This is a genomic window from Enterocloster bolteae (assembly GCF_002234575.2).
GTDB lineage: Bacteria > Bacillota > Clostridia > Lachnospirales > Lachnospiraceae > Enterocloster > Enterocloster bolteae.
This window is the reverse complement of sequence record NZ_CP022464.2, coordinates 2,883,574-2,998,916: the sequence shown is the minus strand read 5'-3', so window position 1 is coordinate 2,998,916 and position 115,343 is coordinate 2,883,574. Positions and strand designations below refer to the sequence as shown.

The window sequence follows — 115,343 nt, the reverse complement described above, 5'->3', positions numbered from 1 at the left end:
CTGGGACCGGAAAAGAATCCTTACCAGGAAGCAGGGTATCACCGTTTTCAGGAAATCACCCATGAATACAATGAGACCTGCCTTTACTCCCATAACGCGCAGGGCATTGGTGCTTCCCGAATTGCCGCTGCCGTGCTGGCGTATATCAATTCCCTTGGACCTGCCGTAAATGAAACCGGTCTGGAATAAACCAAAGACATATCCCATGGCCAAACATATAATCTGTTCCACTCCTTAATCCCCCTTTCCTTACACCTACTGCTCTTTTCCTTTTCGTTCCCTGACAAGGAATTTTAGGGATGTCCCTTTAAAGCCGAAGGCATTTCTGATCTGGTTCTCCAGATACCTGGTATAAGAAAAATGCATCAGTTCCTTGTCGTTTACAAAGATCACAAAGGTTGGAGGCTTTACCGCCACCTGGGTCATATAGTAAATCTTAAGCCGTTTTCCCTTGTCGGAAGGCGGCTGCTGCATGGCCACTGCCTCTGTCATGATTTCGTTGAGAACGCCGGTGGCCACCCTCAGGTTCTGGTTCTGGCGCACCACGTCAATCATCTCAAAAAGCTTGGTCAGACGCTGTCCTGTTGCCGCGGATATAAAGAGATATTCCGCGTATGGGATGAAGGACAGGACCTCCTTGATTTTTCTGGTATATTCGTATATGGTCTTGTCCGTTTTCTCGATGGCATCCCATTTATTTACGGCTACAATGATTCCCTTGCCTCTCTCATGGGCGATTCCGGCAATCTTGGCATCCTGCTCCGTGACGCCTTCCGTGGCGTCTATGACCACAACCACCACATCGGCCCGTTCCACGGCGGACACGGTACGGATAATGCTGTAGCGCTCCAGTTCTTCCTTTATCTTGCTCTTGCGGCGCAGGCCGGCCGTATCTATGAATACATAAGGGGTTCCTTCATGGATAACCTCCGTATCCACCGCATCCCTGGTAGTGCCTGCTATATCCGACACAATGACGCGGTTCTCGCCCACAAGCTTATTAATAATGGAAGACTTTCCCACATTCGGCTTGCCTACCACAGCGATTCTCGGACGCTCGTCCTCTTCTTCCTCCATCTGCTCCGAGTCAAAGTGCTTCACCACTTCGTCCAGCAGATCACCAATTCCCAGCCGCGAAGCAGCCGATACAGCGACAGGCTCTCCGATTCCCAGATTGTAAAACTCGTAGACGTCATTGCCGTACTTGGCAACGCTGTCCACCTTGTTCACAGCCAGCACCACCGGCTTGTGGGATTTGCGCAGCAAATCAGCCACCTTTGAATCCGAATCCACCAGTCCCTGACGCACATCCACGATAAAAATAATCACATCCGCAGTAGAAATGGCAATCTCCGCCTGCTCCCGCATCTGGGAAAGGATGATATCCTTGGAATCCGGCTCGATACCTCCGGTGTCAATCAGCGTGAAATTCATATTCAGCCAGTCGCAGTCCGCGTAAATCCGGTCCCTGGTCACGCCCGGCGTGTCCTTTACAATGGAAATGGTATCTCCTGCTATGACATTAAACAACGTAGACTTTCCCACATTGGGCCTGCCTACGATTGCAACTATTGGTTTACTCATGTTTTTATAACCTCCTCATTCATGACCTTCCGTCACATCTGCCTGCGCACAATCCGGTATTCATCATCGGACTGGTAATAAGGACATGCGCTAACAGTACCTCTTAAAAAGCGCCCCATCTCATCCTCGTCCAGATTCACTTCACAGATATAGTAATCATTTTCCTCATCATATACGTAATTGCCGCAGCACTCACAGCTGGTCTTTTTGTTCTTTCCAGGTTTCATCTGAATCCATATCCTTTAACACAAATTCTTCGCATCCGCTTGATTTTACTATACCGGACCTGACTTGTAAAGCACTTTCTTATTAACCTCTATCATAGCAATATAACTTATTTTTGTAAATGCAAAGTTAATTTTCTAAAAAATGTTTGTGGAAATGTCTTGTTTTTTTTGACGAAATAGTATCAACCCCTTGACCCGGTCAAAGGGAAATGGTATAAATCATATGTGATATTCCCAAACAAATGATGATTCCAAAGGAGCAAAGCTATCATGGCTAACAATTTTGTATTCAAAGATTCCCTTCCCGTAGCGCCTTTAAAAATCGCTGCACTGGAAAGCTGTAAGGATCTTGCAGCCAAGGTGAACGACCATATTGTACAATTCAGGCGCAATGATATAGAGGAACTGATGCGCCGCAAGGAGGACCTTCACTACCGCGGGTACGACGTGGATTCCTATCTGCTTCACTGCAGCTGTCCCAGATTCGGAACAGGCGAGGGCAAAGCTGTCATCAATGAATCCGTAAGGGGCACAGATGTTTTTGTCATGGTGGATGTGATGAATTACAGCATTCCCTACACGGTAAGCGGTTATACCAACCACATGTCGCCGGACGACCATTTTCAGGATTTGAAGCGGATTATCGGGGCCTGCTCCGCAACCGCCCACAGGGTCAATGTGGTCATGCCCTTCCTATATGAAAGCCGCCAGCACAAGCGCAACAAACGCGAATCTCTGGACTGCGCCATGGCTTTAGAGGAACTGGCAGCCTTAGGCATGGAAAACATCATCACCTTTGACGCCCACGATCCCCGGGTACAAAACGCCATTCCGCTGATTGGCTTTGACAATTTCATGCCCACGTATCAGTTTGTAAAGGCCCTCTTTTCCCATGATTCCAACATCCGCATTGACAAGGAACACTTAATGGTGGTCAGTCCGGACGAGGGAGCCATGAACCGCGCCGTATACCTTGCCAACAACCTGGGTGTGGATATGGGTATGTTCTATAAACGCAGGGATTATTCCCAGGTAATTGGCGGCCGCAATCCAATTGTGGCGCATGAATTCCTGGGCTCTTCCGTAGAAGGCAAAACCGTACTTATTATTGACGACATGATTTCCTCCGGCGAAAGCATGCTGGACACCTGTAAGGAGTTAAAGGAACACAAGGCTGACAAGGTCATCGTCTGCTGCACCTTCGGTCTCTTTACCAACGGCCTTGAGAAATTTGACGAGTACTACCATCAGGGATATCTGGATTATGTCATCACCACCAACCTGAATTACCGTACCCAGGAACTGCTTAACAGGGAATGGTATCTGGAAGCCGACATGAGCAAATACCTGGCCGCTGTCATCAACTCCCTGAACCATGACCGCTCCATCAGCGCTTCCCTCTCTCCCACGGAGAAGATTCAGAAGCTGGTCCAGAAGCATCAGAACGGCGGATACGAGTATTTCCAGAAGCTTGTATAACCCCCTGCCACCATGCAGAAAATTTAACCCGGCAATCAATATTCAAAAATGCACAGTCCACGGCAGCGAAATGCCCGCCGTAAGGGACTGTGCATTTTTTATGTTTCTCTCTATGGTCACACCAGGTTCCAGGCAGCCGGGTCCGCGCCCTTCTTTTCCAAAATAGGATCCGTCCCCTGTTCCTTTACCAGTTCATACTCTTCGCCGGTAAGCAGCATCATCCACAGCAGGTTCACGGGCTCGTCCATGAACATGGGATAGGCAGGGCCTTCCTGTACGCCGCACAGGCCAGGGCTCAGAAGCAGAACACCTTCATAGCCTTCCACTCCGCTGCAGGGAATGGTATGGCCGTGTCCCAGCCAGCCCAGTTCCTTCCATGGCAGGGACGCCTGGGCCGCTGTATAGTTAAGCATGGCCATAATGCCTTCCTGGCTGCATCCCTTGGGAAAAGCCACTCCCAGTTCCATGCGGCGGTATTTCCATGTCTCATCCTGAAAATACTGTTCCACCTTTGGCTGGGCCAGGGCCCCGTTTCCAAGGGTAAACGCATACTGGCTGCCCTTTCGTTCTCCTGTCACCAGAGCCTTTGGCGGAAATCCGCCTCCGTCAATGGCATAATACTTTTTGTGGGGACCAAAAAATGCTTCCATGGCAGCCAGCTGTTCCTGCTGCATGGTCTCAAAATATCCTCCCCTCATAATGTCCCAGTACATCCGGCTGCGCTCCATCCGCTGTTCCAGAACAGGCAGCGCCTCCTGAAGCTCCCAGGCAAAGGGCGCCATACCCTTTGCGTATAGGGAATATCCCGGAAATTCCCGGTCGGCCCAGCCAGGAATAACCGCAATCATCCTGCCGTCCTCATACAGGGCTGCACCGTCTCCCTCTTCAAACCAGACCAGGGACAATTTTTCCCTGTCCAGGCAGATACCCGCAGAATCATGGGTCACGTATGCCCTGGGCATACGCGGGGCCATTCCCATCTTCATGGCCTCATAATCCATATCTTCCATGGCCGGAACCCGGTTGCAGATCCAGCAGTTGCGAATCTCTGCGTTCTCGCTTCCGGGATTCACCCAAAGGTAGAAATAGACCGCCTGTCCGTTGTCCTCCACAACAGCCTGTATGCTGCATACAGGAGACCACTCCTCCAATAATACATCCATATTGCCCCTCTTCCTTTCTCCTTCGCAGACCTCACGCTACTTAAGGCACAGAAACGCTGCCAGGTTTCCCCGCTCCTCCCCCACTTTCCGGTGTGAAAAGAGATAATCGCTGTTGCACATGGTGCAGATGTTAGTGATATGGATATTCTCCCGGCGTATGCCTGCCTCGCGGAAAATGATTTCATTGGCCTTCCACAAATCCAGCTGATACTTTCCGGGCCTTTTTCCTTGGCAATACAGCGCTTCCCGGTGTTCCGGCCCAAAGGCCTCCCTAAATTCCTCCACCACTTCACCGCCCACTTCAAAGCAGTCCCGGCAGATGCTGGGACCCACACAGGCAATCAGATCCTCCGGCTTTGTGCCGAAGGCTTCCTTCATGGCATCCACCGTCACCTGGCCCATGCGCTTAACCGTTCCCCTCCATCCGGAATGGCTGAGCCCAATGGCCCTGTTTACCGGATCCAACAGGTACAGGGGCACACAGTCCGCATAAAAGGTCACCAGGGTAAGCCCCGGCACATCGGTAATCAGACCGTCGATGTCCCTGTAATCCCGTTCCCTTACAACACCCTTTCCCGCATCCTCCAGCGTCACCCGGCGCAGGTTGACCGTATGGGTCTGGTGGGACACCACCATGCGGTCCCGCTCCACTCCCAGGGCGGCTGCCATACGCGTAAAGTTTTCCAGCACATCCTCCGCTGCGTCTCCTCTGCTGTAAGAGAAATTCATGGTGGAAAATTTTCCCCTGCTGGCTCCGCCCATGCGGGTGGAAAAACCATTGACGGCCAGCCCAGTATCATCCAGCGCCTTAAATGAGAGGTAGGGAACGCCTGCACTTTCTTTTGTATCAAATACGCGGGATTTGTTCTTATAGCTCCAGTTTATATCCATAACACCATTGCCTCCTTATACTCAAAATGCATCCTGTATCAGCTCAATGTCACTGCCCAGGATTCCCACCACGTCAAACCGGCAGGGCACGTCCCCGCCCATTCCATGGCTGTACAGATAAAAGGCCGCTGCCCGCCGTATGCGCTCCTGCTTCCTTGCGTCAACAGCCTCCGCCGGGCTTCCCATGGACAGCCCGGAGCGGTATTTTACCTCTGCAAAAACAAGGTACCTGCCATGGCGGCAAATCAAATCAATTTCTCCCTGGCGGCACCGGAAATTCCGCTCCAGCACGCGGTAACCCTTACTTGTTAAAAAGGCAGCCGCTGTTTCCTCATAACGGCTGCCTGTCTGTCTCTTATTCATATGTATCCGCCTGAACAATATTCCTGATAAAGCTTCTCCTGTGAATAGGGCAGGGCCCAAGCTCTCTGATGGCAGCAATGTGGGCCGCCGTGCCGTATCCCTTGTGTTTGGCAAATCCATATCCGGGAAATAATTCCTCGTACTCAGCCATCATATGGTCCCTGGTGACCTTTGCCAGGATGCTGGCTGCCGCTATGGACAGGCTCTTTGCGTCCCCTTTAATAATAGGCACCTGCACCCCCTCCAGCCCGGGAATGGTGACAGCGTCGTTGAGAAGCACTTCCGGCTTCACGGAAAGCCCCTTCACAGCCTCCCTCATGGCCTCATAGGTGGCCTGAAGAATATTGATTTCGTCAATCCGGGCAGGAGATGCCAGGCCCACATTCCATGCTACAGCCTTTTCCTTTATCTCTAAAAACAGTTCCTCACGGCGTTTCTCCGACAGTTTCTTGGAATCATTGAGATACAGGATACGGCATCCCTTGGGAAGCACTACGGCTCCTGCTGCCACCGGTCCCGCCAGGGGTCCCCTGCCCGCTTCATCAATACCGCAGATATAGGTGCAGGCATCATACTCCTTCTCATATTCCGCCATGGCCTCCAGACGGGCCATCTCCTGCTCCAGCTTTTCTCCCTTTAGTACCCTTGCAGCCATTGTCATTCCACCTTGTCCTTTTGATTCTCCGGCTCCTCCAGCGTGATCCGCCCCAACTTGCCTGCCCTGAAATCATCCAGAAGCAGGCCTGCCGCCCTGGACACATCCAGATCCCCGCCTTTTAACAGGCAGGCCCTGACCCTGGCTATTTCCTCCAGGATAACGGCAGCTTCCTTTCCCTCTGTTTCCAGGCCAAACCGTTCTGCCAGCACCTGGGGATAACGCTTTTTCAAAAAGCGTATAAGCTCGCAGGCCAGCTCATCTTTGTTGAGAATCTGGTCATTGATGGAGCCGATGAGAGCCAGCTTCAGGCCCACCTGCTGATCCTCAAACCTGGGCCACAGGATTCCGGGGGTGTCCAGAAGCTCCAGCGTCTTATTCAGGCGTATCCACTGGTTTCCCTTGGTGACGCCGGGCTTGTTGCCGGTCTTGGCGCAGGCCTTTCCTGCAAAGGAATTGATGAAGGTGGACTTGCCCACATTGGGAATCCCCACCACCATGGTACGTATGGGACGGTTCAGAATGCCCCTGCGCCGGTCCCTTTCTATCTTTTCCTTACATGCCTCCTGGATGACGGACTGCACCTGCTTAAGTGTTCCCTTGTTCCTGGCGTCAACCTTCACCACGTGAATGCCCTTGTCCTCAAACCAGGCTGCCCAGCGGGCATTCTGCCGCTCGTCCGCCAGGTCCGATTTGTTGAGAAGCACCATCCTGGCCTTGCCCGCGCCCAGGTCATCTATGTCCGGATTCCGGCTGGAAAGGGGAACCCTGGCGTCTACCAGCTCGATTACCAGGTCAATAAGCTTCATATCTTCCTTCATGGCCCGTTTTGCCTTGGTCATATGACCAGGATACCACTGAATGTTCATATTTGTAAACTCCTGTTCTATCTTGAATGGATGAAGTCCAGTTTCAGAAGGGGAAATATCCTGAACCAGACCTTGCCCTGTATCTGCTCTCTTTTTACATTTCCAATGTTGGGGAACCGGCTGTCCTCACTGCTGTCCCTGTTATCTCCCAGGAGAAAATACTCATTGTCCTCCAGCTTAATGGGAGTGTCCGCCCTTCCTGCCAGGGACACCTGTTCCAGGCCGTCCTCCGCGTTTAAAAGCTCGCCGTCAATGAATATATAGCCGCCCTTAATCTGCACGGTCTCACCAGGCAGACCGATGATCCGCTTCACATTCTTCTTGTGGTCCTCGCGCTCAAATACCACGATGTCAAACCGTTCTGGCTTTCCCACATCATAAATCAGGCGGTTCACCAGGACCACATCGTCCGCATCTAAAACCGGCTGCATGGAACCGCCTGACACAGGCACCTGAGTACAGAAACCGTAGACCAGGAACCAGGCACTGGCCAGGACCAACACCACATTGACCGTCCAGCGGACTGCTTTTCTCAGCCACGCCGTATCCTCATTCACATAAAAATCCATGTACCCACACCTATCTTTTAAGGCATTTCCCGGACTGCTTACGGGTATGCCGCCTGCTTAACAAAATAGAGTTTGCATCTGCAAACTCTATTCTCACTTCCACTACCTGATTATTTAACTAATTCTTTAACCTTGGCAGCCTTACCAACCCTGTCTCTTAAGTAGTTCAGCTTCGCTCTTCTTACTTTACCCTTACGTACAACCTCTACGTTGTCAACGCTTGGGGAATGTAATGGCCAGGTCTTCTCAACGCCGATACCATTGGAGTTCTTCCTTACGGTAAAGGTCTCTCTGGCTCCGCCGTTCTGTCTCTTAATGACAGTTCCCTCGAAAATCTGGATTCTCTCGCGGTTACCCTCTTTAATCTTGTTGTATACCTTAACGGTATCGCCAACGTTAAAGCTGGGTACGCTTTCCTTCAACTGGGCTGCTTCAATGTTCTTAATAATATCGTTCATCGTGTGAACCTCCTTCATCTATTGGATGTTCTTAATACGCCGGCAGTAAATCAGATTCACCACTCACAGTAACAGAGGACCATCTATTTCTTGTCACAACGACTTATTCTAGCATATATTGTCCCAAAATGCAAGCATTTTATGAGCTGTTTCGCCTTGATTTCGCCTTGGTTCTATTCCTCTTCTTTTTCTCCGGGAAGGATGTACAGATGAACCTTGTCAATACGGTTCTTTTCCACCTGTTCCACTACCAGGCGCACATTGCCGCACACCACCTCTTCGCCCTGGGAAGGCAGATGTTCCAGGCGGTCAATCACAAGCCCCCCCACAGAATCATAGTCCTCAGAAGACAGTTCCAAATCCAGGATGTCATTGAGGTCATCCAGCTTCATGGAACCTTCCACCAGATACTGGCCGTCTCCCAGATCCATCAGCTCCTCTTCCTCATCCTCGTCATACTCATCGCGTATATCGCCCACGATTTCTTCCAGGATATCCTCCAGGGTAATCAGACCTGCCGTGGCGCCGTACTCATCCAGAACAATGATGATATTGTTGGGAGACTTCTTAATCTCCATCATCAGCTCGGATAGCTTTTTAGATTCAAAGGTATAAAAAGGCTGGCGCAGGTAATCCGACACGCAGAAGGACGCCTTGTCCTCCACCAGCAGCAGGTCCTTAATATTGATGATGCCCACCACATTGTCCGTTGTTTCCTTATAGACCGGAAGCCTGGTATAATGCTCCTCTCTGAATATCTGAATCAGATCATCATAATCAGCCTCTATGTCAACAAACACCATGTCGATTCTGGGCACCATGACATCCTTTGCCACGGAGTCTCCCAGGTCAAACACATTGTTGATCATCTCACGTTCTTCCGACTCAATAACACCCTTTTCATGGCCCACGTCCACAATGGTCCTGAGCTCGTCCTCCGTAATGTCGTCATTCCTCTTATCAGGGTCCACATGGAGAACCTTGAGGACAATCAGCGACATCCAGTTAATAAGGACAATCAGAGGGGTCAGCACAGTCATCAGAATATGAATCATATGGCCTACCCGCAGGGAATACCGCTCCGCATCCAGGGTTGCCATTGTTTTAGGTGTTATCTCACCAAAAATCAAAATTAAAAGCGTCAGTACGCCGGTCGCGGCTCCAGCGGCTTTATTTCCAAATATTTCCGTCACCAGCACGGTAAGCATGGATGAGGCCGAAAGATTCACCACATTGTTGCCGATTAATATGGCACTGAGCATCTTTCCCTGATTCTCAGACAGCTTCATCACCCACTGCGCAGACTTGCTCCCCCCTTCTGCCAATGTCCTGATACGGATTTTATTGACGGTTGTGAGGGCAGTCTCCGAAGACGAGAAAAAAGCGGAAAGTCCCAGTAAAATGATAATGATAACGACACGTATGGCAATACTGTCACCCGATGGGTCCAAAAAAATCAACTCCTATTATTTCATATTTTACAGTCCCAAAAGCCCGGAACGTATGGGCCGTGGCCTGTAATGTGTGTATTTATGTGGATAGTTTCAGAGAATTGTACAATATTATTGGGGGATTGTCAATATGGAAGGATTCGCGGGGTGGGGGCAGGGGAGAGAAAAAAAGGGGGTATCGAGGAAAAGCAGCGGGAGGGGATTGACATTGTTAGGCTGCCCGTATCTTAAGCCTGCGGCTCTCATCTGCGCGAAGCGGGGAAAATATGCGGCTGGTGGGGAGATACGTTGTGGAGTGAGAGGAACGGGGGCGGAAACACCTCCCCCTCCGCCCATCATCCCCCCGCAAGCATCCCCATCACTTTAAAGTACCCTTGCAGCTCCCCAACCGTACAAGTCTTCTCAGCCAGCAATTTCTTTGCCGCAGCCATTGCCTTTCGTTTGGTGCGGCCGGCAGAGGCCTCATCGTTCAGGGATTTTACATACTGGTCTATAAGCTCCTCCAGGATTTCCAGGTCGCCTTTTTCCCGGCGGAGGGAATCCAGGTATTTTACCTCCTTCATGGTCAGGGCGGCATGTTCCAGCAGGTCCGGGCGGCGCTCCAGAGTGCGTTTTATGGATTGCTGCCTGCGCCACTCCTCAATATTTTTATGGTGGCCGCTTAAAAGCACCTCCGGGACTTCCATCCCGCGGAATACCTCGGGACGGGTGTATTGGGGGTATTCTAACAGGCTGTCATGGAAGGATTCTTCCTCAGCCGAGGCGTCGTTGTTCAGAACCCCGGGCACCAGACGGGAGATACAGTCAATCATAACCATGGCGGGAAGTTCCCCGCCTGTGAGGACATAATCTCCCACGGAAAGATAATCCGTGGCAATCAGCTCCAGGGCACGCTCGTCGATTCCTTCGTAATGCCCGCAGAGAAAGACCAGATCCTCCTCCTTTGCCAGCTCCTCCGCTATGGTTTGGTTAAATACCCTGCCCTGGGGCGTCATATAGATAAGCCTGGGCTTCCTGCCGATGCGCCCGCACAGGGCCTCGTAAGCCTCGCACACAGGCCCCGGCTGCATAACCATGCCTGCGCCGCCGCCGTAAGGGGCGTCGTCCACATGTCTGTGCTTATCCTTTGAATAATCCCTGATGTCAATGGCTTCCACAGATATGGTCTTGCTCTCCATGGCCCGCCCCGTTATGCTGGTTCCCAGTCCTCCCATAACCATGTCGGGGAACAGTGTCAGTATGTGAAAATTCATCCGGTCTCCTTCCAGCGGTTCTTAAGCTTTGTCTGAAGGCGGTACAGGGTGTTCATAGCATCAAGAGGCGTCATGGTGGACAGCTCCAGACTGTCCAGCTCACGTATGATATCGTCATCCTTTACCGTATCAAAGAAGGACAGCTGCTGCAGGTCCACCTCATCCGGCTTCGGCACCGCCTTGTGCTGGGTTATGTTGGAACTGATTTCCGCAATTTCCTTTGCCCTGGCCGTGATGTCCGCATCGCTTAATTCTTCCGCGATTTCTTTTGCCCTGGCTATAACGGAATCCGGCACGCCGGCCAGCTTTGCAACCTGGATGCCGTAGCTCTTATCTGCACCGCCTCGGACAATCTTGCGCAGGAATACGATGTCGTCTCCCTGCTCCTTTACCGCTATACAATAATTTTTCACCCCTGCTATGGTGCCTTCCAGCTCTGTCAGTTCATGGTAATGGGTGGCAAACAGTGTCTTGGCTCCCAATAGCTTGGAATTGCTTATGTGTTCTATTACAGCCCAGGCAATGGACAATCCGTCAAAGGTGCTGGTTCCCCTTCCGATTTCATCCAGTACCAGAAGACTGTTTCTGGTGGCATTGCGCAGGATGTTGGCCACCTCTGTCATTTCCACCATGAAAGTGCTCTGTCCACTGGCCAGATCGTCGGAAGCCCCCACCCTGGTGAAAATACGGTCGCATATGCCGATATCAGCCTCCTGGGCCGGCACAAAACTGCCCAGCTGGGCCATAAGTACAATCAGGGCCACCTGGCGCATGTACGTGGATTTACCCGCCATGTTGGGGCCTGTGATAACGGACAGCCGGTTCTTTCCATTGTCCAGAAAGGTGTCGTTGGCCACAAACATGTCGTCCCGCATCATCTGCTCCACCACGGGATGGCGGCCGTTCTTAATCTGAATCACGCCCTTGTCGTTGATGGAGGGCTTCACATAGTTGCGCCGGGTTGCCACCACGGACAGGGAACAGAATACGTCGATTCCAGCTATGGACTTGGCCGTCTTTTGAATGCGGATGACCTCTGCCCCGATTTTGTCCCTGACCTCGCAGAACAGGTCATACTCCAGGGACACCAGCTTTTCCTCCGCGCCCATGATGATGTCTTCCAGCTGCTTTAATTCATCGGTGGTAAACCGCTCCGCGTTGGTCAGGGTCTGCTTGCGGATATAGTAATCCGGCACCTGGTCCTTGAAGGAGTTGGTCACCTCAAAATAGTAACCGAATACCTTGTTGAATTTCACCTTCAGGGTCTTAATGCCTGTCTTTTCTTTTTCCTTTGCCTCCAGCTCCGCCAGCCAGTTCTTACCCTCTGTCTTGGCATGGCGCAGCTTGTCCGCCTCCTGGTTGTAGCCGTCCTTTATGATGCCGCCTTCCCTGACCGTAATGGGCGGCTCCTCCACAATGGCATCCCCTATAAGCTGGAAGATATCCTGAAGGGGATCCAGCTCCCGGCCCAGCTCTGCCAGAAGTTCGCTGTTAAACTCTCCCAGTATCCGTTTGATATAGGGAAGCATTTCCAGAGAGCTTCTGAAGGCAATCAGGTCCCTTGGATTGGCTGTCTTATAGCTGATTCGCCCTATCAGACGCTCCAGGTCATAGATGGGATTTAAGTACTCGCATATCTCTTCCCGGGAGATATAGTTCATGTTCAGCTCTTCCACCGCGTTCTGGCGCTTGATGATTTCGTCTCTGTGAATCAGCGGCTGTTCGATGCAGGCGCGAAGCAGCCTGGCTCCCATGGCTGTCTTTGTCTTGTCCAGAACCCACAGCAGGGTGCCTCTCTTCTGTTTTTCCCGCATGGTCTCCACCAGCTCCAGGTTCCTTCTGGTGGATGTGTCAATAACCATGTACTGTCCGGTAGAATAGGGGGTGATGGTGGTAATGTGCTCCAGGGTGCTCTTCTGGGTCTCATAGATATACTGCATCACGGCGCCGGCGGCAATGATGCCTGTGGCATAGTCCTCCAGCCCCAGTCCCACCAGGGCTCCCACCTTAAAATGCTCCATCAGGATACGGCGGCAGGATTCCTCACCGAAAAAGCGGCTGTCCAGGGCAGAAATAACCACCTGATAGCGGTTTTTCAGCTCGTCCATATCCACGCCCGACATGTAAAAGGCATTGTTGCAGATAATCTCAGACGGGGAAAATTTGTTGATTTCGTCAAACAGTTCCCGGTCCGAATCCACCTCAGTCACCATGAAATCCCCGGTACTGATATCCGCGGTGGATATTCCGTAGATTCCATCCATATATACAATTCCCATCAGGTAATTGTTCTTTGTCTCATCCAGCACCTGGGAGCTGGTTATGGTTCCCGGAGTCACCACCCGGATTACCTCACGCTTCACCAGGCCCTTGGCCTGCCTGGGATCCTCCATCTGCTCTGCTATAGCGACCTTATATCCCTTCTGGACCAGGCGGTACAGGTAGGAATCCAATGCGTGAAACGGCACCCCGCACATAGGTGCCCGCTCAGAAAGACCGCAGTCCTTTCCTGTAAGGGTTATCTCCAGTTCCTTTGATACTGTCAGGGCATCATCGAAAAACATCTCATAGAAATCTCCCAGACGGTAAAACAGGACACAGTCCGGGTACTCCTTCTTTGTCTCCATATAATGCTGCATCATGGGAGATAATTGTGACAAATCTATCAAAATGCTGACCTCTCTTCTCTAGTATGCTTGTTTATTCTTGTTTTATCTTAATTTGCCGGTTATTGTTTGTCTGGTTCTATTCATTTTCCTTATCAGCTATATGTCCCATATAATAAAAGCCCTTGCTCTCCTGCAGATACACCGGCACCAGCCTTCCAATCATGGATGCATCTCCCGGGAAGTGTACCACTGTATTGTTGGACAGGCGGCCTGTCATAAGCCCCGGCGCATGGTCGTTCACCTCTTCCACCAGGACCTCCTGGACTGTCCTGACATCCCGTCCACACACCTCTGCCGAGATATCCTGTACTTCCTTTAAAAGCCTGTCAAACCGCTCCTTCACAATTGCCTCCGGCACCTGATCTTCCATGGCTGCCGCCGGTGTGCCGGTACGCTTGGAGTAGATGAAGGTAAAGGCGCTGTCAAACCCCACCCTTCTCACCACATCCATGGTCTCCTCAAAGTCCTCATCTGTCTCGCCCGGAAATCCCACAATGATATCCGTTGTCAGTGAGATGCCAGGCACTGCCTTTTTAATCCGCTCCGCCAAATCCAGATACTGCTCCTTGGTATAGCGCCGGTTCATAACCTTCAGTATCCGGCTGCTGCCGGACTGGAGGGGAAGGTGCAGATGACGGCATATCTTTTCAGACCTGGCCATGACCTCTATGAGTTCGTCGGACAGGTCCTTTGGATGGGATGTCATAAAACGGATCCGCTCAATTCCGTCTATCTTCTCCACTTCCTCCAAAAGCTGCGCAAAGGTCATGGGATTGTCCAGGTTCTTTCCATAGGAATTTACATTTTGTCCAAGGAGCATGATTTCCACCACTCCGTCCGCTGCCAGCTTCTGTATTTCCTTAATGATTTCTTCCGGCCTGCGGCTGCGCTCCCTTCCTCTTACATAGGGTACAATGCAGTAGCTGCAGAAATTATTGCAGCCAAACATAATATTGACTCCCGACTTGAAAGGGAACTTGCGCTCCACCGGCAAATCCTCTACGATCTGGTCCGTATCCTTCCATACATCCACAACCATCTTCGTTTTTCCCTGCTTCTGTCCGCCCTGGGTCCGCCGCTCCAGGCACAGGGATACCAGTTCCGCCAGCTTGAAGATATTGTGGGTTCCGAAAATCAAATCCACATAACGGTAGCTTTTCCTGATTTTCTCCACTACTTCCTCTTCCTGCATCATGCAGCCGCACAGGGCTATCATCATGTCAGGATGCGTCTTCTTATAGGCCCCCAGCTGTCCCAGGCGGCCGTAAACCCGAAGATTGGCATTTTCCCGCACCGTACATGTATTAAAGAGCACAAAATCCGCTTTCTCTGATTCTACAGCCTGGTAGCCGATTGTCTCCAAAATCCCCAGAAGCTTCTCCGAATCCCTGGCATTCATCTGGCACCCAAAGGTGTTGATGCAGCAGGTAAGGGGACGTCCCAGCCTGCGGGAAAGTTCGGCCAGCTGTCCCTTCGCCCGCTCCATGAAGTACTGCTGACGCTCCGGCTCCGCAGCAGGGGGGTCCTGGTTTATGGCTGTTTCTGCATTTTTTATGTTGTCAATGGTATCTCTGGATTCTTCCATTTATCTGCTCCTTAGCTTCTATAATTTAGCTTCTATATTTAAATAGTTCTGTTCGGATATTGCTTTCTTTCCCGAAACGCATAGCAGGCCGGGCCTTTTGCACGGTCCAGCCAATTGCGATTAACAGTATGAATTTTACTTTAAAATGGTTGGGAAGTCAACCGGGTATTCAAGCATGGCTGCAAAACATCCCGTTTTAAATATCTTGACAAAATACCAGCTTACTGCAGGTTAACCGCTATGGCGATTGCTATGGCAACGGTTCCCATAAGGAAGAAAAATGCCTGCATCTTAATCTGGAATTTTGCCCATTTTCCCCAGTCAATCCTGGCAACACCCAGGACGCCGATCAGACTGGCGGAAACCGGTGTGAACGCATCCACAAATCCGGCTCCCATCTGGAAAGCCAGTACTGCTACCTGACGTGTGACGCCTACCAGGTCCGCAAGGGGCGCCATGATGGGCATGGTCAGGGCGGCCTGTCCGGAGTTGGAGGTCACAATCAGATTGAAACAGCTCTGGAACAGGTACATAAACAGCGCTCCGATAAACGAAGGCACTCCTGCAAGCGCATTTCCAATGGTATACAAAATCGTATTCAGCGTGGACGCCACATTTGCATCGGAGCCGCCCAGCACCAGAAGAATTCCTTTGGCCATACCTACCACAACCGCGGTTCCAGCCAGGTCAGCCACACCGCTCTGGAAGGCGGACGCCATACCGTTGACCGTCATATCATTGAGCTTAAAAATGACCGCGGTCACACCGGCCGCAAATCCCATCACAAAGAACTGGGAGGCGATTTCCGGAATATAATACCCTTCCTGGGTAACACCCCAGATAATCCAAACCAGGACAGCCAGCATCTCCAGAAGAATCAGCTTATGGCCCAGACTGAATTCCCTCTCCTCCGATACAGAGTCCATTCTTCCCCTGAAATAGGCATCACTCTCATAGACAACGGAGTGGGCCGGGTTCTTACGTATCTTTTCAGCGTAAATCATCATGTATCCTGCGGAAAGCAGAGTCACAATCACCCACATGGCCAGACGGAAGCCGGCGCCGGACAGAACCGGGATTCCCGCTATGCCCTGGGCCACCGCCACAGAAAAGGGACTCATCCATGAAACTGCATTGCCCACCTGGGACGCCACATAGGTAACAGTGATGGCCACAATGGAATCATAGCCCAGCGCAATCACAAAGGGCACCATAATCATGGAAAAGGGAATGCACTCTTCTGCCATTCCAAAGGTGGCGCCTCCCAGGGAAAACAGGATAAATAACAGCGGCAGAGCCAGACGCTCCAAGCCCTTTGTCTTTTTGATGAAGGCGTAAATGCCCGCATCAATGGCCCCTGTCTTCATGATAATTCCAAAGGAACCTCCCACCACCAGAATCAAGGCGCAGATTCCAACTGCGGAGCCGGAACGGTCCCCTGTCACCAGTCCCTCGAACACATAGTTGAGGAAGCCAAAACCGCCGAAATCCTCTGTGCCCCACACCTTTGCCGTCTTATGAAGCTTCTGGCTGGTATCATAGATGGATTCGCCGTACTGTCCGTACAGCACATCATCTGTCAGCCCCAGTTCATCCAAATCCTCCTGGGTCCACTCAGAAGAATCTGTTTCAAGAAACGCATCCAGCTCTGCGGGGTCAACACCCAGGGATTCCATCAGCGCTTCATCCCCGCTCATGGCTGTCAGGTTATCCTTCACCGCTTCCCGGTCCAGACGGTAGCTGTAGCGGAACGTGTCCGCCATCAGCACGGTCTTGGTCTTTACCGCACCGTTGGAATCCGTATATTCTACCTTGTGGGTGCTGAATTTCCCCGCCGGAACCAAAAATGTCAGCAGCCAGCACAGGAATATGGCAGCAAATATAATTGCATACGTATGGGGTGTCTTCATCTTTGTATAATCCCGCTTTGGGGTACCGGTATTCTTTTTCTTGTTAAATGGCATGGTTCATATCTCTCCTTATGATATAAATTTTAAGGCCGCCCTGTATACATGCGGCCTGTCTGACATGCCCTTCCATTTTACCCTAACGCTTGAAAATTAACAATATAAATTTCGTATATCTATTCCTGCTCTTCCCCGTCATCCCCATATTCCTGTTCCAGTCTGTCTGCCCGCTTCTTTTCAATCCTTACTATCACCACTCTTGTGAGCAGGAATACCACGACAAAGGTCAGCACCCCCGGGACCGCCTCTTTGGCATCCAAGGTTCCTGTTTTCGAGGTTCTCCAGAAAACCAGGATGAATACCAGTGCGCCCACTGCCACGGAGACAAGATTGCGCCTGACACGATGTTGCTGGCTGCCGTATCCCGGCCGGTACAGGCTGAACTTCAGCTGCCTTGCTCTGACATACTGATACAGGGGGGCCAGAATCAATATGACATATTCAACCACGCAGTCCCGGATTCCTTTTCCCATCAGCAGAACCTTAACCGCAAATGCCGCCGCCACAAACAGATACATAAGCATGGCCATCTCACTCATTATTTTATTTCTTACCTGTGTTGTTCTCTCGTCCATCATATCAGAATTCTCCTTCCTTTTCCTCTGACTTCCATATCTCCTGCTATTCCTCCCAGAACAGCTCATCCAGTGTCTTGTGAAGCGCCTTGCAGATTGCCAGGCAAAGATTCAGCGTAGGGTTGTACTTCCCCGCCTCTATCATCCCAATGGTCTGGCGGGTCACCCCTACCAGCTCAGCCAGTTCTTCCTGGGATAAATCCATACCGGCCCTGGCTGCTTTCATTTTCAGGTTTTTCACTGCCATCCCTCCCTCCTTACAGGCATCGCGTTTAAATGCATCAGCAGCATTTTATTAGCATTTTCTCGGGCCGTTCGGCCTTTTACTCGGATTGCAATTCCTTCGCAATTCCTTCGGCCTCCGTCTTATATTACATATTATAAATTATATCGTTCTAAATGTAAAGTATATATTGCATTTTGTTTATTATATTTTCTTGTTCTCAGCAGGAAACCTGCATGGGAGCTGACGGTATCCTTGGCATTTCCTTGTACTTCTTAGGAGGCACACCCAGTACCTTCTTAAATGCCCGTGAAAAATAATATTGATTGTCATATCCCAAATACTGGGCCACCTGGTATATATGCATGTCTGTATTGCAGAGAAGATAGCAGGCCTGTTCCATCTTCATGTTGATGTAGTAATCCATTGGCGCACACTTGACACATTCTTTAAAAACCGCGTTGAGATAGCTCTCCGACAGCCCTGCTTCCCTTGCAATCCGGGTCAGTGTCAGATTCTCCTGCAGATGATCCCTCATATAGGTTATCACACGATTCAGATATTGGCTCTTTGCTGTCCTGCATCTTCTCTCCAAAGCAATCTCCTCTTTTCCTGTTTTTTTGATTTCTTCTGATTTCTATTATAAAAAAACAATGGGATTTATCCTTGAAAATCATGCGCAGAAAAGGGAATATATTGAGTTTTTTATTCAAAAATGTTATAATTCATGGGATATAACCAGACAATATTGAGATTAAACAGAACAGATACTTTAAAAAACGTTCCAAAACCGGAACATACGCAAAAGGAGTCCGCGGCCATGCCTTCTAAAATCCAAATCATCACCAACGAACACCAGGAAGAGCTAAAGGAGCACGGGACCTATGAATTTCCCGTCCTTGTCAGCGACGAGGCCCTGTCCAGGTTCTACACCAGCTCCTTCCAGTGGCACTGGCATACGGAAATCGAGCTTACCCTCATCACAGAGGGGACTATGGTATATCAAATTAATGACCAGATCTTTTATCCCAGGGCCGGACAGGCGCTCTTCGGCAACTCCAATACCATGCACACCGGGCGCATGGAAAACGGCCGTGACTGCAGGTACATCTCCATTACCTTCCACCCCAGACTGCTGTACGGCTACCAGGGAAGCCGGATTGCCAGCCGGTATACGGACCCTCTGATGGAAAACGCCGCCCTGCCGGCTGTCTGCTTCGACCTGTCGCAGGAATGGCACGGGGAAGCGGTCGGGCTTCTGGAGGATATTATACGCATCGACAGCCTGCGCTATGATACCTATGAAATGGACATCCAGATGGACCTGTTCCGTTTCTGGAAGCTTTTATACCTTCACTGCCGCCCTGACCGGGAACCGGCACATACGGCGGGCAGGAAGAACCAGGAACGGATTCGTCAGATGCTCTCCTTCATCCATGAAAACTATCAGTCTGATATCACCCTGGATGATATTTCCCGCCACATCCATATCTGCAAAAGCGAGTGCTGCCGGGTCTTTAAGGGTTACATGAAGGAATCCCTGTTTGAATACCTGCTAAAATACCGCATTGAAAAGAGTATTCCCGATGTGCTGGAGGGAAAACTGACCATGACCGAGACAGCCATAAGGGCCGGCTTCACCGACCCCAATTACTTCTCCAAGGTGTTCCACAAGATAAAGGGCTGCTCTCCGAGAAGCTACCGGAAAACCCGGTCCTCCCCGCTGCCGTGATTCCGGTCTCCCGCACCGCTGCCCGGCCCGGGCCTCTGCACGGCCTTGGTGACTCCGGTCCGTTTCACCTTGTCAATGCCGCCCGACATGTGGGGAATCCGGTTCCCCACAAAAACAGCCCTCTGCACGCAGTCCTCCCCATACCGTTTTCTTATCTCATCCACAGCCGTGTCCAGCCTGGCGTATTTATCATGGAGTCCCCTGTCAAAAAGCTGATACTGATAATGGCCTTTTGGGCTGACCTTGCTTGTATGGACCCCCATCTGGCGGATGGGAGAATGATTCCACAGGCGGTCAAACAGGCTCCGGGCCGCCTCATAGATTTCCAGGGTGGTATCTGTAGCCGAAATCAGGGTGGTCTGACCGGATCCATGGCGAAATTCCCTGTCCGTGATGGAAATACCCACGCAGGCAGCTTCCATGCTGTCAGCCCGCAGCCTGGCGCACACGGTTTCCGTAAGGGATAATATGACCTGTTCTGCCGTCTCCCGATCCGTCACATCTGACGGCGTGGTCATAGAATTGCCGTACCCCTTATTCTGCGGAAGCTCTCTCAAAAATGGAGACACATCCCTTCCATTGGCATAATTCCAGATAAACTCCCCCTGTTTTTTTAGATGCCTTTTTAACAGTTCCAAATCCGAGGCAGCCAGAGCCCCTATGGTCCTTATTCCCAGCGCCCTCAGCTTTCTCACCGTGGCCGGCCCCACCCAGAACAGTTCATTTACAGGCAGCGGCCACATCTTCCTCTCTATCTCCCAGGTAAACAGGGTGTGGACCTGGTCCGGCTTTTGGAATTCAGAAGCCATCTTGGCCAGCAGCTTGCTGTCCGACACACCGATGTTCACGGTAAAACCCAGCTCCCGGCGTATTTCTTCCTTCAGCTGGTGCGCAAACGCTGTGTGCGTTCCCCATAATCCCATTGTGCCCTCCACCTGGCAGAACGCCTCATCTATACTGTACTGGTGAACATAGGGAAAATACTTCTTAAGCAGCTCCACAAGAGCGCTGGAGCAGCTCACATACAGGCTGTAGTCCGGAGGTACGATTACAAGCCCCGGACATTTGCATCTGGCCTCTGCCAGTGTTTCCCCTGTCCTGATTCCATACCCTTTGGCAGAGGAGGATTTCGCCAGCACAATGCCATGCCGTTCTGCCTCGCTTCCTCCGATGACAGAGGGAAGGTCCCGCAGATCCAAATCCTCCCCCAGGATACAGACCCTGTATGCGGCTGTCCAGCTTAAATAGGCGCTGTTCACATCCACATGGTACCATACCTGATCTTTTTGGCTTCTCATGACAGTGTCCTGAAAAATGACCACTTATGGGTAGATATGCGGTATCTCAGCTCAATAAGACGTCTCTGGCCCTCTGCCACGGCCCAGCACACAAAGCTGATATGCTCCATGCCGCAAAACTTCTCTTCCCTGGAAGAGACAATGCTCTCAATCTTCACCGTGATGATTCCGTGCTCCTTATTCTCATACCGGAACCAGAGGGGCGTCATATCTCCCAGGGTGCTGCAGGCGCCAAACATCTGTATGGGTATATTTAAAGCCGCCACTGCTTTCACCTCCTGGTTCCAATATATCAGAACATATGTTCTATTTCAAGTGGTAATTGCTGGGAGCCGGTTATTGCGCCGGCCAAATCATCTATTGAATCGTAAAACGGTTCTTCTCATATGAAATCACCCCGTCCCTCTGCATTCTGGACAGCTCCGCCGACAGCGCGCTTCTGTCCACGGACAGATAGTCCGCCATCTGCTGGCGGTTAAAGGGCACTGTGACGGTACGGCACCCCTGCTTTACGGATTCCTGGGACAGGTACACCATGACCCTCTCCCGCAGGGATTTAGGCGTGATAATATCCATTTTCTTCGTAAGCATCAGGTTTTTCCCGGCCAGCACATACATCAGGCTCCGTATCAGACGGTTGTGGAAGTCACAGCTGGATGAACAGGTGGTTAGGATGCGGTTCACGTCCATGAACAGGATTCTGGAGCGTTCCGATGCCTGCACATCCACCATCAGGGGTTCCCCCTTAAGACATGCATACGTCTCCCCGAATATCTGCCCTCCGCCTATATTCTCAATGATTTTCCTGTTTCCCCACACGTCGTCCTTAATGATGTTCACCGCCCCTTCCATCACCACCCCCAGACGGCCTGTCACATCACCGGCCCTGTATATATAAGCATCCTTCCCATAGGTCCTCTCTTCCGCTGAAAGGCATGTTAGCATGGCCTCTATTTCATGCTCCCTGATTCCCTGAAACAGCATTGTTCCTGCCAGCAAATGAATATCCATATTTTTCTCCCTTATCGTTGTTTCAACAACTTACTTGTTGTTGAAATTATATTATACTTTCCCCATACCGTCAAGGGCAGGCAGAACATACCGCCTGCTCACACATATTTACGAGGAGGATATATCATGGAACACAATATGTTTTGTTTTCAATGCGAACAGACCGCAGGATGCAGCGGATGTATGGGAAAAGCAGGTGTGTGCGGCAAGACAGCTGCCACTGCCAGGATTCAGGATGAACTTACAGGAGCCCTCATCGGCCTTGCCAGGGCGTCAGAAGGAAAAGACCGCTCTCCGGAAGCAGACCGCCTGATTGTAAGGGGACTGTTTGCCACCCTTACCAATGTAAGCTTTGATGACAGCGCCCTGAATGAGCTTCTTGCGGAGGCCGGACGCTTAAAACATTCCCTGTCCCCCATGTGCGGATCCTGTACGGCAGATTGCAGCCGGACAGAAGATTTTGACATGAACAGACTCTGGTCAGAGGATGAGGATATACGTTCCCTTAAATCCCTGATTCTTTTCGGCATGAGAGGAATGGCCGCCTATGCGTACCATGCCATGGTGCTGGGCCATGAGGACAGAGGAGTCATGGACTATTTTTATAAGGGGCTGTCTGCCGTTGGTTATGACAGCTATACGGTTCAGGATCTGCTCCCCATTGTCATGGAACTGGGCGCCGTAAACCTGGACTGCATGGCACTGTTGGACAGGGCCAACCGCCAGGCCTTCGGCATCCCGGCTCCGGCACAGGTAAGCCTTACCGTGGAACAGGGACCCTTTATCGTCATTTCAGGCCATGACCTTCACGACTTAAAGCTTCTGCTGGAGCAGACCCAGGGCCGGGGAATCAACATATACACCCACGGGGAAATGCTTCCCGCCCACGCCTACCCGGAGCTCAGAAAATACAGCCATCTGAAAGGCAATTTCGGAACCGCATGGCAGAATCAGCAGAAGGAATTTTCGGACCTTCCCGCCCCTGTGCTTTTTACCACCAACTGCCTGATGCCGCCCAAACCCTCTTACTCTGACCGGGTATTTACCACCGCCCTGGTGTCCTATCCGGGCATCGTCCATATTGACGGCCGCAAAGACTTCTCTCCAGTCATCCAAAAGGCCCTGGAGCTTGGCGGCTTCAAGGAGGATGTGACTATCCCCGGAATCAACGGCGGCACCAAGGTCACCACCGGATTTGGGCGGGAAGCCATTCTGGCTGCTGCGGGCACCGTGGCACAGGCAGTCAGACAGAACAGGCTGCGCCACATTTTCCTGGTAGGAGGCTGCGACGGAGCCCGTCCCGGCAGGAATTACTACACGGACTTTGTAAAGCAGGCGCCTGAGGACACCCTTATTCTGACCCTGGCCTGCGGCAAATACCGCTTTAATGACCTGGAGCTTGGAACCCTGGCCGGCATTCCCCGCCTTCTGGACATGGGACAGTGCAACGATGCATTCGGCGCCATCCAGGTGGCCGCAGCCCTGGCAGAAGCATTCGGCTGCCAGGTCAATGACCTTCCCCTTACCCTGGTTCTGTCCTGGTACGAACAGAAAGCTGTCTGTATCCTTTTAAGCCTGCTGCATCTGGGTATCAGGAACATTTACCTTGGCCCCACCCTTCCCGCCTTTCTCTCTCCGGCCATACTGGAATATCTGACCGAGCAGTTTGAAATCCATCCCATCTCCACACCGGAGCATGACCTGGCCGCGATTCTCGCCTGAAATTCCGGCCGTGAACAGGGACCTGTACGCCGCACCGGCATACAGGTCCCTGTTTTATTGTTCCCTAATCTTGATAAATACGTATTCCTTATCCCCGGATTTCTCCTGGCAGTAGCGATACCCCAGACGGTCAAACCCCTTAAGCCCCTCCGCGTCCCGGACGCCCCGCTCCGCCATAAACCGGACCATCTCTCCTCTGGCCATCTTGGCCTCGGTGGCTTTCACCTTTACCTTAAGACCGCCTGTTCCGTCCTCTGCAAGGGTTCCGAACACACAGGTCACATAATCAATATGGGCTTCCAGATAGGGTTCCACTGCCCTGCTGTATTCTTTTGAGGCCAGATTCACAATCAATGTCTCATCCGCGGCCAGTTCCCGGCAGATAGAGCTTCCCCAGTAGTCATAAAGGCTTTTGATACCTGACGGAAGCTCCACCTTTGCCTGCATCTCCAGGCGGTACGGCACGATGCCGTCCAGGGGCTTAAGGATACCGTAAAACCCGGACAGAATGCGCAGATGCTCCTGCACATAATCCCACTGTCCCTGCTCAAACACCCCAGGCGCCATGTACTGATACTGGATTCCCTCGTAGGATAAGAGGGCCGGGGTCAGGCGCCTTTCAAGGTCCATCTCTTTAAAACGGCCGTAATTAAGCAGGGCTATCTTTTCATTGCACTGCCACAGCTTCCTGGCCTGGTCTAAGTCCAGGCCCTGTATGTATCTCTTCAGTTCTTCTGCCCTGGAAAGGAAACAGGGAAGATTCGCCCATTCCAGCTCGTCTTCCCTGATATTCATTTTCTTGGCAGGTGATATGATTATCTTCATCCTGTCTCTTACTCCGTTTTCTCTTATTCCACTTTCTCTATCTTTGGAAAATACGTAAACAGCACCTTGGCTATAATCTTGTCCTTCTCCACAAACTGGTTCTTCCAGAACCGGGCATCCAGGGAATTGTTCCTGTTGTCTCCCATCATGAAGTAGCATCCCTCCGGCACTGTATAGGGACCGTAGGAGCCTTCCATTGGTTCGGGAAGGTAGGGTTCGTCAAGGGGCGTGTCTGAATCATTGATATAGACTTTTCCGTCCACCACGTTCACGGTTTCACCGGGAAGCCCTATGACACGCTTTACGTAGTAGATTTTTCCCGTTGGATCGTCCGGGAAATGGAAAATCACCACATCCCCTCTCTCAGGGTCGCTGGTCAGATAGGACAGCCTGGATCCGATGACACGGCTCTTGGACATGATGGTATTCTCCATGGAGCCGGTTGGCACACGGCTGTTGGCTATGATAAAGTTGTTAAGGACCAGGGCGATGATGACCGCTGCCACGATAATCTGTATCCAGCTGATAATCTCCTTTTTCCAGCTGAAGGGTTCTTCCTCCTGCTGTTTCCTGCTCCTTTTCCTGCTGTTTTCCTCTTCGAGCATATATATTTCCTCTTTTCCTGCATTCTGTCTGACAAAGCCGGGAACAAATGTAAAATGTCCCGGCTCCTCTGTAGCTGTAATCAGCGAATCTGTCCATCTCCGTAAATAATATACTTGGTAGTGGTCAGTTCCTTAAGGCCCATGGGGCCTCTGGCGTGAAGCTTCTGGGTGCTGATGCCGATTTCTGCTCCGAAACCGAATTCCTCACCGTCTGTAAAGCGGGTGGAAGCATTGACGTAGACAGCCGCAGCGTCCACCTCATTTAAAAATGTCTGGGCATTGAAATAATCAGAGGTCACGATTGTTTCCGAGTGACCTGTATTGTAGGTATTGATATGGCGGATGGCCTCATCCACAGAGTCCACCAGCTTTAAGGACAGGATATAATCCAGGTACTCCCTGCCCCAGTCCTCCTCGGTGGCCCTGACAAAGGAAGGTTCAATGGCACAGGCGTCCTCGTCTCCCCGGATCTCCACCTGCTTTTCCTCCAGCTTCTTCCTGAGAAGGGGCAGGAATTCCTTTGCAATGCTCCTGTGCACCAGAAGGGACTCGCATGCATTGCACACGCCGATTCTCTGGGTCTTGGCATTGAAGATAATGTCCAGGGCCATATTCTGGTCCGCGGAAGCGTCCACATATACATGGCAGTTGCCGGTGCCCGTCTCTATGACAGGGATGGTGCTGTTCTCCACCACGGTCTTTATAAGTCCCGCCCCTCCTCTGGGGATGAGCACGTCAATGTACCTGTTCAGGCGCATCAGCTCCCTGGTGGTATCCCTGCTGGTATCCTCAATCAGCTGGACCGAATCCTCGGGCAGGCCGGCGCTTGCGAGTCCGGCGCGCAGGCACCGGGTAATGGCCATATTGGAATGAAGGGCGTCGCTTCCGCCCTTTAAGATAACCGCATTTCCTGATTTGAAGCAGAGGCCGAAGGCGTCTGCCGTCACATTGGGGCGGGCCTCATAAATCATGCCGATAACCCCCAGAGGCACACGCTTCTGCCCAATCTGAAGGCCGTTGGGGCGAAGCTTCATGGACAGCACCTCTCCCACAGGGTCCTCCAGGGAGGCCACCTGCAGCAGGCCGTCCGCCATGGCCTGAACCCTGGCCGGCGTCAGCTTAAGACGGTCCAGCAGTCCCTGGCTCATGCCGCCGGACCTGGCCTTCTCATAATCCATAGAATTGGCCTCCAGGATTTCCTCCTCGCCTTCCAGCAAAGCCCTGGCCGCTTCCTCCAGTCCCATATTCTTCTCCCTGGAGCCCAGGGTACCCAGTACACGCGATACTTCTTTGGCACGGCTGCCTATTTCATTCAATGTCATCATAATCTCCCCTTCACAATGCATCAGACTTCCTTGATTCCGCCATGTTTCTTTCCCAAATCCGTGATGGAGCCGTCCGGCTCCTTGATGGATATGTTGTTCAGGTTATTGCGGAGGCTTCCCCGTATAGCTGCAACGTACTCCTGGCGCAGCCGGGCCTGTTCCTCCTTCTCCTCCTCTGTCAGCCCCACTGACTGGGACTTGTGGTACAGTTCGTTGATGCGGTCAATCCTTGACGCGTCCATACATTCACCTCTTTCAGGGCCTGGCGCCCGGCCGGGCGCCTTCCCTAGTATTCATTGTTCAGATAATGCATCAGGTCAAAATCCAGATTGGTATGGGCCAGGAACAGGGTTCCCTTTTCCTTGCCCGACATGATGTCCAGTATGACATCCACCTGGTCTCCGTTGGCTATGACCATATCGGCTCCGCTGTCCGTGGCAATCCGGGCCGCTGCCAGCTTGGCCGACATTCCCCCGGTACCCACGTCGCTGCCCGACGTATCCTTGCCCATACGCAGGAATTCCGGCGTAATTTCAGGCACCAGGCTGATAAATCCGGCCTCCGGGTTCTCCCTGGGGTCATCTGTGTAAAGGCCGTCTATGTCAGACAGCAGGATGAGCAGGTCTGCCCCAATCAGAGCCGCCACAATGGCTGACAGCCGGTCATTATCACCGAAGCTGTCCACATATGGAATCTCCGAGGTGGATACCGTATCGTTTTCATTGACAATGGGTATGGTTCCCAGGTTTAACAGCTCGTCAAAGGTATTCTGGGCATTGTACCTGGAAGAATCATTGACCATGGTGTCCTTTGTGAGAAGGACCTGGGCAGCTGTCTGGTTGTATTCCGCAAACAGCTTCTGGTAAATCATCATGAGCCTGGCCTGGCCCACAGCCGCAAAGGCCTGCTTCTCAGCAAGGGTATCCGGCTTCCTGTGACGGCCCAGGGCCTGCCGCCCCGCCGCAATGGCGCCGGAGGACACCAGGACCACGTCCTTTCCCTGTCCCCGCAGGTCGCTGACAACCCGCACCAGCTTTTCTATCTTCATCAGGTTCACTTCCCCTGTCTGAGCATGGGTAAGGGAAGATGAGCCAATTTTAATCACAATCCTCTGTTTATCCGCAAGATTCTGACGTTCCTGGGTTTCCATGATATACTCCTTTATCTCATCAAACGATTCCTGTTTATCTTACACCAATTTACAGGTCACGTCAATTTCTATGTTGTAAATGTTCCTGTCATGTTTTAGCCACTGTCCGGGACGGACGTAAGGGGTTGTACCTGCGGATAATCTCTTCTGCCGTCTTGATTCCGTCCATGGCTGCCGAGGTAATTCCCCCTGCATAACCCGCTCCCTCACCGCAGGGAAAGATTCCCTTTACAGGGCTTTCCATTCCCTGGTCTCTGGGAATGCGGACCGGGGACGAGGTACGGCTCTCAATGCCAGCCAGGATGGCATCCGGCCGGTCAAAGCCGCGAATCATGGTTCCAAATCCTTCCATTCCTTCCATGAAAGCCCGGGACAATGGTTCCGGAAACAGCTCCCTGAGATTGGCAAAGGCATACCCGCCCCTGAAGGCGGGATTCACACCGCCAAATCCCTCTGAGACACGGCCTTCCTTAAAATCACCGTAGAGCTGTACCGGTATGTTTCCCTTTCCCAGGCAGAAAGCGGTCTCCTCCAGGCGCCTCTGGAACCGGATTCCTGCCATGGCATCCCCAGGCACTTCGCAGCCCTGGTCTGTTCCGGCTCCAGTCTCCATCCCGCAGAAATCTTCCGGCGTGACCGTGACAATAATGGCGCTGTTGGCATTTTCCCCTGCCCTGTCATGATAGCTCATGCCGTTGACCGCCAGGCGGCCCGGCTCAGAGGACGCATTGACCACGTAGCCTCCGGGGCACATGCAGAAGGAATAGACTCCTCTTTCGTCAGAAGCCTTCCATGTAAGCTTGTAGCTGGCCGGCCCCAATTCACCGCATTCCTTCATGCCGTACTGGCTCTCATTGATCAGCGTCTGGGGATGCTGTACCCTCAGTCCCACCGCGAATGCCTTTGGCTCCATGGGGATTCCTCTGGCCAGCAGGGTCTCAAAGGTATCCCTGGCGCTGTGTCCGATGGCCAGCACCACTGTCTCCGCCTCAAGAACCTGGCTGCCGTTGACAACAAGGGCTTTTATGCGCCTGGATTCCCCCGGCTCCCCCCCCGTCACAAAATCCGTTACCTGGCTTTGGAAAAGGACCTGGCCTCCCAGCTTTTCAATCTCTGTCCGTATGGATTTGACAATGCGGCTTAATACATCGGTTCCGATGTGGGGCTTATTCACATACAGGATAGACGGGTCCCCGCCGAACTCTGTCAGTATGCGCAGCACTTCCCTGTTTCTTCCAAAGGTATCCTTTACAAGGGTGTTAAGCTTTCCGTCAGAAAATGTTCCTGCCCCGCCTTCCCCGAACTGCACATTGGAGGACGGGTCAAGCTGCCCTGTTTCCCAGAACCGGGCCACCCGGTCCGTCCTCGCGTCCACGTCCTCCCCCCGTTCCAGAAGTATGGGCATGTACCCCTTTCTGGCCAGCATAAGGCCGCAGAACAGTCCGGCCGGGCCGGTGCCGATAATGACAGGCCGGCCCGCCATACACTCAGTACCCGGCTCAGGAAGCCGGTAAGGTGCTTCCTTATGGACCGCCACATTCCGGTCCTTCAGCCTGCGCACCAGCTTTTCCTCCTTCTGGAGTCCGGCCTGCCTGATTCCTATGTCCACCACGTAACTGTACCATATATCCGGCTTCTTTCTGGCGTCCACGGACTGCTTGACGATGGTAAGCTTCTCTATCTCCCCTGACGGAACACGCAGTACCCTGGCAGCTTTCTCCAAAAGGCCGGCCCTGTCGTGTCCCAGGGGCATTTTTAACTGATTAATACGAATCATTTTCTGTTCCTCTTTCCGTCTGGGGCAGGGGCATATGCCCCATGTGCCGCCGCCTTATTTGCGCCTGCCTCATGTTTCCCAACGGAATGTCCTCCCGCCGCATGTGTCCCCGCTATCATACCGCTGGACCAGGCAAACTGCAGGTTGTATCCGCCGCAGATTCCATCCACATCCAGCAATTCTCCCGCCAGATACAGATTAGCATGAAGCCTGGATTCCATGGTGGCGGCATCCACCTCACCGGTGTCCACCCCGCCGCAGCACACCTGGGCATTGGCAAAGGGATTCACTGACATGACAATGGCTTCATAGGACTTTATCTGTCCCAGAAGCAGTTTCAGCTGTTTTGGGGACAGATCCCCGGACTTCTGGGACGGTTTGATGCCTGCCAGCTTAATGAGAACCAGGGCCAGCTTCTTGTTCAGCAGACCTGTAAACAGTTCCTCCACCGTCTTATGGCCCAGAAGAGACGCGCGCTTTTTAAGCAGGCCAAAGGCCTCACCGTCATCCCAGGACGGCATAAAGTCCACCAGGGCTGTGACCCTCTTACCCTGGTCCAGGGCCCTGGCCGCAAACCGGCTGACCTGGAATACAGGGATGCCGGACAGGCCGTAATCTGTCAGCTGCAGCTCTCCCCTGTCCCGGGCCAGCAGTTCACCGGCCGCCATGAGCTTTACCCCGGCCTCCGTACGGATACCCGCCATCTGCCGGTACAGGTTTCCCTGGCACCGCAGCTGCACCAGGGCGGGAAGGGGTTTAATCACCCGGTGTCCCAGTCTCCCTGCCAGCTCATAGCCGCTTCCGTCTGAACCGGTGGACGGAGCTGCCTTGGAGCCGGCTGCCAGAATCACTGCGTCCGCGTCCAGTATGCCCTGGTCTGTATACACTTTATAACAGACGTGACCGCCGCCGGCCGCCGGCTCTATCTTCTCCACACGGCACGAAAGAAGCACCGCCACGCCCAGTCGCTCCACCTCGCTGCGGAGCACGTCTAACACAGCCGATGCCTGGTCCGAATTGGGATAAATATATCCGTTTCTGTCCTTTGGCTCTATTCCAAGACCTTTAAAAAAAGCCAGGGTCTCATCCACCCCAAAGCCCCGGATAACTTCCATGGGAAACTCCTTCCGGCCGCAGCGGTAACAGTCCGCCTCCATCCGCAGATTGGTCAGGTTGCACCTGCCGTTGCCCGTGGACAGGATTTTCTTTCCCACCCGGTCCATGTGCTCCACAATGGTCACATGGGCCCCGTTCCTGGCCCCGCCAATAGCCGCAGTCAGTCCCGAGGCCCCGCCTCCTATGATGACGATTCGTTTTCTCATGATTGTTCCAAAGCTCCTTATCCTGCTCTTAATGCTCTTAAGTTTACACCCCATTTTATATGTTTTTCTGCCACATTTCAACTGTTTCCTGTTATTTACGGCGCCGGACTGCCAAAAGCCCGCCCAAACAGCCGCCTCAAATCCTGGTATTCGCAGAAAGGACCGGATTCCCAGTGCGGAAATCCGGTCCCTTTTAACCCCTGCCTCACGTATTACTTTGCTTCCATGTATTACTTTGCTTCCATATATCACTTTACTTTCATGTATTAATCTGCTTCCACAGATGGATACCTCTATTCTTCATCCGTAAAAATGAAACAGACAATCCGACCGCCGCATAGCCGGATCTCATCAGCTTGTATACGATTCCAAATAATGGTATACATCCATCATAGACGGAAACCATATGCCCTCCATCAGCTTCTCCCTCTCCTTTTCCGGAAAATCCGTGACAGGAATATGGGTATAGAGGCAGATGGTGCTGCGGTCGCTGCAGAATACCAGGAGAAAGCCGGACTCCGACACAAGATAGTATTCTTCTGCCGGAGAAACGCTTTCCAGTATTGGCTTTACCTGTTCCTGGTTCATGGCGGCCCTGTCATCCACATCGTTGACTGTCTCCGTCTCAATGACCGTATTGGGAACTGCCTGTTCCTGCCTGACGCTATACCGGGTAATTCCATACGCAACAATGAGACACACAATGGATGTGACTGCAAACAGGGCAAAGCAGTATAATAACTTCTTCATGCACTAACCTCCTCGCCGGCCCAGGCCCCGCCATGCCGGTCAGCATGGCGCCGGACGCCGCTTTAAGGTTAGTATCTGCTTTCTTATTCTGTTTTAATCATGCATTCTCAAATTTTTCCTGATAAATACAACAAACACGCCCTTTTGTCGCTTATCCCAGAAGCCGGAACCGGTTCAAAAGACGGACCAGTCTCCTTCCTCCCGGCATTCCCTTAAGCTCTTCCTCCTCCACTGCCCTGAACCTTACAAGGAGCACGGCATAGACCAGGATGGCCACTGCCACCGAGGGGAACACCACAATGGCCATACCCATCCTGCCCCTCATCAGCTGGTCGGGAAGCAGGGCGTAAATGCCTCTGTATACCCCATAAGCGGCCGCTCCCATGAAGCCGGCGCATATTGTGGGCAGGATGAGCGTTCTCTTATATTCCTGCCTGTATCTGGCAAACCTGGCAATGGCATGTCCATTTAACAGACACATCACAAGGGCAAATATAATATTGGCAAACACCACACTGTAAATTCCCATCTTAAATACCATAAGGAACACTTCCAGCACCGCCACATGAATGACCAGGGCAATGACGGCATGGCGTATGGGCACATCCATGTGGTTCAGGCCCTGGAGGACAGCGTTTGTAACAGTTGACAGGGAGTAGAATACCACGGCCAGGGAACCAGCCATGGAGAGCCGTATCAGCATGGTATTGTCCTCACTGATAAACAGCAGGTTGCAGACCGGCTTAGCCAACACCGTAATTCCCACTGCTGCCGGAATGGCAATCAGCAGGGAAAAACGGATGGAGGTTGCAATCCGCTCCAGCTTCTCCTTTCTGTTCCTGTTTGCAACTGCCCTTGTGAGGGACGGTATCAGAGAGGATGAAAGGGCGTTGGAAACAGCCACCGGTATATTAAAGAGCAGCTGGTACTGTCCCAGCACGCCCCAGTAGGTGGCAATGGAATCCTCCATATACCCCAGCTTGTCCATGCCCTGGCCGAACAGGTAATTGTCCACCACATTGGAGCAGTTGTAGATGCCGCTGCTGATGACAATGGGCAGCACGGTAATGGTGAGCACATAAAATATCCGGCGGTAGCTCTCCGTCCTCCCCGACACATCCTCCCGGACCATCTGCCTTCTCTCCCGCCCTTTGGATGCGGTAAGGCATATAAAAAACAGAAAAGCCGTGAGCGCTCCTGCCCCGGTGCCGATGGTGCCGCCCGCAGCCCCCAGCGCATAGGAATAATCCTTTGCCCCCTGGGCAGCATTAATGGACGTACCCACGCCAAAGAGAATTCCGGCTGCGACCACGCTGACCACCGCGTTGACAATCTGTTCTAAAATCTGTGATACGGCCGTTGGCACCATGGTGCCCGTCCCCTGGAAATATCCTCTGAGCACGCCCAGATATGCCATGATCCAGATGGTGGGCGCCAGGGTCTTTAAGGCGTACCGGCTGAAAGGCGTCTTGATGAGTTGTGCGAACAAATCCGCCCCAAACCACAGAACCACCGCCGCTATGCCTCCCACTGCCGTAGCATAAATAAGAGCCGCTTTTAAGATGCGGCTGCAGTTTCTGTGCTCCCCCCTTGCCAGCCGGGCAGATATCATCTTCGACACTGCCACCGGCATGCTGTAGGAGGATAATATAAGGAGGATATTATACACGTTGAAGGCTGACGTATAATATCCGTTTCCCTGTTTTCCGATAATATCGTTAAGGGGCATCCTGTAAAGCATGCCGATAATGCGTACCACGATACCGGCCATGGCCAGGATGCTTCCCTGTATGACAAAATTAGCTGCTTTCTGTTTCCTGGTTTTTTTCCTGCTTGTCCTTGGATTCATGTTTATTACTGTGTATCCTCATTTCCGATAATTTCCGACTTGGCAAAGTCCCTGGTGGGAATGATGCAGACCCATGTCTTTCCCTGATTCAGCACAACTTCATCGTGGTTGGCATCGAAGTAACGGGTGGGACCGAATTCTCCGTCCTTTTCCCAGTTAATAGGAATCGCTTTGCCGTCAGTCATAAAATACCCGCATTCCGTAGTATGTACATTGATATCCAGATAATCCGTGGTGGCGTAATGACCGGTCTGGCAGTACTGGAAAATCACATTTTTCACCGCAACAGGCCCTTCATCCCCCTGATGGATGCCGCCGTACTGGTAACGGTGGTAAAGCCCGTCCGAAGGGTCGTACACAAAGTATGCCTGGTTCATGATATATCCGGTCTTTGCCGTGCCTGCGTCCATGACTCCCGGACGCTCTGTCAGGGATGCCTCCCTGCCGTCCCTGGCAAAAAGATAATGGCCCTTGTAGGACGGGGCGTAAGACTGGGTGTACCCCAGCTTCTCTATGGAGGCCGTAATCCTGTCCCCGCTGGTATATGCATTATGAGGCGATTTCTTGTCCTTTGTGCGGTAAAAGGCCAGATCGCCGATGGCGTCCAGACCGTTGATATGGTCCACATTTTTCAGGTAAGGCTTGGCAAAGGTGCTCTGTCCAAAGTGTACATAGACAGCGTCAAACTCCCTGGCAAAATAGGTGTAGTAGGTCCGGCAGCTGCGCACGGAACCAATGCGTTCCAGACCGTCGTAATCCTCTATCAGGGCCATGTACCGGTTCATGCCTCCCTCCACCGGCGCCTCATAGACCACCCCCGCCCTGTTAATGCCGTACTGGGGCCTGGCTTCCTTGTCATTGCTCATCATCACAGCCGCGGGCCGGCGGTTTCCCTTGGCGGTTTCCACCATCTGGCCGGTCAGATAGCTGCGAATCATACCGTTTTCCTCTGTCCGTTCCTCAGGAAGATAAAATGCCGGCAGGTTTCCGGTGTCCTCCTTTTTTGTCTCCGGGTCAGACCGGATGATGATATCGGGTTCAGCGGCCTCAGTGGTGGCAGGAGGCTCCTGAACCGTGGTTGCTTCCACGCTGGCTTCCCTGGCGCAGCCCGTCAAAAGGACTGCTGCCGTCAGTCCTGCCGTTAAACCGATTGCCATCCATCTGAACCCGTTTCTCATCTTGTATACCCCCTGGTTTCCAGTATCTCTTTCTGCTTTTCCTCCATCACCAGCCGCTCGCCGTCCTCCATATGGTCGTAACCAAACAGGTGGAGCATGCTGTGGGCTGTCAGGAAGGCCAGCTCCCTGGTCTGGGAATGGCCGTATTTCTCAGCCTGTTCCTCCACCTTATCCACGGAAATCACAATATCCCCCAGCATCAGCTCTCCGGTTTCAGGATTGAAGTAATCCTCCACAGCCTCCTCCACATGGTCAAAATCCGATGGCGACTCATAATCCACCATAGGAAAGGACAGCACGTCCGTGGGAGCGTCAATCTGACGGTGCTCCCGGTTGATTTCCTGTATGGCGTCATTGTCCGTAAGAATGACATTGACCTCTGCCTCATAGGGACAGCCCTCATAATCCAGGGCAGCCAGCACAGTGTCCTCGATGATTTCCCGGTAGGGCAAATCCAGTACCTTTTCTGCTTCGTATTCAATTGAAATGGTCATACTCACTTCTCCTTGGCGGATTAATTCCGCTCCCGTATCCTGCGCCGTCCTGCAGGCGGGGTATTCTTTTGTTCATATGTCTCATAGGCCTGTACAATTTTCTGCACCAGCGGATGACGCACCACGTCGGAACTGGTCAGGTAGCAGAACCCGATGTCGTCAATCCGTTTCAGCACCTTAAGGGCAGTGTCCAGACCGGAAACAGCGTCTCCCGGAAGGTCCTTCTGGGTCTGGTCTCCTGTTATGATGACCTTGGAACCAAAACCGATTCTGGTCAGGAACATCTTCATCTGGGCCGGGGTGGTGTTCTGGGCCTCATCCAGGATAATGTAGGCGTTGTCCAGGGTTCTTCCTCTCATATAGGCCAGGGGCGCCACCTCAATAAGCCCCTTCTCCGAATTGTGGAGATAGCTTTCCGCCCCCATAATCTGGTACAGGGCGTCATAAAGAGGACGCAGATACGGGTCAATCTTGCTCTGGAGATCGCCCGGCAGGAATCCCAGCTTTTCTCCGGCCTCAATGGCCGGCCTGGTAAGGATAATGCGCCCCACCTCGCCGTTCTTAAAGGCCTGGATGGCCATGGCCATGGCAAGGTATGTCTTTCCCGTGCCGGCCGGTCCGATGCCGAACACAATCATCTTCTTGCGGATAGCATCCACATAATGCTTCTGCCCCAGCGTCTTTGGCTTTACCGGCTTGCCGGATATGGTCCGGCATATGATATCCTTGTCAATCTCCAGAATCTGCCCGTCATTCTCCGTAAAAGACAGGGACAGGGCATAATCCACGTTTTGTTCCGTAATGGTATTGCCCCTCTTGGACAGTTCAATCAGGTTGTTGAACACGCTTTTTGCCTGGCCTATAGTTTTCTCTGGTCCGATAATTTTTATTTCGCCGTCCCTGGCAATCATGGTCACATGCAGGGTGCGCTCTATCTTCTTTAAGTAGGTGTCAAATTGTCCGCAGACATTCCGCTCATGCTCTGCGGGAATGTCAATCATTGTCTCAATTACACTCATTCAGCAGTTATTGTCTCCTCTGGTTTTTCTCCCGGCTCTCCGCCGGAATTCATATCAGGCTCCGCTGCCGGCTGTGTCTTAACAATGGATTCCTCTGTGACGAGTTCACCTGTCAGACGGCATTCAGAAACACTTGTTTCTATTCTATCATTATTTTCAAGAATTTGTACCCCCTTTTCCTCTAAATTTTTGACAAATTGGTAATTTATGGCTTTAGACAGCTCCTTTAACTCATCCTCCCTGTAATTTCTCTCATAAGCAGCCATTTCCCGGCCCTGTATGGCGCCTATATAGACAGGAAGATAGAAATTGGAAAACAGCCTCAGCTGTTTTTCCTCCATGGAATAATCCCACTCCCCCTGTCCCCTTACCGGGGTCAGGAAGGTAAAGGACCAGGCCCCGGCCTTCATGTACCACCCTCTCCGCCTGCGCCCCGTATGGACACGTTCCTGATGCAGCAGAGGAAATGTTTTCTCATATTGTTTGACGGTTCTGGCCACAATATCCGCATCCGCGTGAACCATGTAGGCATTGATCTCCTCCTCGTTGTCACCGATAATGGGTACCCGGCCGCTGACCAGTACCTGTCCCTCCTCCACCTGGTCCCCCACACAGACCTGGGCAACCCCCTGGCGCACCACCATGGAGGTGATGATTCCGGGCTGGGACGCCACAATGTCGCAGGGTGTCTCGTCCTTCTCAGGGATAGTGGACAGCACCTCGTTTTCCTTGATGTGGATGAGCAGCCTTGTGCCGGAAACACGGGCAGACACCCAGGTTATCTCGGGAAAGCTTGTGCGCATGGAGGCTTCCAGATCCTCGCAGTTAATCCTGGCCTTTAGCATGCCGTAATCAATGTCCTGGGTGTCCAGAAAACGGACCAGAGTATCGTAGGTATACCTGTAATTACCCTCAAACTGGATATCCCAGATAAACAGGGACATGACGTAAAGCACCAGGAAAAAGGCCATGATTCCGGCACCGTAATACCAGCGCTTCCTGTGCCTGTAAATAAAAAATGGGAGGCCGAAACGGCCGGTAATGTGCAGCCTTACCTGTGCCTTGCGCACCAGGGGCTTCACCCGGCGGTATCCTTCCACAGTCATAAAAAACTCATAATCCCCGTCCCGGTTGCATATCAGTCCCCATACCTCCAGACCCCTGGCATTGCAGAGATTCAGGAAACGTTCCGGTGAATAGCCGTGAAGACGGAGTCTTACATATCCTTCCCAATTATGTAACAGCCATTCAATCAAACAGGCCCCTCCTTTGATTTATGTTTCAAATTCCAAAGAACCGACCTGGCCGGTTATCTTCATCTCCTCCGCCGTATAATAATCAATCTTTAAGCGGGCTCCGTGAATCACCACCTTGCAGTTCCTGGCCTGGAGCTTAATCAGGGTATCCGTGTAAATCAGGATGCTCCTGTAATTTTCCACATTCACCTGGCTCCTGCCCACAAAGCTTATAAGCACATCCCCCAGAATCACGTCCCGGGGCAGCCCCAGTGCGGATACGGCTGTTTTCTTTGGTTCCCATGACATACGCCCACGCTCCTGATACACTGGTTCCTTTTATTATATGCATCAGCCTGCCAAAAATGCAGTTCCCTTTTTTTCAAAAACATACACATTCCTTCTTCCATATGAATAGACTATAGTGAATCAATCTTTTGCGAGGTCTCTATGAACAATCAGTCCTATCATACAGACAGAATGAATGAGTATCCGGACACCCTCCTGACCACGGCAGAGCTGGGGGAGGCCGATGTTCCCGTTACTCCTCTTCCCAATCCGGGCGAGGGCGGTCCTGTGGACAGCGGCGGCAATCAGAATAACGGCGCCAATGTCCCGGTCATACCTCTTCCCAATCCAGGTGAAGGCGGCCCTGTGGACAGCGGCAACCGTCCCGGCTTTCCGCCTATCTTCCGGCCTATTTTCCCCGGCAACAGCGGTTCTGTCACCGTGATTCCCGGCGTCACCTTCCCATGCTACAACTGCACCGCCACCAGCTTCGGCAGGGTGCGCATCCTCAATGCTTCCACCGGGTACCAGCCCTTTTACGTGTACCTGGGCAACTGGATGGTGGCAAGCGGCCTGGGGAATGGGGACATAACAGGCTACGTCCAGTCTGCCTCCGGCACCCAGACCGTCACCGTGTCAGGAGCCAACGGCTATGTGTACATCCAGAAGACCGTGCAGGTACGCGCCTCCGCCTCCATGACCATTGCCATCATCAATACGGCAAGCGGCCTGGACATCATGGAAATATCCGACATCTCCTGCAACGCGCCTTCCGGCACCAGCTGTCTGCGGACCTGCAACCTTTCGCTGAACCTGGGGCCCTTCGACGTATCCATCGGCAACCAGAACTCCTCCTATACTGCGTTCAGCAATGTACGCTACAGGGAAGTGACCCCTTACACCAGCTTCTATCCGGGGTGGTACCAGCTCTACATCTCCAGGACCGGCTCCTATCCCAACACCTCAGTGGCAACCACCTCCGCCAACATGAGCGCCAATACATCCTACACTCTGTATATCTTCAATGCCCCAAACGCAACGGATGGGCTGAAGACGCTGGTGGTGTCCAACTAAACGGAAATAATATAAAAAAACCATATTCCTGTTATTATCAGAAAGCCTCAGGAAAAAAACAAATATCCAGCCGGATTTTCTCCCAGAAAAAATCCGGCTGGATTACTTAGTATTGTCTCATGTCCTGATTCCATATTCCCGCAGCTTGCGCCAAAGCGTGGAACGGCTGATGCCAAGAGCTTTGGCTGTGTTGCCCTTATGGTAATGGCAGGATGCAAGGGTCTTAGTAATAATACGCTGTTCGTCCTCCTCATCAGAGAGGACTGAACCTGTCCCGAGCGGGATTCCTCCCTGTAAGGATACAGCGGCCACAAGGTCTGCATCCACCGCAAAACCGTTGCAGAGCACTGCAAGGCGTTCGCAAAAATTAAAAAGCTGCCGCACATTACCGGGCCAGTCCATCTGCTCTAAGTATGCTTTTGCTTCATCTGTTATCCGTATATCAGGAAACGCGCGTTTCATATAGGAATCCGCAAGCAGAGAAATATCCTCCCTGCGCTGGTTCAGAGAGGGAATATTGATCCGCAGCACATCCAGGCGGTACAATAAATCCTCCCGAAACTGACGCTCAGCCGCCAGCTGCTCCAGATTCTGGTTGGTAGCCGCCAGGATGCGGATATCCACGGGAATGACAGAATCTCCCCCGACCCGCATAATCTCCCTCTCCTGAAGAACCCGCAGTAGTTTCGCCTGCAGCGGCAGTGAAATCTCTCCGATTTCGTCCAAAAAAAGGGTTCCTTTGTGGGCCAGCTCAAAAAGTCCCGCCTTTCCGTCCCTGTGCGCTCCTGTAAAAGCCCCCGGTACATAACCGAACAGCTCGCTTTCCAGAAGCTGTTCCGGAATAGCAGCACAATTAACAGCCACAAAGGGCATCCGCCTGCGCTGGCTGTCATTATGGATGCTTTGAGCGAACATCTCTTTTCCTGTTCCGCTTTGTCCAATCAGAAGAATATTGGAGGACGTCCGGCTGTATCTTCTTGCCGTCTCCACAGTCGATATCATAACCGGCGACTCTCCCGTGATATCGTCAAACCTGTAGCGGGCAATATGGCCCCTTTTACAGATCCGTTTTCGGATGTCATGCTCCATGCTCTGGATTTCTTTCACTGCCTGCACATTGACCACATACCCGCAGATGGATGATTGGATTTTCAGAACGTTTTTACTTACATTCAGCATATTGCTGCCATATTGGACAAGGCGGTTCACATATTCTTCATCGCCTGCCAGTACATCCTTAAGCTCCCCTCCAAGGGACAGGGCGTCAACGGGCAGGTGCTCCCCGTCTATTCCAAGGACAGACTGCGCTTTCCTGTTCATGGCTGTAAGCTTAAAATCAGGGTCAATCAGCAGAATGCCATCGTGTGATATGTCCAGCAAAGCCTGCAGGCGAAGGGCTTTCTCCTGTTCCTTCCGGAAAATGGACCAGGTGCGTTTGACGTCGGACAGCGCGTTCCAAAACGCTTCCTGGCTGGTTTGGATCATCATAAAGGATACATGATTCTCCGCAGCATAACGGCAGGTATTTACTCCTCCCAATATCACCTTGCACCCCTCTGACACAGCACGTTTCACCAGCATTTCATTATTCCAGTCAGGTGTCAAAACAAAGGTCCTGATAGGAGCCTCGCTTAAATCCGAAAGCTCTGTAATGCCGTCAAGCATGTTGCCGGCTGCTATGATTCCGATTTTTTGTTTTCCGTAATGCTCAACGCAATTGCGTATGGTCCTCAGAATATCCGCAGCCGGAACCGTAATTTCCACTACCGGGATATTTTTTGACAAACTGGCCAGGATTTCAGCGAGAAGTCCTCTGGTGAGTACTATGTCGGCCTCAATCTTAATCTGGTTCACATTTTCACTGGTGACAATAACCTCCTCCATCTCATAGTTTTCCTGATCAACCGCTCTGTAAAATTCATTATGTTGTCTGAAAATCTGGTAAGCGTTCTCAATAAAACCCTTGTAAGGAACAGCCAGTGCTATTTTTATCATATGTATCACTTTCCTTCTTTCTCATGCATATACCGCAGAACACATCTGTATCCTGTAAATCTAAAACAGAACTCAGATATAGAACAAATCGTTTTATTCGAGCTATATAGTTGAAACAAAATGTGTCATATCGTATTCCGCATCCATCTTGCCCATATTAAAACAAATCGGCATAAATCACATAAAATAACATAAATCCATCATGTTTTCTGAAAATAGTTTGGTTTTGCAAATCTGGCATGAAATTTGCTTTATTATATTACATAAAACTGGCAGTTTTTTGTATATTTCATCTCTGCAAAGAAAACAAAAGAAAGGAATTATTGGGTGAAAAAATGGTTATGGTTTTAATTGTGGTTTTAGGAATTGCTTTCCTGCTGCTTCTGGTATTAAAGTGCAAACTCCATGCGTTTATCGCGCTCTTAATCGCTTCCATCGCGGTGGGTGTGGCAGCCGGAATGCCATTAACAGACATTACGGCAAGTATTCAAAACGGTATGGGAGGTACTCTCGGCACAGTGGCCATCATAGTGGGACTGGGAGCCGTGTTCGGCCAGATGCTGGAGGCATCCGGCGGCGCTCAGGCCCTGGCTAAAAGCATGATCCGTTTCTTCGGTGAGAAGCATGCCCCGCTTGCTTTTGCTGTCACTGGATTCATTATTGCGATCCCTGTTTTTTTCGATGTTGGGTTCATTATCCTGCTGCCTCTGATTTATGCAGTGGCATACAAAACAAAACGCTCCGTCGCAACATTTGCATTTCCCCTGATTATTTCTTTATGTCTGACCAATGCATTTGTGCCTCCCACACCGGGTCCGGTAGCAACATGCAGCGCATTAGACGCAAATGTAGGGTGGGTCATCTTTTTTGGAATCATTATTTCCATTCCCCTTACACTGGTGGGTTATCTTTATTCAATTAAATACATTGATAAGCACCTTTTTATCCCTGTGCCGGATTACATGATTCCCGAAGAGTCAAACGATGAAAACCTGCCTTCTTTTTCCAGTGTAATCCTTATCATTGCAGTTCCCATCCTCCTAATCCTGGTCAATACAGGCGTGGATGCCCTGGTCAATGAGGGAATCCTGGCAGACAGTTTCTTTACACAGGCCGCAAAATTCTTAGGTACATCCTACATTGCTTTGCTGATAGCTGTATTGCTTTCATTTTACATTCTCGGCAAGCGCAGAGGCTTTCACAAAGAAGATCTGTACGAAATATCCTCTAAAGCATTCCTGCCCGTGGGTTTGATCATTCTGGTAACCGGAGCCGGAGGTGTGTTTAAGCAGATACTTTTGGACAGCGGCGTAGGAGATGTTATAGCACAATCCGTGGAGACCATCGGCCTTCCACCTATTATTTTGGGGTATCTGGTTGCTGTATTTATAAGAGTCAGCCAGGGCAGCGGCATGGTAGCCATGATAACAGCCGCCGGTATTGTCAGCCCTTTGCTCGCTATTTCCCCTGTATCGGAAATGCAGAGAGCCCTGGTTGTATTGGCGATTGCCGCTGGTTCAGTGGCTGCTTCCCATGTAAACGACAGCGGCTTCTGGCTGGTCTGCAAATATCTGAACATGACGGAAGGCCAAACGCTGAAAACATGGACGTTCATCACCGCATTCCTCTCTCTCTGTTCCCTGGTTCTGGTAATCCTGCTCAGCTTAATAGTACCGTAAAAAACTCATGTCCGCTTTTCTATGACAAAAAATCCCCTGCTGCAGATTGTGGTAAATCTGCCGCAGGGGACTTCCCATTCCATGGCCCCAATACAGCACAACCCTCTAACCCAGCCGTGCTCCATTTGGGCAATGCCCTTGTTTATTCATCCCATGATGACTGTACAAAAAGTATGCCCAAAGAAGCTGGTTGTGCCTTGGCGTAGAGGTATTTTTCAAAAAAGTGTTGCTTCTTGTTTCTCTGGATAGTGGAAACAAAAAAATCTGGAATAGGGTGTTTACTCTTGCCATTCCAGATTTTGTTCTTTTCACTATGTATAGATATTAACCTTTTAATATTGCATCTTGAATAATTCGAATGAGATACTCATATTCGGAATACATTCCATCAGATGCTTTAACTAGTGCATCTCTCACATATTCCGAGTTGTCTTTTAATAATGCTTTATTCATACGAAAACCATGTTTTTCAGAAAACTGTGTAGCAAATGTGATGATAGTACGAGTATTACCCTCTCTGAAAGGATGTATTTGCCATATTTTTGCAATCAATTTAGAGAACAACTCCGCTGTTTCAGAGATATCTAACACTTCCCACTTAACTTGATTCAGCTCCTTTAGTGCTGCTTCCATTTCGGGTTCGATGCTATTTGTGTCCGCATATCTGACAGTATCACCGCCTAATACCCTTTCACCTTTTACAATATTGATACCTCGTTCTTTTCCTGCCCACTCATATAAATCCCCAAAAATATATGTATGAATGTCCTTAATACGCTGATAATCAAACGCATCGCCACAAATCTTATCATCGATGTCAAGCAACTTTACATATGTAATATTGCTTTCTGCTTCCTCCAACAATTTTTCATCTTTGATATTCAGCAAATTTCTTAATACAGGGACATCATCATATAAATAAAAGTCCTTCATTTCTCCACCGCCTTAATTATTGCAATGTTTTGCCTGCTCCTGATAATAAGCAATGGTTTCCTTTAAGATTTCAGAAATTTCTTTTTTCCCATCAATATATTCTTGTACCAAATTCATGGTTCTTTCTGTTGGAGCATCTGCATCCAATGTCGCAATCGCCAAAGCGTCATTCACAATTTTTTCACGACCAACTTTTGTTGTTTCTTTGATAGAATATTTCTTTTCGATTGTATATGCCATAAATACACTTCCCTTCTATCTGTTTCTATTATTTTATCACATATCCACGCAAAAAATCAAAAAAAACGAAAACCTTTTGCATAATGTCCTTAACGAAATTGATGTAACGAAAAGACCGCACAGTAAAAACAGTACGGTCATGAAATTTAACCTTTATTCAACTGTGCCTGCAAAGCAGTAAAACTGTCCAACGCACTTTGTAAATTTTCAATGATATCATTGGCTAGCTCATCTGGAGATGGAAGATTATCAAGATCTGCTAATGACTTATCTTTAATCCAGAAAATATCCAAACTTGTCTTATCTCTTTCCATAATTTCTTCTATTGAAAACTTACGAAAACGACCATCTGGATTATCTGCCGAATAGGTTTCTGTACGTTCATATCTGTTTTCTGGATGATAACAACAAACGAAATCTTCCAGATCAGCATCAGTCATTGGATGCTGTTTGAGGGTAAAATGGATGTTTGTACGTAAATCATAAATCCATACCTCTTTTGTCTGACGCTGCGCACTAGCAGGACGTTTATCAAAAAACAAAACATTCGCTTTTACACCAGGTTTATAAAAAATACCAGTAGGCAATCGAAGAATGGTATGCAAATCCGTTGTTTCCAGCAGTTTTTTCCGAACGACTTCCCCTGCACCGCCTTCAAACAGAACATTATCCGGCACAACAACTGCCGCTTTCCCTGTCGCTTTAAGAATTGTATTAATGTGCTGCACGAAATTAAGCTGTTTATTCGAGCTGGTTGTCCAAAAATCCTGTCGATTATAAACGAGATCTTCGTCTTCCTGTTCCCCTTCTTCATTTGTAAAGGTGATAGAGGACTTTTTGCCGAACGGCGGATTGGTCATCACATAGTCTACACGATATCCTGGATCTGTCAGCAACGCATCGCCCAACGTAATCGGAACATTTCCATAAATATCACCAATATTGTGTAAATACAGGTTCATTAGCGCCGTTTTATATGTTGCCGGAACAATTTCATTTCCGTAAAAAGTTTCATTTTTCAAAAATCCCTTCTGCTCCCTATCTAACGCATAATTGTTCGGATCAGCAAGGAAAGACTGAGCTGCAAGGAAAAATCCACCGCTTCCGCAGCAGGGATCAGCAATGGTTTTCATCGGCTCTGGACGCAGACAACGCACCATAGCACGAATCAGCGGACGAGGTGTAAAGTATTGTCCTGCTCCGCTTTTGATATCTTCTGCATTCTTCTGCAATAAGCCTTCGTAAATTTCGCCTTTTACATCGGAGGACATTGCTACCCACTTTTCATTATTGATCATCTGTACTACACGGTACAGAATCGCCGCATTGCTGATTTTGTTAACAGCGCCCTTGAATATCTGTCCTAAAATGCCAGCTTGTTCTCCCAGTTTTTCCAGTGTGGCTTTATATTGGTCTTCCAACTCTGCGCCTTTTAATGTATTCATATCTGACCAAGTATAGCCAGAGGGAATCCCTGTATCCCGTTTGTAAGGTGGTTTTGCATATTCATCCGACATTTTCAGAAAAATTAGGTATGTAAGCTGTTCAAGATAATCGCCGTAAGATACGCCATCATCCCGAAGCGGATTACACATTCCCCAGACTTTTGAGATTATAGTTGTTGTTTGTTCTAACATGTTTCTACTCCTTATTGATCACTATGGGAGATTGTACTATATAATTTTCCAAAACCATAGGTGCTGTATTTTTCGATTCGAAATGAAACTCAATTCTTTGATTGTACTCATTCTCTAACAAATCCTTGAAATGAAGTTGAAACGCACATTTTACAGAATTGCGTTGCTCTTTGGGTAATGCAAATTCTATTCTGATATTTGAATTACCACTTGGCATCAAACCTCCAATTGGAAATGGTCCTCGATCGTACTTTTTCGAAAAATCATCCCATTCATAAGTGTATATTATATCTTTGACTGTGCCTCGCCCAATATTTTGAACATTAAAACAGCATACATATGTCCCACCGTCAATATCTTTATCACATAATACCAATTTTAATTTATACTCATTTTGTGAAGAAGAAATTTGTTGAAATTGTAAATACGGTAAAAATTCTAACCGCTTTGTTTCTTCAAATTGAGTTTTTGATACCTCTAACTGCTCACGAGTAGCTTTTGCAGATTTAATATTTGCCTGACAAATGGCAATTGTTGCAACCACATATACAACTGTTATTAAAAAGGTCATTGCACCACTATTCTTATTTAACCAATCAATAATCTGCATCACACTAACCTTCCTTCAAACGCTTGTTTTAGAATACTTTGACGCATGGCTTCTGCCTGTTGCAAAGATTGCTCAATCATTTTTTCAATTTGGTTGCAGACGGATAGTTGGGACTCAATTTTTAGTACAACAGTATTTTGTTTAGAAATACTTATAATTGGAACAGGAACTTTTAGTAGGGATTGCCCTGTTAAATGCTTTATTCCTGTTCCAGTGAAATATTTTTCTAATTCTCCTGTTTGTGATATAAACCACAAATAATACATATAAAGCTTGGGATTTTCACCATTTTTAAAACGAACTCTATGTAGTGCTTTCTGATAAAAAATACTATCATTTCGATCCCAAACAGCACATCTCCCAGGTTCTCCACCCTCGCAAATTATAAGATCTCCATATTTAATACTATATTTTTCAATTTCTTTTGTCTCAATACGCATTTTTAGCAAATCAGATAAATCAAACGAAAACCATCGGACATTAATATTACGAATATATTGTTCTGGCAGACCTACATTTTTTTCTTTATCAAGCATCTTACCCAGACGTGAAGTCATAATACTCCCAAATGGCTCAAATGTATCAGCACAGGAAAACGCCTCTTTCAGCACCGCCTGACGGTAGACTGCAAGCTGCTGCTTCGTGGTTTTCAGCGTTTCAACTGCCTTATCCAGTTCGGAGAACAACTCCTCAATCCTTGCGACAATCCTCTCTTGCTCTGGTAGTGAAGGAATAATTAACTTGGATTGTTTTAATATTTGAGCATTTAAATGCGGTGTACCCGTTCCTTTTTTTTGAGTATTTAATAGTGTATATTTACTTTGAATAAAGTACCTTAGATATTCTCTCGTTAAACCGTCTGCACTAATTTTGGAGAGCGTAGACCCTACTACTCCTTTGATGGCTCGTCCAGTAAGACCAGATCGAGAGCCATCGCATACGATAAGTAAATCACCATCATCACAAAGCACGCACTTTTCTGGAGAAGCATAACTATCAATAATTCCCTTTTCAAAAGCCTTTATGTCTACATATGGTAAAAAACCATCTTCTATTTCCTTACTTTGTTTTTGGGGCTTTTTACCTTTTTCCATATGTAGAATTGTTCCGAGTTCAACTTGATTCATTCACATTTTCTCCTTAATTAAATTATGCTTCTTTTAGTTCAATATCTGCCCATTGATAGTTTCTCATTATTGCGTATCTATCTTTTAGAGGAGAAACTAAAGATTCATCAATATTGGATTTTAGTTGTCTATAATCACTTTCACTTATTGAAAATGTAAAAGAATATTTAACAGACTCATTTTTATAAAATGTTTCTATTTCTATCCTATACTGACCTATATTCCAAAAGAACTCCTTTTCAATAATTGATTTAGCCTTTTTGTATTCTTCTAAAGATTGATATTCGCTTAATGCCTCTGCATAATCTGCATAATCTTTGCGTATTCGTACTATATTTTCAAATAAAGGTTTAGTTTCCTGCATAAAAGTTTTTCCAAAAGAGTCAAAAACATCTGCAAATTCTATAAAAGCACACATGATACTATCTTCCTCAATTCGAAAAGGATGTGCTGTTTCCGTTGTTTGTAGAGCATTTCCTGCTATATTTTGGTAAACTGGAGATCTGAAACTCGACCATAACAAATTTAATTTTGCATCATCCTTTTGTCGATTGATCTGAACAGTAACTTTTTTAACCGAAATAGGTTTATTTATTGCTTCATATACACCATCAATTTGCAAATATGAACCACTTTGATTGAATAAAAGTTTTGCTTTACCATTTGAAATATAATTAAGTTTTGCTTTTTTAAACCACTTTTTCCAAATCGCCTGTACTATAGGAATAATGATTGCAATAGCAGCCAATATAACTGCCAGTAATTCATAAAAAGTCATTGGAGTATCAAAATCAATTGCCATAGTATTTCTCCTTTATGCTACCAATTCCATATTTCATTTCCTCTAAAATTTCTTTATACTGTTCTCCAAATGCTTCACAAAAGCCAAACAATCCACCTTTTCTATCAAATGGTGTCAGGTCCAAATCCTCCGGCAGAATGCTCAAAGAACTTGCAATATGGTCTTTAATCAACCGCAACCTCTCCATCTGTTCCCCAGAAAAATATACTACGCCTGCGGTTTTGTTTAAGCGTCCACTGAGTGAATTCTGTTATCATAGCAACAGGATAAAGGTTGATGTTTTTATCTAGTCCAATTACTTGTATCCATTATTTTAAACTTGCAAAAAGGACATCGATAATCGTTTCCCCCAAAATCTTGCAATGGCAGTAACTTTTTCTTATCTGCCCAACAAGCTGCACAATATTTAATCGGTTTTTTATCCGATTTCCTGGTTATAAAAGGATCTACATGATACTCAATATCATCTTCGATATCCTTCTGGCTTTTTAATTCTTTATTTTCTGCTTTTAATTTTATGATTTCTTCTTGCATTTCAAGAGCTTGTGCGCTTAAATCTAATAATTGTCTGTATAAGTCGATGTTGTCAACTTTTTGTGCCATATTAAGTACATCTTTAAAAGCATCATAAAACCCCATACTTTTACTCCTTTACGCCACCAATTCTATATTCATTTCCTCTAAAATTTCTTCATACTGTTCTCCAAATGCTTCGTAGAAGCCAAGCAGTCCACCTTTTTTATCAAATGGTGTCAGATCCAAATCCTCCGGCAGAATACTCAAAGAACTTGCAATATGGTCTTTAATCAACCTCAACCATTCCATCTGTACCTCGGTAAAATGTACTGCACCTGCGTTTCGTCTGAGCGTCCACTTCATAAAGTTGTAATTCACCTTATCAGCAAATGGAGAAAGCTGATCCGTATACCCCATCTCAAAGCGAATGATAGAAATAAGGTCAGTAAGCTGTGCCATTACACCTTTTTTTACTTTATCTGGCTTCTTAATGGCATAGCAATCCCACAGACGTTCCACGGTGATACCTTTTGACTTGAGTTTTGCGTATAATGCTTTCAGTTGTTCTACCGCCATCGCACGGTTTGCATAGGATTCGCTGTAAATGATACGCAAAGCAATGATTTCATCCCTGTTTTCTTCAATAAAAGTACGGAATGTCTGTATCACACGGTCAGCAGTTTCCTCTTTCTGCACATCATATCCGGCAAACAAAACCGAATCCAGATTTACATTATCAATAATCTGGTCATGACTCCGGCGGACATTTTCAATAAAATCACGTGTATCAGGATTCATAAATGGTGCTACTGCCTGCGCAATTAAATCTTTTTGTGCTTGTTTCAGTGCTTCATCCGATGGTGTTTCGGTTTTTGTATCTGCCTTAGCCTTTTCTGTAATCACATCTTCGTCAAAGGCATTGAGCAGATTTTCTGCAACTTTTTCCGCACTTTCTCCCACTACTTCTTTAAACTGCTTCCGTTCAGAATTGTTCATCTGGCTATTTAAACGTATGATACGGTTTGCCAATGAGGTAAGTGTATCATCGTCTTTAGAACCCAGTGCTACATTCATCATCAATTCTTTCATGGAAACATAAGGTTGCCTTTCCAGTGGACGGGTGTCACACTTTTTGGACTTGGTAACACCCACTGCATCTACAATCACAAAATGATCTTTGTTCTCCGTTGCAGAAGGCGTGACCTTTTGCAGATCATCTTTTCCCAGTGTACGAGTGCCACGCCCTTTCATTTGTTCAAAATAATTTTTACTGCGAACATCACGCATAAAAATCAGGCATTCAATGGGTTTTACATCAGTACCAGTAGCAATCATATCAACTGTGACAGCAATTCTAGGATTATAGTCATTTCGAAAAGAACTAAGTACAGATTCTGGATTTTCTGCAGAATATGTAATTTTACGGCAAAAATCATTTCCTTCTCCGAATTCGTCCCGCACCATCTGGACAATATCATCCGCATGGCTGTCCGTCTTTGCAAAAATAAGGGTTTTCGGTACTTCTTTTCTTCGTGGAAATAACGTCGTAAATAAATTTTCTTTGAAAGTACGAATCACAGTCCTAATTTGACTAGGATTGACGATATCTCTGTCAAGCTGCGGCGGAACATAATCAACATCTTCGTCCATCTGCATCCAGCGTTTTTCACGTGACAGACGGTTACGATGTTCAATCACCTGCTTCATCAGATGTGCCCCGTTTTTTGTGATTTCAGTTTCAATCAGAAAAATATCTTCACCTACATTGACACCGTCTATAATCGCCTGTTCACGGGGATATTCGCTGACGATATTTTCATCAAAAAAGGCAAAAGTTCTCTTATCTGGTGTAGCAGTCAGCCCAATGATAAAAGAATCAAAATAGGAAAGCACCTGACTCCACACATTATAAATAGAGCGATGACATTCGTCCACAATAATACAATCAAAAAATTCTGGAGGATATTTTGCATTATATACCACTTCTTTTGGCGCCTTGGTATTGGCAGTTGCATATTCTGCAAAGGATGTTTCCTCAGCAGATTCATCCAATTCTTCACCTTTGAGGATAGAATACATTCTTTGAATCGTGCTGATGCAAATCTGAACATCAGAAGGAATATAAGAAGATTTCAATCGACGTACTCCATAAAGCTGAGAAAAAGAGCGGGGATCATCATTTGGTGTATAAGCAAGAAATTCACGCTCTGCTTGTTCTCCAAGACTTTTGGTATCCACCAAAAATAAAATACGATTCATCTTACCGTATTTCAACAAACGATATGCTGCTGTAATCGCCGTAAATGTTTTGCCTGCACCAGTTGCCATTTGTACCAACGCTTTCGGACGATTATTGGCAAAAGAATTATCCAAATTTTGAATGGCGTTAATCTGGCATTTTCGAAATCCGGTTTCATCAAGCGGAGGAAAATGCTTCATATTGTTCCGGATCGTATCCTGACTTGCAAGCAATAACTCCAAGGTTTCTGGTCTGTGAAATGAAAAGACTGTACGGGAACGGAACTTGATATCTTTATAATCCGTAAATCGGATTAGCTTGTCCGTCGCTTCATAGGCAAATCGAATGGAATATTCCGTTTTTATCCACTTAAAGGTACTATTCGCATAACGTGCAGACTGTTCTTCTACAGTGGTGATATTCTCGCCTGCATTGCTCGGTTTTGCTTCAATAACACCAACCGGTTTTCCATTCACAAAAAGCGCATAATCGACCGGACCAGTATTTGTTGGAAACTCACGCACAGCAATGCCAAGGGAAGCCATTGGATTTAATTGCTTCAAATCTTGTACCGTCCAGCCGGATTGTTCTAATTTTTTATCGATCGATAGTCTTGCTTTCTGTTCAGGTGTCATTGTTTATTCACCTCTTCATGTTCATCGGGTATAAACTCTAAAATATCATCTACGCCACAGCACATTGCTCGACATATACTTTCTACACTTTCTAAGGAAATATAGCTGCCCCTTTTCATACGAGTAATGATATTTGCCGAAAAACCTGCCTGTTCCATTAACTGAGCATTGCTCATATCTCTTTCAATCATCATATGAAAAAGTTTTTTATAACTGACAGCCATATTATTTCCTCCATACACAGATATACATTTAAATTGTATTATATCACGAAAGCGTGAAAATATCAATTTAGACAAAATATTGGGGATAAAACAAGTATCAGAAATTTTACCGATACTTGTTTTAATACAATTCAGTTTTTGACCCTTGATAACATGATGCCTTTTTGGAATGTGTTTCAATGTTAAAAGTGACGATCAGCTTTTTACTCCATTCTTATTCGTTTAATATTCCGGAAGCATCTCCTCAACTGTAATTCCAGATTTGAATACTACCTCTACCTTTCTTGCATTCACTACATTGATGTTCTCAATCAGCTGTCTTACCAGCTTATCATTGTACTCTGTCAGTATGCAGTTTGTTTTGTCCAGAAAATTCTCGATATCTTCCATTTTCCTGCCTTTCTCGCCTCTACTGGCTGCTTTGATCTGCTTCATTTCCAATGCTTCTATCTGTGCTGTGATCGCCTGACAGTGTTCCTCAAAGGCAGTTTTATCGCCGTTCTGCTTGGCTTGCTGCTGTATCAGTTCTGCCATTTCTTTCTGCAGCTTTTTCTTTTCTCTGGCATATTCCGAATCCTCTGTGCCATGGGTCAGTGCTGTGACTACATTTTTTCTGAATGTCTGGACGAAGTCACCTTTGTTTTCAAGAACCTGATTTATGGCATGTAATACTGCTCTATGTAATACATTTTCCTCTATGGTTGGGGAATCTTTGCAGTATCTTGTCCCATTTCTCAGTCTGTTTTCACATCTCCATACAGCTTTCTTTTCCCCGTACTTCGACCAGATTTGTCTGCGGTACTCACAGCCGCATTCCTTACAGACCGTGATCTTGGATAAGGCGTATTTTCCTGTATGTTTACCCTTTGATTCTGTTTCCTTTTTGCTTGATTTCTTATATATATTTGCTCGTTGGCGCAGCTCTTCCTGGACTTTATAGAACACTTCCCTTGGTATGATCGCTTCATGAGCATTTTCCACATAATACTTTTGAAGCTCCCCTTGATTCTCTTTTCGTGTTTTGGTCAGATAATCTGTTGTGAAGGTCTTTTGTGCCATGGCATCACCAATATACTTTTCATTTATTAGGATGGTACGAATTGAATTCACGTTCCATTCTATATTTCCCCTGATAGTTTTGATACCTTTTTCTTTCAGTAATCGGGCAATACTGTTTAGGCTTTCCCCCTCCAGATATTTTCCGTAAATCAATCGTACCACTTCTGCTTCTTCTGGAATGATATACAGCTGTCCATCTGTGCCTTTGCCATATCCAAACATTCTTCTGACCAGCATCTCTCCTTTTTCATATTTTCGCTTTAAGCCCCATTTCACATTTTCGCTGATATTTCGGCTTTCTTCCTGTGCCTGGCTGCTGAGTATGGTGATCAGAAGTTCTCCTGTGGATTCCAGTGTATTGATATGCTCTTTCTCGAAGTAGATAGCGATATTTCGTTCTTTCAGCTTTCGGATACAGGACAGACAGTCAACTGTATTTCTGGCAAATCGGCTAATGGATTTTGTCAGAATCAGGTCGATATCTCCATCTTTTTGCAAGCATCTTTCCATCATGGCATTGAAGTTATCCCTTTTCTTCATATCTGTTCCGGAGATACCATCATCTGCATATATCCCTGCCAAATTCCAACTGGGGTTTTCTGTAATCAGTTTTGTGAAGTATGCCACCTGTGCCTCATAGCTGGTTTCCTGGTCTTCCTGTGCTGTACTGACTCTGCAGTAGGCGGCAACATTGATTTTTTTTACTTTCTTTTTCTTTTCTGTATTCATATTAGCTTTGGGCGGAATTATTTTGATTTTTCGATCAGTCGCTGTGCTATTCATAATATACTTCCTTTCTTTTTATGCTGTATTTTTCTTCCATACTCTTCACACCGTTTTATGGCAGCATTTCTGTTACATTCACTCCGTTTTTCAGTGTGAACATCACTCTGCCATCTTTGTATATAGTAATTGTTTGGGTTATTGATTCGAACAAGTCTTTGTCGAATGTTTTTTCTTCTGTCTGCTCTTTATGCTGCTGAAGCAAATCTACTATTTTATTTGTATAGTATTCTGCTCCGCCATCATCGGAGTCTTCATACTGTAACGATGCTCTTTTATATATCAGCTCCAGCAATTCGTCTATGTTATGACTGCTGTCGTTTTTCAGAAGCTTTATTTCATGCTCTACTGCCTGTAAACGAATATTTCTTTTGAATTTATGTATCGTAATTTTTCTAATCTTTTCCGGATGGTTTTTCATTTTAGTTACTGCCTGCATAAATAATTCTTTGATTTGGGCTTCCTGTATATGCTGATTTCTGCAGTGTACCCTGCCTTTTACAATTCGTTTACTGCAATCCCATATCTGTTTATCTCCATGCTTGTAGCAGTGATATTCACTGCCGCATTCTCCGCATTTCATTTTATCACCCAGAAGGAAGTATTCTTTATAATAGATATAGGACTGTTCCTTGCCTATTGCTTTGCGTCTTTCCTTTTTCATTTGCTGTACCGCTTCAAATAATTCCGGTTCTATAATCTTTGGGAAGTTCTCATCCCCCATATACCTTTTGTCACTGAGCATATCATTGAGCTTTACTCGATTGATTTCCAGTCCCTCGATATGGTCTTTTAGCCTTGATACTGAAATGCCGCTGTTATATACATTGAATATCTCCTGCACAAATCTACTTTGTTCCTTATCTGCCTGCAATATGCCATTTTTAAATTGATAGCCGTATACTGTTACTTTTCTTCCCATATTTATTTCCTTCTTTCTGTTAGCTTTAATCCGTTTGTCAGTTCAAATACTAACTCGTTGGGATTTACAATAATCTTTTTTACGATTGCTTGGAATAATGTCTTGTCATATACTTCCAGATATTGCGGTCCTTTTTTGAACTGCTTAATCAGTTCCTTTGTCTGTATCAATTCTTTTCTCTGTCTGGATTTCTGAAGATATTGCTCCTTTTCTCTCTGATACTCTTTTAGGTTTTTGCTAATCATGTTTTGCTGTTCCATATAAAAAGCAGAGTCGATCATCTCTCCACTTGCCAAGTGGTTGAGAATCTCTCTCTGCTTTTTCTGCTCTTGTATTCGTTTGTCTAATTGTTCCAACTGCTTCTGTATCATAGGTGTTGCTTTTAAATGCTCCAGCTCCTTCATCAGTGCTACCAGTATCTCATCACAGTGATTTGACAGCTTGTTCCACATGGTTATAAATAATTGCTCCAACTGGCTTTCCTTGATAATATCATTTTCGCATAAGTCTTTTGTTTGTATGCGTCTGGCACAGCTCCAAGTGATATTGCTTTTGCCTGTCCTGCCTTTTTTCACTTGACGATTGTATGAAGAACCGCAGATACCACAGATGACTTTTCCTTTAAACTCTGAATGTTCTTCCAGCTGTTCTTCTTTACCTGCTTTTTTTACTTTTGCCTTTTGTTTCAGCATTCGCTGAACGGCTTCATACTCCTCATGTGTTACGATTGGTTCATGATCATTCTCAATAAGCACCTGACGGTATTCCCCATTATTTTTTCTTCTTACGAATGGTACAATGTCCTCACTGTATGTTTTCTGAAGAAGCAAGTCACCTGTGTAGACGCTGTTTTTCAGAATGATATAAATGGCGCCGCCTAACCAAGCTGCCTTTCCTGTTTTTGTTGGTATCTTCTGCTCGTTCAGGCTTTTGGCAATCCGCCATATTCCATTTCCCTCCAGATATTCGTCGAATATAAATCTCACGACAGCTGCTTGCTTCTGATCCAGCTCAAGCAATCCGTTTGCATTTGTACAGTAGCCATATGCCGGATTAGGCAGTATGTAGGTACCATTCAGAAATCTTTTTTGTATGCTCCATTTCTGGTTTGAGGAAATGCTTTCTGATTCTGCCTGTGCTACAGAGGAATAAATGGAAAGCAGCAATTCGCTTTTTTCCGGGAGTGTATGGATTCTTTCTTTTTCAAAGTACACATCAATGTGCATTTCTTTCAGCTTTCTCACTACCTGTATACATTCCACTGTGTTTCTGGCGAATCTTGATATAGATTTCGTGCAGATGATGTCAATCTCTCCTGCTTCACAGTCTTCCAGCATACGCATAAAATCCGTTCTGCCTTTTTCTTTGGTTCCACTTTTACCATAGTCCGCATAGATGCCTACGAAATTCCAGTCGGCTTTGCTACGAATCATATTTTCATAATACTCCAGCTGGGATTCATAAGAGCCTTTCTGGTGTGGAATATTGGTGCTGACTCTGCAGTAGGCACAGACGTTTTTCATCATCGGTTCTTCATTTATGTCTGTTGTTTTTGCTGTATCATTCATGTTTATGCCTCCTTTTTTCAAGCAAAGGATACCTGCTTTTCAGTGACACATCTACTATTTTTTTCATAAAGTTTGGCTTCTGCCGGCTGGAAGGTTTGCAGGTTCAAACTGTTCATCCGATTGTATTCTTCTTCGGTAATCAGGTTTCGAAAGAGCATTCTTGTCAATAACTCCTTGGAAAGCTGGTATCTGATTTCATTTTGCATCTGATCTTTTGACATATAATTCCCCCCCTTAATGACTATTTTCCTATTTATGACCTTTCATCAAAGAGCCACTCTTTCTCTGATGAAAAGTCACAAATGTGTGCCGCTTAATAGCGGCACACTGTTCTGACTTAAATTTGCCGTATTTGACACTACTTCCCCGGCATTGGGCAGCAATATAAACTGTGCTTGGCTACACACATAGGCTTTTCACCTCCCCCGTCATGCGGGCTGCCGTCCTTGCGATGTCTGGGACTCGGCAGAAGTATCATTGTGGCTCTGCTCCGGTCATGGCATTTGATCCTGCCAAAAGATCATACCCATACAGCATAAATCGCTCGGATTATGTATTACAGACCAACGAACCTCGCTCAAGAATATTTTTATTTCACGTTCTGTTGTAACGAATCGTCATGGCGCACTGCATGGTACTGCTTGTCCCTTTTGGGCAGAACAGAGTAACGTATTTATATTGCTGGATATTTGGTTTTCAAAGAACACAGAAAGGTGAAAATAAAAAACCCTTCATATATCAGGTCACTACGAAAGGTTTTGATGCAAAAAACTTTTAAATTTTCAAAACTTTGTCATTTTATATAATTTAACATTGTATTTTCGGCTATTTTTTATATAAAATTTAGTTGAAATCAATCTATATTTTGATATTTACTCCATTAATTTTTTTATGGAATTTAAAATTTTTCTTTTTCTTCTATTCACTGTATGTTTTGGAATTCCTAAAATAGCTGATATTTCATGTTCTGAATATTCTAAGAAATAGTTGAGTGATATAATATTATCTGGATCTATTTCTTTCAGAATTTCTTTTATCTTATGCATTGTAGCTCTATGTATTGCTTCTTCTTCAGCATTGGAATTCATATCAGGAACAAAGTCATAAACATCATTATTTTCTTCATTCATCGCATCAAAGCTCAGAATATTATTTCTTCTTCTTTTTCTTTGCTGATTTTTTTCATATAATTGATCTTTATATAACTCCAGATATACTTCCTGATTTACTTCTACTTGTTTGTTTCCAATCTGAACAAAATATTGTTTTTTATCTTCTTTACACATACTCATTCCTCCGATTCAAATTTGTTTTGAGTGGCAAATTTAAATCAGAGGCTGGCGGTGATCGGCACCTGTTTACACAACAAAAAAAGCAAACCTCGGTTTGAGATTCGCTTTTTAAAATAAATATGAAATTTTTCACATAAAAATAATGTGCTTGAAAATAAGTTTTATCATAAGCATTGAGATGAAAACAAACGAATGGTTTCTTATTAGATGAACATTTGCAATTTTTGTTTTTCCTTCGATTACAATATTGGATCAAATTTTTCATTTTATATGAAATTACATTTTTTATCGTATTTCATGAAGTTTTATATGATTTCTATTGAAATCAACATGGATATCATAGCGAAATATATCGAAAATTCTTGTATAATGGTGTCGGAAAAACCTGAAAATTTCTCGATAAAATATTACATTTTTCTTGTTTTTTCGCATAAAAACCTGCTAACAAAAGTCAATACCTTTTCGCAAGCTTTTTAATGATTTTCAACTAAATAAAATTTTCACGACGATTAGACCGGATCAAAATCCGGTCTGTTATTTTCTTTGTTTTATTTTTCTTTAGATAAACAGTAGATTCACAATTATTAAACTTTACCAAAACATCATTTTCAAGTATACAAATCAAAACAATTAAAGGAATATATTGGACAAAACATATTGATAACACAAAAAAGTGCAACAACAGTACAATACAATATGATGCAAACTAAAGTCATGTTAATGAAACTGTAGTGACATTAATGTAAGCCCCTTCTTTCCATTTGACTTTATTATTAAATATGATTATACTGTTTCTAACGGACATATAATATGGAGGTATTTATTTATGAAGGAATTACCACAGATTTCTGAAGCCGAATTCGAAGTTATTAAAATTGTATGGAAATATGCACCTATTAATACAAACGAAGTAACAGAAAAACTATTAGAAATAACAAACTGGAGTCCTCAAACTATTCATACAATGCTAAAACGACTTGTGACCAAAAAAGTACTTACATATGAAAAACAAAGTCGAGTATTTGTATATTCTCCTCTAATAAACGAATCAGAATATATTCAACAAAAAAGTCATTCTTTTTTAAATCGTTATTATAATGGTAAAATAACAGCTATGATATCCTCTTATCTCGAAGATGATACATTACCTACAACAGAAATAGAGGAACTCCGTTCCATTCTCACAAAAATGTCACAAAAAGGAGGAAAGTAATATGAGTGATTTTATGATACGCTTTCTCATTTGTAATTTATGGATTAGCTGTATCATTGGAATCCTTTTAGTAGTTAAAAAATTATTCAAAAAAATTTTAACTAGCCGTATGCAATATAATTTATGGTTCTTATTATTTATATTGTTGTTAATCCCTTTTGTACCATTAAAGCCAACAAAATTTTTTTCCATATTTGCGTTATTTAGTAACATTCCACAATCAGGATTACCAAATAATGATATTGTATCACATACAACCAATGAAACAATTTTTGAAAATAATATGAATTGGATGAATGACTTTACACTTTCTATCACTCAAGATACATCATCAATATTTGGATTGATTTTAGGAGCTGTTTGGATTGTAGGTGTACTAACAATGATTATTTTGGTTACAAAATCAGTTTTACACTTACATATGTTAAAAAAATCCGCTCTATCTTTGCAAAATGTTGAAGTACGAAAAATTTATTATAGTTGTTTAGATGAGATGAATTTAAAAAAGGATATCCCCATTTACAGTACTGCTTTTTTAAAATCTCCCATCATCGTTGGTATTTGTAAACCATGCATTTATCTGCCGATACATTTGATTTCTGATTATAATACTTCTGATTTACGATATATGTTGCTACATGAGTTACAACATTACAAATATAGGGATAATATTACTAACTATTTTATGATTCTTATTAGAATTATTTATTGGTTTAATCCTATTGTATTTGTTGCGCTAAAAGAAATGTGTCATGATAGGGAAATTGCTTGTGATAGTTCTGTATTAAAAATGCTTGAATATAAGGACTATATTAACTATGGAAATACATTAATTAATTTTGCTGAAAAAATTTCTACGACTCCATTTCCATTTGTAGCTGGACTTGGCGGAAATATGAAGCAAATTAAACGTCGTATTCTTAACATTGCTTCTTATGAAAATCCTACCTATTGGAAACGAATAAAAGGATTGATTGCTTTTTTCATGACAGCTATTTTACTTTTTGGCTGTTCTCCTATGTTGTCCACATATGCATCGGAGGAATGCTATACTTGGGATACTTCCTCAAAAAAGATTACGCTTGTAGATCTCTCATCATATTTTGATGGGTACAAAGGAAGTTTTGTGCTTTACGATTTACAGAAAGATAATTGGAATATATACGATATAGAACAAGCAACTATACGAATATCTCCCAACTCTACTTATAAAATATATGATGCTCTATTTGCTTTAGAAGAAAATATTATTACTTCAGAAAATTCTTTTATTTCCTGTCCTCAACAGAATTATCCATTTGAATCATGGAATGAAGACCAAACTCTGTTTTCTGCAATGAATTCTTCTGTTAATTGGTATTTTCAAGCTTTGGATGCAAAGTTAGGTAAATCTAATTTGCAATCTTATATTGAACAAATTGGATATGGAAATCAAAACATAAATGGAGAACTTTCTTCATATTGGATGGAATCCTCCTTAAAAATCTCTCCTATAGAACAAGTAGAACTTTTAAAGTCATTATACTTTAATGATTTTGGATTTACGCCAGAAAACATTCAAACTACAAAAGAAAGTATCCAGCTATTTTCAGATGTTAATTGCACAATTTATGGTAAAACTGGTACTGGATGTATTGAAGAAAAAAATGTAAACGGTTGGTTTATAGGTTTCGTGGAATCTAAAAATCATACATATTTTTTTGCAACAAATATTCAAGCTATAGATAATGCAACTGGCAGTATCGCATCTGAAATTACACTTTCTATATTATCTGATATGAATATTTATAAATTATAAAAGTAACAATCATATAGATAAGAAAAAACAACATAACTCAATCAGTTTAGTTTAATACGATTCTTTAAATTGATAAAAGGATGGTACACAAAAAGATAAACTGCCCATATTGTGTGGACATCATATAAAAAACATTCTTGTTAAGATAATATTTGAGTTTCCAACGGAGTGGCGATGCCACTCCTGTTTTTCATTGGATGCTTTAGCTTAATAAAACCCCTAGTTCTACTAGGGATAAATAAAATACTTTAGTATATTTTTTTGAATGATAATTACTATGGATTTACGAATTATCAACTAAAGGATATACAATATTTAATTAACATACTGTATTCTCAATTATAGTACCTGTTTACAGGTTGCAGTGCAAACAAATACGATGATATTTTTTCGATGCCCCTTTTAGGGGTTGGCACGTAATATCCCTTCTAGGGGTTGCTCAAACCACTAGTTTACTAGTGGTTTTGATTGGATATACTTATGGTTATAAAAGATGTCTGACAGATATAAAATATCCTGTTATGTATGCATATAAGAAATATCCGTTACCCATTTTCTGTGTCGGCAAATTTCTGGCAACAACCCATATTTCTTCATAATTTGCTGGAATGTTTTCGGAAATCATAATATCTACAGCAAGATATCTCGAAGAAACGATACATCATTGATAATGTATAGCACACTTTGTGTCTATATATAAACTCATATTGCACTTGTACTCTCACATCCATTCTTCTAATCGCAGAAAATTCCGTAAAAGTTCATTTTTCATCTTCAGGCACTCAATTTCTTACTGATATTCTCTGATACTAGCTGGTTCTGTCTGTTTTTAGGACGTCCTCTGTATTTTAGCAGAAGCCCAGCAATAAGACGAGTCTATTCCCGATTATAGTAATTGATTCAGTTTTCAATTTGTCGAATCTCTAATTAAAAGTATTTTACAAGCTTACGGATTGGTTTTTCCTACTTTACACATAGCAATCAGCTTTGGTTCAATTATTTGATATGCGTGTATTTACTTTTTGCTATAATAAAACCTGCTCATATAATCAAGTGTTTTTTGTTGAAACCACAGGCTCCTTATGTGATTCTATTATTTTAAATAAGGGGGCTTTTTGTCATTGTCCGTTTTTATTGGTTCAGTTCACTTTTTATGCTCAGATACAATAGGAAAAATTATTTTAAATTTTGCTTGACTTTTAAATATTACTATTGTAATATTTAAAACGTGCTTCACACAATAGACTTATTGCTATATTTTCTCAACTAAAATTTTATATTGACAAATACATATAGAATTCATTTTATTTATAAAGAGAGGTGACAAAACATTTTCAAAATCTTAATACAAATATGTTGAGAAAAGATAAACTATGTTGGATTATAGTTCGTAAGCACAACTAAAATGAATGGTTTACTAAATTTAACCTAAATAAAGAATTATATATTGTGACAAATACAACTCTCATATCCTTTAAAATGGAAATACTACTATTTTATTATGGATTTGCAATGAAAAACTTGAAAGGTGGAGATAATATATTACAAATGCATAAGTTAGCTATATGAAATGATATAAATGCTTCAAAAATTCAAAATTCTATGTATAATCTATATTTTAGGAGGATAAAGTTATGAAACACAACAAAATTATCATAAGTATTTTAACGATCTTTATCATATTATTATCTGTTGGATGTAGTAATAAACAAGAAAACATTCCTGATAGCAATGAAAATGTTAATGCAGATTATGATTCTCTATTTCAAGAACTGGAAGAAAAATATGATGCTACATTAGGAATTTATGCACTTGATACAGAAACTAATAAAGAAATTTCTTATAATGCAGATGAGAGATTTGCATACTGTTCAACATATAAAGCTTTAGCTGCCGGTGCCATTTTAGAAAAATACTCTATTGAAGAACTTGATAATGTAATATATTTTGAAGAAGAAGATGTTTTATCTTATGCACCAGTTGCAAAAGATAAAGTAGATACTGGAATGACTATTAGAGAAATATGTGATGCTGCAGTTAGACAAAGCGATAATACTGCTGGAAATCTACAATTTACTCTTCTTGATGGACCTAATGGTTTTAAACAATCATTAAGTAAAATTGGTGATACTGTAAGTGAGCCTTCTAGAATAGAAACTGAATTGAATGATGCTGTACCTGGCGATATAAGAGATACTAGTACTCCTAAACAATTGGCTTTCAATTTGAAAGAATATGTAACTGGAGATATATTGTCAGATGATAAAAAAGAGATTTTTATAGATTGGATGTCAAATAATGCAACTGGTGATGAATTAATTCGTGCTGGTGTACCAAGTGATTGGATTGTGGCAGATAAAAGTGGTGCTGGTTCTTATGGAACACGAAATGATATCGCTATTGTAACACCCCCAAATAAAAAACCTATATTTGTAGCTGTACTTTCAAAAAAAGCAGAACAAGATGCAGAATATGACAATAAACTGATAGCAGATGCCACAAAAATCATCTTTGATTTAATATCATAAAAATTGATTCACTCAAAAATAAATTAATATACCAAAATACGATTACAAAAGTTTTATCTTAGAAACTCTCAAAAAGAACCATAGATAAGATTATTTTCAGATAATCATGGATGCAATACTTAGAAGATTTCACCCATATGCTATATATACCATCTAGCTGATGGCATGTCAATAACAAGTGGCTTTCTCACCTGTTTAACTTGTCAAAAACCCCTGAATTTTATCCAAAATTCAGGGGTTTTTTGACAGTCTGATACCACCATTATGGTGGTCAGGGGATCGACAAAACTTAAAATTTCATTCATACAATACAAGCCCTTTCGGCAGGAACAAAAATCAATTTTGCCAATATGGTTTTATCATAATTCTAATTTTCTTCTTTTTCTGACTGCATCTCCGTAATACCTAAACCAAAGTATTTTTCAAAAAATGCTTTCAGTTTCTCAATAACACCTTGCTTTTTCTTGGCTCTGCCACTACCGCCAAAACGGGATACCGGAGGCATGAGCTTGTTAATTTCGGTTCCAGTCGTTTTCAATACTCCATCGCGGAACGCATTGGACACAAATTTTCTGGTTTCTTCTGGTTTGAGCTTTTCTGCCATAATAATTTTAGCAAGGTCATTTTCTTCCTGAGTAAGCACAAATCTGCGCCAGTCAGTTGTAACTTGTGTGTCTACATTGACACGATTGATAAAGGCTTCAATCAATTCTTTCTTGCTGCGAAGCTGCATACTGGCATCTACTGCCTTACGGATCGAAGTGAGAATTTCCTTATCCTCACAGTTGCCCTCATGATATTGCTCGACCAACATCAATATGTAGTCGATATTTGGATCTATATTAAATAAGTGGACACGATTTATAAACAGATGTACCATAATACTAGACACCAAAAGGAGGTATCTTTATGGCTAAAAAAATTATTATGATGAGGATTTCAAACGAACTCTTGTTGATCTCTATCATAATGGCAAAACGCAAGCTTCTCTAATCAAAGAGTATGGTGTTTCTCAAACTGCTCTTTCCAGATGGATCAAGCAATACTCCACTGTTGAAACATCTAATGGTGAAATTCTGACCGCTAAACAGATTCAGGAACTTCAGAAAAGAAATGCTCAGCTTGAAGAAGAAAACCTCATCCTAAAAAAAGCGATTGCCATCTTCACGCTACACTCAAACAAAGATTAAGCACAGTTTATAAGCTTCGATTACAGCACAATATCAAAACCCTCTGCCGTGTTCTCAACGTAAACCGCAGTACTTATTACAAACATTTTTATTCTCTGCCTTCTTCCAGAACCATTGAGAATCAGAACATCAAACAAATGATTCTACACATTTACGCTGACTACGATAAACGCATCGGTGCTTATAAAATTACATATATCTTAGGTCGTGACTATGGCATTTTCATCAGCGTCGGTCGAGTGTACCGCCTGATGCATTCCATGCAGCTTCCGCCTATATCCACAATAAAACCAAAATCCATTTCTCGCCCAAAAGAGTTGTCCGGCTGTTATGCTAATCACCTGCATCAAGCCTTTCATCAAAAAGCTCCCAACTTGGTCTGGACAAGTGATTTTACATATCTCAAAGCCGGAGGTAAGTGGTATTACCTTTGTATCATTATGGATCTTTTTCTAGAAAAATTATCTCTTGGAATATATCATCCAGACCCAATGCAGATCTGGTAATCCAGACCTTTCAGAAAGCATATCATACCAGAAATTGTCCTGCTGGACTGATGTTTCACTCTGATAGAGGATCACAGTACATAACCTTTGCATTTCGAAAACTGCTTGATGAACTGAATGTTGTCCAGTCCTTCTCGAAAAAGGCATATCCTTTTGATAACGCCTGCTGCGAAAGTTTCTTCAAATATCTCAAAAAAGAAGAAACCAATAGGCGTAATTTTCGCACCTATCGTGACCTATACCACTCTGTCTTCCAGTATATCAAAGACTTCTATAACTCTCGCAGACCACATGGTTCTTTAGGCTATCTGATACCAGACGAAATGGAAACAACATTCTGGGAACGACAAGGAATCTAGGCATTCCCAGAAAATATATTTAAAAATCGCGTCTTTTTCATTGACTATAGTTCAAAACCCTATATATATCTATCAAATGTTTCATTCTCCTTTTCAATAAGATTTTTTTCTGTATACTATGTAACTGTTAAAGTGAACAGTTCACATTCTCGGCTCACATTGAGCCATACCATAGCTCACGCCGAAGACAGACCTCCCCCTTTGGCGTTTTTCATCGTTTTTTGAGGGGGGGATTTTTTTGTTCTTTTTCAAATTCATTCAATAAAATAGAGATTGCTGCTTTTTCCGCCATTGTCACGAAACCGATTTTCTTTTTTGATGTATGCACTTCTTTCCAATTCTTGAATGGAACGCTTCACTGATGCCAAAGAAAGATGCAGATCTTTCGCTATGGTTTTCATGGAGGGATAGCAGCTTTTTGTTTCTTTACTGGCACGTTCACAAAGATATAAATAAACAGATACGGCTTTACTGGAAAGCTCTGTATCCTGATAGACCTTCATTTTGTCAATCATAACTTTTTTCCACCCCTTTCATGGTTTTCGATATGTTGCATAACGGCTTATCTTGTTCCTGCATTGGGCGTTTGACGGGCTGTTGGAGAGGATTTTGGGGCAGACCGTATTTTTTTGCAATGGCTTCCTCAATGGTCTTTTTATTTGCGTAATGCACCTTTCTCACCACTGCTTGACGCATTGGATATGTTTCATTCAGTTCGATTCCCCACTCAAAAAACAGCTTCAGCTTCGTTTTCATAGGCTTTACGCCTGTTCTTGTGACGATGAACGTATCTTTTGGCATGATTTTAAGCTCATCTGGCGTCATCAGTGGTCTGCCTGTCATTTGAAGTGACTTGGATTTATCTCTGCCTTGTGAGATACTTCCTGTCATAACTGTCCTATCCCCCAGCGTTTTGGACAGTACATTGGCTGCTTCGGAGTTTGGTGCAAAGCCGCCATATATGCAGACCTGACAGTTATCAATGATGATGTCCGCACCTTCTTTGCCATAGTTCTTTTCTAGCTGTGCCAATGATTGTATGATAGGCACAAAGCTGATTCGTCTGGAACGGCTGGCAGAAAACATCATTTCCGCAGATTGTATAGCTGGCAATGTACCGAACTCATCCAGGAAGAACATAACTCTGTTTGGCAGCTTGCCACCCATTTCATCAGCAATGGAAAGCATTTCTCTGTATAACTGCTGTACGATCAAAGAAATGAGGAAATATTTGCTGTCATCTTCCTCCGGCATAATCAAAAACACTGCTGACTTGTTCCTACAAAACTTTTCCGTATTGATTTTCGTTTCAAAGCAGAGCAGCTGTTCAATTTCAGAATCAAGAAAAGCATTCAGTCTGGACAATGCCGTTGACAGCACAGACGCCATTGCCTGGTCTGAAGTATTCAGGGCGGCACCAGACAGCCATCTTGCTTTATGTTCTTCTGGAAGACGTTCCATCAACAGCTTGAACTGACTTTTGCCTTTCACTTCCGATGGTCCCAATAAATCTTGAATCAATTTGAACACACTGATGATATGCCTTTCTTCGCCTTTTTCTTCTTTCTGTTCCTCTGGCTGAAACAAAATCTCTGCTTCAACATCTTTTTGAAGAATGGCTGTCTGTGCTTTTGGCAAAAAATCTATATCTTTGTCAATGCAGGCTTTTCTCATCTGTGCTATTTCCTTTTTTCGCTGCTCCAAAGCTTTCTGTTTTCGTTTTGCCTGTTCCAACGCAAGAGCGTAAGGTGAGCAGAACTCCGCAATCACCAATATCACAGCAGTGATCAAGCCTTCTGCCGAATCATAGAAGAAAGCATTTTGTCCTGCGTTGGCAGAATCAAATCCACCGGAATTCATAACGGTTTTAGATATTATCTTTGCGTACTTCTCTGCTTTTGCCTTTGCCACAAGGGAATCTGTCTGCAAATATTCATCCATGTAATGGTTCACCATATGAAGCATATTGAAGCCATCGCTTTGGGTTGGATTTCTCAAATCCAGTACAGAAATATCATAGCCATAATATTTTTTTGCGATGGGAGCGTAGCTTCTCAGGAGGTCACCCTTTGTGTCAGTCGTGACAAAACTCATACCTGACGCACAGCAGTATTCCAGATTTGGATATAAAAACTTGGCTGTCTTGCCTACACCGGCAGCACCGATCATCAGTGCATGAACATCTCCTTTCTCCACGATTGCTGTGACTGTTTTCTTCTTTCCGAACTTCATCATATTGCATCCAATGATAATGCCTTGGGGCAGGTCGCAAGGAGGCTTTCGCCTCCAGACCTGTGGTTCATATCTCACTCTCTGAAATGCCGCGTCGATTTCTTTTGGTGTAGCAAAGCTGGCGGAGCCATGCTGTCCATCGCCTACGGTCTTACTTTTGATGTTCAAAGACTTCCTGTCGATCAATAACATACAGACAATAAAGGCACCGAAAATCAATAGCAGCGGCATCAACTTCCATAAGTTCTCCATTTCTTCAACCTCCCATCTCTAATTCCATCTGCTCTGTGGTATCAGGTTCTGTTTTTTGTTCTTCCTTGCTCTGCTCCACAAAACTGTTTTTTCTTTCCAGTTCCTGTGGATACTCCGTTTCCACATAGATGATAGCTCTCATTGCCATATCCGCCATGTTTTTTGCCCATACAAAAAGAGATGGCTGATCTTGAACCGCAAGGGTTTTCAAGTGTTCCATCTCTTCTTTCATTTCCTGTATGCGTCGATCCATTCTCGATTTATCCAAATATGGTTTATATGCCTTTTCCAATTTCTGTATGGTGGTTTGGTACATAGTCAGCTCTGGCAAGTTCTCATCTCGTTTCATTTCACACATCAAGCAGACGGACAAATCTGCCATACGCAAAATGCTGGCAAGGAGTGGTTTTGTGTCAGCTTCTCCTTTCTTTACCAATTTTTCTGCTTGTTTGAAATCTCTTTTGATCTGTTCCAGATAAAAATAAATTCCTGATTTTTCGTATTCCTGTTTACGCCATTTCATATATGGGCTTTCTGTGTTGGCATTCATGATACCAAGTTTTCTGACCGCAACATGGTATGCTGCTTTCTTCGGATGTGACTGTGGAAGGATAGCTTCCACACCATGTTCTGACTTCAGCTGCTCGTTCCAGTCTTTATAGAGAGGGTATTCCCTTTTGATTTTTTCTCCATCATGCCCCTTTTCAATGAGGATATCGTTTAATTTATCACAAGCTTCTATGCCTGCCGCATCGTAATCCAGACAGAGAAAAATCTCATGGATATTTTTTTGTTCTTCCAAAAATTGTAGAAGAGGCTTTGGAGACAACCCATCCAATGCCAGAAAGCTGTCCGTCTTCCAGTCATAATTCTTCAATGTAATAAACGACATTAAATCAATGGCAGCTTCAAACACATAGAGCTTGCTGCTTTCCCCTCGCCAACAGAAACCATACCTGCAGTCAGAACCAGCAACAGTCATTCGGAAGCTTTTTGTCTGCTCCGCTGTGGATTTTTTGCAGGCTGACTTTGGTACTCCGTCTTTTTCTGTTCCCACAAAAACTACGTTGCCATGTTCCTTTTCTTGGTAAAGTATTTTCTGTTCCACAAAACTTTTCACCACATCTTTGGAGAGAAATCTTGTCTGTAAAAGATAGGCAAACAATCGTTTCATATTGTTGTCTTTCTCAGGAAGTATGAATTCAGATTTTTCAGAAGGGCAAGTAATTCGTTCTTGATTTTCCTGTACAACTGCCTTTTCAGTCTGCCTTACGTTTTTTTCATTCTCTTTGTTTCTCTTCCTGCCAAGCCCTGGTTCTTCTCCGTTCAAAAGTTCTTTCATAGCAGTGCGAAAATTCATGCCGTAAAACTCCTGCATAAATTTCAACGGATAGCCGCCTCGCATATTTTTATGATCGTACCAACGGTTCCTTCTGACAGAAATGCTGTCATGTTCTCCTGTGGAGTCTTTGTAGATCAGCACTGACTCACTTCCAGTTTTTCTGAGATGTTCTCCTTTTTGCTGAAGGAATTCCTCCAGATTTGTCTGGTTTGCCTTATCGATCTGTTCCTGGGTATAAAGTGCCATATGCTTCCTCCCTGTCTTTTGCCCTGTCCAGAGCATTTTCTACACTGCTGTAATCAAAGCTGTGTTCCTCATACGCTTCTTCCATTGCTTCCACTTCTTTTTCTTTCGGGAATGCAAATGGTGTTTCTCTCATTAGAAAAACCATTACATCCAAAACACCTTTTTCTGTTTTCAGGTTCCAGTTTGTCTTTTGATAGATTTCATTGGGATAAATTGCTTCCATGTTCTTTAAATCAGATTCTTCCAACTTCCAAATGACTGCTGGCACGATTTCTTCTCCCTGCTCTAGTGTAGGCATAGCGGTTTCATAAAACCTGTGGAATTCCAATGTACAGTCTTTTAGACCGCATTGCATAAACAGTTTTGCTGATGGACAAATCTCCTGTATCTTTTCTTCCTTCATATATCCGTCATAGGTCAATAAATAAATCATGTTTCAGCCCCCTCATACTTCCAATTCCAAATCACTAACTACTTGTTCCTCTACATGGTTATCCATCATTTCTTCTGATTGAGCCTGATTGCAGACTTCTTTTGATTCGATTTCCGTTGGTTCCATCATCTTCTGCCATGCGGAGTTGCCTTCCAGATTTTTTGTCAGCATTTTTCTTGCAAACTTATATTCTTCGCCTACCATGCCAGCTCGCACCAACCAAGTACGCATCATGAATTTATCATTTTGATTCTCGCTTTTCTTTTGGCTGACAGTACGGTTGTTTTCTGCAAAGCTGCTGACGATCTGCGCGAACTGAATATCACTGAGCAATTCTTTTTTATTGATTGTGCTTTTGAAATAAGGAAAGGAAATGATGCCGTTATCTTGATCAGTGTCTGCCACTTGTGAAAAGGGAATTTCTAACGCTTTTTGAAATAATTCCCCTTTGCTCTCATAAAGATTTTCCAGATTGATTTGGTACTTCTCCCAGTTCTCAATACAACTTACATCCAGAAGTAAATTTATTTTTGTAGAGTCATTGACGATAGCACCTCTTAGTTCCAACTGTTCCAAGGCTTTTTCCAGCATTGGAAATTCATTTTCATATAAAAATGGTGAGAGCAGTTTCACTTGGTACATATAGTTTGCTCCCACCACTTTTTCTCCGTTATATTTTTCTGCCTTGATGCTGTCAGAGGGAAGAATACGCCACAGCCTTTGATTTTGATCCGGAACGTTATATCCATTGTCCGACAGACAGAAAACGACTTTTGTATCAAACTGTTCCGCTAAAATCTCTGCCACAGCTTTCCTTGTAATCCCTGTCATATCCATCTCAACACCATATTTTTTCCATCTCATACGCTTCCCTCCTTACATTTTCTGTCCATGGGCTTCTTTCTTTTCCATGATCTTACGCATCAGCTTCTTATCTACATGAATCTGTTGTTTCTTTCTGTCATAATCCTCTTCAATCATATGGCTGATGTGTTTCATCAGAAGCAGGAACTGTTTTTGCGCCTGCATTTGATGATACTTTTTTGTTCGTTCTTGCCAGCTTTCTTGAGGATTTACTATTTCATGATTTCGTTCTTCTGGTTCTGCTGCTATGACTTCATTCATTTCCAACAGTATCAATGCAGATTTCAAAACCATGTTTTTGATATTGCGGAACTCTGGTTCTTCCGCAAGGGTTCTTCTGGCTCGCTCCTGATTCTGATATGTAGAAAGGATATCGTCTTTCAATCCCAGCCAGCTTTCATAGGCTTGTGAAATCTTTTTGTCCTTGCTGATTTCTTTGACGATCTCGTCTACCAGTATTTTATTTTCTTTCTCCAGCCTTCCATAAACCTTTTTGTGTTTTGCTGTTTTCAGTTTTTGAGATAACTCCCAAAGCAAAGCTTCCACTTTTGGATGATCTGTATATTCCATTGTCATTGCCTGTTTCAGTTTCCTGTTAAAGTAATTTTTCAGCTCGTCCCTGACTTCATCTTTCTGCTCATAGATGTAATACAGCTCATCATGGAATATCTCGTTGGCAAAGGAACTTTTTAGTTTCATAAGGTTTTTTGATCCAAGATAACCTTCTTTGGGCTTTTTAGAATAGCACATCAGATGGATATGAGGATGATGCCCCTCATTATGAAAAGCTCCATACCACACAAAATGCTCTACAGGGATTCCCATTGCCTTTGCAATCTCTGGTGCTTTGCCTCGTACCAGTTCTCGCCACATATTGCCATTATCATATCCAAGACGAACTGCATCCTCTCGTTTCAATGACAAAACAAATGTCCAGATGTTGCCGTTATGTTCCGCAGCTTCTTTTGCCACCTGATTCAGATCAATTTCTTTATCTGATCCATTCCACAGTGCGTGTCCCTGTTTTCCTCGTTCTGCTCTTGGTCTTTTGGCAAGGTAGCCAACATAGTTTTCCATGCTGTCTTCCCTTGCCAAACCTTCTTCGGCAATTTTATTGATCAGTTCCATAGCGTTTTCTCTTGTTGGATTTTGCAAGTAGTCTTCATACTCTTGTTCGCAGCTTTCTCTCAATTCTTTATTTGCTTTTAGTTCTTTTTCAATCCATCTCTTCTGGTGTTCAGTGGCTTCTCTTTGTGACTGATTCACCTCAAACTTTTCTGCGTTTGGTCTTGTCGCAACATACTTTACATAGTTTTTTACTTGTGATGGTTTTTTCATTTTCAAATATCTTAGCGATAAAATAAATCTTGGCATATCATCACCTACATTTCAAATTGCATCTCATTGTCTTGTTTCGATTCCAAACTATTTTTCAACTCGTCTTCTGTTTCAATATAGAAGTCATCTGAATAAAAATCTAAATACAATACACCGCACAGTGTTTCAATTCCTCTCTGAGCAAAGCCCTCACCCCAGCCGTCACTATACTGCCCGGCAAAATAATCTTTTAGTATTTCTATTTCCTTCTCATTAAGCGGCTTTTGTATATCGCAGACCATAACACCGTATGCCTTATTTCTTACAGTTTCAATTCTTGGATAGGCTGACTTTACTTTTTCTAACAATTCTTTGTAGTTTTCTCTGCTTCCATAATTAAAGTACTGCATCAGTCCCATGCCTTCATCTAATTCTTTTTTCAAATCTTTTTCAATCATTTGATTGATGTATTCCTCATAAACTGTAATGTCTTCTCCTGTCAAATAATCAAAATCCTTTTTTTCTAAGTCTTCAATGCAATACTCATCAAAATAAGCATCGTATTCCATATCTTTGTTGAAGTCATAATCTATAATGCCCTGCACAGGACTATAAAACTTGTATCTCACTCTTCATCACTCCTTTGATACCTCACAGCTTCTTCCATAGTGAGAATTCCGTTTATCTTTTTTACTTCATTGACGCAATGGATATGAAGTCTTCGCATGGTTGCCTCATCCATGTCATTGATAGCGGCAAGCATACTTTCCAGCTTTGCCATCTCCACTGCGATTTTGAAAAGCATCTTTGACAGTCTGTTTTCGGAAGTTTTCATAATGCCAGATACAGTTTCCATCATCACATCAGATAAAAAATCCATGTGTTTTTCCTGATAAAGATATCCGGAATAAAAATGAATTGCTTTTTCAATAAAGTCACTGCGATTTGTCAAACCTTCCATTACAACCGCAGCATCGCTTTTTTGAACTGCATCTTTGGAAAGCCATACGCTGTATCTTTGTTTTTTATATTCCTCGCTCATTTTATTCTTGTATGATGTTGTTAGAAGCAAACACAACATACTTCCTTTCTTTTTCTGTTTCGTGGTTTAATACATTCAGATACTGTGACTTTTGATGTTTTTTTGTAGCCTCGACTACTCGACAGGAGTGTATTGCCATCTCTTTTATCTGAATTGTTTATTAGCTGGATGTTGCCGGAGCGTTTGCTCTGAGTACTTATTTCAATCAAGTCTACGATGATAACTGCTGGTGGATATCACGGTATCAGACTTTATGAAAGGGAGGTACAACCTCATGATTTACGTAGGCATTGATATTGCCAAACTCAACCATTTCGCCGCCGCGATTTCTTCCGACGGCGAAATACTCATCGAGCCGTTCAAATTTTCTAATAACTATGATGGCTTCTATCTACTGCTTTCTCATCTGGCACCACTTGACCAGAACAGTATCATCATAGGTCTTGAATCAACGGCACACTACGGTGACAACCTTGTTCGTTTTCTCATCAGCAAGGGCTTTAAAGTGTGTGTTCTCAACCCTATCCAGACTTCGTTCATGCGTAAAATAATGTACGCAAAACGAAGACTGATAAAGTCGACACGTTTGTGATTGCTAAAACCCTTATGATGCAGGATTCCTTCGGTTTATGGCCTTAGAGGATCTGGATTACATTGAGCTCAAAGAGCTCGGTAGATTCCGCCAGAAACTTGTGAAGCAGCGTACACGCTTAAAAATTCAGCTGACTTCCTATGTAGACCAGGCATTCCCGGAACTACAATACTTCTTTAAGTCTGGCTTGCATCAAAACTCTGTCTATGCCGTCCTTAAGGAGGCTCCGACACCCAACGCTATTGCTTCTATGCATTTGACCCATCTTGCTCACACCCTCGAAGTTGCTTCCCACGGCCATTTCGGTAAGGATAAAGCCAGAGAATTAAGAGTTCTCGCACAGAAGTCTGTCGGTGTCAATGACAGTTCTCTATCTATTCAAATAACTCATACCATTGAACAGATCGAGTTACTGGATAGCCAACTTTTTCTACAGAGCTTGAAATGGCAAATCTTGTCACCTGCCTGCACTCTGTAATTATGACCATTCCCGGAATTGGTGTCGTGAATGGCGGAATGATTCTTGGTGAGATTGGTGATATACACCGATTCTCTAATCCAAAGAAACTGCTTGCATTTGCTGGACTGGATCCGACCGTTTATCAGTCTGGAAACTTCCAGGCTCACAGAACCAGGATGTCCAAAAGAGGATCTAAAGTGCTACGCTATGCCCTCATGAATGCAGCTCACAATGTCGTAAAAAACAATGCTACTTTCAAAGCTTATTATGATGCCAAGAGAGCGGAAGGCCGGACTCATTACAATGCCCTTGGGCACTGTGCTGGCAAACTTGTCAGAGTCATCTGGAAGATGCTCACTGACGAAGTAGCATTCAACCTCGAATAAGAGGTCTGTATACCATAATCGATAGATTTTGAAAAAGGGCTTTTAGGGAGCTTTGTTAAAGTTACCCTTCTTTCTGCGAAACACGGAATTGAAATTTCCACCTAATTTATACTTGACTTTTCATAGCTGGTCTCCTTTCGTAAACTTTGGCACTGAGCTGGTACCAGCACCTGTGCAAAATCGCCTTTTTTCTAAGGGAATCTTCCTATTTTTTGTTTTCATAGCCACAAACCAGTGCCGTCCGCTTTTGACCAGCGTCTGCAAAAAATCCCCGCACTGCGGGGATTTGAGGGATTTTACCGGCTGTTCTGAGCCGGTATTTAACCTGCAAACATTTTTCGCATCTGTCAAAGTTCCCTTTTACAGATATTAATTTCCAATACCCTCTTTTTCCCTTCGCCCAAAATCGGGGCAAATTCGCTCCAAACTGCCTTGCCCTGCAACTACTCCACTTGCTCCGCAAAGCGGCACACAAGGGCAAACAGGGCGCAAAAAAAGGCTAACCTTTTGGCTCGCCTTTTCTTTGTTTTGCTTATTCTATTGTTCTGGATTAGAAAATCATATCATTTTCTTGTGAAATATCCTCTTTTATCGTGTGTTCGTTTGCAATCTCTCCCAGCAGTTCTGCTCTTTGTCAGAACGCATCGCATAAAACTGCCCTGCGTTCTCTGCTGATGTAAGGTGACTGAGATAGGATTTCTTCCATTTCTTCTTCCATACCTTTTAACTTTTTCATGTCTAACCATGAAAAATCTTTTACCAGTTTAATCTGTTCTCTATGGGTTTTCTTGAAAGGCTTGGCTGGTAGATTGGGAGAAAGCGGTTTGATCAGACGTTCCTGTGTGTTATACCACAGTGATGTTCCACAGTCAAATATAGGTGCAACACCAATCCATTCCAATGTAACTGCATTCCGAATCAAGCCAAATTTATTGAAATGCCTGTCCGTATTTCCGATCAGAAAATCCAAAACAATCATTTTTTCTGTCTGCTCTCTTATGTTTTTTACGCCAAGTTGTTCCGCACAATTCAGATAAAATTCATAGTCCGAGAGATCCTTTGGCTTCTTTCTGCTCTACATGATATGGTAAGCCGATACCAATTCCGTTTCAGAAGTAATGAAATCCTGGCAGACAGAAAACGGTTTTTCATGCTCCCACAGCAATGTATACTTCGTATGTGGGATGCACAACCTTTCCGCAATCCCAGAAGCAATCACTTCACATAAAGGTTCCTGCTGGTATGGATTACTTCCGCCTTTTATTAAAACTCGTTTTCCATCTCTGATTTTCCATGCCTTTTCCAACCGACCTTCCAGCACAACATCTGGTGTCATGGTGTCAAAGCATTCTGTAATTTCCAAATTTCCCAGCATCATTTCTCCAAACTGTTCCGAGAAATCGTTGTCAAAAAACTGGATTTGCTCCCATGACAAAGAGGAATCTTTTGGTTTCAACCAATATTGATCTGATAAACTTAACCCAAAACTGTCTTTGAGCAATTCTTTTGATGTAAGAATATTTCTTATATCCAAGACCTCCTGCAGTCTTGTTCGACCTTTTGGTATGGTTCGTCTGCTCCACCACTTTGCCAGAGCCTGCTGATCTGCGTCTTGTTTTTGCATCGTTCCTACTGGCATATGTGCTGCTGCGTATATATTTTTTATGCTTTTGATGTGATAAAACGAGTCCATTTCTATATCTACGACTTTGATTTCTCTATGCATCAATGTAAATTCCACTATCCTCACCTCTGGCTTTTTTAGAATCATACCCATAAGTTCTGTGTCAGTCAAGAAATATACTGCTTTTTACTTGACACCTTTCGTCAACAGAATTTATATACCACAAACGGCTTTGCCGACTTTGGTGAACAGGTGGTTTTTATTTATGGATATTTTTCAATATTTTCTTTCGTACCAATCTGAAAACACATCAGCGTTCTCAGATATTTTTCGTACCGCAAAAGAATTTCATCAGCTCCTTGGACAGAAAAGTTATCTACTCAATCATTATCTATCCATGTTTTTTCGCTTGATTGTGGAAATGGATTTCTGTGCTTTGGAAGATGAAATTGATCAATCCATTTCAGATTTACAAAAGAAAATACAGGATGATTTAGAAAATAACGACAGTTCCATACCCAGGTTTGATTGTCAGGAGACTTCCACTGAAATGGAACTTTGCTGGACTGCACTGGCAGATTCCTTATTAGAACAAGCACTGAAAGAGTTTTATCATGAATATATGCATTCTTATCATCTATCTGTTGACCTAGTCGATTTCAGGCAAACAGAAGAAAAACTCATAGAATATCTGGGAAAAAGTGCTTGGGAAAAGTTTCAGCAGCAACTAATAAATTGTTTTCTTCATTGTTCTTTGATGCAGCTATTTCGCCAAGGTATCGTCATTGAAATCACGAAACGCTTTCTGTCACGGGATTTGGAAACGGATCAGGAGGTCTTTCGCTTATTTATAACACATTTTATCCATAACAAAAGCGACTGATCACTCAGTCGCTTCGTTGAAATCATAAAATTTCTATATCCATTTATTCATCTAACATAGCACAAGCAGTTTCATACTCTTGTTGGCAAGGTAATACTTTCTTTTCTTTTTGCGGAAAAGTAGCATCAAAATTCAGAATATCCTTTTCTTCCGCTTCTAGTGCATCTGAGAATACAACATATCCACTTTTTCCATGCAAGGCGTTTTCTTTTAACGGTAATACCAAAAGACCTTTATAAAAATGTCCATCTGCCATTGCGATACCAAATTTTTTTCCGCCACAAAAACCATATGGTTCATAATGATATGGGTATCCCAGTATTAAGATTGCAGAATATCCCATTTCTTTAGCCTTTTGAATAGAATGTGTAATTAAATTTCTTCCTAAACCTTGTCTATGATATTTCGGAGAAATAAAAACAGGTCCAAAACTTATGGTTGGAAATTCTCCTTGCTCCGTTACAATTTTAGAATGTGTGTAAAATATAGCACCTTCAACAATGCCATCCACCTCAATGACAAAAGCAAGTTCTGGGATAAAGTCAGTATGAGAACGCATTTGATGCACCACATAATGCTCTGCTGCGCCTGGAAAATATAAATTCCAAAATGCTTCTCGTGCAACTTCTTCTGTTCTGCGGTAGTCTTTTGTTTCTTCATTTCGAACAACAATATTCATATATCCCACCTCATTTTCTTTTACGCTGCTCTTTGGCATAGCGTCTGACATTCTTCATACCACCAACATCTTTAAACATGCGCTCACATTTCTTAATTTCAATTTCTTTGCTGTTTAATCCATCATAGCTGCTTTCATGTTGTAGTTTTCGGTAATTCTCCAGCCGTCTTATATCTAATTCACCGCGTTCTATTGCTGCTAGAACTGCACAACCTGGTTCATTGGTATGCGTACAGTTGCGAAATTTACATTGGTATGCCAATGATTCAAGTTCTGAAAATGTTTTTGAAAGGTCTGTACTGTCTGCACCCATTTCTCTCATGCCTGGTGTATCAATCACTACTCCACCAAGGGGACATAAAAACATCTCACGTCCTGTAGTCGTATGGCGTCCCTTATCTCCTTTAGCAATTTCTTGTGTTGCTATTGTATTTACACCTAGTAAACGGTTGATTAATGTTGATTTGCCTACACCGGAGGAGCCAATAAAAGCACAGGTTTGATTTTTGGAAAAATAAGATAAAAATTTTGCAGATATGTCATCCTCAAACATAGATGTTACTATGATATCAGAAAAACATGAAATGCTTTCTATCTGAGAAATCCTCTCTGACAAATCTTCACACAAATCTGATTTTGTCAATACGATAACTGGTGTAGCACCACTGTCCCATGCAATAGATAAATATCGTTCCATACGATTCAAATTGAAATTTTTGTTTAGGGACATACACAAAAAAACAGTATCTATATTGGCAGCAACCGTCTGTGATTGATTGGATACTCCAACAGCTTTCCGCAAAAACAAACTTTTTCTTGTTAAAACCTGGTGGATGGATGCAAATTCTTTTTCCACCGTCACCATAACAAAATCTCCAACTGTTGGAAATTGAACCAGTTCTTCTGTTGTATATCGAAATTTTCCAGAAATTTCTGCAAAAAATTCTTGTTGATCAGTAATCACTTTATATTTCCCGCGATACTGCGCGATTACTCTTGCTAATTGATAATCGGGATATAATTTTGATTCTGTATAAAAACGTTCTGTAGCACCATATTTTTGTAATTGTTTCAATTCATTATCCTCCATATTATATATTCCTATTATTTCAAAGGAAGGAGGTATAAAATACTTACTGCACCTTTCCTCCTTCCATTTTTACAATATCCTTTTTATTTGTATTCATCATAAAAACACTCTCCATTCTTAAAATTTTCCTTATTATATCACAGCCATTTACATCATGTCCATATTGGCAAAAGAGAGCAGATGATACCATCTGCTCTCTTGCCATTAAACGGATTGGATATCCTGCGGCTGTTCTGCTTGATTCTGTTCTTCCCCTGACTCTTTTTCCTCATTTTTCGCTTTTGGTTTACTTACTTTTTCCATTTTCTCACCTTCTTCAATATACTCTCGGACATCTGGCGGCACCAGTTTTCGATACAGTCTGTTCAGTGTTTCTTCCAGTTCCTGCTCCAAAGATACTTCCTTTTTTGCCGCATATCGCTTTAGTGCCAAGTACTTGCTGGTTTCAAACTTAACCTGTATCGCAGAAAGTTTCATGATACTCACCTCCTTTTGCGGTCACATCTGTGGTTCCACATAGTCTTCTTTTTCTGAAATCTCACACCCAATCTCCTGAAACTGATCCAAGTTCGGCAGATAGCCGGAATAAACTTCACCACTTTTTTGGTCATGGCTGATCAAAACACCAAACTCCGCATCCTCTTTTTGGATAAACAGGCAGTGCAAAGTCATCTGCTGATCAAAATACTGCAGTTCTTCGTTATCCGTAATGAAGGAAGCCTCCTGCTTGATGTTTTCTCCAAAGAACCAGAAGTCCTCGTCACTAAGAGAAATGATTTTCTCGATTACCACACAGCCTTTGTTTGGCTCATCAGGGTTATAGTAAAACATCGCATCTCCTAGCTCGCGATAAAACAGATTCATGGCTGCTACGCCTTCATATTTTTGCTCTGTTGTTTTCATGCTGTCATAGGAATGTTCTGGTTGCTTATGATAGAGGATCATATCACAGGCATCAAAATCCATTCGGCATTCAGATATCCTCTCATCTGTCTGAAGCAGATCTTCCAACAAATTCACATACATAAGCTCATCCGAAATCTCTCCAACAGAGAATCTGCTGCTTGCTTTTTCATTGGAAAACGAAGATAATATTTTTTCTCTTACCTCCAAAACCGGCTCCAGATATCCCTGCAGCACTCGGATTTCTTCTTCACGGAAGTTTTCCAGCTTTGCCATCAAACTTTCAAAATGTGGTTTTCTTTCTTGATTCATACTGTTTCACCCCTTTTCTTAAAGTTCCGGCTCCATAGAAGATTTTAATTCTTCTCCCATTTCAAATTTATTTGCGAGGTAATCACTGAGCCATGTACCGCCAAACTGCTGGTGGGTATTGATTCTCCACATGGCAAGCTTTCCTACATCCAACTTGACATCGTCCATATCAAACAACAAATTTGTTAATCCTTCGTTTTCAAAAACATAAACATTTTTGAATGTATCTCCTTCCAGCAAAATACCTGACTCTGTCAACAGTTCATTGACACCATCTTCCCACTCTTTTAAATCTCCGCCACAGCCTTGAAGAATCAATCCTTCTTTATCCGTCATTTTTTTCAATTCTCCTACCGTAATTTCTTTCATCATATTTTTCACACTCCTTTACAATCTGCCAAACCCATAAAAATGCTTCACCCAATAGGAATTCCCCAAGTTTGCATAGCCGATGGGATCGCCGCAATGCAACATTTGATTGTCCCCAACATAGATTCCAATATGGGTTACGGGGTTGCTGCTCTGATATGTTCCTGTAAAAAACACCAAATCTCCTGGTTTCACCTCGTCTTTTGACACCGGTGTACACTGGTTATAAATCTGCTGTGCGGTTGTTCTGGGCAGGTTATGGACTCCAGAATGGGTATATACCCAACATACAAAACCGGAACAATCGAAACTGGTTTCCGGTGTACTTCCGCCCCATTGGTAAGGAAAGCCGATATATTTCGTGGCTTCCTGCATCAACTGTGCGAATGTGGCATCGTTGAATGCTTCCCCAGGAATGCCTGTGATTTTGTCTGTCGCAGAGTATCCATACTTGATAAAGAGATATAGATTTCGGATTTCCACCTTTTCTGTTTCCGTAAACTCATAGGAAAGGTAGTCTTCCAGTTCCTCATAAATCTCGTCCTCTTCTTTTTCACCCACAAAACAATCCACAAAGCCCACATAGAATTCCTCATCAAAATCTGTCAGATCCTTTGTAAAATAGAGGATATAAAAAAAAGACTTGACTTTGATATCGTCAAATCCATCTTCTTCCAATGATTCTATCGTCTGATTCAATTCCTCAAAGGCATCAATCATTTCTTCCATAGCTTTGGAAAGTTCCGCATCGATATCCGTTGGAATAGGTCCTCCATCGAATACGATTCTTGCAACCTCCTGACTGAATCCTGCTTGTGTATTGAAGATAGAAACCATAACCAGCAGCGGTATCAGCATCACGATTACAATACCTGCCACAATACTTGCCAGCAGTGTCCGCACTCGTTTGTCTTCTGCCAGCTCCAACGCTTTCTTCGTCATAACGGCAACTGCCATAGGACTTGCCATTTGCCTCACCTTCTTTTATTTCTTAAGACATAACATCCATTTCGTCTTCTGGATTCATTTCCATAAACTCATCCATCGTACAGGTTTCTTCCAGATAATTGATGCCGTCTTTCAACGGATAGTATGCATCATCTTCCAAAGGAAACGGTTTTTTTGATAAAATGGTACCCCAGTGATTTATGGAAACAACCTTCTCCAGCGTAACTGGATCGCCACTAAAGCACTCTGACTCTCTGACATCATAGCAGTATAAATCAAAAGGCACCGTATCTCGATCAATACGTGCATTGGTAAAAATCACCACCACATTATCAATTTCTGCCAATTTAAAGTCTTCATCTCTTGCATCTATCATCATATTTACCACTCCCTTTCATTTACTTACCTCCAGCACTGCCAAACAAATCCTCTTTATACTGCGGTGCTTTTACCACCAGATGGTAAACTTCTGAGCCATGACGAAACACACAGACACCTCTTAAAGGACTGCTGATCAGGTCGAACAGACAATCATCCAGCCTGAGCATTTCCATATATTCCTTCTTGGAGATATTCCCTGGGTTAAACAAAAACTGATGTGTTGGAATGGCAAACATGGGTTTTGTCATTTCTCTCACATCAGCTCTGTTGAAGTCTTCGATATTCTGGCTGGCAATAATAACTGCACTGCCTTTTTTACGCACACGCTTCATGGCGTTTCGGATGTATTCGATGGCAGTCATGTTAGTCAAAAACAGGTACAGCTCATCAATAAATGCTGCCGTATTCCCTTTGGACAGCAGGGCATCAGACATAAAAGAAAGGACATTGAACAGCATTGCGTTTCGTATTGCCGTATCCGCATCTGTAATGCCCTTTGTGCCAAAACAGATAAATCGATTGCTTGTGATGTTGGTGTGTCCGTTAAAAAACTTGCTGTCAGCACCAATACAGATCGATTTTAATTTCAAGCATAAATCCCTGACCGTTTCTCTGGTATAGATATTCCCCTTCCTTTCTTCATATTGGTTCAGTTCCTGTTCTGCCAGATGATATAAATCTGACAGTACTGGGTAGTCTGTGTGTTTTAATCCTGAAAAGTCAGTATCTTCTTTAATACCTTTGCTTTCATATAATTTCTCCAGAAAGATTTCTAGAACATCAATCTCCGCACTGGTAAAGTCTTTATAGGCACGAAAAAAATCACGAAGGAATGAAATATGCCTTGGCAGTACGGAACCGCTGTCTTCCTCCCAGCGTTTTGGTTCCAGTATGTTGATGATGTACTCTCCCTCCATCAAGTCGATATAACAGCCATCCATATTGACTGCCAAATCTTTGTACTCAAGTTCAGGATCAAGGCAGACGATATCCATTCCACTTTCTCTCATGTTGCAAAGGAGCAGTTTCATGAGATAGCTTTTGCCCTGTCCGCTGTTGCCAAGTATTAGTATGTTGGCATTTGTCTTGTCATCTGTTCTTCTTTGAAAATCAATGAAAAGGTTGCTTCCATATTTGTCATGTCCGATATAAAAGCCTTGCGGATCGGCTTTTCCTGAATAGTTGAATGGATAGAGATTGGCAGCACTACTTGCTGGTATGACTCTTTCGAACTGCTCATGGAAAGCATTGTTTCCGCATGGCTGTGTACTCTCGAAGCCTTCTTTCTGTCTTAGAAATAATTTATCTACAGATATCTTAGAGCGTGTCAGCTCCGCCTCCACTTCTGCCTGCATTTCTTTCAGCTTCTCCAGTGTGGGCGTTGATATTTCAATGAATACAGCACAGTGTACCAATGGTTCTCTGTCCCTGTGCATCTGTGCGATTAAGTTCATGACATCGTTTAAGTTTGACTCTGCAATAATCTCCTTTTGGATGTTGCCAGAAGAACGGTTCATTCTGTTCCTGCTGGCTGCGTTGGAAATGATTTTTCTTTCCTCCGCTGGTGTAACGTGTCTGGTATAAACTCTTAATGTAACGCCGGAACGGTCACCCAAATGCCTGAGCAATGCCTGTTCTTCTGTGTCCGTTGGATATTCACGCACCACCCATGTGCTTCTGAAACTGCTGCCGCAGATATAGTAATCAGGGTAGAACTTCAGCACAGAAGGCGCGCACATATCCAAAAACTCTTTGATCCTGACCTGCTCTTTTTCTTCTTCCGTTTTGGGAATATAGGCTTTTGTTTTCTTTGTTCTGCTGATTTTCAACGGTATTCATCCTCCTTTACAAATCTCTCGCCGTCATAATCATCGAAATAAACTTGCGTGATATTCTGTACGAAATAAACGGCATAGAGCCTTTTGATGTCCTCCTTACTTGCCTGACAGTAGGAAAATCCTGCATCCTTCAACAGCTTCGTCATTCTGCTGATGCCTGTCTGTACTTCATTTGTTTCTGGATTATAGTTGCGAAAGCGGAGGATAAACAAAAACTCCCTTGCGGAAGCCGTCTGTATCTGTACTCTGTCCAGATGGATCAGGTCTTTTTCCAATATTTCTCGTACCTTGGGGCTTTCTTCTTCCTCCAGACGCTCTTTGTAAAACATTTTGTTCTGGTCGAAGTTTTCTCTGGAATTGATGCAGGAAAACTCAATGGAGTCCAGTCCTTTGATGACACTGGACATCGCTATGATTTTTGTTTTTACTGCTGTTTCTGATAGTACCGCAATGTTATCCGGCTGTACCAGAAAGTAAACCAGATACTCATTGCCGTATGTTTCCACGCCAACCCCGTCAATATTTCTGGCGCCTATTTCTTCTCTGGTAGATTTCTTCTTTCCAATTCTCATTCTTGTCATCGGCAAACCTCCAATAAAAAATCTGTTGTGTTGTCACAAAAAATCGAAAGGCAAAGCGGATGTAGTCCGAGATATTCAGTTCGTTATCAATACGCAGTGTCAAAAAGGCGAACACGCCAATAAGAACACCAGGCACAATCCAGTCCAAAGCTGCCGCAAAGACAGCTGACAGGACTGCACCTATGATGATAATCAGCATATCTCGCAATGTCCAAAGGAACATGGTGCTTTTGCCTTTCAGGTTTTCTGGGTAGATATACATTGCTTCTCACCTGCCTTTTATACCATCTCACAGCACTGTTCTGTTTCTCCAAACACCGCATCTTCGATATCCGCAATGGACAAATCTCTGCCTAAAACAGTAATGCCGTTCTCATAGGCAATTTTGATTTCCTCACGCATTCCTTCCGAAATGATGCTGCCGCAAACCAAAAGTTCATCACACCTGCAAAGAAGTGCTTTCCCCATTTCCTGCCCGAGCCAGCGTTCATCTGGCACTTCATCGTTCAAAAACTGTGTGAAAACACAATGTGGTGCGATGGCACAGTTGCCTTTCATTGCTTCTTCTCTGGCGTATTCGTTCGCCTTTGCTATGTTTTTTTCCGGTTCTCCTCTTAATGGAGAACAGATATATACCAGTTTCATTTCAAAAACCTCCCTTACATTCCCATGTTCATACCCATATCTGTGTCTTGATTTATGTCTTCTTTCTGCTGTTCTTCCAACAATTCTTCTGGTGTGAGCTTTCGGAAACTGTCCTCACCGTATACCACACCAAGACCTCTGCCGTTATCCCAATCTGGAAATACGGTCCCCATATCATCCACGAACTTGACCGTTCCTCTTGTTCCGTCAGGTATCGGATTATATGGATCATCCATGTGGATCAGCTGAATTCTGGTACCTGGTGGGAACAGTTCTTTTGCTCTTTCCGCCATTCTTCTCCCATTATCTACCCACTTCATAGAACTCACTCCTTTATAATAATTTTTCAGGTCATCTGCTTGCGATTCTTCCTACATTACGTGCCATATTGACTACGGAATTTACGGAATATACCGTACTCATTGCGTTGAAACGCATACTGGTATCCAATCCAAAGTTCTGTGCTATTCTCGGTACCTCTGTGCTGGAAAGCATCAATCCGATGCCAAGCAGCATATTTGCGTTATAAGTAACTAGCCCTGCAACCAGTACAATGGTCTGTAAAAACGCTGTCAGGCAGAGAGCAGCTACCTGTTTGCACCAAGACACGAATCCGTCGCTGTATCCTCTTGGTACACTGAACAGATAAAGACTGCCAGTTGCCATCATGACAAGAAGGATACCGCCTCGTTTTAAGTTTGCGAAAAACACTTTGATGACCGCATATCCAATCAGTATGACAAACACGATAGACACCACCACATTGGCACCAGGCGTTTCAAAGCTGCCCAGCACCATAGTGGCAATGGCACCAAGTTTTCCTGGTGAATCCGACATACCAGCAATGGCACCAATCAGTTCATTTGACAGATTAATGCAGAAGACATAAAGGTCGATAGGTACTACAGTAAACAGGCTGACGGCGAAAAAACCTTTGATGATATTTAACGCCAAGTCCTGAAAACTTCCTTTTCCTCTCCGTGCATCAATGGCTGTGTCAAACACAGCCACTACAATACCAACGATATACAACGCCCAGGCGAAATAATAAAAAAAGAGCAGGATTGCTTTGATCCAATCCAGCTCAAAAAGTTCCGCCCCCATCATATTGATCATACTGAAAAACTCACCGAAGAATGTGATCAGTTTGCCGTAGATCCAGTCACAGAACTGATCCAGCACACCGTCTACGGCAAAGTCCAAGCCAAACATATTTTTCATCACCTTCGCTTTCTGTTATTCCATGTTCATACCACCTTCTATGTGTTCCTCTGAAATCTCTTGTTTTGTCTGTGGTATCAAGTCCAGCACCTCTCCGTCTTGCTCCAAAATTTTACGCATAGTTTCAATCAGGCTTTCCATATGTTCCTGCCATTTGTTCCAGTTGGTTTCTTCAAACCACCCGTTCCATTGATTGTCCTGCGTATTTTTTCTTGCGGATTCCAATGTTTTGGAAAGATACTCGCACATCTCTTTAACGGATTCCTTTTCCACAAGAAACGAAACCACTTTTTCAAAGGGGTTATTCGGGAGATACTCCCATTCTTCTATAGTACCATTTTGAAAGCTTTCCATCAGTTCCGCAATCAGCATTGTACTGCTGTGGGACTCTCCGTTTTCCGCGGCAGGCGGTCTGCACCATTCGTCTAATTTCAGCTGTTCCAACAATTCCTTTAAGCGCAGACAGCCGTCTTCCGGAATATGGTTTCTGATCCATTCCAAGGCATCCAGACCTTCATCTGATTCAAATGCTTTTACACCCCAGCATCCCATAATTTCAGCTCCTTTCTTTTTCAAATTCCAAGAATATTCCAGATATAAGTCGGTGCTGTAATGGCAAACACCAGACCAAAGAACAAGATTGCCACTGGTGCAAAATCAAATTCGCCATGTTTTTTGTAATCAAAGTAAGCCATAGCTAATTTGACAAAAAGCAGGATCGCCAGCACACAATCCACCACTGGAAAGATAACGTTATTGGTTACGGTTTTAATCTGTGTTGCTGCTGTTTTCCAAGTGCTTTCAATGGCTGTGGAAACCTGACCACTATCTGGTGCCGCAAATACTGGCGGTGCAAATATAATCACTGCCATAAGCACAACCACTGTCAGCAAAAATACTCTTTTCCATCTTACTGCCATTGTTCTTCTCTCCTTTCGTAGAAAAGGGGCAGTCTTCCGACTGCCCCAGAAATCATATTTTTAATAACCTGTTTTGGGAAGCGTTACTGGCGGTGTATTCACAGTCCACACCGTTGTGTTCCAGCTGGTCTTTGCGCTTTCCCATTCGTTGCCGTATCTTCCGCCTACATCTGCTCTATTGACGATACGGTAATCTTTCGGCATATTCGGCATTACCTGACAGAATACAGACATATTTTCAAGCATCTTGAAGCCAGGGCTTGCCTTCGGGAATTCCAGACGCACGTCTGTGACATATTCTCCATTTGCCAAGCCAAGTACATTTGGATGGAGACTGTATTCATAACTATTCTTTGTCAAAAGATTTTCCGCAAGCACACGATAATCCCTGTAGTTTGTTTTATAAGTGATCTTATAATACATTCTTTCGGAATATGTGCCTGTAACAATCTTCAACGCTCTTGTGGCATCTGTTGGAATCCTGTCATGAATATAGAAGTTTTCCAAAGTGCCGGTGGAACCGTTTTGCACTTCATAAATGTCATACTGGATGGTCTGTCCAGGAGATGCGGCATTTGGTCCTTTTTTCTGAACGGTCAGGTTCAAAGAAATGCTGCTGTTCAGCACTTCAAATCTGACGATATCACCGTTGTGCCTGATTTCTGCCAAAAGTGTTTTATCATTCAAAGCGTAATATCTTGGTGCAGATACTTCTTTGATGGTGTAGACACCTACAGGCAAACCTTTTGATGCCGCAACACCATTGCTGCCGGAAGAAATCTTGTCTACCAAATTTCCTGTGGTATTATAGATTTCAAATACTGCACCAGACAATGGAGAACCGGCAGGAAGACCTGTCAGTTCATTGAACTCAGAAGAACGTTTTGTAATAACGATCTGACCGACTTCCGGTGTATTCTCCCACTCGATTTCTGTTGTTCTGCCTTTCTGCACATAGAATGTTTTCTCGCTGTTGTCAGAGATATAGCCTTCTGCAGGCTCTAATTCTCTGAGTTTGTACTTACCTTCCGGCAATTCTTTTCTGATCCAGATATAGCCTTCGTCATCTGTTTCAAACTGACCGATTGGTTCATTGTCACTGTCATATAACAGGAATTTCACTCCTGGAATGCCTTCTCCTGTGACAGAGTCGATTTTATGGATCAATACAGAAGACATTGGATCATTTTCCACTTTTAATGTTGTTCTCTTGCCGTCTTTGATTTCCACTTCTTTTGCTTCGCTGTCAAGTTTGTAGCCTTTGGCTTCTTTTGTTTCCTTTACCAAGTATGTGCCTTCTTCCAATCCTTCAATAACAATCAAGCCGGATTCATCTGTTTCATAGTATCCGATCTGCTCGCCGTTGAATTTTGTCACGAGGAATTCTACGCCCTCAATAGGATCGCCGGTCCTGCTGTTGGTTTTCTCAATGACCAAACCGGAATATGGCTGATTTTCCACTTCCAAAATGGTTTGTTTGCCGGATTTGACTTCTACCGTTTTCGGTTCTTTGTCCCAGTGATAGCCTTCCAATCCTTCTGTTTCTGTTACAGTGTAGTAGCCATCTTCCAAATCAGAGATATAGACCATACCTTCTTTATCTGTTTTGAATGTGCCGATTTTCTCACCATTCATTTTAGAAACTGAGAACGATACACCTTCCAACGGTTCCCCTGTTTCGGAATCTGTTTTTACGATTTTGATTCCTGAAAGCGGTTTGTTGTCAAATGTTACCACCGTTGGCACGTTTGTTTTTACTTCAACGGTTTTTGGTGTTTCGTCTAGGATGTAGCCTTCCGGCGCTTTTGTTTCTCTTACCACATACCAATCTGGATCAAGTGTCGGAAGCAGAATTGTTCCTGTATTATCTGTGGTGTACTCACCTACGTGTTCCCCGTTTTGTTTCTCCACGAAGAACTTTGCACCTGGCAATGGTTCGCCTGTCACAGCGTCAATTTTCTTTACTACCAATGATGTCATCTTTTTATTGGTGAACTCCAAGGTATAAGTTTTGCCATAATCCAGCGCGATGGTTTTGGACTGTTCCTCCAGCACATAACCATCCGGTGCCTTTACTTCTTCTACGATATAACTATCCTTAGCGAGGTAGGAAATCGTAATGGAGCCATTGCTGTCTGTGGTAAAGATGCCATTGTTTCTTCCAATGACATCGCCTTTGGATGTTGTTACCTTAAACTGCGCACCAGACAATGGATTACCGTTATCTGCGTCTTTCTTCAAAATCACGAGAGAGCACATAGGCTGGTTCTGGAAATGCACTTTGTATGTAGCACCATCTGTACCAATTTCAATGGTCTGCGGTTTTGTATCGCAGGCATATCCTTCCGGTGCAATGCGCTCAGTTACTACATAACTGCCTGGTTTCAGATTTGGAATCAGGATTTCGCCATCACTGTTTGTAGTATACATACCGTTGCTGTTTCCAACCACCGTTCCATCACCTGTTGTTACTTGGAAAGTGGCATTGGATAATGGTTTATTGGTCAAGGCATCCACTTTTGTGATGAGCAGAGATCCATAAGGATAGTTTCGGAATACTACCTCTACCACAGATGTTCCGTCTGCTTTCATATTGACTGTCTGCATATCTGTTTCTGCGATAATGTAGTTATTTGGTGCTTTCGCTTCTCTGACTGCATAAGCACCTGCTTCCAATCCAGTGATAACGATAACACCGGAATGATCAGTTGTTGCCGTGCAGATCAGTTTGCCGTTTTGACCACTTGTTTCACCCGTGATTCGGAATACTTCAAAGGTTGCACCATCCAGCATTTCCCCTGTGTTGGCATCTGCTTTCTTGATAACCAAACTGTTCAGAGGATAGTTTACGATACCGTCTACCACTTCGTAATCATTCCCACTTGTGATTTCAATACCGTCGGTCGTTGTACCGCCGCCTATGCCACCAGTACCGCCGCCACCTGCGATATTATCATCCTTCAGATAAGAGTTATCGCCAGGGTTCAAATAAATACGTGTTACAGGGTTTGTCGGTTTTTGGTAGCCCTGTGCCGGAATGGTTTCTGTTATGATATACCAGCCAGGTTCTACATACGGCAGTTTGATTCTGCCATTTTCATCGGTCTTGAATGTACCGACTGTTGTAATTGCACCATCGTCTTCCTCATGCTCAATCTTGAATGTGGTGTTTGGAATACCCTTATTGGTCGTATAGTCTGTTTTCTCGATGATCAATGTGGGGTATTTGATGTTCTCAAACATCAATGTTTTATGATCTCCTGCTTCGAGTTTTACTCTCTGCGGTGTGTCATTAAGAATGTATGGTTTCGGTGTAGAAATTTCTGTGATCTCATAAGTACCTGCTTTCAGCCCAGGAATCACGATCATACCGTTTTCATCGGTAGTAGCTGTTGTAGGCTGTACGCTGGTATCGTCTACTTCCTTGACTTCATACACAACACCTGGAATCGGTTCTTTGGTCACAGAGTCGATTTTCTTGATTGTCAGTTCTGGCAATTTGATATTGTCTACCTTCACGATGATTTCACCATCGCCAGGTTTCGCAACAATCACTCTGTCAGGGCTTGTTTTATCAGAGAACATATATCCAGGAGGTGGATTCAGTTCTTTGACCACATAAGTACCTGGTTTGATATAGCCGGAGGTAAATTTACCGTTTTCGTCAGTCATACCTTCAACAACTGGACGTGCGGTATCAGCCTGCTCATAGATAGCAAACTGAGCACCTGGCAATTTTTCGCCTGTTTCTTCATCGTATTTTTCAACGGTGATGCTGGGCATTTCAAGGTTTGCAAATAACAAGGACTTGCTATCGCCTGCATTCAGTCTGATATCCTGATGTTCGCCTGTCAGCACATAAGGCTCTGGTACAAAGACTTCTGTTACGGTATAAACATCGGGATCAAGGTACCCAAGTTCGCCACCTTTCATACCGACTGTTACTTTGCCATCTGCACCTGTTGTTACGGTACCGATCAAAGTTCCGTCGGATTTCTTGATTTCAAACTTGGTGCCTGGTACTGGATCACCTGTCTGTCCGTCGATCTTTTCGATGGTAAGCACAGGTTTCTTCAGGTTCTTCATAACCACCTGAACATTCTTGTCTTTGCCAAGGTATACGGTCTGAGGGCAATCACCCAATGCGTATCCTTCAGGTGCAGTTACTTCTGTGATTTTATAAGTACCTACGGGTACATTTTTCAGTGTAGCAACACCATTTTCTGTTGTGACTGTGGTTGTGTAACTGCCGTCTACCTGTTCTACTTTGAAAGTAGCTGGATCAGTAATGACTTCGCCTGTCTGCTGGTCGATCTTGATGATAGTCAAGCCTGGAAATTTACTATTCAAAAATTTTAATCCGGCAGCCTGTCCATTTCTTACGGTTACATATTGAGGTGTCTGATCCAAGATATATCCTTCTACAGTGGATACTTCTCTTACAAGATAGGTACCGTCTGGTACATCTTCCCATGTGATTTTTCCTTCTGCATCGGTTTTGCCTGTTGCTCTCCAAGCCCCTTTTCCATCGATCTGCATGATTTCATACTGCACACCAGGAATTGGTTCACCTGTTTCTGCATCTTCTTTTTCTGTCACCACAATATGCGGCGGATAATCACGAAATGTTGCCGTTGCTGTTTGATCCGGCTCTACCGTAATGACCAAAGTGGTTGGCTCAGTCAACTGATATCTATTATTGGTAGAGCGTTCTACTACCGTATAGGTACCAGACTCCGTAATATTCGGTTCCCAAATACCAGATTCATCTGTGGTACCTGTATCAATTAAATGCCCCTGTGCATTATAACAATCAAATGTTACACCTGCCAAAGGGGTTGCATTATCTGTGGCATCCAGCTTGATGACTTTTAGTTTACCATCACCGGATTCATCCGTTTCAGTAGACTTACCAATTACCATTTTGGCATTAATAGTAATGGGCTGATTCGGCATCCCGATTTCCATATCCTGCACTTTGCCATCCAGTCCATTCAAAGGCTTGCCGATCAAGATAACATTGGAATACAGATTTGCCGAAATCTTTACATTTGCTTCCACACTGCCACCAACAGGGACAGAAGTCTTGGGAATACGGATCGCAAATGTTTCATCACCTTTGAACTGTGTTTTTTCGATGCCATCTTCACCTGTAATGATTGTTCCAACTGGATAATCACCAGTCAATTCGACCTTATACTTTGTGATTTTCTTTCCAGAATTACTTGTTTCCTTTACCTGAAAACGCTGTACAAAGTAGTTTCCTTCTTCCACTGGTTCTTCATCCACCTTAATCGTACCGTATACTGCTGCTTTTACTGGTTCAGGATTATTCAATGCTAGATCAACCAGTTTGTTAAATAAAGCTGTCACCTGTGGTTTATCGGGTGCATTCCATTTTCCTCGGTCTGTGTACTGTGATACACCAATCACGCACCAAATGGCTGCCTTTGTAGCAGCATAGGCTTCTTCTTCACTGTTTACACCTAATTCCTGATACGTTTTATATGGAATGCTGTTATTGATGATGGCGGCAATTTTTTCATTTGTTTCTGCGCCAGCCACATTCAAGTCATACTTTCCAGCAAAGTATTCTCCAGGACCAGCCTTATTGGGATCAACACAAAATGCTGGATTTTTATTGCCTTCCTCGTCATACCACCACGCAGAGGAATGCAATACATTCCTTCCATCATATTTTATATCATTGATATCCTTGCCTTTAACAACAGTAATTTTGGTGATATCACTGCCTTCTTCTGCAGCATGAACCGTTGACAAGGAGATTGTTGGAATGGCAATAAGCATCGCCAGCAAAAAAGCAATGATTCTTCTTGTTTTACACATTTGGGTTCCCTCCTTATTGATTTTTGGCATTAAAAAAAGAGATACAATTTGATTTTTGTATCTCTTTTTTGCCTGCTCTATTCACTTCTATTTGTTACCTTGCAAATATCTGTACCCAGTAACTGCCATATTCGCTGTCTTTATCATACAGGTATGCAACACCTGTATAAGTATATTCAGGATTTAGATAATTTTCTCTATGACCATCTGATTCCGTCCAATTATCTACAGCCCATTTGGGTGTATTGGCAAAGCCTGTGATATTCTCACCGATATAGTTTCCTTCAAAACCTGCTTCATTTGCGGCTGTTTTTGCCTTTCTTCCGTCAGGACGTGTATGAGAGAAGTTTGTTACAATTTCTTTTACCCTTACATCTGCTGCTTCCATCAAAGCATCATTCATTTGAAGCTTATTTAACCCATTCTTTTCACGTTCTTGGTTGATACGGTCAATGACTTCTTCAGCGAATTCATCACGCTTTGCATTCTGTTCTGCTGCATATTTTTCTGTTCTTTGACGCTGTTCCTCTTCAATCGTAAGAGTTGGCTTTGTTTCTGGCATTTCCTGTTGTTCTTGGTTCTTCACCGAAGCAACATTTGCCAGGATTTCATTGTATTGTGGCAGTTGTTCAGTTGGAGTAGTTTTGATTGCAACGGTTTTTGTTTCTGCATCCCACTGAGCATCTGCATACATACAATCTGCCAAATCTCTGATTCCTACTAATGTACGATCATTGATTACTTTTGCGGGAGCAGAAACTAGTAAATCTTCACCTTGTGTCAAAATATGTGTTGCGCCCCAAACTGACTTTGTTTTTGTTTTATCTTCGATGTTCAGACTGCTGTGATAGCCTGCCATATATCTATCAGTAGATGCAATCGGCTTTGTAAAGATAGCTGAATGTTCTATTTGGAATGTGCCATCTACAACCGTATCTCCGTAATATGTGAACCATTCCACTTCCCAGCCCATTTTTTCTGCTACATCTCTGATTGGAACCATGATACGACCATCAATATTCACTGGCTGCTGATCCTCAAAATTGACCTTTTCCCCATCAACTGTAACTGTGATCTGGTCAGCAGCGAAAGCACATGGTACTGTACCTAATACCATTGTGGCTGCCAATATGGCTGCTAATCGTTTTTTCATATTTTTCACGCTCCTTTTTCTTTTTCACTGCATTTTGAATCAATTGGAAACCGTATACTCTGTCAAAGTCTTTCTATATTTATTTCGCCTCCTTCCCTTTGTTTTCCTTTCAATATCATTTATATTGGAAAAGCATTTACACTGCAAGCAAAAGATTATTTCTGCACTGCCTGCACGCAAAGACGCTGATCGCCCACATCTTCCACACAGGTAATCAATGTCAGGCGGTTGTCACTGGTGTATTGAAGTTTTGACCAGTCCGTATCGGCAATCTTTGTAATGGATTTTACCACATAGGTTCTTGTACCAAGTTTTGTGGTATAGGTCATTTCATCGCCAATATCCAGTTTTTTCAGTTTTCCAAAGTAGTCATTGGTACCTCTGTTATGTCCTACCAAACCGATATTTCCATTCCAGCAGGAAGTGGAAGCCAAATGTCCCACACCTTTTTTCATCGCTGTGAAGGTATCACCGTCATAGGCGGTTACCGTCAGCCCAATTTCTGGAATCTTCAATACGCCAATGCTCCCATCGCTGTTTCGCACCTGCTCAATGGTTGTTAAGGGATACTGCAGAACTTCGTCATATACCTGTTCCGGAATCTCATTTGTCACATAGCCGTCTGAGGAAATATTCGCTGTATAGCTTCCACTAGTACCACCACCATAGGCTGCACCTGAAATCAGGCTGCTTGGACTTTGGGTGTAAGGATTGATTGGTGCATTTACTGGTGCGTATGTAGTGTGGTTAATGGATGGCGCATTTGGTTCCACTACATTGGCACCATACTCTGAATCATAAACTGTCTGCGGCGATACATCGTATATGTCCCTGAGATAATCTGGTATCTCTCCCTGAATATTGATATTGGATTTTCCCACAATAACAAACTCCTCTTGATTCTCTGTTTTGTAATTGTAACTTAAATCTGAGTCAAGAGCATAAGCTGGAACGCAGAAAAAAACTCCGCAAATCATAGGGAAAACCATTGCTGTTTTTATAATGCTTGGGACAGAAATTTTAAACTTTTTCACTCTATTCCGCATCCAACACACCTCCCAAATCCAGCTCAAATCGATATTCTCCTTTTTTCTCATTGACTCTGTGCTTGACTGTCATGTCTTTATAAGTCACACTGATGTTCCTGCCGAAAAGTGCCTTTGTTGTTTTCTTGTCCAGCACAAACTGGAATACATTGCTTTGAATCAAGTCCTCAAACTCATTCAAATCAATGACAGGTTGCTTTGGATCGACATTTTGTCTTCCGATGCAGATATACTCTTTGTCAATGAGATTATACACATCAGCCCCTTGCCTGTTTTTCAGATAAAGCAAAAGCATGGCAATGGCACAGCCCAAAAGCAGTACCGCAATAATGCCTGTTACTGCTTTTAATACTGGCGGCATTCCATTTTCTATCAGCTTTCCTGCGTAAGTAATGGTAAAGGTTGCCGTATCCGCCGTTGTCTTCGTTACATTGCCTTTGTATCTTGCTGTGGACACATAGCCCGTAGGCACCTGCGAGCTGAATGTTTTTGAATAAGTAGCTACTGCCTTATACTCTGTGGGTACCAAAGTATCTCCGGCAAGGGATGTTCCCATAACGGTCCAGCTGACATTGGTCAAGGGCAATGTATATCCATCTTTTACTGTTGACTGAGCAACGTAAGAAGGATCGGCATACATCAAGCCTGGGTATTCCTTTGTGGCAGATACCGTATAATTCTTGGTGGTATAGCCTGCTACCTCTGTGACGATGCTGCCGGTATCCAGTGTCAATGTACCCTGATATCCATCTTTGTCGTATGTTTTTGTTGCTGGAAAGAGTTTGATGACATCTTCCAGATTTTTGGAACCGCCTTCTGCCTTAGCGTCTTCTGTGACTTCTTTTGTGTCCTTATTCTCATTGAGCTGTTTATCCGCAGCGATATAGCTGAACAGGAAATCTTCCAATACAAAGTCTTCTTCCACCAGCTGCTCTTGTGGTGTATTCGCCGGCAGATCATAAACCTTGACCAGATATTCCACACCGTCTATGTTTTTCCTTTCCATGGAGATTGGTACAGGCAATGTGTTTTCAGTTGCATTTTCCTCTTGTATCGGCGTTTCTACGCTCACCGGAGATGCCACAGCCGATACAGGCAGAAGCAATGATACTGCCGCAATCAGACATAAGATTGCTTTTTTCATACGGATTCCCTCCTTTCTTCTAATTCTTTTCTTTTCTCCTCAAGTACCATGCGTTCTATAGTCAGGTCATCGGGGAGAACATGAAAATCAGCAAAAAGTTCTGTTTTTTTCCTCTGGCAGTCATCAGAAAAATCCTTTGTTTTCTGATACTGCCTCAATGCTTTTTCAATGTCCATGGCTTATCACCCCTTTTCAAAACAAAAAGCGAAGGACTTCGTCCAATACTTCATCTAAGGACTTTCCTTCGCTTAATAACTGCTTGATTCTGTTTTTGATCTGATCTCGTTCTTTTTCCGCATCCTCCTTTTCTTTTTGGAAATCTGCCTGCAGTACCTCCACAGGGTTCTCCGCAGTCACTTCCGCCTTATTGATTAAAATGATCCCGCCCCTTCCGGTTATCTGCACCACATCATCCTCATGGATTCCAACGAATCTTCTAAGTGCCACAGGCAGATAAATCAACCCCTTCGCACTGACAGTTTTAAAACAATTGATTGTCATATCAATACCTCCTTTTTATAATAAAGTCAGCTGTTTTGGCTGACTGTTTAACCTCAGATTTGGATCGTAATTTGTAATCACAAGTTCTTTGAACATACCTCCTGGTGTATATTTCTGTGCTATGCTGTTGAGTCTTTCAAAAGGCGTGATATAAAAATCTTTATACAACTCACGGATAAACGCACAATCATTGTATGAAAGCATAAAAAATCCTTCTATCTTCCCCAGCACTTCACGGAGCAGATAATGCAGTTCCAATGTAAACAGCTCCTCATACTGCTTTTCTGTTCCATAGTACGGAGGATCAAGATAAAAGAAAGTCATTGGACTGTCATACAAAGCGATGATGACCTCAAAACTTTTATTCTGTATGATCACGCCTTTGCCCGGATTTCCGCCAGCCATCAAAATCTCACTGTCACTCTTCACGCCGTTTTCATTCAGCCTGCGGTTGGCAAGCCATATGGTGCGGTATGTCTGGGCGATATTTACCGGCTGACCATTGAAGCTGTTTCCACCTGCCGCATAGCTGTAGCGGATCAGCTTATAAAATGTAGCTGCTCGCCTGACATCGCCCAGTTCAGCCTGTGTTGTGATCAGTTCTTTATACTCCCGAAAATCTATAGGGGAAAGATAAATCTTTGCCAGTGCCATTTCTTCTGTCTGATATGGCAGTGAAAAATCTTGCTTTCTATGCCAGTCCAGCATCAGATCAAACTCAGCTCTGCTGTTCAGCGGCAAAAAACCAAGCTCTTTTACAAAGCTCATGGGCTTATGTTTTACCACATGGAACATATTGGTCAAATTAGAATTGGCATCGTTATACACCTCAAACCTTTCCGGCTTTTTGGCGAAAAGAACCCAACCAGCACCACCGAATACTTCTACATATTTATCATAATGCGGTGGGAAACGTGCAATGAGGAACTCACGCATCAATCGTTTTCCACCAATCCATGGAATCATACTGTTTACCATATTTCATCGCCTCACTTCTATGAGCCTTTATCCATTTTTATCCCTTCCTTTCACAACTTCATTTCATAATCATCGCTTTGGTCATTTTCTTCGTTTGATTCTTGGCTGAATTGATTTACATTATCAGTAGAAGTATCTTCCACATACGCACCTTGAATAAGTTTCCCCTGATGTGTCTGCATATGTTCCCTGCCGATTTTTGCGTAATCCAGATATGGCAAAACTTCATCTGGAAATGAAACATCAAAAAGTTCATTTTCCACCAAAAACTCGCCTAACTGCCTTTCATTTTGGATGCCGTTTACCACACAGACTTCCGAAAGATGTTCCATCAGGTCGATCATTCCCTTTACATTTCTCGGTTCTTTTAATTGAAGCGTCAAATCATATACACGCTGCATTTCCTCTGGCAGCTTATCAAACCTGCAGAATAGCTCGTTAAGTTGAAATACATCCATTTCTTCTTTTGGCAGTTTTTCAAGCATTTCTCCTATGGTATATGTTTTTTCATTTTCGCAATAAACTCCATAAACCGTATGCCCACAGCTTTCAGGTAATTTATTGTCTACAAAAAAACCTTTCAAACCAATTCTGCCGCACGGGAAATAGACGGTCATATACCTTTCTCTGTCTTCCACGTTTTTTCTTTTAAATTCCGCATAACCAAGAGCTTTATCTCTTTCTTCCTCACTTAAGTTCGGCGGATAGCAACTATACCAGTTTTCCGTATACTGCCAGAAATAACTAATATCCTGATAGTGCTGATATATGATTCGATTTTTCGGCTCTTTGGCTGCAATATGCTCTAATCGTTTCCAAAACCTGTCTTCTGCTTGTGGTCCGCCGCCATGCTCTGCTAAATCCTTGATGCTTTCCTGCAGTGCTTGTTCCACATCTTTTCTTAACTGATTTTGCTGCTTCTTATCTGGAAGCTGTATGCCTTCCACAATTCTTTTCTGCATTTGCTTTATCACTTCATTCAACGGCTACACCTCCTTTGCAATTTTTTCTGCCTGCGTCAAATCTCATAAATGGCTTCTTCGAGGCTTTTGGGCTGCTGATCTTTTAGCTTCTTGCGATAAAGCATCAATTCATCTTCCGGCAATGCGGAAAGAAGACCGGCAAAAACGTTCAACTCAAAGATATTTGCTTTGCTGATCTCCAAAGAACACAAAAACTCCTGTGCTTCTTCCACATCACACTCTACATCTGAAATCTCGCAGTCATCTAATGATTCCATTTCTGCCTTCTGAAGAGCAATCCAGATTTCATTTTCTTCTACCGGAAGCACCAATCTGACACAGATGTCTTTTTCCTCTTTTACCAACTTTTCACTTGCCACATACAAACGAATCATATAAAATTCCTCCTTAATAAGTAATAAAAAAACAGACCATCTGTCTGCTCTCAGCTTTGAATATGCTGCTGTGCTTGATCTTCAAAAACTTCTTCTGTCAGAATCATATATTCCTCTGGAACATTCACTCCGTCATAATAACCATATCTTTCCTGCTCCTTGTGGCTATCACAGATACAACCATTCTCATCGACTTGCATCATGCCAGCGTCTTTCGAATGTTTCATGGTATAAAGATAAAGCTGTCCCACCTTGTTATAGTCCACAAATGATTTCATATCTTCTGGAACCACAAAAAGATTGTTCTTTACAAGGTGTTCTCCCAATTCCTGATTGCTTCGAATTGCAGGATCATAAGATACTTTGTCGAAACCATAAGATAGATTGATCATGTCAGCAGCACTTTGAGGCTGATGCATTTCCAATAAATCACAGTACAGCTCATCCTGGTCTTCCTCAAACAATTCCTCAAGTCTTGTTGCCAGATAGTTCAGCTCGTTAAGATCAGCTTTATCCCATTCCTGATATTCTCCACAGCTCCATGCGTAAAGCTCATGGATGCTGAAATCACTGATCAGAAGGTCATCCATATCTCTGACGCCAGCTGCATCTAAATATCGTTTCATGGTTTCTGCATCTGCGGGAAGTCTGAGAGAAACATCCACCTCATTTTTCTTTTCAAAAAGTTGTTTACTGCAAAAAGTCACTTGAATCATATTTATTTTTCCCCTTTCCAATATTCCGCTATTTTTTCGCCTATGGCTCGTACCACAGGCACTGTGACTGCGTTTCCGATCTGCTTATACAGCTGTGCGTCTGAACATACGCTGGCTGCTCTTTCAAAATATGCATCCGGTACCCCTTGCAGACGAAATGTTTCCAATGGTGTCAGTCTTCGGATACGGGAATCCAAAAGGATTCCATGAATATCAGATGCCGTAAGTGTAAACATTTCCTCGTCTTCTTCTTTGATTCTCCTTCCGTTTTGTCTTGTTTTTTCTTTTCCTGGATTCAACAAAGCTCTTGGCAGTCTGCTTTCCAAAATGCCTGTCCTATGCTGTCGGCATCCCAAGCCCTTTCCATAGCTTGCGTCAATGGTGCCGCTGTATGGTTTTGTCACAAGACCGCTTTGCTCATCCTTTGCAACAAAGTATAAACCTGTTTTTGCGCCTAATCCTCCTGTTCCAGAAGTGATAGTTGGTGAAACACCTCCTGTGTCATAGATCCTGCTTCCCTGTGGGCCTCCAATAATCTGTGCAGGAGCTGTCTTGCCTGGACTTCTGAGAGGAAATATTTTTCCGGTACTTCTTCCTGTAAGATCTCCGATAATGTACACACGCTCTCTGCTTTGGGGTACACCGTAGTCTTTGGAATTGACAAGCGCGTATTCCACACCGTACCCCAATGCGGCCAGTTCACATAGAACAATGGCAAAATCCCAGCCTCCGCCAGAGGAAAAGATTCCCTTAACATTTTCAAGGATAAGCCATCTGGGTTTATGGTAACCTCGTTCTCGGAGGAGTCGAACAAACTCAAAAAACAAGCCAGTTCGTTCTCCGTATAATCCTCTCCTTTCCCCCGCCATTGAGACATCCTGGCAAGGGAATCCGCCTGTCCAAAGATCGACATCTGGTAGGCTTTGGGCACTGACTTTGGTGATGTCTTCTTCAAACCACTCTCCCTCCTTTATGTGGTGCATCGCCTGATAGCTCATATTGGCATATTTGTCTATCTCACAATGCCCTTTGCAGGTCCAGCCTGCCTGCTCCAGTCCCAAACGGAACAACCCGATCCCAGCAAAAAAATCCAAAAAATACATACACATTTCTCCTTTCGCTGTCTTTTCTTTTCATGCTGTTGACGTTTCCTTTTTTCTGAGGTAACATACAACAACCTGTAAGACGGCAGCGAAAAGAGAGCTTTCTGCTCCGATTCGTTTTGTCTTATGGGCTTGTTTTCAGAATCTTAAAACGGAAACAAGGCGGATTGCTCCGCCTTGTTTCTTTGCTTATATCTGCATATCCAGATCAGTTTCTTCTATTTCATCGGCATCACCTCCTTTCATGTTTTCTTCGGCTTCATGGATAAGCTGTTGTTCTCGAATACTATTGGCAAATAAATCCAACAAGCCACTGTGGGTATGGATCGTATATTCCGGTTTGGGGTTGCCTTCGCCTTGGTTCATTTGGCTCTGCAATGCCCAGGTCTTATTCTCTTTGCTGATCCTTCCATCGTTAAGCTTTTGCTGGATGTTATAAGCAACAACATATTTGACTTGCTCCATGCCATAGGTTTCAATAAGTTCTTTCTCAAAGCCTGTATGGTAATGAAAACCATCGAAATAACTGTTGATGGCTTTTCCGATGTCTTCGGCACACTGCACATTGGCTTTATGGGATGCTTTTTCCATATGGATTACCTCCCGTAAATCTGATCAGATCGCCTGTGATACTTTACTTTTTTATGAGGCTGGACTCTGCTCTCCGGCGGAAGCTTTTTCGCCGGTCGCTGTTTATTCTTCTGCGGATACTTTCTTTTCATTTCTGCTCCTTTCTGGCACAAAAAAAGAACATGAATGTTTCATGTTCCTGCCATCATGTTTTTATAACTGTGGTTCTTCCATATTTTCTTCCATAGCTTCTGATAACTGAAGTAAGTGATCTGGTTCCACAATCACCTCCCACTCATTTCTTCCTTTAAATAACGCTAAAATATGTTCCTTTGAAATTTCCGCCTCATAAACAGTACCGTTTTCTCCAAATCGATTGGCAAACCATTGGGCAACCTTTTGATCCAGTGTCCAAGACAAGGCTTTGACCTTGCCTGCATTATATGAAGTCACGCCTCGATAAACCGATACTGTTTCCGGCAGGCTTCGCAGTGTTTCTATTTCATCTTCTGTCATCATCTCCTCCTGTTTTGAATCACGGAACAGATCCAGCAGTTCTTTCTGCTTGAAGTTGGGATCAAGATTAGGTGCTTCTGTCCGAATCCAGATGTCTGCAAGCATTTTGGAAAAATCCTCTCTGGACAAGTATGATTCCGTATATTTTAAAAAAGCAAGCAGATAAGATTTTGTCATGAGGTGATATACCCCAAACACATCTTCCGCAGTATCAATCTGCTTTTCCACTTGTTCTTTCCATAGGGTAAATGCCTTTGTGTCTTCCATAATATTGGCAAAAGCAATTTCGCCGTCAGTCTGCGACAGACAAACCATCGCTGAATCTGTAAACGGATGCTTGATGACCAACGGCGAAAACTTTGTTTTTTCTATATTCATGTGCAGGAATACTTTGGCGGTATCTTTGATTCCTCTTAAGTCTGTTATTTTTCGCATTTTCTCACCTTACCACAATGCCACATTTTTTTCTTTTTTGATTTGTTCAACCAAAGCATCGAATCCTCCTGCTTCTTCAGCATATTTTGTAAAAACACACTCCACCATTTCTCTCGAAAATCCAAGTTCTTCATAAAGCAAAAGCAGATCCTCTGGTAATCTGCCAAGCACACTTGTTGGCTTTATAATGATGCATCCCTTTTGAAGAATGATATCTACCAATTCATTAGGATTGATCTCTGCATTCTCCAGCATTTCATCTGTGATTTCAATAGGATCACCTGGAGTTCTGTAAATAATTGTTTTTTCACTTGGTTCTGTCTTCATATTTTTCATAACTGTACATCCTCCTTATTCAAATGTGTAAAATTCAATTACTGTCGTTTCTTCTATTTCTTCTTTTGTAAACTCCTGTGGTTCATAAAAAATTTTTGTGTATGTGTCCAACGCCTCCTCACTCAATGATGTCAGGTTTCCTTCCTCGTCACTGCCGCAAACAAAAAAATCGCCAACGATGATATCGCTGCCGATTCTCCTGTTACCTTCCAAGCCTATCAATTTTCCCTCATCATTTAATAGGATGCATACATTGTCATCTAATCCTACGATGTCAATATATCCTCCTACTGCTTCCTGCATTGCTTCCAATGTATTTTTCAGCATATAGACTTCAGGATGTTCATGCGGCTTTACTCTTAGTACTTTGATTTCTTTTTCCTTCATTTTCATTCCTCTTTTCATTTTTTGAAGGTTACTTAATTTAGTTGGTTTTCACAAAATAAATTTATTTTTTTGTTATATCTGAATTCCTCCTCTCTTTTAAAAAATATATTTCGAACTGTATCAACAAAGATACAGTTTCTTTCAAAATAAACTTTATCTCTTTTTCACAAACTTCAAATTTCTTTCAAAAAATGGTTATATTTTTGCAAACCACTTTTTTGTCGATTTTCAGAAATGAAAAAAGGCAGTGAGATTTTTTTCATCTCACTGCCTCAAAATCGTTTTTTGACTCCAAAAACGCTATGTCATCTATAAAATTGGATTTTTTGGGGCTTTGAAAATCGCCCTCAAAAACCGCCGGAAGCCTTGATTTTACTGGCTTTGCGGTTATGTCATCTATTTTGATCACTCATCCCAGTTATGGTACACAGCCTGGACATCGTCATCCTCATCCAGCAAATCCAGTGTACGGTTTAACTTCTTGATATCATCCTCATCGGTCAGCTCCACCCATGTCTGGGGAATCATGGTCACATCCGCCTGCATCATGGGAATGCTCTGGGCCTCCAGTGCCTCGCGCACCGCGCTGAAATCCTCAGGCGCCGTAACGACCTCGTAGCTGTCCTCCTCCTCGGAGAAATCCTCTGCTCCTGCATCCAGGGCAAGCATCATCAGCTCATCCGGATCCATGTCGCACTCTTCCTTGTCAATGATGATCTGTCCCTTTTTGTCAAACATATAGGACACGCTTCCCGGTGTGCCTACGTTGCCGCCGCCCTTTGTAAAGGCGCTCCTCACATTGGCAGCCGTACGGTTCTTATTGTCGGTCAGTGTATCTACGATGATAGCTACGCCGTTGGGGCCGTATCCCTCGTATGTGAGGGTCTCGTAGTTTACGGAATTGGCATCGCCTGCCGCCTTCTTGATGCCGCGGTCAATGGTATCATTGGGCATGTTGTTGGCCTTTGCCTTGGCGATGACGTCCCTCAGTTTACTGTTATTGGCCGGATCTGCCCCGCCCTCTTTTACAGCGACTGCAATCTCACGGCCGATGACAGTGAAGATTTTGCCCTTGGCAGCGTCGTTGCGCTCTTTCTTATGTTTAATGTTGGCAAACTTTGAATGTCCTGACATTGGTAAACACCCTTTCCTGTTTCTTCTTTTATGGTTTATATATGGTTTATACGTTCAAATACAGCCTTCTGCTGTATTTTATACACATCTTTTCTATATTAACACGATTTTTTTTATATGGCAAGAAAAATTCTTCGGCCGGCAGACCCTTTTGCCCAGCCCCTGTCTGCCAGACTCACCCCACATCTGAAGCCAGGTTCCTGAGCCACTTCTTCTGCCTGTACCGTATATATCCCAGAACAGCCTTATATACCTCTTCCGTCATAACCAGGGCATACACTGTATAGATAGGCAGCCTCCACACCAGGGCTCCCAAAAACGCCAGCGGTACGCCGATGAACCACACGCCGCTGGTATCAAGGAACAGACACATCTTGGTATCGCCGCCGCTTCTCAGCACACCCACCACATTGACATAATTGAACATCTTGGCCGGCATGTAGGCCGCAAAAATCAGGATGCACAGGCTTACGTCCCGGGCCACCTCAGGCGTAATGTTGTAAAGGCCGATGATGGGCCAGCGAATGCCAATCAGCACCACTGCCACGCCTACCGTGGCAATGAACTGGAGGATGAAGAAATGCACCGCATACTTCTCCGCCCGCTTGAGATGGCCTGCCCCCAGCTCATTGCCCAGGATAACGGCAGTGGCCGCGCTCAGGCCCTGGAACAATACCACCAGTATATCCTGTATGGTGGTGGCAATGGTGATGGCCGCCACTGCCTCGTCCCCCATGCGCCCGTATGCCAGAGAATACATGGTGGTGCCCAGCCCCCACATGAACTCATTGGCAATGACAGGGGCTGATGTGCCGAAAAACCGGCTGACAAACAGTCTGCTCCAGCCAAACAAATCCTGAAGGCCGCAGGCCACCGGAAGCCTTTTTCCGTACACATACCCCAGAATCAGCACAATTTCAATTATCCTTGCTATCAGGGTGGCCACAGCCGCACCCGACACTCCCATGGCAGGCATACCCAGCTTGCCGAAAATCAGCACATAGTTCAGGCATATATTAATCACGATTGCTATGCAGCTGCTTATGACAGGGAAAATGACCTTGTTCACCGCCCTGAGTATGGCCACATACACATTGGTCATGGCCAGAAAGGGGTAGGTTAATACCGCTATTTTCAAATACTTTGACCCCAGCTCCACGCTGTCATGGCTGGTGGTGAATATGCGCATGACGGATTGTGGGGAAACAAGGGCCGGCACAACGAAGAACAAGGCCCCTGTCAGAGCCAGAAGTATGGAAAGCCCCAGGACCTTCCGTATGCTCCTCAAATCACCGTTTCCCCAGAACTGGGCCGCCAGCACGCCGCTTCCGCTGACAATTCCGAATACCAGAAGCGAAAAAACAAAGAAGAACTTATTGGCCAGTCCCACTGCCGCTATGGCGGTGGCCCCCATGGTGCCAATCATCAGGGTATCCACCAGGTTTACCACTGTGTTGAGCATTCCCTGCAGAGCCACGGGACAGGCAATCATCAGCGCCTTCCTTAAAAATCTGCTGTCACGAAACATCTCCTTCGTACTCTCTATTAACTGCATCATATTTCTCTTCCACCGAATCTTTCCCGCGGTCCGCAGCCTTCCCGCTTTCTGGCACAGGCACGACCCGGACGCTCTCTATCATCTTATTGCCGGCCCGCTCCACTTCAAAGAGCCAGCCGCCGAACTCCACCTGGGGGTTCTCCCCTTCCTGAGGGATGCGGTCCAGCCGTGAGACCAGATATCCATTCAGGGTATCGTAGGTGTCGCTGTCCTCCTCAGGCAGTTCAATATCCAGGGTTTCCATCACATCTTCCAAGGGCGTAAGGCCGCTCATGACAAAAGTGCCATCCTCCATGGCCTGTATGAAATCCTCTTCCTCATCGTATTCATCCATGATGTTGCCTACGATTTCTTCCAGTATGTCCTCCATGGTGAGAAGGCCTGCTGTCTGTCCGTACTCATCCACCACGATTTCCATGTGAATCTTGCGGGACTGCATCTCCTTGAAAAGGGTGTCGATGTTCCTTGTCTCAGGTATAAAATTGGCTTCCCTTAAAAGGCCGGGAATGTCCATAACCATCCTGTCCTTGTTCTCTTCCTTTTCCGCAAAGGTCATGGCATCGCGCATGTGGAGTATGCCGATGATATCATCTATGTCCTCTCCGTATACAGGGTACCGGGTATTCACGCCTTCATTCAGGATAAAATCCACTGCCTCCTTAAGGCTCATGCTGCCGTCCAGAACCGTCATGTTGGTGCGGTGCGTCATGATATCCGCGGCTTCCTTGTCTCCCAGCTCAAAGATATTGGTTATCATCTCTGTCTCATCCGCTTCCAGGACACCCTGTTCATGGCCTTCATTCACCATAGACATGATATCTTCCTCTGTCACGTTGCCGTCGTCATCCGCCAGGTCCACCCCGAAGAGCTTAAGCACCAGGGAAGAAATCAACGTAATCAGGCGTGTCAGGGGCAGGAATAGCCCCGCGAAAAAGAGCACCACCGGAAGCATATGGTATCCCCACTTCTCAGGCTCCTTGGCCGCCAGACGTTTAGGTATGATGATGCCGAAGCTGATAACCAGCACCAGGACAAATATGGTGACCAGGGCCAGAATCCCTGCCCACTGCCACCAGGACGGATTCCTGTACCAGGGCGTGCCCGCTGCCGCCATCACCTGGGCCGGATCTACCCAGGCCAGTACCTTTCCCAAAAGGAACCTGCGCTCCACCATGCCAATCATGGCAGGAAGGATCGCCGCTCCTATAATCATACCCATCAGATGGGTGGTGACCTGGATGGTATGGACGAACCGCACGGGACGGTTCACTATCTCTAACAGACGCGCGGCCTTCTTATTCCCCCCGGCCGCCTCCTCTTCCAGCTTCCCTTCGTTCACATTCTGTATTGCCGAACCAAAACCGTAAAACACTGCCTCCAGAAGAATAAATCCTATCAATATGAGGATACTGACAGGTGGATAACCATCGTCCATAATGACAAAAAGACTCCTTTCATACTCATGAAACACCATAACCGTCGGGCCCTGCCAAAAAAACAGAGCTATACCCCTAAAATACGGCATAACTCTGCTTATCATATCATTTTTCTCATATTTCGTCAATGGTGCCTTATGCTCCTGCTCTTGGTTCCCGCTCACGGGTCCCCCGCCTGCTTATGTACGCAGTTCCAGGCTAATCATAAGGGCCTCATCCACCTTCTGCTGAAGCTCCTCGTCAATGTGGCAGATTTTCTCCTTCAGTCTCTGCTTGTCAATGGTGCGCAGCTGTTCCAGGAGAATGACCGAATCCTTAATCATGGCACAGCGCCTGGTGGGCAGCTCCACATGGGTGGGCAGCTTGGCTTTGTTCATCCTGGATGTAATGGCCGCACATATGACCGTGGGGCTGTGCTTGTTTCCCACGTCATTCTGGATAATCAGCACAGGGCGCACTCCCCCCTGTTCCGAACCCACCACCGGCCGCAAATCTGCATAATAAATATCTCCACGTCTGATAATCACATCGTTCACACTCCGTCAATTTATTCAACCTTAGTATTGACATTTTTGACCTGTGTATACATAGCCGGGATACACTGGTGCATCCGGCCGGCTTTACGCCACACTAATAACATATGAATCAGACGTTCTCTTTGAGCCTGGTAGGCTTTTACATATATCCAAAGCCCTCGTAAATATCATTAAAGTAATCCTTTTTCCCAATGGCCTTCCCGTCCCGCAGGTAGACTCTTGGAACCCGTTTGCCGATTTGGCAGATAATCTCATAGTGAAAACCGCCGCTTAAGGCAGCTAACTCCTCCACCGTGATGCATTCCTCCCCATCCCTTCCAATGAGAGTCACCTGGTCGCCTTCCTCTGCCTCCGGGATGTCTGTGACATCTGCCATAAACTGGTCCATGCATATCCTGCCAAGGATCTCTGCCCGTTTTCCCCGGATAAGCACCGCTCCCTTGTTGGAGAGACTGCGCAGGTAGCCGTCCCCGTATCCCACGGGAATGGTGGCCACACGCATGGGACGGTCCGCCACAAAGGTACCCCCATAGCTCACAGCCGTACCCGGCCCAATGGTCTTTATGTATGTGATAAAGCTCTTAAGCTCCATGGCAGGAACCAGCTTCACCCTGTCCCGGGCCACCTCGTCTGATGGGTACAGGCCGTAAATAGAGATTCCGGCGCGCACCATATCCAGTCCGTTGGAGTCCAGCCCCTCCACAATACCGGCGCTGTTGGAGCAGTGGCGGATCGGGATATCCACCCCACGGCTGCAGAGCATTTCACAGAATTCCCTGTATTTCTTATACTGTGCCTCATAAAATGCCTTGTCCGCCTCGTCTGCCCTGGCAAAATGGGTAAACATACCCTCAATGCATATTCCGGGAAGCCTGGATATACGGGCCGCCTCGTCTGCCGACGCCTCATCCGGCGTCATTCCAATCCGGCTCATGCCCGTATCCACCGCCAGATGGATGTTTGCCCTGGCGCCGTTCTTTACAGCTGTTTCAGACAATTTCCCCGCCTCCTCATACCGGAACATGGCAGGGCGTATATCGTACCGGACCAGATCCTCAAAACGGCTCTCATGGGTCACGCCCAGTACCAGAATCATCTTCTGGATGCCGTGGCGGCGCAGGATAATCGCCTCGTCAATGGTGGCCACCGCGTACCCTTTTACGTAAGGATCAATGGCCCTGGCCACCGGAACTGCCCCGTGTCCGTACCCGTCTGTCTTTACCACCCCGATCATGGAAGCGGAAGGAGGCAGACTGTCCTTCATTGCCCTCATATTGGATTCCACCGCATCCAGGTCAATGGATGCGTAAACTCTGCTGTAAGAATTCATTGTTGTTGCCTCCTGTGTCACGGGCCTCTGTTCCGGCCCATTTTCAATCTCATTTTATTATTTGGCGCGGCGGAACGGATGCTGCACCGCAGTTGTCACACCTTGGCTGTCACGCCCTGGCCGTCACACCATGACTGTCACACCCCAGCCGCACACCATGGCCATCACACCCCAGCCGCACACCATGACTGTCACACCCCAGCCGCACACCATGACCGTCACACCATGGTCATCACACTGCCAACAGCATCCGCCAGTTCCGAAGCCAGCAGGCTGTGGGCGCCGCTTTTAGAGGCAGCCGCGTCCCCTGCCCGTCCATGAAGATATACACCCAGACAGGCCGCCTCCTCTTCCTCCATGCCAATGGCTATCAGACCTGCTATGATGCCTGTGAGCACGTCGCCGGAGCCTGCCTTTGCCATGGCGCTGTTGCCGCTGGAGTTGATGTACAGGTTCCCGTCCCGTCCCGCAGTCACAGTGGCGGCGTCCTTTAACACGCAGGTAAGGCCGTAGCGGCCCGCATACTCCAGGGCCGTGGCTGCCAGGTTCTCCTTAATCTGATCGATTCCCTCCCCTGTAAGACGGGCCATTTCTCCCAGATGGGGCGTCACGATAATGTTCTCTGTATAGTAGGAGGTAAGATATGGATGACCCGCTATGGCATTCAGGCCGTCGGCGTCAATGATGACAGGCACGAACGCGCTGGTCAGTATATCCTCCACCAGATATTCCACATAGGGTCCGTTTCCCAGTCCCGGTCCCAGCACCACCACGTCAGCCCATTCCATCTGGGCTTCTATCATCTTCCTGAATTCATCCCTGCCCTCCATGAGCTGGTCAGGGGTGTAGGTGGCTATGATGGCCTCAGGCAGGCGTTCCTGGAGAATCTGACGGTTTTCCTCCACCGTAAGCAGTTTTACCAGTCCCGCCCCTGTCCTGTATGCGGATAAAGCGCTCAGGTAGGCGGCCCCGCACATATTCTTAGAGCCTGCCACAATCAGCACCTTTCCAAAGGTTCCCTTGTTGGAATAGGCAGGGCGCCTGGGTATCCGTTTCAAATCATCATCACTGTAGGTAACGGCAAAATCTCCTGCCGCCGTCCCCTCTGCTTCCTTCACCGCCTCCAGGGCCTGTCCGGGAAATCCGATATCAGCCACCTCCACCCGGCCCGCGTACTCCCGGCCCGGATACAGGGCTGTCCCGGTTTTCTCCCATCCAAAGGTAACCGTCAGGTCCGCCCACAGGGCTATGCCCATGACAGTTCCCGTATCCCCATGAATGCCGGAAGGCACATCCACCGCCACAGTGCTGCGGATGGACTTGGACGCAAGCATTTCGATACACTGCCTGTAATCCCCCTCCACAGGGCGGCTCAGTCCCACGCCGAACACCGCGTCTATGAGAAGGCCGCATTCTTCCTTCTCCCCCTCCTGCCACGGCAGAGTGAAAAGTCCCACGTTGCCTGCAATCTTAAGCTGCGTCCTGAATTCCTCTGTTCCCTTATCCGGATTTCCCACCAGAAATACACGCACCGGATATCCTTTTAGATGAAGCATTCTGGCTGCCGCCACACCGTCGGCCCCGTTGTTGCCGGTGCCGCACACCGCCCAGATTACATCCCCCTTTTCCCACAGGCGCTCCGCTGCCAGGGCCACCTTAAGAGCTGCCCGCTCCATCAGGACCAGGGAGGGGATTCCTATGGTGTGGATGGTGTATGCGTCAATGGCCTTCATCTGTTTTCCCGTTACCAGCATCCTCATTTGGCTGTACCTCCTTTATCCTTCCTTCTCCCACTGCAAACGCCATGGCGTATTCCCTTGTATTGGTGATGGACACCTCCAGACGCTCCATTCCCATCTCCTGAAACCGCTTAAGGGCCCCTCTGTAAAGGCGGACATAGGGTTTTCCCATATCATCCCTGAGCACCTCCACGTCGATGGGCATGAAGGTCCGAAACCCTGTCCCCAAAGCCTTGGCAACCGCTTCCTTCACAGCAAAAGAGCCGGCCAGCTTAGAGGCGGACCCCTTTGCTTGCCGGCTTTCCATATCCGTAAATGTACGCACCACAAAATAATCCTTTTTACAGGCTTTTTCCATGCGTCTGATTTCAATTAAATCTGTTCCAACTCCAAGTATCATGGTGCTGTCTTCCTAAACATTTACTTTAACGCGTTCTTTTTCTCCTCCTGCAGGTCATACATGCTGCTGACCCGGTAGGAAAGACGCATCAGGCTCTCGGACAGGTGCACATTCTCCACCACCACATCCTCCGGTACCACCAAATCCGTATGGGCAAAATTCCAGATAGCCCTGATTCCCGCGTTTACCAGGCGGTCCGCAATCTCCGGCGCCTTTGTCTTCGGGATGGTCAGAGCAGCAATCTGAATCTCATTCTCCCTGATAAACGTTTCCAAATCATCCACGGAGCGAATCTCAATCCCTCTGATGACCAGGCCGATCAGTTTGGGGTTAATATCAAACATTCCCCTGATAACAAAGCCCCTGCGCTCAAAATTCGTATAGTTGGCAATGGCCTGTCCCAGGTTTCCTGCTCCGATGATGATCACATTGTGCTGTCTGTCAATCCCAAGTATTTTGGCGATCTCTGAATAGAGGTACTTAACATTATAACCGTAGCCCTGCTGGCCGAATCCGCCGAAATTATTCAGATCCTGACGGATCTGAGACGCGGTCACTTTCATTCTGGCGCTCAGCTCATTGGAGGATATGCGCTCCACACCTTCCTCTATTAATTCACCTAAATAACGGTAATAACGGGGCAGCCTGGATATGACTGCCTTCGAAATCTCCTTGCGTTCCATGATGTATCCACCTTCCCATTGTGCAATTCTGTCAAAACCTTAATAGTTCTATTATAAACACACGTCAAAAAAATGTCAAACCGTTTACATATGTTCTTGAAAAAATCGTCTCCGTATATTATACTTGGGAGAGCTAAATATGTCGTTTTTAAAGGAGTTTACCATGATTTTATCATGCAGCAATATAAGCAAATCATTTGGAGAGAAACATATATTAAAGCAGGTTTCCTTCCACCTGGAGGACCATGAAAAGGCAGCCATTGTCGGAATCAACGGCGCCGGCAAGTCCACTCTCCTCAAAATCATCATCGGGGAACTGGCCTGTGACGAGGGGTGCGTGGCCCTGAGCAAAGGGGCCTCCATCGGCTACCTGGCCCAGCACCAGGACCTGGACAGCGAGAGCACCATCCACGACGCCCTGCTGGAGGTCAAGCGCCCCATCCTTCAGATGGAAGAACGCATCCGCTCCCTGGAACTGGATATGAAAAGCGCGTCCGGCGAAGGTTTAGAAAACATGCTGGAGGAATACAGCCGCCTGACCCACCAGTTTGAGCTGGAGGGCGGTTATGCCTGCCGCAGTGAAATCACCGGCGTATTAAAGGGCCTTGGCTTTGCCGAGGAGGAATTTTCAAAGCCCATCAACGCCCTGTCCGGGGGCCAGAAAACCCGCGTATCCCTGGGCAAGCTTCTGCTGACCAAGCCTGACATCCTGCTCCTTGACGAGCCCACCAACCACCTGGATATGGAATCCATCGCCTGGCTGGAGACATACCTTAAGACCTACAGCGGCAGCGTAATCATCGTTGCCCATGACCGCTATTTCCTGGACCGGGTGGTGACAAAAATCGTGGAGCTGGACAATGGAACCGGGACCGTGTTCAGCGGCAATTACACGGCCTACAGCGACAAAAAAGCCATGCTTCGGGACGCCAGAATCCGGGCATACTTAAATCAGCAGCAGGAAATCAGGCACCAGGAGGCCGTCATTGCCAAGCTTAAATCCTTTAACCGGGAAAAATCCATCCGCAGGGCCGAGAGCCGGGAAAAGATGCTGGATAAAATCGACCGGCTGGAAAAGCCCATAGACATCGACGACTCCATGGATATCCGGCTGGAGCCGGATGTGGAAAGCGGCAAGGATGTGCTTACCGTTACCGGCCTGAGCAAGTCCTTTGACAGCCAGACCCTGTTCACAGACGTAAATTTTGAAATCAAGCGCGGGGAACGGGTGGCCATCATCGGCAACAACGGCACCGGCAAGACCACTCTCCTTAAAATCATCAACCAGCTGCTGCCCGCCGATGCCGGCGAGATACGTCTGGGCTCCAAGGTGCACATCGGCTACTACGACCAGGAACACCAGGTCCTTCATATGGATAAGACCTTGTTTGACGAAATCCAGGACACCTATCCCAGCATGAACAATACCCAGATCCGCAACACCCTGGCGTCCTTTCTCTTTACAGGGGATGATGTGTTCAAGTTGATCCGCGATTTAAGCGGCGGCGAGCGGGGCCGGGTCTCCCTGGCCAAGCTGATGCTTTCCGACGCCAATTTCCTGCTCCTTGACGAGCCCACCAACCATCTGGACATCACCTCCAAGGAAATCCTGGAAAGCGCCCTGTGCCGTTACACCGGAACTGTACTCTATGTATCCCACGACCGGTATTTCATCAACCGCACAGCCACCAGAATTCTGGACTTGACCGGACAGTCCCTGATTAACTATATCGGCAGCTATGACTATTATCTGGAGAAAAAGGATGTGGTGGAAGCCGCGTTTGCAGCCAGGAACAGCCGTACATCCGCAGTGTCCGGTTCCTCCCAGTCCCCGGACCGGCCGTCCCAGGGTTCCCCAAACGACCTGAAGCTGGAATGGAAAGCCCAGAAGGAAGAACAGGCCCGTATACGCAGGATTCAGAACGAGCTCAGAAAAACAGAGGAGTCCATTCACGCCCTGGAGACCAGGGACAGCGAGATCGACGCCCTCCTCACCCTGGAAGAGGTGTACACCGATGTGCCCCGGCTTATGGAACTGAATAAGGAAAAAGAGGAAATAGCCGGACAGCTGGAAAAGCTGTACCAGAGCTGGGAAGAATTGGCCGAGGAGGCCTGATGCCGCAGAAAGGAGCTGTTCAATGAAACTGAAACGTATATTTGCCCTCTTGGGGGCCGTCCTGCTGGCAGGACTGTTTATTCTGGCCATTGTGCTGGCTGTCATGGGCGCGCCGAAGAATTATCTCATGGCGGTTATCTTCTCCCTGGTGTTCATTCCCATCGTAATGTACGCCATGGGTCTTATGACCAGGGTGCTGAAACCATCCGATCCCCCGGAAGGCATGGATGAGGACGGGGATGCAGGGGATGAGCTGTGACAGCGGGAACCCGGTTCACTGTATAACTACAAAACAAGCTCCCTTATGAAAGACACGTTTCTCTGTCTCTCATGGAGGGAGCTTTTTATATCATGGCAGAACTCCGGGCTGAACCCTGGGCTGAAATCCGGGCTGAACCCTGGGCTGAAATCCGGGCTGAACCCCGGGCCGAATCCCGTGCTGGACTCCGGGCTAAATTTTGGTTTCAGCAGGCCGCCTGTTTTTTCAGGCTGCTTCTCACCAGCCCGTTTACCCAGAACACCCCCATCATGACAACAGACAGCAGGGCCGCGCCCTCATATGGGAAGCGTATATCCGAAGCTCCCGCAGTCCGGGCCATAAATCCCAGTACCAGGGGTGAGGAAAACTGTCCCAGGCTTCTCATGAACATGATGACAGAGCCTGCCGCCAGGGACTCATCCCTCTCACAGGCAATACACGCCTCCGCGTTAAAGGTTCCCACTGCCGAGGCAAGGGCAATTCCAAACAGAACCAGTCCCAGCATGGTCAATGCCAGACTGTTCTTCGCGTACAGGGACAGCAGTCCCCCAATGGAGCACAGCCATATGAAGGTGCCCATATACCTTCCCAGGAGTTTCTTAAGCTTTCCTATGTAAAGCCCTGTCACCAGGGAGCTTACAGTCTGGAAGGACATGATGATCCCCACCTTTTCCCCGCTGATCAGGCCCTCCGACAGAATGATGGAGGAACAGTTGTTCAGTATGGCAAAATAACCTACAAACACCACAAAGGTTCCGGCCCCATAGACCCATGTTTTCCTGATGACGCCAAGATTCCCCCTGGCCCGGCGCGCCCTGTCATCTCCCGCTGCTCCCCCGGCGCCGGTGACCGTCACATCAGGAATATGCTTAAGGCACAGCCACAGACATGGTATTCCAAACAGATACACCAGAAACACCGCCCGCCAGGATATGGCAGCCAGGTACCCGGCCAGCACCATGCATATGATGGATGAGACACTGGACCAGATGACAATGCCGCCATTTAAGCGGTGCTGTTCCTCCCTGGTGAAGAAATAGGACAGCAGCCCCACTGACAGGGGCATCATCAGCCCATATCCGGCTCCAATCAGGATTCTGGTCAGGACCAGGGTATAAATTCCGGAAGCCAGACCGCCCATAAGGCCGCCGGCCAGAAACAGGACCAGTCCCGCAGCGCAGAGCTTCCGGACAGAATAGCGTCTGCTGAGCCATGCAAAGGGAATGGCCACGGCAATTACCATCAGGGACGGCAGGGACACTATCATCTGCACCAGCACTCCGGGCGCATCCGGAAAACTCTGGCGTATGACACCCAGGGCAGGCGATATGCCAGTTCCTACCAGGGCATTGGCCATGGAAAGGCTCAGGATTGCCCACAGCACCATGGACCTGTTTTTCATTTCTGATTCTGTTTTTTTCACTTCTGTCATTTCTACTGCTGCATTGTCTTTCGCGCTCATACATCCTGCCTTTCCAGAAGATGGTACAGTGTGTTAATATAGACAGCCAAAGCCGGAACCATGGCATCCTCATCAATATCAAATCTGGGATTATGCAGACTGGCAGTCAGTCCTTTCTCCTCATTCTTCACTCCGAAGAAGAAAAAGGCGCCTTTGTATTTCCTGGTATACCAGGCAAAATCCTCTGATCCCATCTCAGGCTCCGGACGCTTCATCACCTTGTCCTGTCCCAATACCTCTGCCGCGGATTGGTAAATGGTATCCGTGATATCTCTGTCATTGGCAAAGGAGGGAAACGCAAAGGAATCCTCAAATTCACAGGTGATTTCGTTCATCCGGCTTAAGTCTCTTACAATCTGCTCCAGCCTGCCTGCTATATAGTCCCTCACCTGACCGTCGTGGGCCCGGTAGGTTCCTCCAAAGGTCAGCTCTGAGGGAAGGACATTTTTAGTGGACAGTACCCCGGCGTTTATAGAGCATACCGAGATAACGGCTGTCTTCATGGGCGGTATTTCCCTGGAACCTATATTCTGTATGGCCTGAATCATCTC

The 115,343-nt window shown here is 45.2% G+C and carries 116 protein-coding genes and 2 pseudogenes (2 of these 118 only partly in view); 15 read left to right on the top strand and 103 right to left on the bottom strand.

Going from position 1 to position 115,343, the window contains the following annotated elements; all coding sequences use genetic code 11:
• The 3 genes in view from plsY to CGC65_RS13950 are tightly spaced (at most 32 nt apart) and all read right to left on the bottom strand, a layout consistent with a single transcriptional unit that may run on beyond the window.
• Positions 1–231 carry the beginning of a glycerol-3-phosphate 1-O-acyltransferase PlsY gene (gene plsY / locus CGC65_RS13960; protein WP_002567500.1) on the bottom strand. 411 nt of this gene lie to the left of the window's left edge, so 231 of the gene's 642 nt are visible here — the first part of the coding sequence; it begins with the start codon at positions 229–231; its stop codon lies beyond the left edge, outside the window.
• 24 nt (positions 232–255) lie between these two features.
• Positions 256–1,584 (bottom strand): ribosome biogenesis GTPase Der, encoded by a 1,329-nt coding sequence (gene der / locus CGC65_RS13955; protein WP_002567499.1) that lies wholly within the window; start codon positions 1,582–1,584, stop codon positions 256–258.
• A 32-nt stretch (positions 1,585–1,616) separates the two neighbouring features.
• On the bottom strand, positions 1,617–1,811 hold the full coding sequence (locus CGC65_RS13950) for a DUF6472 family protein (RefSeq protein ID WP_002567498.1): 195 nt from the start codon (positions 1,809–1,811) through the stop codon (positions 1,617–1,619).
• A 270-nt stretch (positions 1,812–2,081) separates the two neighbouring features.
• Here CGC65_RS13950 and CGC65_RS13945 point away from each other — a divergent pair, with 270 nt between their 5' ends.
• Entirely contained in the window at positions 2,082–3,290 is a 1,209-nt protein-coding gene (locus CGC65_RS13945; RefSeq protein WP_002567497.1) for a ribose-phosphate pyrophosphokinase, read from the top strand.
• Positions 3,291–3,406: 116 nt separating this feature from the next.
• On the opposite strand, the gene CGC65_RS13940 is transcribed toward CGC65_RS13945, so the two are convergent.
• The 15 genes from CGC65_RS13940 to CGC65_RS13870 all read right to left on the bottom strand — a co-directional run bounded on the left by CGC65_RS13940 (position 3,407) and on the right by CGC65_RS13870 (position 18,576).
• Positions 3,407–4,453: a suppressor of fused domain protein gene (locus tag CGC65_RS13940; RefSeq protein ID WP_002567496.1), complete on the bottom strand. Its 1,047-nt coding sequence runs from the start codon at positions 4,451–4,453 to the stop codon at positions 3,407–3,409.
• Between the two features lie 36 nt (positions 4,454–4,489).
• The gene (pgeF, locus tag CGC65_RS13935) at positions 4,490–5,344 is read right to left on the bottom strand and encodes a peptidoglycan editing factor PgeF (protein WP_002567495.1); all 855 of its coding nucleotides are present in this window, start codon (positions 5,342–5,344) and stop codon (positions 4,490–4,492) included.
• Between the two features lie 21 nt (positions 5,345–5,365).
• Complete coding sequence (locus CGC65_RS13930; RefSeq protein WP_002567494.1) at positions 5,366–5,707, bottom strand: YraN family protein; 342 nt, start codon at positions 5,705–5,707, stop codon at positions 5,366–5,368.
• Positions 5,700–6,362: a ribonuclease HII gene (locus CGC65_RS13925; RefSeq protein WP_002567493.1), complete on the bottom strand. Its 663-nt coding sequence runs from the start codon at positions 6,360–6,362 to the stop codon at positions 5,700–5,702. The genes CGC65_RS13930 and CGC65_RS13925 overlap by 8 nt, the downstream gene beginning before the upstream one ends.
• 2 nt (positions 6,363–6,364) lie before the next feature.
• On the bottom strand, positions 6,365–7,231 hold the full coding sequence (gene ylqF / locus CGC65_RS13920; RefSeq protein ID WP_002567492.1) for a ribosome biogenesis GTPase YlqF: 867 nt from the start codon (positions 7,229–7,231) through the stop codon (positions 6,365–6,367).
• A gap of 17 nt (positions 7,232–7,248) precedes the next feature.
• The gene (gene lepB, locus CGC65_RS13915) at positions 7,249–7,800 is read right to left on the bottom strand and encodes a signal peptidase I (RefSeq protein ID WP_002567491.1); all 552 of its coding nucleotides are present in this window, start codon (positions 7,798–7,800) and stop codon (positions 7,249–7,251) included.
• Between the two features lie 110 nt (positions 7,801–7,910).
• On the bottom strand, positions 7,911–8,258 hold the full coding sequence (gene rplS / locus CGC65_RS13910) for a 50S ribosomal protein L19 (protein ID WP_002567490.1): 348 nt from the start codon (positions 8,256–8,258) through the stop codon (positions 7,911–7,913).
• A 173-nt stretch (positions 8,259–8,431) separates the two neighbouring features.
• A complete protein-coding gene (locus CGC65_RS13905; RefSeq protein ID WP_002567489.1) occupies positions 8,432–9,709 on the bottom strand; it encodes an HlyC/CorC family transporter in 1,278 nt (425 codons plus the stop codon).
• Between the two features lie 335 nt (positions 9,710–10,044).
• Positions 10,045–10,962, bottom strand: a complete 918-nt coding sequence (gene trmD, locus CGC65_RS13900; RefSeq protein WP_002567488.1) for a tRNA (guanosine(37)-N1)-methyltransferase TrmD — start codon at positions 10,960–10,962, stop codon at positions 10,045–10,047.
• Positions 10,959–13,604, bottom strand: coding sequence for a DNA mismatch repair protein MutS (gene mutS, locus CGC65_RS13895; protein WP_007037329.1), 2,646 nt, complete (start codon positions 13,602–13,604; stop codon positions 10,959–10,961). The genes trmD and mutS overlap by 4 nt, the downstream gene beginning before the upstream one ends.
• 103 nt (positions 13,605–13,707) lie before the next feature.
• Positions 13,708–15,216 carry a tRNA (N6-isopentenyl adenosine(37)-C2)-methylthiotransferase MiaB gene (gene miaB, locus CGC65_RS13890; RefSeq protein ID WP_002567486.1) on the bottom strand — a complete coding sequence of 503 codons (1,509 nt, stop codon included), beginning with the start codon at positions 15,214–15,216 and terminating at the stop codon, positions 13,708–13,710.
• A 221-nt stretch (positions 15,217–15,437) separates the two neighbouring features.
• Complete coding sequence (gene yfcC, locus CGC65_RS13885) at positions 15,438–17,180, bottom strand: putative basic amino acid antiporter YfcC (RefSeq protein WP_002567485.1); 1,743 nt, start codon at positions 17,178–17,180, stop codon at positions 15,438–15,440.
• A 119-nt stretch (positions 17,181–17,299) separates the two neighbouring features.
• On the bottom strand, positions 17,300–17,761 hold the full coding sequence (locus tag CGC65_RS13880; protein WP_002567484.1) for a DUF6773 family protein: 462 nt from the start codon (positions 17,759–17,761) through the stop codon (positions 17,300–17,302).
• A gap of 43 nt (positions 17,762–17,804) precedes the next feature.
• Entirely contained in the window at positions 17,805–18,005 is a 201-nt protein-coding gene (locus tag CGC65_RS13875; RefSeq protein ID WP_002567483.1) for a helix-turn-helix transcriptional regulator, read from the bottom strand.
• 196 nt (positions 18,006–18,201) lie between these two features.
• On the bottom strand, positions 18,202–18,576 hold the full coding sequence (locus tag CGC65_RS13870; protein ID WP_002567482.1) for a helix-turn-helix domain-containing protein: 375 nt from the start codon (positions 18,574–18,576) through the stop codon (positions 18,202–18,204).
• Between the two features lie 225 nt (positions 18,577–18,801).
• On the opposite strand from CGC65_RS13870, the gene CGC65_RS13865 reads away from it, so the two are divergent.
• Entirely contained in the window at positions 18,802–19,713 is a 912-nt protein-coding gene (locus CGC65_RS13865; protein WP_002567481.1) for an AraC family transcriptional regulator, read from the top strand.
• Here the strand turns inward: CGC65_RS13865 and CGC65_RS13860 are convergent.
• The 3 genes from CGC65_RS13860 to CGC65_RS13850 form a co-directional block, all read right to left on the bottom strand.
• The gene (locus tag CGC65_RS13860; RefSeq protein ID WP_002567480.1) at positions 19,680–21,011 is read right to left on the bottom strand and encodes a DNA polymerase Y family protein; all 1,332 of its coding nucleotides are present in this window, start codon (positions 21,009–21,011) and stop codon (positions 19,680–19,682) included. The two genes, CGC65_RS13865 and CGC65_RS13860, sit on opposite strands and share 34 nt — an antisense overlap.
• Positions 21,008–21,277, bottom strand: coding sequence for a hypothetical protein (locus tag CGC65_RS13855; protein ID WP_002567479.1), 270 nt, complete (start codon positions 21,275–21,277; stop codon positions 21,008–21,010). The genes CGC65_RS13860 and CGC65_RS13855 overlap by 4 nt, the downstream gene beginning before the upstream one ends.
• A gap of 91 nt (positions 21,278–21,368) precedes the next feature.
• A complete protein-coding gene (locus CGC65_RS13850; protein WP_002567478.1) occupies positions 21,369–22,022 on the bottom strand; it encodes a Crp/Fnr family transcriptional regulator in 654 nt (217 codons plus the stop codon).
• A gap of 126 nt (positions 22,023–22,148) precedes the next feature.
• Here CGC65_RS13850 and hcp point away from each other — a divergent pair, with 126 nt between their 5' ends.
• The gene (gene hcp, locus CGC65_RS13845) at positions 22,149–23,744 is read left to right on the top strand and encodes a hydroxylamine reductase (RefSeq protein ID WP_002567477.1); all 1,596 of its coding nucleotides are present in this window, start codon (positions 22,149–22,151) and stop codon (positions 23,742–23,744) included.
• A gap of 54 nt (positions 23,745–23,798) precedes the next feature.
• On the opposite strand, the gene yaaA is transcribed toward hcp, so the two are convergent.
• The 14 genes from yaaA to CGC65_RS13775 form a co-directional block, all read right to left on the bottom strand.
• Positions 23,799–24,569, bottom strand: coding sequence for a peroxide stress protein YaaA (yaaA, locus tag CGC65_RS13840; RefSeq protein ID WP_002567476.1), 771 nt, complete (start codon positions 24,567–24,569; stop codon positions 23,799–23,801).
• A gap of 23 nt (positions 24,570–24,592) precedes the next feature.
• Positions 24,593–25,174 carry a signal peptidase I gene (lepB, locus tag CGC65_RS13835; protein WP_002567475.1) on the bottom strand — a complete coding sequence of 194 codons (582 nt, stop codon included), beginning with the start codon at positions 25,172–25,174 and terminating at the stop codon, positions 24,593–24,595.
• Positions 25,175–25,254: 80 nt separating this feature from the next.
• Positions 25,255–26,496, bottom strand: coding sequence for a glutamate-5-semialdehyde dehydrogenase (locus tag CGC65_RS13830; RefSeq protein ID WP_038281995.1), 1,242 nt, complete (start codon positions 26,494–26,496; stop codon positions 25,255–25,257).
• A 23-nt stretch (positions 26,497–26,519) separates the two neighbouring features.
• Positions 26,520–26,741 (bottom strand): DUF896 domain-containing protein, encoded by a 222-nt coding sequence (locus CGC65_RS13825; RefSeq protein WP_002567473.1) that lies wholly within the window; start codon positions 26,739–26,741, stop codon positions 26,520–26,522.
• A 44-nt stretch (positions 26,742–26,785) separates the two neighbouring features.
• On the bottom strand, positions 26,786–27,649 hold the full coding sequence (gene proB, locus CGC65_RS13820; protein ID WP_002567472.1) for a glutamate 5-kinase: 864 nt from the start codon (positions 27,647–27,649) through the stop codon (positions 26,786–26,788).
• Between the two features lie 88 nt (positions 27,650–27,737).
• Positions 27,738–29,426: an NAD(P)/FAD-dependent oxidoreductase gene (locus CGC65_RS13815; RefSeq protein ID WP_002567471.1), complete on the bottom strand. Its 1,689-nt coding sequence runs from the start codon at positions 29,424–29,426 to the stop codon at positions 27,738–27,740.
• Entirely contained in the window at positions 29,423–30,802 is a 1,380-nt protein-coding gene (locus tag CGC65_RS13810; RefSeq protein WP_326929564.1) for an NAD(P)/FAD-dependent oxidoreductase, read from the bottom strand. Before CGC65_RS13810 ends, CGC65_RS13815 begins: the two co-directional genes overlap by 4 nt.
• 297 nt (positions 30,803–31,099) lie before the next feature.
• Positions 31,100–31,498: a hypothetical protein gene (locus tag CGC65_RS13805; RefSeq protein ID WP_002567468.1), complete on the bottom strand. Its 399-nt coding sequence runs from the start codon at positions 31,496–31,498 to the stop codon at positions 31,100–31,102.
• A 151-nt stretch (positions 31,499–31,649) separates the two neighbouring features.
• Positions 31,650–33,347: a putative polysaccharide biosynthesis protein gene (locus CGC65_RS13800; protein WP_002567467.1), complete on the bottom strand. Its 1,698-nt coding sequence runs from the start codon at positions 33,345–33,347 to the stop codon at positions 31,650–31,652.
• Positions 33,348–33,352: 5 nt separating this feature from the next.
• Positions 33,353–34,525, bottom strand: a complete 1,173-nt coding sequence (locus tag CGC65_RS13795; protein ID WP_002567466.1) for a DUF3048 domain-containing protein — start codon at positions 34,523–34,525, stop codon at positions 33,353–33,355.
• On the bottom strand, positions 34,522–35,019 hold the full coding sequence (gene ybeY / locus CGC65_RS13790) for an rRNA maturation RNase YbeY (protein ID WP_002567465.1): 498 nt from the start codon (positions 35,017–35,019) through the stop codon (positions 34,522–34,524). Before ybeY ends, CGC65_RS13795 begins: the two co-directional genes overlap by 4 nt.
• 20 nt (positions 35,020–35,039) lie before the next feature.
• On the bottom strand, positions 35,040–36,038 hold the full coding sequence (locus tag CGC65_RS13785) for a PhoH family protein (protein ID WP_002567464.1): 999 nt from the start codon (positions 36,036–36,038) through the stop codon (positions 35,040–35,042).
• Entirely contained in the window at positions 36,035–37,294 is a 1,260-nt protein-coding gene (locus tag CGC65_RS13780; RefSeq protein ID WP_002567463.1) for a sporulation protein YqfD, read from the bottom strand. Before CGC65_RS13780 ends, CGC65_RS13785 begins: the two co-directional genes overlap by 4 nt.
• An 18-nt stretch (positions 37,295–37,312) precedes the next feature.
• Positions 37,313–37,582 carry a YabP/YqfC family sporulation protein gene (locus tag CGC65_RS13775; protein WP_002567462.1) on the bottom strand — a complete coding sequence of 90 codons (270 nt, stop codon included), beginning with the start codon at positions 37,580–37,582 and terminating at the stop codon, positions 37,313–37,315.
• 141 nt (positions 37,583–37,723) lie between these two features.
• Between CGC65_RS13775 and CGC65_RS13770 the strand changes: the two genes are divergently transcribed.
• A complete protein-coding gene (locus tag CGC65_RS13770) occupies positions 37,724–38,635 on the top strand; it encodes a DUF4397 domain-containing protein (RefSeq protein ID WP_002567461.1) in 912 nt (303 codons plus the stop codon).
• A 117-nt stretch (positions 38,636–38,752) separates the two neighbouring features.
• On the opposite strand, the gene CGC65_RS13765 is transcribed toward CGC65_RS13770, so the two are convergent.
• Entirely contained in the window at positions 38,753–40,630 is a 1,878-nt protein-coding gene (locus CGC65_RS13765; protein WP_002567460.1) for a sigma-54-dependent Fis family transcriptional regulator, read from the bottom strand.
• A 341-nt stretch (positions 40,631–40,971) separates the two neighbouring features.
• Here CGC65_RS13765 and CGC65_RS13760 point away from each other — a divergent pair, with 341 nt between their 5' ends.
• Positions 40,972–42,309, top strand: a complete 1,338-nt coding sequence (locus CGC65_RS13760; RefSeq protein WP_235622238.1) for a GntP family permease — start codon at positions 40,972–40,974, stop codon at positions 42,307–42,309.
• Between the two features lie 324 nt (positions 42,310–42,633).
• Here the strand turns inward: CGC65_RS13760 and CGC65_RS13755 are convergent, their stop codons facing one another.
• The 15 genes and pseudogenes from CGC65_RS13755 to CGC65_RS13685 all read right to left on the bottom strand — a co-directional run bounded on the left by CGC65_RS13755 (position 42,634) and on the right by CGC65_RS13685 (position 56,890).
• Positions 42,634–43,242 carry a Fic/DOC family protein gene (locus tag CGC65_RS13755; protein ID WP_002567458.1) on the bottom strand — a complete coding sequence of 203 codons (609 nt, stop codon included), beginning with the start codon at positions 43,240–43,242 and terminating at the stop codon, positions 42,634–42,636.
• A gap of 12 nt (positions 43,243–43,254) precedes the next feature.
• Positions 43,255–43,482, bottom strand: coding sequence for a hypothetical protein (locus tag CGC65_RS13750; protein ID WP_002567457.1), 228 nt, complete (start codon positions 43,480–43,482; stop codon positions 43,255–43,257).
• A 146-nt stretch (positions 43,483–43,628) separates the two neighbouring features.
• Complete coding sequence (locus CGC65_RS13745; RefSeq protein WP_002567456.1) at positions 43,629–45,119, bottom strand: class I SAM-dependent DNA methyltransferase; 1,491 nt, start codon at positions 45,117–45,119, stop codon at positions 43,629–43,631.
• A 4-nt stretch (positions 45,120–45,123) separates the two neighbouring features.
• Entirely contained in the window at positions 45,124–45,729 is a 606-nt protein-coding gene (locus CGC65_RS13740) for a hypothetical protein (RefSeq protein WP_002567455.1), read from the bottom strand.
• Entirely contained in the window at positions 45,729–46,856 is a 1,128-nt protein-coding gene (locus CGC65_RS13735; RefSeq protein WP_002567454.1) for a restriction endonuclease subunit S, read from the bottom strand. Before CGC65_RS13735 ends, CGC65_RS13740 begins: the two co-directional genes overlap by 1 nt.
• 22 nt (positions 46,857–46,878) lie before the next feature.
• Positions 46,879–47,658, bottom strand: a complete 780-nt coding sequence (locus tag CGC65_RS13730; RefSeq protein ID WP_002567453.1) for a hypothetical protein — start codon at positions 47,656–47,658, stop codon at positions 46,879–46,881.
• Positions 47,648–47,851, bottom strand: a pseudogene (locus CGC65_RS13725) (type I restriction-modification enzyme R subunit C-terminal domain-containing protein); the annotation flags it as partial. The pseudogene CGC65_RS13725 and the gene CGC65_RS13730, both read right to left, overlap by 11 nt.
• 89 nt (positions 47,852–47,940) lie before the next feature.
• On the bottom strand, positions 47,941–48,297 hold the full coding sequence (locus tag CGC65_RS13720) for an MreC domain-containing protein (protein ID WP_002567452.1): 357 nt from the start codon (positions 48,295–48,297) through the stop codon (positions 47,941–47,943).
• A gap of 12 nt (positions 48,298–48,309) precedes the next feature.
• Positions 48,310–51,048, bottom strand: coding sequence for a type I restriction endonuclease subunit R (locus tag CGC65_RS13715; protein WP_002567451.1), 2,739 nt, complete (start codon positions 51,046–51,048; stop codon positions 48,310–48,312).
• Entirely contained in the window at positions 51,045–51,272 is a 228-nt protein-coding gene (locus CGC65_RS13710) for a helix-turn-helix domain-containing protein (RefSeq protein ID WP_002567450.1), read from the bottom strand. Before CGC65_RS13710 ends, CGC65_RS13715 begins: the two co-directional genes overlap by 4 nt.
• Before the next feature lie 222 nt (positions 51,273–51,494).
• Positions 51,495–53,114, bottom strand: a complete 1,620-nt coding sequence (locus CGC65_RS13705) for a recombinase family protein (RefSeq protein WP_002567449.1) — start codon at positions 53,112–53,114, stop codon at positions 51,495–51,497.
• Positions 53,115–53,169: 55 nt separating this feature from the next.
• Positions 53,170–54,036 (bottom strand): recombinase zinc ribbon domain-containing protein, encoded by an 867-nt coding sequence (locus tag CGC65_RS13700; RefSeq protein ID WP_002567448.1) that lies wholly within the window; start codon positions 54,034–54,036, stop codon positions 53,170–53,172.
• Between the two features lie 2 nt (positions 54,037–54,038).
• Positions 54,039–55,604 (bottom strand): recombinase family protein, encoded by a 1,566-nt coding sequence (locus CGC65_RS13695; protein ID WP_002567447.1) that lies wholly within the window; start codon positions 55,602–55,604, stop codon positions 54,039–54,041.
• Positions 55,605–55,621: 17 nt separating this feature from the next.
• A complete protein-coding gene (locus CGC65_RS13690) occupies positions 55,622–55,825 on the bottom strand; it encodes an SHOCT domain-containing protein (protein ID WP_002567446.1) in 204 nt (67 codons plus the stop codon).
• A gap of 651 nt (positions 55,826–56,476) precedes the next feature.
• Positions 56,477–56,890 carry an RNA polymerase sigma factor gene (locus CGC65_RS13685; RefSeq protein WP_002567445.1) on the bottom strand — a complete coding sequence of 138 codons (414 nt, stop codon included), beginning with the start codon at positions 56,888–56,890 and terminating at the stop codon, positions 56,477–56,479.
• A gap of 832 nt (positions 56,891–57,722) precedes the next feature.
• Here CGC65_RS13685 and CGC65_RS13680 point away from each other — a divergent pair.
• From CGC65_RS13680 to bla, 3 genes are all read left to right on the top strand, one after another.
• Entirely contained in the window at positions 57,723–58,109 is a 387-nt protein-coding gene (locus CGC65_RS13680; RefSeq protein WP_002567444.1) for a BlaI/MecI/CopY family transcriptional regulator, read from the top strand.
• A 1-nt stretch (position 58,110) separates the two neighbouring features.
• Entirely contained in the window at positions 58,111–59,907 is a 1,797-nt protein-coding gene (locus tag CGC65_RS13675; protein WP_002567443.1) for a BlaR1 family beta-lactam sensor/signal transducer, read from the top strand.
• A 1,634-nt stretch (positions 59,908–61,541) separates the two neighbouring features.
• Positions 61,542–62,435, top strand: coding sequence for a class A beta-lactamase (bla, locus tag CGC65_RS13670; RefSeq protein ID WP_002567442.1), 894 nt, complete (start codon positions 61,542–61,544; stop codon positions 62,433–62,435).
• 367 nt (positions 62,436–62,802) lie between these two features.
• Here the strand turns inward: bla and CGC65_RS13665 are convergent, their stop codons facing one another.
• Positions 62,803–63,315: a type I restriction endonuclease subunit R, EcoR124 family gene (locus CGC65_RS13665; RefSeq protein WP_002567441.1), complete on the bottom strand. Its 513-nt coding sequence runs from the start codon at positions 63,313–63,315 to the stop codon at positions 62,803–62,805.
• Positions 63,316–63,361: 46 nt separating this feature from the next.
• Between CGC65_RS13665 and CGC65_RS13660 the strand changes: the two are divergent.
• Positions 63,362–64,490, top strand: a pseudogene (locus CGC65_RS13660) (IS3 family transposase); the annotation flags it as partial.
• Between the two features lie 254 nt (positions 64,491–64,744).
• On the opposite strand, the gene CGC65_RS13655 reads toward CGC65_RS13660, so the two are convergent.
• From CGC65_RS13655 to CGC65_RS13620, 8 genes are read right to left on the bottom strand one after another with little or no spacing between them, the layout of a single operon-like run.
• Positions 64,745–65,005, bottom strand: coding sequence for a helix-turn-helix domain-containing protein (locus tag CGC65_RS13655; RefSeq protein ID WP_002567440.1), 261 nt, complete (start codon positions 65,003–65,005; stop codon positions 64,745–64,747).
• Positions 64,998–66,974 (bottom strand): type IV secretory system conjugative DNA transfer family protein, encoded by a 1,977-nt coding sequence (locus tag CGC65_RS13650; RefSeq protein WP_002567439.1) that lies wholly within the window; start codon positions 66,972–66,974, stop codon positions 64,998–65,000. Before CGC65_RS13650 ends, CGC65_RS13655 begins: the two co-directional genes overlap by 8 nt.
• A gap of 4 nt (positions 66,975–66,978) precedes the next feature.
• Complete coding sequence (locus CGC65_RS13645; RefSeq protein WP_002567438.1) at positions 66,979–68,562, bottom strand: DUF3991 and toprim domain-containing protein; 1,584 nt, start codon at positions 68,560–68,562, stop codon at positions 66,979–66,981.
• Positions 68,531–68,995, bottom strand: coding sequence for a hypothetical protein (locus tag CGC65_RS13640; RefSeq protein ID WP_002567437.1), 465 nt, complete (start codon positions 68,993–68,995; stop codon positions 68,531–68,533). Before CGC65_RS13640 ends, CGC65_RS13645 begins: the two co-directional genes overlap by 32 nt.
• A 12-nt stretch (positions 68,996–69,007) precedes the next feature.
• Positions 69,008–69,859, bottom strand: a complete 852-nt coding sequence (locus CGC65_RS13635) for an amidoligase family protein (RefSeq protein ID WP_002567436.1) — start codon at positions 69,857–69,859, stop codon at positions 69,008–69,010.
• A gap of 12 nt (positions 69,860–69,871) precedes the next feature.
• Positions 69,872–71,233, bottom strand: coding sequence for a MobP3 family relaxase (gene mobP3 / locus CGC65_RS13630; protein WP_002567435.1), 1,362 nt, complete (start codon positions 71,231–71,233; stop codon positions 69,872–69,874).
• Between the two features lie 8 nt (positions 71,234–71,241).
• On the bottom strand, positions 71,242–71,805 hold the full coding sequence (locus tag CGC65_RS13625; RefSeq protein ID WP_002567434.1) for a hypothetical protein: 564 nt from the start codon (positions 71,803–71,805) through the stop codon (positions 71,242–71,244).
• Entirely contained in the window at positions 71,802–72,248 is a 447-nt protein-coding gene (locus tag CGC65_RS13620) for a hypothetical protein (protein WP_235622239.1), read from the bottom strand. The genes CGC65_RS13625 and CGC65_RS13620 overlap by 4 nt, the downstream gene beginning before the upstream one ends.
• Before the next feature lie 244 nt (positions 72,249–72,492).
• On the opposite strand from CGC65_RS13620, the gene CGC65_RS32105 reads away from it, so the two are divergent.
• From CGC65_RS32105 to CGC65_RS31820, 3 genes are read left to right on the top strand one after another with little or no spacing between them, the layout of a single operon-like run.
• Positions 72,493–72,810 (top strand): IS110 family transposase, encoded by a 318-nt coding sequence (locus CGC65_RS32105; protein ID WP_276327909.1) that lies wholly within the window; start codon positions 72,493–72,495, stop codon positions 72,808–72,810.
• 37 nt (positions 72,811–72,847) lie between these two features.
• The gene (locus CGC65_RS32100) at positions 72,848–73,288 is read left to right on the top strand and encodes an IS110 family transposase (protein WP_276327908.1); all 441 of its coding nucleotides are present in this window, start codon (positions 72,848–72,850) and stop codon (positions 73,286–73,288) included.
• Positions 73,255–73,656, top strand: a complete 402-nt coding sequence (locus tag CGC65_RS31820; RefSeq protein WP_242981876.1) for a transposase — start codon at positions 73,255–73,257, stop codon at positions 73,654–73,656. Before CGC65_RS32100 ends, CGC65_RS31820 begins: the two co-directional genes overlap by 34 nt.
• A gap of 634 nt (positions 73,657–74,290) precedes the next feature.
• On the opposite strand, the gene CGC65_RS13610 is transcribed toward CGC65_RS31820, so the two are convergent.
• Both CGC65_RS13610 and CGC65_RS13605 read right to left on the bottom strand, forming a co-directional pair.
• Positions 74,291–74,635 carry a hypothetical protein gene (locus tag CGC65_RS13610; protein WP_002567432.1) on the bottom strand — a complete coding sequence of 115 codons (345 nt, stop codon included), beginning with the start codon at positions 74,633–74,635 and terminating at the stop codon, positions 74,291–74,293.
• A 96-nt stretch (positions 74,636–74,731) separates the two neighbouring features.
• Entirely contained in the window at positions 74,732–75,397 is a 666-nt protein-coding gene (locus CGC65_RS13605; protein ID WP_235622319.1) for a hypothetical protein, read from the bottom strand.
• Positions 75,398–75,545: 148 nt separating this feature from the next.
• Here CGC65_RS13605 and CGC65_RS13600 point away from each other — a divergent pair, with 148 nt between their 5' ends.
• Positions 75,546–76,163, top strand: a complete 618-nt coding sequence (locus CGC65_RS13600) for a hypothetical protein (RefSeq protein ID WP_002567430.1) — start codon at positions 75,546–75,548, stop codon at positions 76,161–76,163.
• A 43-nt stretch (positions 76,164–76,206) separates the two neighbouring features.
• On the opposite strand, the gene CGC65_RS13595 is transcribed toward CGC65_RS13600, so the two are convergent.
• The 39 genes from CGC65_RS13595 to CGC65_RS13410 form a co-directional block, all read right to left on the bottom strand.
• Positions 76,207–76,842 carry a GNAT family N-acetyltransferase gene (locus tag CGC65_RS13595; protein ID WP_002567429.1) on the bottom strand — a complete coding sequence of 212 codons (636 nt, stop codon included), beginning with the start codon at positions 76,840–76,842 and terminating at the stop codon, positions 76,207–76,209.
• A 10-nt stretch (positions 76,843–76,852) separates the two neighbouring features.
• Positions 76,853–77,932, bottom strand: coding sequence for a ribosome small subunit-dependent GTPase A (rsgA, locus tag CGC65_RS13590; protein WP_002567428.1), 1,080 nt, complete (start codon positions 77,930–77,932; stop codon positions 76,853–76,855).
• Positions 77,933–77,975: 43 nt separating this feature from the next.
• Positions 77,976–78,137 carry a hypothetical protein gene (locus CGC65_RS31315; RefSeq protein WP_002567427.1) on the bottom strand — a complete coding sequence of 54 codons (162 nt, stop codon included), beginning with the start codon at positions 78,135–78,137 and terminating at the stop codon, positions 77,976–77,978.
• Positions 78,137–78,409 carry a DUF6103 family protein gene (locus tag CGC65_RS13585; RefSeq protein ID WP_002567426.1) on the bottom strand — a complete coding sequence of 91 codons (273 nt, stop codon included), beginning with the start codon at positions 78,407–78,409 and terminating at the stop codon, positions 78,137–78,139. The genes CGC65_RS31315 and CGC65_RS13585 overlap by 1 nt, the downstream gene beginning before the upstream one ends.
• 21 nt (positions 78,410–78,430) lie before the next feature.
• Complete coding sequence (locus CGC65_RS13580; RefSeq protein ID WP_002567425.1) at positions 78,431–79,147, bottom strand: hypothetical protein; 717 nt, start codon at positions 79,145–79,147, stop codon at positions 78,431–78,433.
• Between the two features lie 18 nt (positions 79,148–79,165).
• Positions 79,166–79,519 carry a hypothetical protein gene (locus CGC65_RS13575; protein ID WP_002567424.1) on the bottom strand — a complete coding sequence of 118 codons (354 nt, stop codon included), beginning with the start codon at positions 79,517–79,519 and terminating at the stop codon, positions 79,166–79,168.
• A 15-nt stretch (positions 79,520–79,534) separates the two neighbouring features.
• Positions 79,535–80,485, bottom strand: coding sequence for a C40 family peptidase (locus CGC65_RS13570; RefSeq protein WP_002567423.1), 951 nt, complete (start codon positions 80,483–80,485; stop codon positions 79,535–79,537).
• A gap of 22 nt (positions 80,486–80,507) precedes the next feature.
• Positions 80,508–80,843 (bottom strand): LPD28 domain-containing protein, encoded by a 336-nt coding sequence (locus CGC65_RS13565; RefSeq protein ID WP_002567422.1) that lies wholly within the window; start codon positions 80,841–80,843, stop codon positions 80,508–80,510.
• A 19-nt stretch (positions 80,844–80,862) separates the two neighbouring features.
• Positions 80,863–82,674 carry a VirB4 family type IV secretion system protein gene (locus CGC65_RS13560; RefSeq protein ID WP_002567421.1) on the bottom strand — a complete coding sequence of 604 codons (1,812 nt, stop codon included), beginning with the start codon at positions 82,672–82,674 and terminating at the stop codon, positions 80,863–80,865.
• On the bottom strand, positions 82,671–83,264 hold the full coding sequence (locus tag CGC65_RS13555; protein WP_002567420.1) for a hypothetical protein: 594 nt from the start codon (positions 83,262–83,264) through the stop codon (positions 82,671–82,673). Before CGC65_RS13555 ends, CGC65_RS13560 begins: the two co-directional genes overlap by 4 nt.
• A complete protein-coding gene (locus tag CGC65_RS13550; protein ID WP_007037356.1) occupies positions 83,200–83,526 on the bottom strand; it encodes a hypothetical protein in 327 nt (108 codons plus the stop codon). Before CGC65_RS13550 ends, CGC65_RS13555 begins: the two co-directional genes overlap by 65 nt.
• 17 nt (positions 83,527–83,543) lie before the next feature.
• On the bottom strand, positions 83,544–83,909 hold the full coding sequence (locus CGC65_RS13545) for a DUF7768 domain-containing protein (RefSeq protein ID WP_002567419.1): 366 nt from the start codon (positions 83,907–83,909) through the stop codon (positions 83,544–83,546).
• Between the two features lie 14 nt (positions 83,910–83,923).
• Positions 83,924–84,229: a DUF4314 domain-containing protein gene (locus tag CGC65_RS13540; protein WP_002567418.1), complete on the bottom strand. Its 306-nt coding sequence runs from the start codon at positions 84,227–84,229 to the stop codon at positions 83,924–83,926.
• Positions 84,230–84,260: 31 nt separating this feature from the next.
• On the bottom strand, positions 84,261–85,121 hold the full coding sequence (locus CGC65_RS13535; RefSeq protein WP_002567417.1) for a conjugal transfer protein TrbL family protein: 861 nt from the start codon (positions 85,119–85,121) through the stop codon (positions 84,261–84,263).
• A 24-nt stretch (positions 85,122–85,145) separates the two neighbouring features.
• Positions 85,146–85,682, bottom strand: a complete 537-nt coding sequence (locus tag CGC65_RS13530; RefSeq protein WP_002567416.1) for a DUF4259 domain-containing protein — start codon at positions 85,680–85,682, stop codon at positions 85,146–85,148.
• A 20-nt stretch (positions 85,683–85,702) separates the two neighbouring features.
• Positions 85,703–86,050, bottom strand: coding sequence for a DUF3852 domain-containing protein (locus tag CGC65_RS13525; RefSeq protein ID WP_002567415.1), 348 nt, complete (start codon positions 86,048–86,050; stop codon positions 85,703–85,705).
• Between the two features lie 60 nt (positions 86,051–86,110).
• Positions 86,111–91,897 (bottom strand): SpaA isopeptide-forming pilin-related protein, encoded by a 5,787-nt coding sequence (locus CGC65_RS13520; RefSeq protein WP_002567414.1) that lies wholly within the window; start codon positions 91,895–91,897, stop codon positions 86,111–86,113.
• 94 nt (positions 91,898–91,991) lie between these two features.
• Complete coding sequence (locus CGC65_RS13515; RefSeq protein WP_002567413.1) at positions 91,992–93,050, bottom strand: CAP domain-containing protein; 1,059 nt, start codon at positions 93,048–93,050, stop codon at positions 91,992–91,994.
• Between the two features lie 155 nt (positions 93,051–93,205).
• The gene (locus tag CGC65_RS13510; RefSeq protein WP_235622244.1) at positions 93,206–93,931 is read right to left on the bottom strand and encodes a class D sortase; all 726 of its coding nucleotides are present in this window, start codon (positions 93,929–93,931) and stop codon (positions 93,206–93,208) included.
• A gap of 154 nt (positions 93,932–94,085) precedes the next feature.
• Positions 94,086–95,240, bottom strand: coding sequence for a hypothetical protein (locus tag CGC65_RS13505; RefSeq protein ID WP_002567411.1), 1,155 nt, complete (start codon positions 95,238–95,240; stop codon positions 94,086–94,088).
• Positions 95,237–95,416: a hypothetical protein gene (locus CGC65_RS13500; protein ID WP_002583659.1), complete on the bottom strand. Its 180-nt coding sequence runs from the start codon at positions 95,414–95,416 to the stop codon at positions 95,237–95,239. Before CGC65_RS13500 ends, CGC65_RS13505 begins: the two co-directional genes overlap by 4 nt.
• Before the next feature lie 16 nt (positions 95,417–95,432).
• A complete protein-coding gene (locus CGC65_RS13495; protein WP_002567410.1) occupies positions 95,433–95,741 on the bottom strand; it encodes a hypothetical protein in 309 nt (102 codons plus the stop codon).
• Positions 95,742–95,756: 15 nt separating this feature from the next.
• The gene (locus tag CGC65_RS13490) at positions 95,757–96,719 is read right to left on the bottom strand and encodes a DNA adenine methylase (RefSeq protein WP_002567409.1); all 963 of its coding nucleotides are present in this window, start codon (positions 96,717–96,719) and stop codon (positions 95,757–95,759) included.
• 50 nt (positions 96,720–96,769) lie between these two features.
• Complete coding sequence (locus CGC65_RS13485; protein WP_235622251.1) at positions 96,770–97,693, bottom strand: hypothetical protein; 924 nt, start codon at positions 97,691–97,693, stop codon at positions 96,770–96,772.
• Positions 97,694–97,737: 44 nt separating this feature from the next.
• Complete coding sequence (locus tag CGC65_RS13480) at positions 97,738–98,076, bottom strand: hypothetical protein (protein WP_002567407.1); 339 nt, start codon at positions 98,074–98,076, stop codon at positions 97,738–97,740.
• 50 nt (positions 98,077–98,126) lie between these two features.
• Positions 98,127–98,792 (bottom strand): antirestriction protein ArdA, encoded by a 666-nt coding sequence (locus tag CGC65_RS13475; RefSeq protein ID WP_002567406.1) that lies wholly within the window; start codon positions 98,790–98,792, stop codon positions 98,127–98,129.
• Positions 98,793–98,794: 2 nt separating this feature from the next.
• Positions 98,795–99,895 carry a DNA cytosine methyltransferase gene (locus CGC65_RS13470; protein ID WP_002567405.1) on the bottom strand — a complete coding sequence of 367 codons (1,101 nt, stop codon included), beginning with the start codon at positions 99,893–99,895 and terminating at the stop codon, positions 98,795–98,797.
• A gap of 189 nt (positions 99,896–100,084) precedes the next feature.
• Positions 100,085–100,486 (bottom strand): DUF3849 domain-containing protein, encoded by a 402-nt coding sequence (locus CGC65_RS13465; protein WP_002567404.1) that lies wholly within the window; start codon positions 100,484–100,486, stop codon positions 100,085–100,087.
• A 192-nt stretch (positions 100,487–100,678) separates the two neighbouring features.
• A complete protein-coding gene (locus CGC65_RS13460) occupies positions 100,679–101,416 on the bottom strand; it encodes a hypothetical protein (RefSeq protein WP_002567403.1) in 738 nt (245 codons plus the stop codon).
• A gap of 9 nt (positions 101,417–101,425) precedes the next feature.
• Positions 101,426–101,752, bottom strand: a complete 327-nt coding sequence (locus tag CGC65_RS13455; protein WP_002567402.1) for a hypothetical protein — start codon at positions 101,750–101,752, stop codon at positions 101,426–101,428.
• Positions 101,753–101,767: 15 nt separating this feature from the next.
• Positions 101,768–102,139 carry a DUF3846 domain-containing protein gene (locus CGC65_RS13450; RefSeq protein WP_002567401.1) on the bottom strand — a complete coding sequence of 124 codons (372 nt, stop codon included), beginning with the start codon at positions 102,137–102,139 and terminating at the stop codon, positions 101,768–101,770.
• Between the two features lie 405 nt (positions 102,140–102,544).
• Positions 102,545–103,273 (bottom strand): YebC/PmpR family DNA-binding transcriptional regulator, encoded by a 729-nt coding sequence (locus CGC65_RS13445; RefSeq protein WP_002567400.1) that lies wholly within the window; start codon positions 103,271–103,273, stop codon positions 102,545–102,547.
• A 175-nt stretch (positions 103,274–103,448) separates the two neighbouring features.
• The gene (locus tag CGC65_RS13440; RefSeq protein ID WP_002567399.1) at positions 103,449–104,831 is read right to left on the bottom strand and encodes an MATE family efflux transporter; all 1,383 of its coding nucleotides are present in this window, start codon (positions 104,829–104,831) and stop codon (positions 103,449–103,451) included.
• Positions 104,791–106,266, bottom strand: coding sequence for a hemolysin family protein (locus tag CGC65_RS13435; RefSeq protein ID WP_038270031.1), 1,476 nt, complete (start codon positions 106,264–106,266; stop codon positions 104,791–104,793). Before CGC65_RS13435 ends, CGC65_RS13440 begins: the two co-directional genes overlap by 41 nt.
• 180 nt (positions 106,267–106,446) lie before the next feature.
• Positions 106,447–106,794, bottom strand: a complete 348-nt coding sequence (locus CGC65_RS13430; protein WP_002567397.1) for a type II toxin-antitoxin system PemK/MazF family toxin — start codon at positions 106,792–106,794, stop codon at positions 106,447–106,449.
• A 148-nt stretch (positions 106,795–106,942) separates the two neighbouring features.
• Positions 106,943–108,133 carry an alanine racemase gene (alr, locus tag CGC65_RS13425; RefSeq protein WP_002567396.1) on the bottom strand — a complete coding sequence of 397 codons (1,191 nt, stop codon included), beginning with the start codon at positions 108,131–108,133 and terminating at the stop codon, positions 106,943–106,945.
• Between the two features lie 218 nt (positions 108,134–108,351).
• Positions 108,352–109,893: a bifunctional ADP-dependent NAD(P)H-hydrate dehydratase/NAD(P)H-hydrate epimerase gene (locus tag CGC65_RS13420; protein WP_002567395.1), complete on the bottom strand. Its 1,542-nt coding sequence runs from the start codon at positions 109,891–109,893 to the stop codon at positions 108,352–108,354.
• On the bottom strand, positions 109,853–110,272 hold the full coding sequence (gene acpS / locus CGC65_RS13415; RefSeq protein WP_002567394.1) for a holo-ACP synthase: 420 nt from the start codon (positions 110,270–110,272) through the stop codon (positions 109,853–109,855). Before acpS ends, CGC65_RS13420 begins: the two co-directional genes overlap by 41 nt.
• Before the next feature lie 20 nt (positions 110,273–110,292).
• Positions 110,293–110,955 carry a redox-sensing transcriptional repressor Rex gene (locus CGC65_RS13410; protein WP_002573621.1) on the bottom strand — a complete coding sequence of 221 codons (663 nt, stop codon included), beginning with the start codon at positions 110,953–110,955 and terminating at the stop codon, positions 110,293–110,295.
• A gap of 163 nt (positions 110,956–111,118) precedes the next feature.
• Between CGC65_RS13410 and abc-f the strand changes: the two genes are divergently transcribed.
• Positions 111,119–113,071 carry a ribosomal protection-like ABC-F family protein gene (abc-f, locus tag CGC65_RS13405; protein WP_038270029.1) on the top strand — a complete coding sequence of 651 codons (1,953 nt, stop codon included), beginning with the start codon at positions 111,119–111,121 and terminating at the stop codon, positions 113,069–113,071.
• A gap of 22 nt (positions 113,072–113,093) precedes the next feature.
• Positions 113,094–113,330 carry a hypothetical protein gene (locus CGC65_RS13400; RefSeq protein ID WP_002567391.1) on the top strand — a complete coding sequence of 79 codons (237 nt, stop codon included), beginning with the start codon at positions 113,094–113,096 and terminating at the stop codon, positions 113,328–113,330.
• Between the two features lie 205 nt (positions 113,331–113,535).
• On the opposite strand, the gene CGC65_RS13395 is transcribed toward CGC65_RS13400, so the two are convergent.
• Together CGC65_RS13395 and CGC65_RS13390 are read right to left on the bottom strand one after the other, a co-directional pair.
• The gene (locus tag CGC65_RS13395; RefSeq protein ID WP_002567390.1) at positions 113,536–114,792 is read right to left on the bottom strand and encodes an MFS transporter; all 1,257 of its coding nucleotides are present in this window, start codon (positions 114,790–114,792) and stop codon (positions 113,536–113,538) included.
• A protein-coding gene (locus tag CGC65_RS13390) for a M20 metallopeptidase family protein (RefSeq protein ID WP_002567389.1) crosses the window boundary here: on the bottom strand, positions 114,789–115,343 show its end. The gene runs 642 nt beyond the window's last position; only the last 555 of its 1,197 coding nucleotides appear in the window; its start codon lies off the right edge, out of view; it ends in the stop codon at positions 114,789–114,791. Before CGC65_RS13390 ends, CGC65_RS13395 begins: the two co-directional genes overlap by 4 nt.

What these genes read in the sequence shown, in the direction of transcription:
- CGC65_RS13825 (WP_002567473.1), bottom strand. Translation starts at nt 26,741, where the DNA reads ATGGACGCGTCAAGGATTGACCGCATCAACGAACTGTACCACAAGTCC.
- CGC65_RS13545 (WP_002567419.1), bottom strand. Translation starts at nt 83,909, where the DNA reads ATGAAACTGGTATATATCTGTTCTCCATTAAGAGGAGAACCGGAAAAA.
- CGC65_RS13675 (WP_002567443.1), top strand. Translation starts at nt 58,111, where the DNA reads ATGAGTGATTTTATGATACGCTTTCTCATTTGTAATTTATGGATTAGC.
- alr (WP_002567396.1), bottom strand. Translation starts at nt 108,133, where the DNA reads ATGAATTCTTACAGCAGAGTTTACGCATCCATTGACCTGGATGCGGTG.
- CGC65_RS13860 (WP_002567480.1), bottom strand. Translation starts at nt 21,011, where the DNA reads ATGAGAAGCCAAAAAGATCAGGTATGGTACCATGTGGATGTGAACAGC.
- CGC65_RS13680 (WP_002567444.1), top strand. Translation starts at nt 57,723, where the DNA reads ATGAAGGAATTACCACAGATTTCTGAAGCCGAATTCGAAGTTATTAAA.
- CGC65_RS13650 (WP_002567439.1), bottom strand. Translation starts at nt 66,974, where the DNA reads ATGGAGAACTTATGGAAGTTGATGCCGCTGCTATTGATTTTCGGTGCC.
- CGC65_RS13940 (WP_002567496.1), bottom strand. Translation starts at nt 4,453, where the DNA reads ATGGATGTATTATTGGAGGAGTGGTCTCCTGTATGCAGCATACAGGCT.
- CGC65_RS13765 (WP_002567460.1), bottom strand. Translation starts at nt 40,630, where the DNA reads ATGATAAAAATAGCACTGGCTGTTCCTTACAAGGGTTTTATTGAGAAC.
- CGC65_RS13540 (WP_002567418.1), bottom strand. Translation starts at nt 84,229, where the DNA reads ATGAAGTGGGTAGATAATGGGAGAAGAATGGCGGAAAGAGCAAAAGAA.
- CGC65_RS13580 (WP_002567425.1), bottom strand. Translation starts at nt 79,147, where the DNA reads ATGAATCAAGAAAGAAAACCACATTTTGAAAGTTTGATGGCAAAGCTG.
- CGC65_RS13600 (WP_002567430.1), top strand. Translation starts at nt 75,546, where the DNA reads ATGGATATTTTTCAATATTTTCTTTCGTACCAATCTGAAAACACATCA.
- bla (WP_002567442.1), top strand. Translation starts at nt 61,542, where the DNA reads ATGAAACACAACAAAATTATCATAAGTATTTTAACGATCTTTATCATA.
- lepB (WP_002567475.1), bottom strand. Translation starts at nt 25,174, where the DNA reads ATGCTCGAAGAGGAAAACAGCAGGAAAAGGAGCAGGAAACAGCAGGAG.
- CGC65_RS32105 (WP_276327909.1), top strand. Translation starts at nt 72,493, where the DNA reads ATGATTTACGTAGGCATTGATATTGCCAAACTCAACCATTTCGCCGCC.
- hcp (WP_002567477.1), top strand. Translation starts at nt 22,149, where the DNA reads ATGGAACACAATATGTTTTGTTTTCAATGCGAACAGACCGCAGGATGC.
- der (WP_002567499.1), bottom strand. Translation starts at nt 1,584, where the DNA reads ATGAGTAAACCAATAGTTGCAATCGTAGGCAGGCCCAATGTGGGAAAG.
- CGC65_RS13495 (WP_002567410.1), bottom strand. Translation starts at nt 95,741, where the DNA reads ATGACAATCAATTGTTTTAAAACTGTCAGTGCGAAGGGGTTGATTTAT.
- CGC65_RS13445 (WP_002567400.1), bottom strand. Translation starts at nt 103,273, where the DNA reads ATGTCAGGACATTCAAAGTTTGCCAACATTAAACATAAGAAAGAGCGC.
- CGC65_RS13710 (WP_002567450.1), bottom strand. Translation starts at nt 51,272, where the DNA reads ATGGCTGTCAGTTATAAAAAACTTTTTCATATGATGATTGAAAGAGAT.
- CGC65_RS13945 (WP_002567497.1), top strand. Translation starts at nt 2,082, where the DNA reads ATGGCTAACAATTTTGTATTCAAAGATTCCCTTCCCGTAGCGCCTTTA.
- CGC65_RS13810 (WP_326929564.1), bottom strand. Translation starts at nt 30,802, where the DNA reads ATGGGGTGTAAACTTAAGAGCATTAAGAGCAGGATAAGGAGCTTTGGA.
- CGC65_RS13480 (WP_002567407.1), bottom strand. Translation starts at nt 98,076, where the DNA reads ATGATTCGTTTGTATGTGGCAAGTGAAAAGTTGGTAAAAGAGGAAAAA.
- proB (WP_002567472.1), bottom strand. Translation starts at nt 27,649, where the DNA reads ATGGAAACCCAGGAACGTCAGAATCTTGCGGATAAACAGAGGATTGTG.
- rplS (WP_002567490.1), bottom strand. Translation starts at nt 8,258, where the DNA reads ATGAACGATATTATTAAGAACATTGAAGCAGCCCAGTTGAAGGAAAGC.
- yaaA (WP_002567476.1), bottom strand. Translation starts at nt 24,569, where the DNA reads ATGAAGATAATCATATCACCTGCCAAGAAAATGAATATCAGGGAAGAC.
- CGC65_RS13500 (WP_002583659.1), bottom strand. Translation starts at nt 95,416, where the DNA reads ATGGACATTGAAAAAGCATTGAGGCAGTATCAGAAAACAAAGGATTTT.
- yfcC (WP_002567485.1), bottom strand. Translation starts at nt 17,180, where the DNA reads ATGCCATTTAACAAGAAAAAGAATACCGGTACCCCAAAGCGGGATTAT.
- CGC65_RS13555 (WP_002567420.1), bottom strand. Translation starts at nt 83,264, where the DNA reads ATGACAAGAATGAGAATTGGAAAGAAGAAATCTACCAGAGAAGAAATA.
- CGC65_RS13865 (WP_002567481.1), top strand. Translation starts at nt 18,802, where the DNA reads ATGCCTTCTAAAATCCAAATCATCACCAACGAACACCAGGAAGAGCTA.
- mutS (WP_007037329.1), bottom strand. Translation starts at nt 13,604, where the DNA reads ATGATGCAGCATTATATGGAGACAAAGAAGGAGTACCCGGACTGTGTC.
- CGC65_RS13665 (WP_002567441.1), bottom strand. Translation starts at nt 63,315, where the DNA reads ATGGTACATCTGTTTATAAATCGTGTCCACTTATTTAATATAGATCCA.
- lepB (WP_002567491.1), bottom strand. Translation starts at nt 7,800, where the DNA reads ATGGATTTTTATGTGAATGAGGATACGGCGTGGCTGAGAAAAGCAGTC.
- CGC65_RS13930 (WP_002567494.1), bottom strand. Translation starts at nt 5,707, where the DNA reads ATGAATAAGAGACAGACAGGCAGCCGTTATGAGGAAACAGCGGCTGCC.
- CGC65_RS13830 (WP_038281995.1), bottom strand. Translation starts at nt 26,496, where the DNA reads ATGACATTGAATGAAATAGGCAGCCGTGCCAAAGAAGTATCGCGTGTA.
- CGC65_RS13640 (WP_002567437.1), bottom strand. Translation starts at nt 68,995, where the DNA reads ATGATTTATTTATTGACCTATGACGGATATATGAAGGAAGAAAAGATA.
- ybeY (WP_002567465.1), bottom strand. Translation starts at nt 35,019, where the DNA reads ATGACCATTTCAATTGAATACGAAGCAGAAAAGGTACTGGATTTGCCC.
- ylqF (WP_002567492.1), bottom strand. Translation starts at nt 7,231, where the DNA reads ATGAACATTCAGTGGTATCCTGGTCATATGACCAAGGCAAAACGGGCC.
- CGC65_RS13450 (WP_002567401.1), bottom strand. Translation starts at nt 102,139, where the DNA reads ATGAAGGAAAAAGAAATCAAAGTACTAAGAGTAAAGCCGCATGAACAT.
- CGC65_RS13655 (WP_002567440.1), bottom strand. Translation starts at nt 65,005, where the DNA reads ATGATTGACAAAATGAAGGTCTATCAGGATACAGAGCTTTCCAGTAAA.
- CGC65_RS31820 (WP_242981876.1), top strand. Translation starts at nt 73,255, where the DNA reads ATGGCAAATCTTGTCACCTGCCTGCACTCTGTAATTATGACCATTCCC.
- CGC65_RS13550 (WP_007037356.1), bottom strand. Translation starts at nt 83,526, where the DNA reads ATGTATATCTACCCAGAAAACCTGAAAGGCAAAAGCACCATGTTCCTT.
- CGC65_RS13695 (WP_002567447.1), bottom strand. Translation starts at nt 55,604, where the DNA reads ATGAATGATACAGCAAAAACAACAGACATAAATGAAGAACCGATGATG.
- CGC65_RS13525 (WP_002567415.1), bottom strand. Translation starts at nt 86,050, where the DNA reads ATGGCAGTAAGATGGAAAAGAGTATTTTTGCTGACAGTGGTTGTGCTT.
- CGC65_RS13795 (WP_002567466.1), bottom strand. Translation starts at nt 34,525, where the DNA reads ATGAGAAACGGGTTCAGATGGATGGCAATCGGTTTAACGGCAGGACTG.
- CGC65_RS13805 (WP_002567468.1), bottom strand. Translation starts at nt 31,498, where the DNA reads ATGAAGAAGTTATTATACTGCTTTGCCCTGTTTGCAGTCACATCCATT.
- acpS (WP_002567394.1), bottom strand. Translation starts at nt 110,272, where the DNA reads ATGATACTTGGAGTTGGAACAGATTTAATTGAAATCAGACGCATGGAA.
- CGC65_RS13460 (WP_002567403.1), bottom strand. Translation starts at nt 101,416, where the DNA reads ATGCGAAAAATAACAGACTTAAGAGGAATCAAAGATACCGCCAAAGTA.
- CGC65_RS13730 (WP_002567453.1), bottom strand. Translation starts at nt 47,658, where the DNA reads ATGGCAATTGATTTTGATACTCCAATGACTTTTTATGAATTACTGGCA.
- CGC65_RS13520 (WP_002567414.1), bottom strand. Translation starts at nt 91,897, where the DNA reads ATGTGTAAAACAAGAAGAATCATTGCTTTTTTGCTGGCGATGCTTATT.
- CGC65_RS13490 (WP_002567409.1), bottom strand. Translation starts at nt 96,719, where the DNA reads ATGGTAAACAGTATGATTCCATGGATTGGTGGAAAACGATTGATGCGT.
- CGC65_RS32100 (WP_276327908.1), top strand. Translation starts at nt 72,848, where the DNA reads ATGGCCTTAGAGGATCTGGATTACATTGAGCTCAAAGAGCTCGGTAGA.
- CGC65_RS31315 (WP_002567427.1), bottom strand. Translation starts at nt 78,137, where the DNA reads ATGGCAAGAGAGCAGATGGTATCATCTGCTCTCTTTTGCCAATATGGA.
- CGC65_RS13535 (WP_002567417.1), bottom strand. Translation starts at nt 85,121, where the DNA reads ATGTTTGGCTTGGACTTTGCCGTAGACGGTGTGCTGGATCAGTTCTGT.
- CGC65_RS13815 (WP_002567471.1), bottom strand. Translation starts at nt 29,426, where the DNA reads ATGATTCGTATTAATCAGTTAAAAATGCCCCTGGGACACGACAGGGCC.
- CGC65_RS13775 (WP_002567462.1), bottom strand. Translation starts at nt 37,582, where the DNA reads ATGTCATGGGAACCAAAGAAAACAGCCGTATCCGCACTGGGGCTGCCC.
- CGC65_RS13410 (WP_002573621.1), bottom strand. Translation starts at nt 110,955, where the DNA reads ATGGAACGCAAGGAGATTTCGAAGGCAGTCATATCCAGGCTGCCCCGT.
- trmD (WP_002567488.1), bottom strand. Translation starts at nt 10,962, where the DNA reads ATGAATTTTCACATACTGACACTGTTCCCCGACATGGTTATGGGAGGA.
- CGC65_RS13735 (WP_002567454.1), bottom strand. Translation starts at nt 46,856, where the DNA reads ATGAATCAAGTTGAACTCGGAACAATTCTACATATGGAAAAAGGTAAA.
- CGC65_RS13755 (WP_002567458.1), bottom strand. Translation starts at nt 43,242, where the DNA reads ATGAAGGACTTTTATTTATATGATGATGTCCCTGTATTAAGAAATTTG.
- CGC65_RS13455 (WP_002567402.1), bottom strand. Translation starts at nt 101,752, where the DNA reads ATGAAAAATATGAAGACAGAACCAAGTGAAAAAACAATTATTTACAGA.
- CGC65_RS13475 (WP_002567406.1), bottom strand. Translation starts at nt 98,792, where the DNA reads ATGATTCAAGTGACTTTTTGCAGTAAACAACTTTTTGAAAAGAAAAAT.
- rsgA (WP_002567428.1), bottom strand. Translation starts at nt 77,932, where the DNA reads ATGGAGGATAATGAATTGAAACAATTACAAAAATATGGTGCTACAGAA.
- CGC65_RS13440 (WP_002567399.1), bottom strand. Translation starts at nt 104,831, where the DNA reads ATGATGCAGTTAATAGAGAGTACGAAGGAGATGTTTCGTGACAGCAGA.
- mobP3 (WP_002567435.1), bottom strand. Translation starts at nt 71,233, where the DNA reads ATGCCAAGATTTATTTTATCGCTAAGATATTTGAAAATGAAAAAACCA.
- CGC65_RS13645 (WP_002567438.1), bottom strand. Translation starts at nt 68,562, where the DNA reads ATGGCACTTTATACCCAGGAACAGATCGATAAGGCAAACCAGACAAAT.
- pgeF (WP_002567495.1), bottom strand. Translation starts at nt 5,344, where the DNA reads ATGGATATAAACTGGAGCTATAAGAACAAATCCCGCGTATTTGATACA.
- miaB (WP_002567486.1), bottom strand. Translation starts at nt 15,216, where the DNA reads ATGGAAGAATCCAGAGATACCATTGACAACATAAAAAATGCAGAAACA.
- CGC65_RS13465 (WP_002567404.1), bottom strand. Translation starts at nt 100,486, where the DNA reads ATGGAAAAAGCATCCCATAAAGCCAATGTGCAGTGTGCCGAAGACATC.
- CGC65_RS13685 (WP_002567445.1), bottom strand. Translation starts at nt 56,890, where the DNA reads ATGTGTAAAGAAGATAAAAAACAATATTTTGTTCAGATTGGAAACAAA.
- CGC65_RS13760 (WP_235622238.1), top strand. Translation starts at nt 40,972, where the DNA reads ATGGTTTTAATTGTGGTTTTAGGAATTGCTTTCCTGCTGCTTCTGGTA.
- CGC65_RS13570 (WP_002567423.1), bottom strand. Translation starts at nt 80,485, where the DNA reads ATGGCAAGTCCTATGGCAGTTGCCGTTATGACGAAGAAAGCGTTGGAG.
- CGC65_RS13420 (WP_002567395.1), bottom strand. Translation starts at nt 109,893, where the DNA reads ATGAGGATGCTGGTAACGGGAAAACAGATGAAGGCCATTGACGCATAC.
- CGC65_RS13700 (WP_002567448.1), bottom strand. Translation starts at nt 54,036, where the DNA reads ATGGGAAGAAAAGTAACAGTATACGGCTATCAATTTAAAAATGGCATA.
- CGC65_RS13720 (WP_002567452.1), bottom strand. Translation starts at nt 48,297, where the DNA reads ATGGGGTTTTATGATGCTTTTAAAGATGTACTTAATATGGCACAAAAA.
- CGC65_RS13745 (WP_002567456.1), bottom strand. Translation starts at nt 45,119, where the DNA reads ATGTTAGAACAAACAACAACTATAATCTCAAAAGTCTGGGGAATGTGT.
- CGC65_RS13585 (WP_002567426.1), bottom strand. Translation starts at nt 78,409, where the DNA reads ATGAAACTTTCTGCGATACAGGTTAAGTTTGAAACCAGCAAGTACTTG.
- CGC65_RS13565 (WP_002567422.1), bottom strand. Translation starts at nt 80,843, where the DNA reads ATGATGATAGATGCAAGAGATGAAGACTTTAAATTGGCAGAAATTGAT.
- CGC65_RS13740 (WP_002567455.1), bottom strand. Translation starts at nt 45,729, where the DNA reads ATGCAGATTATTGATTGGTTAAATAAGAATAGTGGTGCAATGACCTTT.
- CGC65_RS13705 (WP_002567449.1), bottom strand. Translation starts at nt 53,114, where the DNA reads ATGAATAGCACAGCGACTGATCGAAAAATCAAAATAATTCCGCCCAAA.
- CGC65_RS13530 (WP_002567416.1), bottom strand. Translation starts at nt 85,682, where the DNA reads ATGGGATGCTGGGGTGTAAAAGCATTTGAATCAGATGAAGGTCTGGAT.
- CGC65_RS13470 (WP_002567405.1), bottom strand. Translation starts at nt 99,895, where the DNA reads ATGTATTTTTTGGATTTTTTTGCTGGGATCGGGTTGTTCCGTTTGGGA.
- CGC65_RS13925 (WP_002567493.1), bottom strand. Translation starts at nt 6,362, where the DNA reads ATGGCTGCAAGGGTACTAAAGGGAGAAAAGCTGGAGCAGGAGATGGCC.
- CGC65_RS13610 (WP_002567432.1), bottom strand. Translation starts at nt 74,635, where the DNA reads ATGATTGTTTTGGATTTTCTGATCGGAAATACGGACAGGCATTTCAAT.
- CGC65_RS13515 (WP_002567413.1), bottom strand. Translation starts at nt 93,050, where the DNA reads ATGAAAAAACGATTAGCAGCCATATTGGCAGCCACAATGGTATTAGGT.
- CGC65_RS13575 (WP_002567424.1), bottom strand. Translation starts at nt 79,519, where the DNA reads ATGATGAAAGAAATTACGGTAGGAGAATTGAAAAAAATGACGGATAAA.
- CGC65_RS13435 (WP_038270031.1), bottom strand. Translation starts at nt 106,266, where the DNA reads ATGGACGATGGTTATCCACCTGTCAGTATCCTCATATTGATAGGATTT.
- CGC65_RS13395 (WP_002567390.1), bottom strand. Translation starts at nt 114,792, where the DNA reads ATGAGCGCGAAAGACAATGCAGCAGTAGAAATGACAGAAGTGAAAAAA.
- CGC65_RS13800 (WP_002567467.1), bottom strand. Translation starts at nt 33,347, where the DNA reads ATGAATCCAAGGACAAGCAGGAAAAAAACCAGGAAACAGAAAGCAGCT.
- CGC65_RS13400 (WP_002567391.1), top strand. Translation starts at nt 113,094, where the DNA reads ATGAAACTGAAACGTATATTTGCCCTCTTGGGGGCCGTCCTGCTGGCA.
- CGC65_RS13750 (WP_002567457.1), bottom strand. Translation starts at nt 43,482, where the DNA reads ATGGCATATACAATCGAAAAGAAATATTCTATCAAAGAAACAACAAAA.
- CGC65_RS13950 (WP_002567498.1), bottom strand. Translation starts at nt 1,811, where the DNA reads ATGAAACCTGGAAAGAACAAAAAGACCAGCTGTGAGTGCTGCGGCAAT.
- abc-f (WP_038270029.1), top strand. Translation starts at nt 111,119, where the DNA reads ATGATTTTATCATGCAGCAATATAAGCAAATCATTTGGAGAGAAACAT.
- CGC65_RS13715 (WP_002567451.1), bottom strand. Translation starts at nt 51,048, where the DNA reads ATGACACCTGAACAGAAAGCAAGACTATCGATCGATAAAAAATTAGAA.
- CGC65_RS13595 (WP_002567429.1), bottom strand. Translation starts at nt 76,842, where the DNA reads ATGAATATTGTTGTTCGAAATGAAGAAACAAAAGACTACCGCAGAACA.
- CGC65_RS13850 (WP_002567478.1), bottom strand. Translation starts at nt 22,022, where the DNA reads ATGGATATTCATTTGCTGGCAGGAACAATGCTGTTTCAGGGAATCAGG.
- CGC65_RS13635 (WP_002567436.1), bottom strand. Translation starts at nt 69,859, where the DNA reads ATGAGATGGAAAAAATATGGTGTTGAGATGGATATGACAGGGATTACA.
- CGC65_RS13785 (WP_002567464.1), bottom strand. Translation starts at nt 36,038, where the DNA reads ATGAGTGTAATTGAGACAATGATTGACATTCCCGCAGAGCATGAGCGG.
- CGC65_RS13875 (WP_002567483.1), bottom strand. Translation starts at nt 18,005, where the DNA reads ATGGCAGTGAAAAACCTGAAAATGAAAGCAGCCAGGGCCGGTATGGAT.
- CGC65_RS13505 (WP_002567411.1), bottom strand. Translation starts at nt 95,240, where the DNA reads ATGAAAAAAGCAATCTTATGTCTGATTGCGGCAGTATCATTGCTTCTG.
- CGC65_RS13880 (WP_002567484.1), bottom strand. Translation starts at nt 17,761, where the DNA reads ATGATGGACGAGAGAACAACACAGGTAAGAAATAAAATAATGAGTGAG.
- CGC65_RS13770 (WP_002567461.1), top strand. Translation starts at nt 37,724, where the DNA reads ATGAACAATCAGTCCTATCATACAGACAGAATGAATGAGTATCCGGAC.
- CGC65_RS13690 (WP_002567446.1), bottom strand. Translation starts at nt 55,825, where the DNA reads ATGTCAAAAGATCAGATGCAAAATGAAATCAGATACCAGCTTTCCAAG.